Origin of the sequence: Bradyrhizobium sp. SZCCHNS3052 (assembly GCF_032484495.1) — a bacterium.
In the GTDB taxonomy this organism is placed as follows: Bacteria; Pseudomonadota; Alphaproteobacteria; order Rhizobiales; family Xanthobacteraceae; genus Bradyrhizobium.
The window spans coordinates 1-113209 of sequence record NZ_JAUETB010000017.1 but is presented as its reverse complement, the minus strand read 5'-3'; the positions used below and the strand labels follow the sequence as shown (position 1 = coordinate 113209).

The window sequence follows — 113209 nt, the reverse complement described above, 5'->3', positions numbered from 1 at the left end:
TGATCTCGGCGACCTGAAACTTGCCGCCGGCCAGCAGGCTGCTGCAATGCAGCCAGACCTTGTTGCGATCCCAGCCCAGGAACGCCTTGGTCTCCGCACAGTCCGCGTAGTGCTTGTACCTGAGGGTGTCGGAGCAGGTCGTATCGAAATGCGAAAATTCCTGACCGGACAAGCTGCATCCGACCCAAGGCGCATTGCCCGACTTGAAGCTGGTCTCGCAGCCGCCGTTGCAGCTGCTGGCGGCTCTCTCCAGCTTGGCGATCCTGGCTTCCACGGAGTCCGACGCAACTGACGGCGCGCGCGCCGTCGACGACGCCGTCGACCGCGTGCGGCGCGAGATCCCGGTGTCGGCCGTGGTCTTCGACCTCTGGAGCTTTGTCGCCTGCTTCGGTGCGTCGACCGTTACGCCCGGAAGCGAGGGGGCGGAGCCTGGTGTGATTTGCGATGCGGCAGGACCGCACAGCAGGACGGTTGCCAGCACGGCGGCAGCCGAGGACACGACGACACTCGACGACAATCTCATGACAATATCCCTTCAGGGACGAACCTGCCGTCCCAATACATTGTGACCGCACTATATTACCTATTCGAAAATGGGAAACTTGGCTACTCAGCGCCGAAAAAATTCTGCGAATGATCGTCGTTTGCATCGCGATCGGGTGATGTGCCGGCGACGCATCCAGAGATTGCCGTGTCGCGATGGGAGGCGATTTTCGGATCGACAGAAATGCGCGCAGGCTGGATCGGGGCGGTTGGCCTGATGTCACCTGCCGGGAGGCGGAGCTATCAACGCAGTGCGGCAATAGGCTTCCACGCGGCATTGAAAGCAGGCCGCGTTCCGCGCGGCAGGCTGCAAGTTCCTTGTGGAGCAGCTTCGCTGGAAACTGCTAGAAGCGATCACGCACTCACAGGGGATGACGAGCTCAATGACAGCCAAGCGCGTGGTGTTCACCGGGGGAACCGGCAAGGCGGGCAGGCATGTGCTGCCGCATCTGCAGAACAAGGGCTACGCGCTCCTCAACGTCGACCTCAAGCCGTTCGATCACCCCGGGATCAATACCCTGATCGCGGATCTGACGGACAGCGGCCAGGCCTTCAACGCGCTGACCACGCATCATGGCTTCGGCGGCTTCAACGCCGGCCGGCCGCCACGGGCGCCGGATGCGGTGGTGCATTTCGCCGCGATCCCGCGGGTGCTGATCGAGCCCGACAACGAGACCTTTCGCGTGAACACGATCAGCACCTACAACGTCATCGAGGCCGCTGCGAAGCTCGGCGTGCGCAAGATCATCATCGCCTCCAGCGAGACCACCTATGGCGTCTGCTTCGCGGAGGGCGACAAGGACTTCAGGAGCTTTCCGCTCGAGGAGGACTACGACACCGACCCGATGGATTCCTACGGGTTGTCCAAGGTCGTGAACGAAAAGACCGCGCGCGCCTTTGCGATGCGCTATGGCATCGACATCTACTGCTTGCGCATCGGCAACGTCATCGAGCCGCATGAATACGACATGTTCCCCCGCTTCCTCGCCGACCCGCCGTCGCGCAAGCGCAACGCCTGGTCCTATATCGACGCCCGCGACCTCGGCGAGATCGTGCATCTGGCGATCGAGAAGGACGGGCTCGGCTTCCAGGTCTTCAACGCGGTCAACGACACCGTCACCGCAACGATGCCGACGCGCGAGCTGCTGCGCCGCTATTGTCCGAATGTGCCGGTGACCCGCGAGATGGGTGACGACGAGGCGCCGCTGTCGAACCGCAAGACGCGCGAGGTGCTCGGGTTCAAGGAAGCGCACAATTGGCGCAAATACGTGAAGGCGGGGTAGGGCAGCCGTAGGGCGGATGAGCGCAGCGTAATCCGCCATTCCGGCTGTTGTGCGCATAGCGGCTGTTCGCGCACGGGGCGGCCGATTACGCTGCGCTCATCCGCCCTACGGACCGGTGCCTTCCCTCACGTCATCCGCCGCCGGAGCGCGAGCATCGCGAGCGACAGCACGATCGTCCCGACGATGAACACGGCCGCCGCCGAGACGATCGCCGGACTGATGTTCTCGCGGATGGTGGCGAACATCTGCCGCGCCAGGGTGCGCTGATTGGGGCCGGCGACGAAGAGCGTCAGCACCACCTCGTCCAGCGACGTCGCGAAAGCGAACAATGCGCCGGAGATCATGCCGGGCAGCGCGATGGGAAACGTCACCGAGCGCAGCACCACGGCGGGCGAAGCGCCGAGACTCGCGGCGGCCCGCTCGAGCTGGATATCGACGCCCTGCAAGGCCGAGGAGACGTTGACCAGCACGAACGGCACGGCGACGACGGTGTGCGCGATGATGACGCCGAGATAGGTGTTGGTGAGCCCGTAGCGCGAGAACATCAGCTGCATGCCGACGCCGAGCACCACCGCCGGCACGACCATCGGCAGCAGGAACACGGTGCGAAGCGTCGCGAACAGCAGCGAGGCGGGCTTGCCGCGCAGGCCGAGCGCGGCGAGCGTGCCGAGCAACGTTGCAAGGGCTGTGGTCCCCGCGCCGATCAGCAGGCTGTTGACGATCGAGAGCCGCCAGGAGTCGGCGGTGACCAGCTCGCGAAACCAGCGCGTCGAATAGCCGGGAATGGGATAGTTCAGGAACACGCTGTCGGTCAGCGATAGCGGCAGCACCGCGATCAACGGCCCGAGCAGGAACACGATGACGGCGATCGCGAACAGCAGCTTGACGAGCGGCAGCCATTTCATGCGCGCTGCTCCTCGGTCGAGGTCAGCCGGATGTAGAGGGCGTAGAGCAGGATCGTCATCGCGAGCAGGACGAGGCCGAGCGCGCCGGCCATGCCCCAGTTCGCGGCTCCCGTGGCGTAGTAGGCGATCACCGAGCTGATCATCTGATCGTTGGCGCCGCCGATCAGCGCCGGCGTGATGTAGTAGCCGAGCGCGGCCATGAACACGAGCAGGGCGCCGGAGACGACGCCGCGCATCGACAGCGGCAGCAGGACGTGGACGAAGGCGCGCAGCGGATGCGCGCCGAGCGAGGCCGCCGCCGGCATCAGATTGCGCGGGATCGCGATCAGCACGCTGAAGATCGGCAGCACCATGAACGGCAGCAGCACATGTGTCATGGCGATGACGACGCCGAGCCGGTTGAACATCAGCGGCACCGGCGCTGACGTCAGGCCGAGCCCCTTCAAGGTGGCGTTGATCAGGCCGTTGTCCTGCAGCACGACATACCAGGCCGCGGTGCGTACCAGGAGGGAGGTCCACAGCGGCAGCAGCACCGCGCCGAGCAGGATCTGCCGGCGCCAGCCGTCGACCGAGGCGGCCACCATCGCGAACGGCAGGCCGATGAGGATGCAGGCCAGCGTCACCAGCGCCGAGGTCACGAAGGTCCGGATCATGATCAGGCGGTTGGCCGAGGCGCCCTCCGGCATCGCAGCGATATTGCCGGCGGCGTTGCGCTCGAGGTCGACGGCGGCGAGCAGGTTCTTGTCGGTCCAGGGCGAGGCGACGGCCTCGGCGATGGTCGTCCAATAGGAGGTCTCGCTCCAGCGCGAGTCGATTGCTGCGAGGTCGACCGCGTCGGTGCCGTCGAGCGCGCGGCGGGTCTTGCCGAGCAGGCTGCGGAATCCGGACTGCGCGCTGTTGAGGCGGCGAACGAGATCGCCGAACTGCTCGTCATTGGTCAGCTTGCGGATGTCGTCGATGAACGCAGCCTGTGCGGTTGCAGGAGGCACGCTCGTGCGGTCCCAGCGCGCCAGCGCCTTGTGGGTGCGGGGCAGGGACTCGGTCGCAACTGGATCGGATACAGCCGACCTCATCATCGTCACCAGCGGCACGACGAAGAACGACAGCATGAACGCTAGAAGCGGCGCCAGCAGCAGAACTGCCGTCAACCGTTGGCGGAAGTCTGGTCGCATGATCCCACCACCCAGACATCCGACGCCGTGAACGACAGCGCGACCTCGCTGCCGACCTCCGCGGCCTGACCGGCACGATCGCCCTTGATGATCAGCCGCTGCGCGCCGGCCGTGGCGACCAGACGCACGTGATCGCCGAAATACACCGCATCCAGGATGCGCGCGGTCAGGCGGTTCGCGGTCGCCGCTGCATGATCGTTGATCCGGATGGCCTCGGGACGGATCGAAACCTGCACCTTGCCGCCATCGATGCGGGCGGCGCCGGCATGCGCCGACAGCGTGAGGCCCGAGTCTGTCGTCAGCCGCATCACCTCGCCCGCGTGTTCGTCGAGCTTGCACGCCAGCAGGTTGGTCTCGCCGATGAACTCGGCGACGAATGGCGTGCGCGGCAGCTCGTAGATCTCGCGCGGTGTGCCGATCTGCTCGATCCTGCCGTGGTTGAACACGGCGATGCGGTCGGACATCGTCAGCGCCTCGTCCTGGTCGTGGGTGACGAAGACGATGGTGAGGCCGAGCCGGCGGTGCAGGTCGCGGATGTCGAGTTGCATCTGCTCGCGCAGCTTCTTGTCGAGCGCACCGAGCGGCTCGTCCATCAGCACCACTTGCGGCTCGAACACCAGGGCGCGGGCGAGTGCGACGCGCTGCTGCTGGCCGCCGGAGAGCTGCGCCGGTTTGCGCTCGGCCATGGCCGACAGCTTGACCATGTCGAGCACGCGGGCGACGCGCTGCGCGATCTCGGGCTTGGACGTGCCGCGCATCTTGAGCGGAAAGGCGATGTTGTCGCGCACGCTCATATGCGGGAACAGCGCGTAGTTCTGGAACACCACGCCCATGTTGCGCTTGTGCGGCGGCAGCCCGTCGACCCTGGCGCCGCCGACCTCGATCGTGCCGCTGGTCGGCTGCTCGAAGCCTGCGAGCATCATCAGGAGCGTGGTCTTGCCGGAGCCGGAGGGCCCGAGCAGGGCGACGAACTCACCGCGCGCGATATCGAGATCGAGATCGTCGACCACGGTCAGTGCAGCGAAGCGCTTGACCACATGCCGGAACGAGATGAAGGGGGTATCCATGACGGAGGCTTTCGGCGCGGACCTCGCCGGGACTCATGCACGAGGAGGGCAGGCGCGCGTCGCGACGACGATCATCGCGCGCCCGGTTTGCTGAAGCGGCGAGCCTCAGCGCGCGAGCCAGGCGTTGAAGCGCTTCGACAGCTCTTCCGAATTGTCGGTCCAGAAGCCGACGTCGAGCGCGATCGCCTGCTTCAGATTGTCCGGCGTGGTCGGCAGCTCGGCGGCGAACTTTTCCGGCACCAGCTTGGCGGCGGCGATGTTCGGCAGGCCATAGGCGATGTATTCCGGCAGCTTGGCCTGGTTCTCGGCCTGGCTCGCAAACGCGATGAAGTTCATCGCGGCGTCCTTGTTCGGCGAGCCCTTCAGCACCACCCAGCTGTCGACAGCGTAGATGCTGCCCGGAAACACGAAGCCGAAATGCTTGCCCTCGGTGCGGTTGATGGCGCTGATGCGGCCGTTATAGACCGAGGTCATCGCGACCTGGCCGGATGACAGGAGCTGCAGCGGCTGCGCGCCGGCCTCCCACCACACGATGTCGGCCTTGAGCGCGTCGAGCTTCTTGAAAGCGCGCTCGACGCCCTCCTTGGTCTTCAGCACCTTGTAGACGTCGGTCGCCGGCACGCCGTCGGCCATCAGCGCGAATTCGAGCGTGTATTTGGCGCCCTTGCGCAGGCCGCGCTTGCCCGGAAACTTCGCCGTGTCCCAGAAGTCCGCCCAGGTCTTCGGCCCATCCTTGATCTTGTCGCCGTCATAGGACATGCCCGTCGACCACACGATGGCGCCGACGCCGCAATCGCTCACGCCGGCCGGGATGAAGCCTTTCTTGTCGCCGATCTTGCTCCAGTCGATCTTCTCATAGATGCCGTCGCTGCAGCCGAGCTCGAGCTCCTCGGCCTCGACCTGCACCGCATCCCAGTTCGGCACCCCGGCCTTCACCTTGGCCTGCAGCACGCCATAGCCGCCGTCCCAGCTCTCGTCGAGCACGGTGGCGCCGAGCTTGGCGGCGAACGGCTGGAAGTAGATCTTGCGCTGCGCGTCCTGATAGTTGCCGCCCCACGACACCACCGTGAGATCGCGCGCCTGCGCCGCCGCGGCGACGCTCAGCATGGCTGCCGCCGCCACCAGCACCGTCTTCGAGACGGTGAGGGCCGCGCGTGGCGTCCCGTTCGACACCTTCACACCCGTGGGGCTGGTCCGCCGTGAAAACATGCTCGATGATCCGTCGCGCTTTGAAAGGTTCAAAAAAGCTATCGGCTGTTCCCAGCCGTGGCAAGCGCGAGTTTTGATCGTGAGATGATGCCATTTTGGCGCTAGGCGCCGCGCCGGCCGCGTTGCGGCAGGGCATGTTGAGATCGTCCGCTGCCGGCGCATGGTCTGGTCCGCGGGGTTCACGCCCCCGGGGACGTGTTTGGAGCGCCGCGGTCCTACAATCCGGCGCTGCAACCTTGATCGTCCGGGCAGGCAAGCGCCGGCACCGGTTCGCTCCCCGCCGAATTGTCGACGACGAGACCGAGCGCCGGTGTGCTCGTCGCCCGCGCACGGGTCGGAGCCGGCAGCCGCCGCGATGCACCGTGGGCGCCGATGCGTTCAAAACCCTCTGCCGTCTTCATCAGTCTGGCGGCGACAAGATGATTCAAAAAATCCATGTTGCAACTCCGTGTGGTCAAATGACCCGGCGGCCTGGTGCGGGACAGGCCGCCGGGTCGGCGCAACGTGCTGGAGTTGGCGTCCTCCATCTCGCTGCGCTGGTCTGTGATCCGTTTCACAGTCCTGTAGAATTGATCGTGAATCGGATCATCCGTGGAGCGTGATCGGGACGCCGACTGCCATTTGTCTCTACGAATCAAGAGACGATCGCGTTTCCGGGCGCTCGACATCACGCGCGTTCACATTCTTGTTTACTCCGCAGGTTGAGCCGCCACCGTGCCGTGGCCGCCATGCTGGGTGAGGGGCTTCATGCCGGTCAGCGTCCGCAGCAGCACGTAGAACACGGGCGTCAGGAACAGGCCGAACACGGTGACGCCGATCATGCCGGAGAAGACCGCGACGCCCATCGCGCGCCGCATCTCCGAGCCGGCGCCGGTCGAGAGCACCAGCGGCAGCACGCCCATGATGAACGCCATCGACGTCATCAGGATCGGTCGCAGCCGCAGGCGGCTGGCCTCGATCGCCGCGCGCAACGGCGTCCGCCCGGCGAATTCGAGCTCGCGCGCGAATTCGACGATCAGGATCGCGTTCTTGGCGGAGAGGCCGACGAGCACGATCAGGCCGATCTGGGTGAAGATGTTGTTGTCGCCCTTCGAGAGGTAGACACCGAACATCGCCGCCAGCAGCGCCATCGGCACGATCATCAGGATCGCCAGCGGCAGGGTCAGGCTCTCGTACAGCGCGGCCAGCACCAGGAACACCAGCAGGATCGCGAGCGGAAACACCCACAGGCCGGAGTTGCCGGCGATGAACTCCTGGTAGGTCAGGTCGGTCCATTCGAAGGCGAAGCCGGGCGGCAGCACCTCGGCCGCGACCCGCTCGGCCGCCGCCTGCGCCTGGCCGGAGGAGAAGCCGGGCGCCGCTGCCGCGTTGATATCCGACGACAGGAAGCCGTTGTAGCGGATGGCGCGTTCGGGACCTGCGCTCTGTCGCACGTTGAGCAGCGCCGACAGCGGCACCATGTCGCCGGAGGCGGAGCGCACCTTGAGCTGGCGGATATCGTCGGCACGGGCGCGGAACGGCGCGTCGGCCTGCACGCGCACCGAATAGGTGCGGCCGAACTTGTTGAAGTCGTTCACGTAGTAGGAGCCGAGGTAGATCTGCAGGGTGTTGAACACCTCCGTCACGGGGACGCCGAGCTGCAACGCCTTGGTGCGGTCGATGTCGGCGAACAGTTGCGGGACGTTGACCTGGAAGCTCGAGAACACGCCGGCGATCTCCGGCGACTTCTGCAGGCCGGCCATGAACGCCTTGGTGACGTCGTTCAGAGCCTCGTAGCCGAGGCCGGCGCGGTCCTCGATCTGCAGCTTGAAGCCGCCGATGGTGCCCAAGCCGTTGACCGGTGGCGGCGGGAACATCGCGATGAAGGCGTCCTGGATGCCCGCATATTTCTTGTTGAGCTCCATCGCCAGCGCGCCGCCGGACAGCGATGGATCCTTACGCTCGTCGAACGGCTTCAAGGTCGAGAACACGATGCCGGCATTGGAGGAGTTGGTGAAGCCGGAGATCGACAGGCCGGGGAAGGCGACCGAGCTCTCGATCCCGGGCTGCGTCAGCGCGATGTCGCTCATCTTGCGGATCACCTCCTCGGAGCGGTCGAGCGTGGCGCCGTCCGGCAGCCGCGCGAAGCCGACCAGATACTGCTTGTCCTGGCCCGGCACGAAGCCGCCCGGCACCTGCTTGAACAGCACGGCGGTGGCGCCGACCAGCAGGACATAGAGGATCATCACCGCGGCCTTGCCGGTGATCACCTTGGACACGCTGCCGCTGTAATTGTTGGAGGCGCGGACGAAGGCGCGGTTGAAGCCGCGGAAGAACCAGCCGAGACTCTGGTCGAGGATGCGGGTGAGGCGATCCTTCGGCTCGTGGTGGCCCTTGAGCAGCAGCGCCGACAGGGCCGGCGACAAGGTCAGCGAGTTCACCGCCGAGATCACGGTGGAGATCGCGATCGTCAGCGCGAACTGCTTGTAGAACTGGCCCGTGAGGCCGGAGATGAAGGCGAGCGGCACGAACACGGCGACCAACACCAGCGCGATCGCGATGATCGGCCCCGACACCTCGCGCATCGCCTGGTAGGTGGCGTCACGCGGCGACAGCCCGCTCTCGATGTTGCGCTCGACATTCTCGACCACGACGATGGCGTCGTCGACGACGATGCCGATCGCGAGCACCAGGCCGAACAGGCTGAGCGCGTTGATCGAGAAGCCGAACAGATGCATCACGGCGAAGGTGCCGACGATGGAGACGGGCACCGCCAGCAGCGGGATGATCGAGGCGCGCCAGGTCTGCAGGAACAGGATCACCACGATCACGACCAGCACGATCGCCTCGAACAGCGTGTGCACGACGGCCTCGATCGAGGAGCGCACGAACTGGGTCGGGTCGTAGACGATGTGATACTCGACGCCCTCCGGCATCGTCTTCGCGATCTCCGCCATGGTGGCGCGGACGTTGTCGGAGATCTGCAGCGCGTTGGAGCCCGGCGCCTGGAAGATCGGAATCGCCACCGCCTGCTTGTTGTCGAGCAGCGAGCGCAGGCCGTATTCGGAGGCGCCGAGCTCGATGCGGGCGACGTCGCGCAGCCGCGTGATCTCGCCGTGAGCGCCGGTCTTCACCACGATGTCGGCGAACTGGTCCTCGTTCGACAGCCGGCCCTCGGCATTGACCGAGAGCTGCAGGTCCAGCCCCTTCACGCTCGGCGAGGCGCCGACCACGCCGGCAGCGGCCTCGACGTTCTGCGCCTGGATCGCCTTGACGATGTCGCTAGCGGAGAGACCGTGCTCGGCCGCCTTCTGCGGATCGACCCAGACCCGCATCGAATAGTCGCCGGCGCCGAACAGCTGGACGTCGCCGACGCCGTCGATGCGCGCCAGCCGGTCCTTGACGTTGAGCACCGCGTAGTTGCGCAAATAGGTGGTGTCATAGCGGCCGTTGGGCGAGATCAGATGCACGACCATGGTGAGGTCGGGCGAGCTCTTCTTGGTGATCACCCCGAGCTGGCGCACCACGGCGGGCAGCCGCGGCTCGGCCTGCTGCACCCGGTTCTGCACCAGCTGCGTGGCCTTGTCCGGATCGGTGCCGAGCTTGAAGGTGACCGTGAGCGTCATCGCGCCGTCGGTGGTCGCCTGGCTGCTCATATAGAGCATGTTCTCGACGCCGTTGATCTGCTCCTCGATCGGCGTCGCCACCGTCTCGGCGATCACCTTCGGATTGGCGCCGGGATAGGTCGCACGCACCACCACGGAGGGCGGCACGACGTCGGGGTATTCGGAGATCGGCATGGAGAACAGCGCGATCAAGCCGCCGAGGAAGATCAGCGTCGACAGCACGCCTGCGAAGATCGGCCGATCGATGAAGAATTTGGAGAGGTTCATGGGAGGCCCCGTGGTCGGGAGAGGTCGGTCGTCGTTATCTGACTTGGTCTAAGGGCTGGCGCGGTGCCCACCCTCCCCTGGAGGGGGAGGGTCGGCTCGCATGAGCGCAGCGACATGCGAGACGGGGTGGGGTGGCGGCCCCTCCGCGCGTGCGGTGCTCGACTGAGACGAACCCGCGACGCACGGATGGCTGAGGAGGTGCGAGCAGGTTTTCACCAACTGAGACCGTCACCCCACCCCGCCGCGCGCTGTGCGCGCGTCGACCCTCCCCCTCCAGGGGAGGGTGGGCATCGCGTGTGTGGTGACCGCCATTGTCGATCATGATCAGCGCTGCGCCAGTCGCTTGTTGTCAGTGGCCGCCCCATCGCGTGCGCCCATCGCGGCCACCTGCGTCTTCAACAACGCACCTGGCCGCACCCGCTGGAGGCCATTGACCACCACGCGCTCGCCGGGCTTGAGGCCGGCGGAGATGATGCGCAGGCCATCGACGCTGCCGCCGAGGCTGACCGGGCGATAGACAGCGCGCTCGTCGTCGCCGACCACCATCACGAATTTCTTGTCCTGGTCGGTGCCGATGGCGCGCTCGTCGAGCAGCACCAGCGATTGCTGCTGCGGCTGGCCCATGCGCACGCGCGCGAACTGGCCGGGGATCAGCCGGCCGTCCTCGTTCTTGAACACGGCGCGGACGCGGATCGTGCCGCTCTGCCCGTTGACCTGATTGTCGATCAACTGGATATGGCCGGATGCCGTGATGCCGCCCGAGGTCGTCATCTCGACCGGGATGCGGTCGAGATTGCCGCGTTTGCCCGAGCCGTCGGCAATCGCCGACAATGCGCGCAACACCAGCTCTTCGGTGGCGTCGAAGCTCGCATAGATCGGGTTGACGGACACCAGCGAGGTCAGCACCGGCGAGGCCGACCCGGCGGCGACGAGGTTGCCGACCGTGACCTCGATCCGGCCGACCCGGCCGTCGACCGGCGCGCGCACCTGCGTGTAGTCGAGATTGAGCTTGGCTGTCTGCAAGGTCGCTTCGGCGGCCTTGACGTTGGCGATGGCTTCGCGATTGCCGTTGTCGCGCTGGTCGTAATCGCGCTTGGTCACGATGGAATTGCCAACCAGCTGCGCGCCGCGCTCCAGTTCGTTGGCGGCGAAGGCGGCGCGGGCGCGCGCCGCTTCCAGTTGCGCCTGCGCCCGGTCGACCTCGGCGGCGTAGGGCGCCGGGTCGATCTTGAACAGGACGTCGCCAGCCTTGACCAGCGAGCCCTCGGTGAAATTGGTGCCGAGAATGGCACCGGCCACCCGCGGCCGGATCTCGACCCGCTCGACGGCTTCAAGCCGGCCGGAGAACTCGTCCCACAGGCTCGCCTGGCGCGGCTCGACGACGGCAACCGTAACGGGGACGGCCTGTTCGGGGGCCGCAGCGCGGGCCGCATTCGGCGCGGAACTGAAGTGGAAATATTGGGAGCCGGCGTAGGAGCCGGCGGCAATCACCAAGCCGGCGGCGACGGTGCTCAGCCACCGCTTCAGGCGGCCGGAAGAACGAATTTCGGACGAAGGCATTGGCGCGCTCCAGATTTGTAGTGCTCGCTACAAATGTGGCGCTGGCAACCCGTTCGCAAGAGACTTATGTAACGGATACTACGAAAATAGTAGCCCGACTTTCGGCGGACTGCGCCAGATCAAAGAAATCGCGTTCAAGAACAACTAGATAAGAATCAGACGGGGCGGAGACGGAACAGGAGTTTTGCAGATGGGCATCGGACGGCCCCGGACTTTCGATCGCGACACCGCGCTGGACCAGGCGATGGAGGTGTTTTGGCGCCATGGCTATGAGGGCGCCACCATCGCCCAGCTCACCGATGCCATGGGCATCAACCCGCCCAGCCTCTATGCCGCGTTCGGCAGCAAGGAGGCCCTGCTCAGGGCCGCGCTCGACCGCTACACGGCGCGACGGGAGGCCTGGATGGACGAGGTGCTGAGCGCGCCGACCGCCCACGAGGTCACCGCGCGGATGCTGATGGGCGTCGCCGAGAAACAGACCGATCCCTCCAATCCGCCCGGCTGCCTGCTGGTGCAGGGCGGTCTCGCCTGCGGCTCCGGCTCTTCCAACGTGCCGTTCGAGCTCGCGGCCCGCCGCGCACAGACCGAGGAGCAGCTCCGGCACCGTTTCGAGCGCGCCAAGCGCGAAGGCGATCTGGCTGAAGCCGCCGACCCCGCTGCGCTCGCGCGCTATGTTTCCGCCGTGATCACCGGAATGAGCGTGATGGCGTCGTCAGGCGCCGACCGCGAGGCATTATCCCAGGTCGCCGTCGTCGCGATCAAGGCGATCGAGGATCAGTCGGTGAGGGCGCCGGCGGCGGCGAACTGATCGACATCATGCGCTGAGCGACGGGTGCTCTGCCGTCGCAAAGTCTTGTGCTCGTGGGCGCAATGCGATCCCCTGCGGCCGCCTCATTGTCATCGCGCGAACCAAGAGCAATTCCTCCATGCGTGTCTTCTCCGCCGCCCTTGCCACCGAGACCAACACTTTTGCGCCGATGCCGACGGGGCTCGCGACCTTCCACGAGCGTGCCTACTTCCCGGCCGGAACGCATCCGGACAAGATGCAGATGCATGGCGGGCCACTATGGGCGGCGCGGCAGGTCGGGCCATCGAAAGGGTGGACCTTGATCGAGGGGCTGGTCGCCGCAGCGGTGCCGAACGGGCTCGTCACCCGCGCCGCGTTCGAAACCCTGCGCGACCAGATCCTCGCCGACCTCGAAGCCGCGCTGCCGGTCGACATGGCGTTGATCGGCCTGCACGGCGCGATGATCGCCGACGGCTATGATGATTGCGAGGGCGAGCTGCTCGCGCGCATCCGCGACATCGTCGGACCCGATGTGGTCATCGGTGCGACGCTCGACCCCCACGTTCACATGAGCGAGCTGATGGTCAGAAGCGCCGATCTTCTGATCTGCTGGAAGGAATATCCGCACACCGACATTCTCGAGCGGGCCCAGGATCTGGTGAAACATTGCACCGAGCTCGCCGAGAAGCGGCTGAAGCTGCAGAAGGCCCTGGTCGACACCGACATGATCGTCACCCTGCACACCACGCGCGAGCCGGTGCGCAGCTTCGTCGACCGCATCACCGCGCTGGAAGGCAAGGACGGCATCGTCTCGGTCTCGATCGTTCACGGCTTCGGATGGGGCGACACGCCTGACATGGGCACCAAGGTGCTGGTCTATAGCGATGCCGCCGTCGATCCCGATGGCGCCAAGGCGCAGGCGCTGGCGCGCAAGCTCGCGGACGAGCTGATCGGCATGCGCGAGGCGGTGACCGAACGCATGCCCGGCGTCGATGCTGCGCTCGACCAGGCCTTGGCGAAGGACGGCACCATCGTGCTCGGCGATGCCAGCGACAATCCCGGCGGCGGTGCGCCCGGCGATTCCACGTTCATCCTGCGCCGGCTGCTCGACCGCAACATCGGCAATGCCTGCCTCGGTCCGCTCTGGGATCCGATCGCGGTGCGCATCGCCTTCGATGCCGGCGTCGGCGCCAAGCTGCCGCTGAGGATCGGCGGCAAGATCGGGCCGCTGTCGGGTGATCCCGTCGATGCGACCTGGGAGATCAAGGCGCTGAAGGAGAATATGGTGATGACGGGCCTTGCCGGCACGCCCGCCAAGCTCGGCGATTGCGCGTTGATCGGGAGCAATGGCGTCGAGGTCGTGATCACCACGTTCCGCTGCCAGGCGTTCGGCACCGACTTCTTCACGCAGCTCGGCTGCGATCCTGCCACGCGCAAGCTCGTCGTGGTGAAATCCGCCCAGCATTTCCGCGCGGCATTTGCGCCGATCGCGGCCGACATCATCATGGTCGATGCGCCCGGCGTGGTCGCGCGCGACGTGACGACGTTGCCCTACAAGAAGATCAAGCGTTCGAAATGGCCGCTCGATGAGTTGCCGCAATCATCGCGAGCATGATGTCCCAGAATGCGACGATCATCGCACCGCCGTTAACGTTCGGAACGCGGCTGGAACGAACCGCGTCCGAATCGCTTGCGAATCACGGTTTGAGATCTGTTCACGGCTAGATGTCGTAGCTCTCGGAGATGGCGCGCAACATGCAGCGCCGGCGATTCTGATCGTGCGGCTCGGCTTTCGTCAGAAGGTTAAAGGCGCAGAGGCGCGCCGGCGTTGTTGGAGAGAAGGCGACGCCCCAGCATGCTGCGGGCGGGCCCGCTCACGTCGTCGACGTTCCGAACCGTCGCATCCACGCCGCCCTCAGACCGATCGGTGCTGGCGAGAACGGGCCCGGCGGCGCGCGCGTGATCAGGGCGACCAGCAGGAGCGCGGCGATCGCGAGCCAGAAGCACAGCCAGAACGCATCGAGATAAGCGAGCACGTTGGCCTCGCGCTGCACCTGTGCGGCCAAGGTCCCGACGGCGCGGGCCTTGGCCTGGCCGCCGCCATGCGCGGCGAAATAGCCGGTCAGTCGTTGCAGCGCGCGCGCGACGTCGAGATCGCCGCTCTGGATGTTGAGGCCGAGATAGGCCGAATGCACCTGCTCACGCACCCGCAGCCACGTTCCCATCAGGGCGACGCCGATTTCGGCGCCGCCGAGCCGCATCACCTGGATATAGGCCGCAAAGGACGTCGCTCGCGCCGGATCGGAATTCGACAGCGCGAGGATGATGATCGGAAGCAAGGTCAGGGCCTGTCCGATCGACTGCAGCACGACGATGACGATGAAATCCTCGCGCGCCCAGGCATGGGTGATCTGGGTGCCGAGCAGATTGGCCGCCGCGAAGGCACTGAGACCGAGCACGACGACGATGCGGGGATCGAGATGGCGAAGCAGGACGATCGACAGCGGCACCAGCACGACCATCGGCAGCGCGCCGTAGAACAACAGCAGCGAGCCGCTCTGCTCCGGCCGCAACTGCGTGATGGTGACGAGGAAGTTCGGCACCAGCGACGCATTCGAGAGGCTGGTCAGCGTGTAGAGCAGGATCACGACCAGCGACAGCCCGATGTTGCGCGAGAACAGCACGTTGAAATGCGCCCATGGCTGCGGGGCGAGCGCCTCGTTGACGAGGAACAGGACGAACAGCGCGGCGGCGCCGCACAGCAGCGCCATCACCGTGCCCGATTGCAGCCAGTCGAGTCGGTTGCCCTGGTCGAGACCGGCATAGATCATCGCCACGGCGCTGCCGAGCAGCAGCATCCCGCCCCAGTCGGCGTTCTCGAGCAGCGCGCGGTTGACGGGCTCGGCCGGGGTGCCGAGATAGACCATCAGCGCCATCAGCGGCGCCAGCACGACGCCCTGCCAGTACAGCCACTGCCAGCCGAGATGCTCGACATAGAAGCCGACCAGCGAGGTCGAGGTATCCAGCGCGAAGCCGACCCGGATCGCATAGATCGAGATCGCCGGCAGCCACCAGCGGATCGGCAGGTTGCGGAAGATGATCATGAGCGTGGCCGGCACGAAGGTGCCGAGCAGCATGCCGTGCAGGATCGCGAGCGCGATCAAGGTCGGATAGTCGCGCACGAACGGAATGATCAGGGACAGCACCGCATAGATCAGGCTGGGAATACCCAGCACACGGCGCAGACCGAACACGGTCGCGAGCCACGCCACGGCCGGCGCGATGACGATCTGCGAGCCGATCGCCGCGGTGGACAGCCAGGCGCCCTCGTCAAAACCGAGCGAGAACGCGCCGCGCAGATCGGGCAGGCCGACCGAGGTCAGCCGGCTGTCGAAATTCGCCAGGAACGAGCCGAGCAGGACGGCGCCGACGGCAAACAGCGGATGCGCCGCCTGGCCGCCGCGCGACAGCGGTCCGCGATCGGTCTCACTTGGCGCCATCGGCCTGGCCGGTGGTGCGGATGTGGGTCACGACCGACATGCCCGGCAGCAGCCGCGCGAGCAGCGGCTGGTCGCCGTCGAGGGCGATGCGGACCGGAATGCGCTGCACGACCTTGGTGAAGTTGCCGGTGGCATTGTCGGGCGGCAGCAGCGCGAATTGCGAGCCGGAGGCCGGCGCGATCCGCTCGACGCGGCCATGCAGCCTCTGGCCCGGGAACGAATCCACGGTGATCTCGACCGGCTGGCCGGGCGCGACATGGGTGAGCTGCGTTTCCTTGTAGTTGGCGATGATGAAGACATGCGGCAGCGGCACCACCGCGATCAGGCTGCTGCCGATATTGACGTAGTCGCCGACCTGCACCTGGCGCTGTCCGACGACGCCGTCGAATGGCGCGGTGATCCTGGTGTAGCCGAGCTTGAGCCGCGCGGCGGCGAGCGCGGCCTTGGCGCCGGCGAGATCGGCGCCGCGCTGCTTCTTGGTGCCGGTGAGCACCTCGAGCTGATGACGCTGCGCGGCGATCACCGCGCGGCTCGCGCGCACGTCCGCCTGTGCCTTGGCATAGGCGGCCGTTGCCTGTTCCAGCCGCTGCTTGGTACCTGCCTCGCTCTGCGACAGCGACTGCTGGCGCTCTTCCTCCTGCCTGGCCTGCACCTCGGCCGCGCCGGCCGAGACCTGCTGCGCCTCGGCCTGGGCGATGGTCGCGTATTGCAGCTCGACCTGGTTGCTGAGGTTGTCGAGCGCCGCCTGCGCCGCTTCGACATTGGCCTCGGCCTGCGACACCTGTGCCTCGTAGTCGGCCGGATCGATCTGGACCAGCAGGTCGCCGGCCTTGACCTGCTGGAAATCGCTGACCGCAACCTTCGTCACCTCGCCGGCCACGCGGCTCGAGAGCTGCGTCAGGTCGGCGCGCACATAGGCATCGTTGGTCGATTGGGTCGTTGCGTTGCCGGTCCAGGCGTTCCAGCGCGTGGTCGCGAGCGCCACGAAGGCGAGCGCTGCGATCACCGCAAGCAGCGGAATGCCGAGACGCGCCCAGAGCCCGGGCGCCGCGGCGGGCGGCGTCGATGCAGCGCGCGCCGCCGCGTCGACGTTGCTCGGTGTTTCACTCAAGGGACGCCTCCTGCATCGGCCGACGCTGATCAGTCCGACGACTCGTATCCCATTCTGCGCCGCGTGCCACCTGGACTCTGGGTCGTGAGCCATGCGTCGCGGGGCATGGACATCTGCGCGCCGAACGGAACCCGCGGGCGATCGGACCGTGATGAACCAGCTAACAGGCCAGCAGGTTGAGCACAGGCACAGCCCGCGATCGCCGCGCCGGGATCGCGCCAACGACATCGGCGCCGGATTCGCTGCCGCGACCAGCCCGCGCCTGATGTCCCAGAATGCGACGTCGCGCGCGCTCACGTTAACGTTCAGAACGTGACTTGAACGAACCGCGTCCGAATCAGCGGCGCAGCCCGGTACGAGGTCTGTTCACGGCTAGATGTCGTGCTGTCATCGCGTGACAGCAGCTATTCGGCGTCACTTGACCGCAATTTGGACGACCGGCTGGGTGCGAGCGCGTTAAGAGCACGGAGCGGCCTGCCGCCAAGCGGTTGTCGGTGACGCCGGCCGGCGCGCGCTGCCCGGTTGCAGCAGTCGCCTCGCTGGGTCACATTTCTCATCCGCGACTTGGGTCCAGCCGTTTGCTGATCAGAAGGCTTTCATGCATGGGTCACAACGGAGCGATCCTGGTTGCCGGCGGCGCCGGCTACATCGGGGCTCATTGCTGCAAGGCTGTCGCCGGGGCTGGCTACGTGCCGATCTGTTACGACAATCTGTCCACCGGCCATCGCCGCTTCGTGCGATGGGGACCGCTCGTGGTCGGCGACATTGCCGACAGCGCCAGGGTGGCGGACACCATTCGCGCCCACGCGGTCGACGCGGTGATGCACCTGGCCGGGCCGAGCACGATCGGCGAATCCGTCGCCGATCCGCACAAATATTATCTGAACAACGTCGTCGGCACGTTGGGCCTGCTGCAGGGCATGCGCGAGGCCGGCTGCGCGCGGCTGGTGTTCTCCTCGACCGGCGCGGTCTATGGCGACGCCGGGCGGGATCCGATTCCCGAGAGCGCCGCGGGATCGGCCCTGAATCCATACGGCCGCTCGAAATACATGATCGAGCAGATCCTGGCGGACTATCAGGCAGCCTACGGCCTGTCGGCCATCGTGCTGCGCTACTTCAACGCCGGCGGCGCCGACGCGTCAGGCCTGATCGGTGAGTTGCGCGATCCCGAGACGCACCTGATCCCGCGAGCGCTGATGGCGATCCTCGGCCACGTGCCGGACTTTGCGATCTTCGGCACCGACTATGACACACCCGACGGGACCGCCGTGCGCGATTACGTTCACGTCGACGATCTCGCGGCAGCCCACATTGCGGCGATGGAGCGTCTGCTGCAGACCGGTTCGGGTGGCACCTACAATCTCGGGACCGGCCGCGGCCATTCGGTGCGCGAGATCGTCGATGCAATCGGCAGGGAGACCGGCGAGCGGGTCCCGCTGGTGGTGCGCGCGCGCCGCGCCGGCGATCCACCGGTCCTGGTCGCAGATCCCCATCTTTCCCAGCAGGAGCTCGGCTTCGCGGCGCATCGGTCCGATCTCGGCACGATCATCCGCTCGGCCTGGACCTGGCACCAGACCGCGCACCCCCGGATCGCATGAGGCCGATGCCGCGTGCCGGGGGCTCGTCGGGGAAGCTGTTACGCCGCGGCCGGCGGCGTGTGGGCGAACTCGTCCACGAAGCTCATCTCCGCGCGCTCGTCGTCGACCGACCAGCAGCCGATCTCGGAAGCGCCCCGGAAGAAGTGGACACTGTGGACCGGTGAGCGGAAGTCGTCGCCGCGAATGATCCGGAGCAGGGTCTGCGCCACGCGGCGGTGATCGCCGGGGAGCCTGAGGTCGAAGAATGCGTCGCCATAGCCCGGCAGGATGGTGCCGGCCGAATCGCGAACTTCCATGCGCAACTGTGCCATGCTCGCATTCAACGACAGCAACGGTTTCCGCCCGGTAAATGCCGCCGTGCCTGCGCAGGTGGTCTCACCATGGAGCGCGTAGCGCGCTGGTCGCCATCAGCGAAGCGTGGACGAGGTGCTCTGACAAGAGGCGCCGTTCGAGCAAGCGGCCAGCCTTGTCAGCAGCGGATCGCATCGGCCGCGGTGGCCGTTGGGATGATCGCGCAAGGGATCACCGGGCCTTCTCCAGCACCGGGCGCTCTGTGGTGACGAGGGCTGCCGGGACAACCGCTTCATTGCGGGGGAGGATCGGCAGTTCGAACAGGACACGCGTGCCAGTCGGCTGGTTGGCGCTCAGGGTGAGACGGCCGCGAAGCTGCTGGACCATCCCCTTGATCATCCGGAACCCCAGGCTTGTGCGCGGTTGATCGATGTCGAAACCATCGGGCAGACCGACGCCCTGATCGGACACGCTGAGCTGCAGGCAACCGTCGATGTCGCGGGCGGAGATGTCGATCGGTCCGTCCTGGCCAGGATAGGCATGTTTCACGGCGTTGCTGACCAACTCATTGAGCAGGAGACCGAGAGGCACGGCGTGATCGGCCGATAGCCGCATCGGATGGGCATCGCAGTTCAGGATATGCGCTCCCGCGACGCGTTGCAGCCTCTTGCAGAAGTCTATGAGGAAGACGTCGACGTCGATGAAGCCGATCTGTGATGCCCGCGAGAGATGATCATGAACCTGTGCAATGGCTGCTACGCGCGATCCGGCCTCGCCGAGGGCAAGCTTGGCCTCAACGGAATCCGTCCCGAATGCCTGCACCCGGAGCATGGCCACGACGGAAGACAGGCTGTTCTTGACGCGGTGACCCATTTCGCGCGTCAGCATGGCTTGATGGTCCAAGGCGTCCCGGAGCCGCGTCTCCTCATGCAGGCGCTCGATTGCAATCCCGACGATGTCGGCGAATTCGGTGAGGAAGGCAGCGTCCGCCTCGTCGAAGCGGCGGGGGGCCGGACTGTCGACCTGGAGCACGCCGAAATAGCCGCCGCCTCGTCCGCCGCGTTCGATCCGGACGCTGATCGACGTCTTGATGCCGCGGTCTACTGGAAGCCCCGGTATCTCGAAGCGACCATCCGGGGGGGCGCGACCGGTGATGATGGCTTGACCCGTCTGGAAGGCGCGTCCGGCAGGCGAGGTACTGTCCACGACGAACGATGATTGTTCGACCGAGCTCGGCCATCCGTACCCCGCGCGGACCAGCTGTCTCTTTCCGTCCGCCACGAATTCCATCACCATCGCGAACGGTGCATTGAGGCCCTTGGCACCGAGCGCGGCGGCGCGCTGAAGAGCGACGTGGATGTCGCGGGTCTGCAATGCAGCACGACTGAATTCGGCGAGCGCAGATTGTTGGATGAGCCTGTAGCTGCGCATGTCATTCCGGACGCCCGCGCGCTCGAGAAGGATCGGAAAAGCGGTATCTTGGCTCTGATGTCCCAACACGCGGATTCTCCAAAACAGAACGCACCCCGACTACAAATTCCCCGCGGCTCTCTTCCTTACGATTTGATATTGTAGGGCTATTGTGTTGCCGTTCACCGGCCGGAGTCTGAGCAAAAGCGGACATGGTCCAGTTTGCCGCAGCGCAATTCGTCGCGAGCCGGATCGAGGCGAAAGGCGCCCCGGCTCGCGTCGAGGGGGCGCTTGGCAGTTGCACCTGACGCTTGCCGTGCCCGCGCGCTCGTCCAGAGGACCTTCCACGGAGAGCGGGCACCGGCGCCGCGGCGCGACGCGCGCTCTTGCAGCCCGTCAGAGGGTAGGCGGCACCATCCTCACGGAAACCGCCATATGCGCGATCGGCCAGCCTTGAGCCGGGCGGCAGGCCGGGTTGGCGCGCCGGCCAGATCCGCTCATTCGGCGGCCATTCTTTTGGGCCGCTCGGTGGTGTGGCCCACCGACAGCGGGCCGTGGGGCGTGTGACAGATGGATCCCGTCGAAGGGGTGTGTCCTGTCCGAATCCGTCAACGACCGCAATTTCATCCGTGAATGCCTGCGTCTGGCGGCCGATTTCACGCAACTTGCGCGCGATGCCGTCGATCCGGACCTGCAGGCGCATTGTCTGCGGATGGCCGCCTTCTGGACCGATCGGGCCGCCGGAAATCCCGGCGCGGAATCGGACGATCCGAGTCAGTGAAATCGCCGGATGCGCGATGAGCGAGCAGGGCCGTTGTTGCGGCGCGGCGGGGGAGCCTTGCGTGCGGGAGCTCGTGAGCAATTTTGCTCAGACTTGCCGGTCGAGAGCGCCCAAGAAACGGGGGCGACGGCGCGGACAGCCGCCTCTGCGCCGTGGCCTCCGTCCCTCATCGTGGCTTGTCAGTTTTGGAATGATCAAGGCGCAAACCGATCGCGATCTGCGAAGCAATCAGCTGCTCGATGCCCTGGCGCCGGACAGCCGCGGCCGGATCGAGCCGCACCTCGAGCCCGTTGATTTCAAGCTCGGCGCCGTGGTCTGCGAGGCGGGCGGCCATCTCCGGCATGCCTATTTCCCGAGAGGATCGGTGTTGTCGCTGTTGACCGTGCTGGAGAACGGCGACGCCATCGAGACGGCCAATATCGGTCGCGAGGGCGCCTTCGGCCTCTTCGCCGCCATGTACAGCCGGGCCTCCTTCAACCGTTGCATCGTTCAACTCGAAGGGCATACCGTCCGGTGTCCGATCGAGCTGCTGCAGCACGAGTTCGATTCCAGCGAACATGTGCGCAATCTTCTCGTCAGCTACTCGGAGACGCTGCTGTCCCAGGTTCAGCAGACGGTGGCCTGCAATGCCATGCATTCGACGGAAGAGCGCATCTGCAGATGGCTGCTGATGATGCACGACCGGGCCGAAGGGGCGGTGCTTCCGTATACGCACGAGTTCCTGTCGCAGATTCTCGGGGCCAATCGCAAGTCGGTGACGCTTGCCGCGCAATCCATGCAGGCGGCCGGCCTGATCAGCTATCGTCGCGGCACCATCCAGGTGCTCGACCGGCCCGGCCTCGAGAAAGCATCGTGCGAATGCTACGCCATCGTCAAGCAGCGGTTCGATGCGTTTCTCCAGCCGCCTACGACGGCGGTGCGCAGTCAGCTGCAGTGATGTGACGGTGGCAATGATGTGATGGTGGCGTGGATCGAGCCGAGCAGGGCGGCCCAGCTCGATCTCGCGATGCCCGGTCACAAGCTCTTCAGCGGACCTTTGCCTCCGACCGACTTGTCGCCTGCGATATGCGGCTGATCGTGCAGGACGACGTTCAGCAGGGAGCTGTTGATCTCGAGGTGACCGTTGTAGTCGATGAAGCCCAGCTTGCGGAACTTGTTCATGAAGTGACTGACGCGCGAGCGGGTGGTGCCGATCATGTCGGCCAGCATCTCCTGGCTGACCTTCGCGATGACCCGCTGCGGCTTGCCGTCATTGCCGAAATTGGCCAGCAGCAGTAGCGCCCGCGCAAGGCGCTTCTCGCTCGAATTGAACAGCTGATCGATGAGATCGGCCTCGACGCGGATCGTGCGGGCGAGAATGCGCGAAACGAAGATCTCGGAGAACGCCGGCTGCTCACGCAGGGCGCTCAGCGCGGCCGATTTGGTGATCCGCAGGATTTCGCTGTCCGTGATGACCGACGCCGCCGACAGCCGATGAGACTGGCCGGCCAGGCAGCCTTCGCCGAAAAAGTCGTCCTGCCCGAGCAGCGCGATGACCGCCTCCTTGCCCTGCTCGGAATGGACGACGATCTTGACCGTGCCGGTGATGATATAGAACAGCACATCGGCGGGGCCGCCCTGAGAAAAGATCTGCTGGTCCTTTCGGTATTTCCCGATCGTCCGGCCCGGGCCTTCGGTCTTGAGGAACACCGCCGGATCGAAAGCCTGCTTCCTTGGCGGCGGCTTTGCGGCCGTCGGCGGCTTTACGATGGGTCGCTTCGCCATGTGTTCTCCCGGGTGAAACGCGAGTGTTGGATACTTCGAAGCCGGATCTCGGCATCACGGTTGGGCAGGCGCGAACACAGCATAGCGCCTTTCGCGGATGCTTGACAGCGCGGCGTCTATTTCAACGGGACACGCACAGCCGCTTCGTGTTCCAGTGACGCAGCGGAGCGAGAATTAGTTAATTCATGTTATCAAGCATTAGCATCGCACCGCTCATGCAGCGCGAACAGGCCCAGGGCCTCGCGGACGTCACGCAAGGTCGCATCGGTGACGGTGCGCGCCAGTTGGGTGCCGCGCCTGACGATCTCGAGAACGTGGCCGGGATCACGCGCAAACGCCGCCCGCCGGTCGCGGATCGGCGCGACCACGGCCTGCAGCACGTCATCAAGTCGCTGCTTCACGACGCTGTCGCCGAGGCCACCGCGGACGTAGCGCGCCTTCAGGTCCGCAACCGCCGCAGGATCGTCGTCGAACGCGTCGAGATAGGTGAAGACGACATTGCCTTCGACGCGGCCCGGATCGGCGGCCCTGACGTGGCCGGGATCGGTGAACATGCGGCGGACGGCATCGCGAATCTGGTCCGCGGTGGCGGAGAGCGGAATCGTGTTGCCCTGTGATTTGCTCATCTTGGCCTTGCCGTCCACGCCAGGCAGGCGTCCGACGCTCGGGATCAGTGCGCGTGCCTCGGGGAGCACTTCCGTGCCCGCCTGGCGGTTGATGCGGCGGACGATCTCGTTGGTCTGCTCGATCAGCGGCGCCTGGTCGTCTCCGACCGGCACGATGGTCGCCTTGAAGGCGGTGATGTCGGCGGCCTGCGCAACGGGATAGCACAGGAAGCCGGCCGGAATATCGCGGCCGAAGCCGCGCGCCTGGATCTCGTCCTTGATGGTCGGGTTGCGCTCGAGCCGCGCCACCGTGACGAAGTTCATGTAGAGCAGCGTGAGATCGGCCAGCGCCGGCAGGTGCGATTGCAGGCAGATGGTCGTCATCTCCGGATCGATGCCGACGGCGAGATAGTCGGTCGCGATCTCCAGGACGTTCCGGCTCACCTTGGCCGGATCGTGGGCGTGGTCCGTGAGCGCCTGGGCATCGGCCAGCAGCAGGAATTGCCGATGCGTCGATTGCAGCGCGACGCGGGTTTGCAGCGAGCCGACATAGTGGCCGAGGTGCAGCGGGCCGGTGGTTCTGTCGCCGGTCAGGATGACGGGACGTTCTGGCATTGAGAGTGGCATCGTGGTTCTCCAGGAGTGAGAACCGCCGCTCGATCGAACTCTTCGATGCTGTTGATGACAAGAACCGCGTCGCAGGCCGATGAACGGCGGCGACGGGCGAATGAATGACGAGGCCGTGCCGCTCCTAGATGGAGCGCCACCACGTGTTCGCGTGCAAGGTCTCAGTCTTGATCATGCGACCGATATGGCCGAAACCGCCGATGAATGCAACCCGCTCAGGCACGCTGCGCAGAGCGCGGCCTCAGGCCAGTTCAGCCATTCCGCCTATTCGAGATCAATCGCATGATACTGGCCGGTCTTGTCGAGCTGCGTGCCCCAGACCTTGTGCAGCGCCTGGTGGTCGGAGGGGCCGAAGCTCACCTTCGATCCGACGCCCAGCTCGTAATTCTGCATCGATTCGAGGACATCGACCAGCGTTTCCGTGTCCACCGCGGGACCGGCGCGGCGCAGCCCTTCGATCAGGATGTTGGCCGTGAGATAGGCTTCCAGGGACGAGTAATCCGCCGGCTCTCCCGGAAAATATCTGTCGAGCGCCTTCTTGTAGTTCAGGGTGACGGACGCGTAGCCGTCGACCGCCGGCGTGACCTGGGTGCAGATGACGCCGTCCGCATAGCGCGGGCCGAGCACCATCAGCTCACTGGCGAGGCCGGTGCTGCCGACGCCGGAGATCGTCGCGTAGGTCATATCCGGATAGAGATCGCGGGTCTTCTCGATGAACTTGGCCGCGGCGCGAAAGGTGGCGACCAGCACCACCGCCTTGATCGCATGCTTCTGCCGGCGCAGTTGCGCGATGGCCTCGTCGACATTGACGGTGTTGCGGCTGTAGCTCATGCGGAAGGCGTCGCCCGCGCCGCCGCGCAGCCCGTGCATCGCCCTGCTGACGCCCTCCCACCCCGCGTCGCCATAGGCATCCTGCTGGGTGAGAACTCCGATCTCCTGCGGACGCAGCTTGCGGATCTTGACGAGATAGTTCACGAGCGCATGGGCTTCCTCGGCGTAGCCGGCGCGGTAGTTGAAGACGTAGCGGTCCGGCGGATCGCGGCGAAGCGAAGGAGCCCCGGTGAAGGCGCCGAAATACAGCGCATGATGCTCGAGCGCGTACGGCACCGAGATCAGGGCCGTCGGACTGCCGTAGTTCTCGACGAATCCGAACACCTTGTGCTGCTCGTAAAGCTCCTTCATCGCGTTCAGCGTCCGCGTCGGCTCATAGGCATCGTCGGCCGTGTAGAGCTTGAGCTGCCGGCCATGCACGCCGCCTTCCTCGTTGACCTGAGCGAATGCGAGGTCGATGCCGAGCTTGAGCTGATGGCCCATCTCCCTGGCCGGCCCGGAAAACGGCGCCGCCATTCCAAAGCTGATTTCGGTATCGGTCACGCCCTGGACCGGGGCGCGCGTGCTGGTCGGCTGCGCCGACGCGGCATTGGCCACCCGCGTGTCGAACTTCGGCACACGGTCGTCCTCCCTCAGCGGCATGTTCTGGTCCGGCGCGACCGCCGGAGCGGCGCTCGCGAGCGCTCCGGTCCGGAGAGTATCCTGGACTGGCGCAACGGTCTGCGCGGCTTGGACCGGCGGCGATGGGACTGTTGCCGTCGTTGTCGCCGCCGCGCTGCTCTTGGCGGAGAGCGCAGCGGTCCACCGCGTCGGAAGTCTCGTCGCTGCAAAGCCGGCCACGCCCGCGGCAACAGCCACGAGCCCCATCACGCTCAACGCGCCGAGGAGACGCCGTTCCCGTGGCGGCGGAGGAACCTCCTGCACGCCGTAACGGGACGAGAATTCAGCAGGGGTAGGCCGATCGTGCTCGTCGCGCCACGGTTGTTCATACAGCGGACGCCGGCCGTCGTCGTAGCCGGACGGGAATGGCGGATCGCGGTCGTCATTGGGCGCACGCAGATGTCTCACGATTTTCCCCTTGGCTCGCGCGTCATGGACTCGTTGGAGTTTTTTCTGGATCGCGCGGCATACGCTGCAGGTTCTGCCGGCCGGATGAGCGTGGCCATGCGCCGAGATCTGCACATGTCACACGAACTAACACTCGTCGTCGAGCGTCAGTGGAACGGCAGTTCCAGACATGTTGTCTGGAACAAGTCCGAACGTCGGCATGATACTGCGAAGCAATGGGGCGGTTGTTTGTTCTCGCCGTCAATTCCAGCTGAACAAGGAGGGAGCCGCGCCGCCATGGCAGCAAATTGGCTCTGACAGCAAGCAGGAGAGAAGTGCCGTGAAGCAGTCGGACTTGTTGTTGGCATCAGCATCCGATGACGCTGCGCCCCCGACGCCGAGCTCCGCGTCACCGGCCGGTCGTCTCCTCCGCCACCAGTCCCGTCACCATCGCCTTCACCATGGTCGCGATCTGCGCGCGCAAGGCCGCGAGCGGCACAGCGATCAGCTTCTGCTCCAAGCCGAGCGCGACCATGCCGTGGACGGCCGAGAACAGGCTGCGCGCGGTGACGCTGATGTCGTCGAAAGAGCGCCGTGGAAACAACGCCGCCAGTGGCTGGTGGATGTGACGGAACAGGTGCATCTGGTCGGCGATCGCCCAGTCGGGCAGCGGCTTCTCGGGCGGCATGCGGTGCTCGAACAGTGCGCGCCAGAGCTCGAGATTGTGGGCGGCGAAGTCGCAATAGGCGATCGCGATGCGCACCAGCGCAGCCTCGGGGCCGGGAGGGCCCGCGCTCTCGGCTGCGGACAGGTCGGCGTCGAGCCGCGCCAAGGTGCGTGATCCGACCATCAGCACCAGTTCGTCGACGTCGGCGACGAGATTGTAGACCGCGCCATTGGCGACGCCGATCTCCTGGGCGAGATCGCGCGTCTTCAGACCCGCGAGACCCCGCGTCCGGATCATCCGCTCGGCGGCCTCGATCAAGGCTTCGCGCTGTTTCGCACGTCTTTCCAGTGTCTTGGACATTGTTAACCAAAATATTGAGCGGTGCTCAAAATAATTCTTGAGCGTCGCTCATGGTTGCGCTAGAAGAAACGTCATGAGCGATGCTCATAACAGGGAGTTCACAATGTTCAAGACCGTTCTCACGCTGTTTCGGGGCACCGTGGCCGTCGCGGAGGAGGAGCTGCAGGACCGGACCGCGCTGGTGATCCTGGATCAGCAGCTGCGTGACGCCGCCGCCGCCGTCGATCGCAGCAAGCGCGCGCTGGCGCTGGCCATTGCGCAGGACCAGCAGGAGGGCAAGCGGCTCGAGGCGACCTTGGCACGGATCACCGATCTCGAGGTGCGCGCCACCGCAGCGCTCGACGGCGGCCGCGAGGATCTGGCCCGCGAGGCGGCGCAGGCGATCGCCGGCCTCGAGGCCGAGCGTGACGCGGCGCGGACGGCGCGGGCGCTGTTCGCGACCGAGATCACCAGGCTGAAGAAACATGTCGCCAACGCCGAGGCGCGCATTGCCGAGCTCGATCGCGGCCGGCGGATTGCGCGCGCCTCCGAGGCCGTGCGCAATCTGCGCCGCGGCGGCATCGAGGCGGCGCGTCCTTACGAGTGCACGCTGCCCGAGGCCGAAGCGACGCTGAAACGGCTGCGGGAGCGGCAGATCGAGGCGCAAGCCGCCGACGAGGCGCTCATGGAGCTCGATGCCGCGACGGGGCCGATCACCACGGCCGAGAAGCTCGCCGAGCAGGGCTTTGGCCCACGCATCAAGACCACTGCCGACGACGTGCTGGCGCGGCTGAAGGCCGGCCGCGCCGCACCGGCCAACTGATTTCCGTCACGACCGATCGAACGCATCAACAACCACGTCATCATAGGAGCCGACCATGAACCAGAACACCCAGCCGCACAGCAGCGCCTTCATCACCTTCTCCTACGCCTCGTTCGCCGCCTCCGCCTTCCTCGTCGCTCTCGGCGTCTTCTTCATGCCGATCGATCTCTGGATGAAGGGCTATCTGACGATGGGCATCGTCATGCTGGTGCAGACCTGCGTCACCCTGACCAAGACGCTGCGCGACCGCCACGAGAGCGGCAAACTCGTCAATCGCATCGAAGACGCCCGTGCCGAGCGCCTGCTGATGGAGGTGTCGAAGGCAGCTTAGGGCGGCCGCAGTCGTCTCGCTCTCTTGGCCTCTCCCCGCTCTTGTCCACCGTAGCTCGACGAGCGAAGGCGGATGCGGGGAGAGGCCGGATTGCATCGAAGATGCAATCCGGGCGAGGGGAAGTTTGCGGGGCAAGCTTCGACTTCGGCGAGACAGCGCCGGCAGGCGGTGGGCGCGAAGGCGTCCGCCGCTCACGTCGTTCAACCTGCGGTTACCCTCGCTCACGCTCCGTCCCGCGTCGTTATCGTGAATTAACAGCACCAGGGCATAAGGCGGCCAGGGCGGCCGTGATCCCGGCTGCGCCGCTTCTGATCACGCCGTGCTAGGTTGAGGCATGAACATCGTCGCAGCAGTGGGGCGTATCCGACGCAGCATCGGCTTCTGGCTGACCGCGCTCGGCCAGGAGGCGATGGACCTGTCGCTACGCACCCATGCGGAGTTGCGCACGCGCATCGTCGAGAGCCCGGGCACGACCCTGGACGATGCGGCGCTGGCGGCGCTCGTGGCCGATCTCCGCACCATTGCCGGCAAGACGCTGCCCGCCGGCGAGCTCACCTACGGCATCTTCTCCGGAGCGCGCGAGCCGCTCGCGCGCGCCATCATCACGGTGGTGTCGGAGGAGGCGGGCGGCCGGCCGATCGCCTTCAATGCGCTCGCGGTGATGCAGGTGGAGCGCGATGGCGACAGCCAGCAGGTGATCCATCTCGGATTGGTCATGGTCGATCCGGAAGCGCGTGGCAAAGGCCTGTCCGGCGTGCTCTACGGCCTCACGACGCTGCTGCTGTTCGTCCGCGACGGGCTGCGGCCGAAATGGATCTCCAACGTCACGCAGGTGCCGGCGGTGGCCGGCATGGTCTGCGAGACCTTCTCCGACGTCTATCCGTCGCCGCTGCCGCAGGCCCGACAGAGCTTTGCACATCTTCAGCTCGCGCGCGGCATCATGCGGGCGCATCGCGCGGTGTTCGGTGTCGGCGACGAGGCCGGGTTCGACGAACAGCGCTTCGTCATCACCAACGCCTATACCGGCGGCTCCGACGCGCTCAAGAAGACGTATGACGATGCGCCGAAGCATCGCGACGCCGTCTACAACGGCTTCTGCGCGCGCGAGCTGGACTACACCAGGGGCGACGACCTGCTGCAGCTCGGCCGGATCGATCTCGCCGCCGCCCGGCGCTATCTGCTGCGCGAAATCCCCTCGGGCTCGCTGCCGGCGCTGCTGGCGACCTCGGGCGTGCTGGCGCTGCAGCGGATGATCCTGCCGCTGGTACATTGGCTCGACGACACCAGGACGTTCGGCACGCTGCGTCCGCGCCTGCAGCCCGGCGAGCCCGCGCCATGACGGCCGGCATCGTTGCGGACTCCGTCGTCAACCTCTGCGGCGCGATCGGTCTCGCGGTTGCCGCGGCGATGCTGCACCGGCGCGATTCCCATGGACCGCTGACGGCGCGGCTCGTCGCTCTGCTCGCGCTGGTCGCCTCGCTGTTCCTGTTGCGCGGCATCGCATGGTGGATGGACAGTGCTTTTCTCGACCGCATCTCGCTGATTCCGGCGGCGCTGATCCCGCTCGGCGCGCTGGTGGTGACGGAAGGTCTGCTGCGCCGACACGCGCATCGCGCGCTCAAGGCGATCGCGCTGGCCGGCGGCGTGGTGCTCGCGCTCGCCGGCGCGCTCGGTCCGGTCGAGTTCGAAAGCCACCACACGGTCGTGCTGTCAGCCTTTCAGCTCGCAGGCTTTGCGACCTGCGCCTGGCTGCTGCTTCGCCGCGACCGCGCGAGCCTGCTGGCCTGGGAGAACCGCGCCATCGATCGCGTCGCCTCCGGCGCCATCATGGTCATCCCCTTCATCATCACCGATTTCCGCGTGCTGGCGCCGAGCATGCCGGTGCGGCTCGGTGCATTGGGCGCGCTGCTGGCGGTGACCGCGATCCTGATCGCCGGCGCCAGCGCGGAGACGCAGCGTCAGGGCGGGCTGCTGACATTGTTGCGGATCCTCGGCGCCGCCCTGCTCGGCGCTGCCGCGGCCGCGCTGTCGCCGGACGTCGATGCGGCGCAACTGATGCGTTTCTGCGCGGTCGCGGTGGCCGGCGTGCTCACGATCGGGCTGATCGGCGATGCCTTGCGCGCGATGCTGCAAGCCCGCGAGCCGGGCGTGCTCGACTCGATCGGGGCGTCGATCGCGGCGACGCGCGACGAACTGATCGCCGAGCTCACGCGCCAGCCGGTCTTCGAAAGCGCACGCCGCTGTCGCGAGGTTGAGCTGACCGCCTATGATCCGCCGCTGCTGCGCGACTTTCTCGCGTCAAGCCGCGTGCTGCGCCGGGCCGATGCGCCGTGGCGGCGGGCGGCCACCGACCCCGCCGTCGAGCGCATGGTGGCGCTGATGGATGCGCGGCATGCGACGCATGTGATCGTGCTGTCGCACCAGCCGGTCGACCTCATCGTGCTCGCGGTCTCCGTGATCTCGGCCGATCCGGCCACGGAAACCGCGCTCGCGCTCGTCAGGCGCCTGCTGGTGCAGGCGCCCGAGCGACAGGTGATCACGCCCACATGTGATGATGCTGATGCTGTGACATCTCCATCATCGGCCCCTCCATCATCGGACCGTCCATGACCAGGGTTGGCGGAGCGGCGCTGGCCTGTGCTGCCGGCGCGGCGCTGGGAAGCATGATCACGTTCGAGGCGGGCGCGCTGGTGACCGCGGCCAGCAGCGCGGCGGCGTCGGCACTGTTGCCGCCGCCGGTGGTCGCCAGCACCTGGCCGATCGTGGTGCCGTCGACATTGTAGGCGCCGCCATTGACCGGGATGTTGTTGCCGCCGACATCGGCTGCGTTCTGGTGCATCTGGTCGGCGGCCGCGGCGACCAGCGCCTTGTTGCCGGCCTGGAAACCCTCCAGGATCTTGGCGATCTCGGCGCCGAGCGTGCTCTGGTCGCCGAGCAGCTCGTTGTCGAAGCGGGCCTGGAAGATGCCGCCCTGCGCCGCGTCGAAATCGGTGACGTCCTTCTTGAAGGTCATCAGGTCGGCGGTGACCTGCGCCATCGCGGCGGCGTCGCCGGAATTGACGGCCGCGATCGCAGCCTTGCCGAGCGCGTTCGACTGGGCGATGAACATGGCCCAGAAATCGGTCTGTGCCTGGTTGTCCTGATAGGCCGGCGTCGGGTTGAGGAAGCCGCCGAAGCCGCTCCAGCCGTTCAGGCCGTTCTGCTGCGCCATGTTGGCGAGATTGGTGTCGCCGGCGACGATGTCGATGATGTCGAGGAAGTCGTCGTTCAGCGCGCGGCCGATGTCGACATTGCCGGCCGCGCCGTTGATGTGGGTGTTGACGAGCGCGAGCTGGTCGATGATGGCGAGCGCGTGCACGCCGGTCAGGCCTCCGAACTGCAGCGGATTGGCGGCGACCAGCGCATTGAGGCCGGCGATCAGCGCGTCGACATCGTCCTGGATGACGTCGACGTTGCTTTCGTTCACGCCGCCGATCAGCCGGTTGGCGGCATCGTTGAAGATCAGGCCGAGCTCGGCCAGTGTGCCCTTGGCGGCGGTTGCGGCCGTCACGCCTTCGGGCAGCAGCGCCGGCGCCTGCAGGAAGCCGGTGACGCCGTCGGCGTTGGTCGCATTGCCCGCAAGGTTCGGATCGTTGTTGACGACGTTGAGGATGTCGAGGTGCGCGTTGCGCAGCGCGGTCTCCGCGGCGGCGATGCTGCCGAATGCGCCGCCGCCGGTCACCGAAGCCATCGCGGCATCCTGCGCGACCGTGATGTCGGCGAGGATCTTGTTGATGTTGGTGAGCGTCTGCCCGGTGAACTGGCCGGCGGCAACCATCGCCTTCAGACCATCCTGAATCACGGTGAGATCGCCGGTGTAGTTGTAGACGCTGCCAAGCCCCTGGCCGCCTTCCTCGACCACGTTGCGCCACAGCCCGCCTTCGAGAAAGCGCGTCGCGTCGTTGAAGACGACGCCGAGATCGGCAAAGCCGAGCGCGGGCGTCGGCGGCGTGGGTGTGGGCGGCGTCGGAGGCATCGGAGGCATCGGCGCAGGAGCCGGCTGGCAGTGATGATCGTGATGATGATGGTGGTGGTGGTGGTCGCTGTGATGATGGTGACCGTGGTGACTGTCGTGATGGTGACGGTGATGGCGCGACATGTCCGACGTACTCCCCAAAGCTGCGCACCACTGCGGATGAGCCGAAGCAACGCGGCGCGGCTGACGCGGGTGCGGATGATGAGGGCCATCTGCTGCCTGCTTCGTGGCTGCTTCGCGCAGGGATTGTGGAATGCGTCTGCGTCAGATTGTCGTGCGGCGTAGGGGTGGCGCTCAAGCAGAGCTGCGACATCTCCCCGCTTGACGGTTGAAGGGCGCTTCAAGAGCCGGCGACCGGCGGCGACGTCGCGCCCGCGGCAAATCAGTGAGTTGCAAGAGCGTTCGACCGTAGTGATTCGGTCGATGGTAGACGTCCCAAACGCACGCGGACCGCCTTGCGACGATCCGACGCGTCCGGGAACTTGTGATGAGACCGGGAGCAGCTACGCGCCGCCGCTCCGATGTGGCCGGATCATGGCGATTTCTTTACGAACGCGGCGAATGCGTCGGCGTAGTCGGCATGCCAGCGCGACAGCGGCGGCCGGTTCTCGACGATGTCGCCGGCCGCCCACAGGATGCGCCGCTCGTCCAGCGCGCGCGGCACGTCGTTGTCAGGGCACAGCACGTAGAAGTCGCCGGCCGCGACGCGCTCCAGCATGAAGTCGACCGTCTGCTCCGGCGTCCAGGCGGCGGCCGGCTTCTCGACGCGGCCATTCGCCGTCAGCGGCGTGAACACGAAGCCCGGAATGAACAGATGCGCCGTCACCTGGCAGCCGGGCGTGTTGCGCAGCTCGTGCTGCAGCGCCTCGGTGAACGCCTTCACGCCGGCCTTCGAGACGTTGTAGGCGGGATCGCCGGGCGGCGTGGTGATGCCCTGCTTGGAGCCGGTATTGATGATCAGCGCCGGCTTGCTCTGCGCGATCATGTTGGGCGCGAACACCTGCGCGCCATGGATGATGCCCCACAGATTGACCCCGAGGATGCGCTGCCAATTTTCCTCGGCAAGCATCTTGCTGCCCGGCTGGATGCCGGCATTGTTCATCAGCACGTCGATCGCGCCGAAGCGCTGCCGCACCGCCGTTTCGAGCGCGACCACGCTGTCCCGGTTGCTCACATCGACCGTGGCGGTCATGACCGCAGCCTCGCCACGCTTGGCCGCAGCCGCGAGCCTGGCGGCGGCGTCGCGCAGCCGGGCCTCGTCGACATCGGCGATGCAGACGTTCATGCCGCGCTCTGCGAAGCGCGTGGCGGCGGCGAGCCCGATGCCGGAGGCGCCTCCGGTGACGACGGCGGTGTGGTCGGCGGACAAGGCAGGGTGAGACACGGCAGGTTCTCCGGCATGACGACGAGATGCTGGTGTATGACGTCTTGGCGCGGCCGCAAGATCATCCGGCTGACGGCAAGACGGTTTTTTGCGGCTGCAACGCGAGGCGCATCAGTCCGGTCGCGGATGCATCGCGTCGGCTGGAACCGGCTTACGACGCGGCCCTGGCCCCGCGGGTCTTCCTTGGCTTCTCGATGTCGCTGCGCAGCGCGGCGAGATCCTTCTTCACGGCGTCAGCTGCGTCACGCTCGATGCGCCGGTAACGTTCGACCAACTGCGTGCCGAACGCCGTCAGCGCCGCGCCACCGCCATTGCGGCCGCCGGTCTGGCGCGCCACCGCCGGCTGCCGGCACACCCGGTTGATCTCGTCGACGAGGTCCCAGGCCCGCTTGTAGGACATGTCCATCGCGCGCCCGGCCGCAGAGATCGAGCCGTGTCGCGCGATGTTCTCCAGCAGCGCGATCTTGCCCGGCCCGATCCGGCCGCCGTCATCGAGATCGATGCGCAGGCTGAGCGAGGGCAGGGCGTTCGCTTTCGGCATGGAGGGTCTGCTCGTACTGACGTGGGGCGGACATTGCCACCATCATGTTTTGCGAACAAGATGATCCAAATCGACAATCGCAACGACATCTGGGGACGAAATGCTGCCTGCGCTGTTTTCACCACTCACGATCGGTCCTTATCGCCTCAAGCACCGCGTCGTGATGGCGCCGTTGACCCGCATGCGCGCCGCAAGGGAGACGCTCGCGCCGCGGCCGCTCAACGTCGAGTATTATGCGCAGCGCGCGACGCCGGGCGGCCTGATCATCGCCGAGGCCTCGCCGGTGCTGCCGACCGGCACCGGCAGCCCGAACGTGCCGGGCATCTACAGCGCGGCGCAGATCGCCGGCTGGAAGCAGGTCGTCGATGCGGTGCATGCCAAGGGCGGATTCATCTTCCTGCAGCTCTGGCACGTCGGCCGCGTCTCGCACTCCTCGTTCCAGCCCGGCGGCGTGCTGCCGGTGGCGCCGTCGGCGATCGCGATCGGCGACGATCTCAAGGCGATGACGGCGGAAGGCAAAGGCGCAGCTTACGAGACGCCGCGTGCGCTCGACACCGACGAGATCCCCGCGCTTGTCGCCGCCTATGGCCAAGCCGCGCGCAATGCGATGGCCGCCGGCTTCGACGGCGTCGAGGTGCACGGTGCGAACGGTTACCTGATCGAGCAGTTCCTGCAGACCCGCAGCAACCAGCGCACCGACCGCTATGGCGGCGGAATCGCGAACCGCTGCCGCTTCCTGCTCGAGGTCACGCAGGCGGTGATCGATGCCTGCGGCGCCGACAAGGTCGGCGTGCGGCTGTCGCCCTATGGCATCGCCAACGGCTCCGGCGAAGCCGAGCCGATGCCGCTCTATACCTATGCGATCGAGGCGCTCAACAAGCTCGGCATCGCCTATCTACACCTGATCGAGCCGCGCTCCTCCGGCGCCGGCCGCGCCGACGTCAACTGGCAGAACGTGCCGTCGGCCATCGCTCTGTTCCGGCCGGTGTGGAAGGGCGTCCTGATCGGCGCCGGCGGCTTCACGGGCGAGCCGGCCGACGCCGCGATCCGGGCCGGCCTCGCCGACGCCATCGCCTTCGGCCGCACCTTCATCTCCAACCCGGACCTGCCCGCCCGGCTGCAGCACGGCTGGCCGCTGACGCCCTATCACCGCCCGACCTTCTACGGCGGCGAGGAGAAGGGCTACACGGACTATCCGGTGTATCAGGAGATGGCGAAGGTGTAGTCCGCGCTCTCTCCGCCGTCATTGCGAGGAGCGTAGCGACGAAGCAATCCAGAGTCGCGTGCGCCACCCTGGATTGCTTCGCTTCGCTCGCAATGACGGTGGAGCGAGAGTTCGCGTCAACCAATAAGCCTGAGCCCGGGAGGACACCGCCCCATGAAGAACCGCACGACCGGACGTTCGGCCTTCCTCGCGCTGCTCAAGGATGAGGGCATCACGCATCTGTTCGGCAATCCCGGCACCACCGAATTGCCGATCATGCATGCGCTGAAGGACCATCCCGATCTCACCTACGTCATGGCGATGCAGGAGAGCCTGGTGGTGGCGATCGCCGACGGCTTCAGTCGCGCCTCGGGACGCCTCGTCGCCTGCAACGTCCACGTCGCGCCGGGTCTCGGCAACGCCATGGGCGCGCTCTACAATGCGCAGTTCACCGGCACGCCGATGATCCTCACCGCCGGCCAGCAGGAGCAGGGCCACGGCCTGATGGAGCCATTGCTCTACGGCCCGCTGGTGCGGATGGCCGAGCCGCTGGTGAAATGGGCGGTCGAGGTGACGAGGCTGGAGGACCTGCCGCGCATCATCAGGCGCGCCGCCAAGGTGGCGACCACGCCGCCGACCGGTCCCGTCTTCATCTCGCTGCCCGGCGATATCCTCAATGCCGAAGCCGGCATCGAGCTCGGCCGTTCCACCCGGGTCGATGCGCGCGTGTTGCCGGCCGCGGACGCTTTGCAGGGGCTGGCGCAGCGCATTCTCAGGGCGCAGCGGCCGGTGGTCATCACCGGCGACGAGGTCGTCAAGAGCGATGCGCTGCGGGAGGCGGCCGAGTTCGCGTCGGCGATCGGCGCTCCCGTGCATCAGCAGTCCGCGCCCTATGGCGCGCATTTCCTGTCCGAGCATCCCTGCTACATCGGCTCATTGTCGCGCGCGCAGCAGCAGGTCCGCGACCTGCTCGCGCCACACGATCTTCTCATCGTGCTCGGCGCCGATCCCTTGCGGATGTCCGTGCACAGCGAGATCGAGCCGCTGCCCGAGGGCTTGCCGATCGTGCAGATCGGCCTCGTCGATTGGGAGCTGGGAAAGAATTTCGGTGCCGAGATCGCGCTGAAGGCCGACGTTCGCGAGACGCTGCTTCAGCTCACGCCGCTCTTGCGCGAGCTCGGCGGCGCGGCCCTGCAGGCGCGTGCGCAGGAACGCGTGGCCGAATTGTCCTCGAAGAACTGGAGCGCGCGGCGCCGCAAGCTGGCCGCGCAGATCGAAGCGGCGCGCGAGCGGACGCCGATCGATCCGGACTACCTGGCGCTGCAGGTCGCCGAGGCCATGCCGGAGCACGGCATCATGGTCGACGAGGGCCTGACCTCGGCGCGCTACATGACGGCGCTGTGGCCGTATCGCGACCGCTACAACTATCACGCGCTCGCCTCGGGGGGCATCGGCTGGGGCCTGCCGGCCTCGGTCGGCGTCAGCCTCGCCAATCCCGATCGCCCCGTGGTCTGCTACTCCGGCGACGGCAGCGCGATGTATTCGATCCAGGCGCTGTGGACCGCAGCGCATCACAAGCTGCCGCTGTCGGTCGTCATCGTCAACAATGGCGGCTACCGCATCATCAAGCAGCGGCTGCTGTCGTTCCACGGTGACGACAACTATATCGGCATGGATTTTGTCGATCCGCAGGTGGATTTTGCCGGGCTCGCCCGCTCGCTCGGCTGCGAGGCAATGCGCATCAGCGATCCTCGTGAATTGCAGCCGACGCTCTCGGCGGCGTTCCGCCGCCCCGGCGCCAAGCTGATCGAGGTGATGGTCAGCAACGCGGTGAACTGAGCGTTACTCCCGTCGCGCGGGGAATGCCGGACGTCCGGCCGAACCTTTGGTGACTGCCGCCTGCTTTTCTTCTGCGGGCGAGCCATGGGTGAGGCCTTCGCCGGGCATCCCCGCGCCCTCCGCCTTGCGAAGGCACCGCACCGGCAAACCTCGGACGCTCCTGGCGCCGCGAGAACGGAAGCGCGCATCCCGACACACGCCCATCATCGATCTCTGCGACAAGTTCCGAAATCCGAGACTTGCTTGATGTCAGCATTGAATTCAAACCCAGCCCCTTCCGCTCGTCGCGCGATCCCGATATGACGCCGCCTTCGTTGTGACTGGAAAAGCGCCATGACCAGGATTGATGCAATCGCCCGTGCCCGTCAGAGCCTGACGAGCGGTGACTTCTTGGCCGAGCTCGGCCGCCGGGTCGCCTATCGCACCGAGAGCCTCAATCCCGAGCGCAAGGACGAGCTCGCGGCGTATCTGACCAACGAGCTGACGCCGTCCTTTGCAGCGCTCGGCTTTTCCTCCGAGCTCGTGCCCTCGCCGAGCGGCAAGTCGCCGTTCCTGATCGCGACCTACCACGAGAGCGACAGCGCCCCGACGATGCTCAGCTATGGCCACGGCGACACCGTCGACGGCATGGCCGGCGAATGGCGCGACGGCCGCGATCCCTGGGCGGTGACGCCAGCGGGCAATCGTCTCTATGGCCGCGGCACCGCCGACAACAAGGGCCAGCACAGCATCAACATGGCGGCGCTGCGCGCGGTGCGCGAGGCCCGCGGCGGCAAGCTCGGCTTCAATGCCAAGTTCATCATGGAGATGGGCGAGGAGATCGGCTCGCCCGATCTCGCCAGGGTGGCCGATCTGCATCGCGACGCCTTGAAGGCCGACGTCTTCATCGGCTCGGACGGCCCGCGGCTGTCGACCGCACGCCCCACCATCTTTCTCGGCTGCCGCGGCGGCATCCGGTTGCATCTCGACGTCAACCTGCGCGAGGGCGGCAACCATTCCGGCAATTGGGGCGGCGTGCTCGCCAATCCCGCGACCATCCTTGCCAATGCCATTTCCACGCTGGTCGACGGCCATGGCCGTATCAAGCTCGATACCTTGAAGCCGCCGCGCCTCACCAATGCCATCCGCGCCATCCTCGCCGACGTGAAGGTGGAGCCGACCGCCGACGAGCCGGCGCTGTCGGACCATTGGGGCGAGGAGGGGCTGACGCCGGCGGAGCGGCTCTATGCCTGGAATACGCTCGAGGTGCTCGCGATCTCCTCCGGCAATATCGACAAGCCGGCGAATGCGATCCCCGGCCGCGCCCGCGCCGTGCTGCAGCTGCGCTTCGTGGTCGGCACCAAGGTCGACAGCATCGTGGAGGACGTGAGGAGCCATCTCGCCGCGCACGGCTTCCCGATGGTCGAGGTCAGCATGACGCAAGGTTTCGCGGCCTCGCGCGCCGACATCGACAGCCCCTGGATCAAATGGGCCGCGGAGTCCATCAAGATGAGCACCGGCAAGGCGCCCGCGGTGCTGCCGAACTTCGGCGGCTCGCTGCCCAATGACGTGTTTGCCGACGTGTTGAAGATGCCGACCATGTGGGTGCCGCATTCCTATCCGGGCTGCTCGCAGCACGCGCCGGATGAGCACATCCTGCTGGATGTCACGGACGAGGCGCTCGGCCTGATGGCCGGGCTGTTCTGGGATCTTGGTGAATTGCGGAAGCCGCTGTGAGCCGAGAAGGAGGCATGCGCACACATCGCCTGGCGTCTGGTGAGGAGCGCGCGCCGGCCAGGAAGACGGAAGGCGGGCTTGCTGGGCGCGGCGCGTCTCGAACCATGAGGTCCGTGTGCCGTGCGGTTGCATTGCCGCGTGCGGGAACCCGCCTGCAACTTTCGTCTGGTCGCGGGGCCTGCGAGCCCCTCGTAGTTTACCATCCCAACGTTCGGCGCTGCCGTTTCAGCCCGGACGTCTTGTCGAAGGGGACGCGGGACAGGCAATTTGTCGCAATCGTCCGAGGACGTCCCGCCGCGGGGCGGTCTATGGTGCCCGCGCTCGTCCGGCCGGAGATCGTCCGGGGGCGGGGGCCATTTTGAGTTCGCTGTGGTTTATGCAAGCATCCGGCGATCAGCCGGATTGAGGAGATCAGTTATGAAGCAGCTTCGCCTATTCGGTCTTGCCGTCGCCGCCGCGCTCTGCGCCGGCCAGGTGCAGGCCGAGGACCTGACGGGGACCCTGAAGAACATCAAGGAGACCGGCACCATTACGCTCGGCGTCCGCGACTCCTCGATCCCGTTCTCCTATCTCGACGACAATCAGAAGCCGATCGGCTTTGCCATCGACATCTGCATGGGCATCGTCGATGCCGTGAAGAAGGAGCTCAAGCTCGACAAGCTCGATGTGAAGCTCAACCCGGTGACGTCGTCGACCCGCATCCCGCTGCTCGCCAACGGCACCATCGATCTCGAATGCGGCTCGACCACCAACAATGCCGAGCGCCAGAAGCAGATCTCCTTCACCAACACCCACTTCCTGACGGCGAGCCGCTACGTCTCGAAGAAGGCGAGCAAGATCAACTCGATCGACGATCTGAAGGGGAAATCGGTCGTGTCGACCGCCGGCACCACCAACATCAAGCAGTTGACCGAGGCCAATGCCGCGCGCAACCTCGGCATCAACATCATCCCGGCCAAGGATCATGCCGAGGCCTTCCTGATGGTGGAGACCGATCGCGCCGTCGCCTTCGTGATGGACGACATTCTTCTGGCGAGCCTCGTCGCCGGCTCCAAGGATCCGGCCGCCTATGTCGTCTCCAAGGACGCGTTCTCGAAGCCCGAGCCCTACGGCATCATGCTGCGCAAGGACGATCCGCAGTTCAAGAAGGTGGTCGATGCGGCGACCGCCAAGATCTACACCAGCGGCGAGGGCGCCAAGCTGTATGACAAGTGGTTCATGCAGAAGATCCCGCCGAAGGGCCTGAACCTCAACACCCCGCTGTCGGCCGAGCTGAAGGCCGAGTTCGCCAAGCCGTCGGACTCGCCGGATCCGGATTCGTACAAGCCGTAACGTGAGGCCGCAGCTCTCGCGCCGAATTCGATGTGCTCCCCTCCCCCTTGCGGGGAGGGGTCGGGGGTGGGGGTCTCAGGAAAGACTGCCCGTGTGGACCCCCCACCCCGACCCTCCCCCGCAAGGGGGGGAGGGAGCGCAGCGAGTTTTTGGCAAAGACTGTGTAATGCGACTTGCGAGCTAATTCCCTCTCAGGATGTCCCCGTGAACTACACCTGGAACTGGCACATCTTCCTGGAGCCGAACCCGACCGGGGCCGGCACCTATTTCGACATGCTGCTGGCGGGGCTGAAGGTCACCATCGTGACCTCGCTGTCGGCCTGGGTGATCGCGCTGATCTGCGGCACGATCGTCGGCATCCTGCGCAGCTTGCCGTCCAAGCTGGCGACCTGGATCGCCTTCGCCTATGTCGAGTTCTTCCGCAACATGCCGCTTTTGGTGCAGCTGTTCCTGTGGTTCTTCGTGCTGCCGGAGCTGTTGCCGCCCACGATCGGCCTGTGGCTGAAGCAGATGCCCAATGCGCCATTCTATACGGCGGCCGTCGGCATCGGCCTGTTCATGTCGGCGCGTGTCGCCGTGCAATTGGCGGCCGGCATCGGCTCGCTGCCGCGCGGCCAGAAGCTGGCGGCGACCGCGCTCGGCCTCACCACCTTGCAGGCCTACCGCTACGTGCTGCTGCCGATGGCTTTCCGCATCATCCTGCCGCCGCTGACGTCCGAATTTCTCAACACGGTCAAGAACAGCGCCGTCGCAATCACGATCGGTCTGATCGAACTGACGGGCGCTGCGCGCGCCATGCAGGAATTCTCGTTCCAGGTGTTCGAGGCCTTCAGCGCCGCCACCTTGATGTATCTCGTCATCAACGTCATCGTCGTGATCGGCATGCGGCTCTTGGAGCGCGCGGTGGCGGTCCCTGGCTACATCACGGGCAAATGAGATGCTGGCCAATTTCGATTTCGACGTCATCCGCCGCTCGCTGAGCTATCTTTTCATCGACGGCATGACCTTCACGCTGACCTTGACGGCGCTGTCGGCGACGGGCGGTCTTGTGTTCGGCACCCTGATCGCGCTGATGCGGCTGTCCGGCTATCGGGTGATGGGCTTTATCGCCGGGCTCTATGTCGACTTCATGCGCTCGCTGCCGCTGGTTCTGGTGATCTTCTGGTTCTACTTCTTGGTGCCCTATATCGGGCAGTGGATCACCGGCTCGTCGCGGCCGATCAAGGTCGGCGCGTTCGCGTCCTCCCTGATCACCTTCATCCTGTTCGAGGCGGCCTATTTCTCCGAGATCATGCGCGCCGGCATCCAGTCGATCTCGCGCGGCCAGCCGGCCGCGGCCTCGGCGCTCGGCCTGACCTATGCGCAGACCATGCGCTACGTCGTGTTGCCGCAGGCGTTCCGCAACATGCTGCCGGTGCTGCTGACCCAGACCATCGTGCTGTTCCAGGACACGTCGCTGGTCTACGTGCTCTCGATTCCGGACTTCCTCGGCGCTGCTTCGAAAGTCGCCCAGCGCGACGGCCGCCTGGTCGAGATGTACCTGTTCGCGGCCCTGGTCTACTTCACCATCTCCTGTGTCGCGTCCTACGGCGTCCGCCGCCTGCAGTCGCGCATCTCCATCATCAGATAGTCGGCTCCCATGATCGAAATCAGCCACGTCAACAAATGGTACAGCCCGAGCTTCCAGGTGCTGAAGGACTGCACGACCTCGGTCGCCAAGGGCGAGGTGGTGGTGGTCTGCGGCCCCTCCGGCTCCGGCAAGTCGACCCTGATCAAATGCGTCAACGCGCTGGAGCCGTTCCAAGACGGCGTGATCACGATCGACGGCCTCAAGGTCAATGATTCCAAGACCAACCTGCCGAAGCTGCGCTCGCGGGTCGGCATGGTGTTCCAGCACTTCGAGCTGTTTCCGCATCTCAAGATCATCGACAACCTCTGCCTCGCCCAGCAGAAGGTGCTGGGTCGTGGCCATGAGGAAGCGACCGCGAAGGGCATGAAGCTCCTGGATCGCGTCGGTCTCAAGGAGCAGGCGCAGAAGTTTCCGGCGCAGCTCTCCGGCGGCCAGCAGCAGCGCGTGGCGATCGCACGTGCGCTCGCCATGGATCCGATCGCGATGCTGTTCGACGAGCCGACTTCGGCGCTCGATCCGGAGATGATCAGCGAGGTGCTCGATGTCATGGTTGATCTCGCCCGCGAGGGCATGACCATGATGGTCGTGACCCACGAGATGGGCTTCGCCAGGAAGGTCGCCCACCGCGTCATCTTCATGGACCGCGGCGAGATCGTCGAGGACGCCAAGAAGGAGGAGTTCTTCGGCCAGCCGCGCAGCGAGCGCGCGCAGCAGTTCCTGTCGAAAATCCTGTCGCATTAGTCCGGTGAGTCATTCCGGGGCGCCCGCAGGGCGAACCCGGAATCTCGAGATTCCGGGTTCGATGCTGCGCATCGCCCCCGAATGACGGCGAGAGTAACAATTGGTGTACGCAGATGGCTTTGCGTGCGCAGATGAGAATGGAGACACGTCCTTGGACCCGATCGCTTACGTCAACGGCGCCTTCGTGCCCCTGTCCGAGGCCAAGGTCTCGGTCCTCGATCGCGGCTTCCTGTTTGCCGACGGCATCTACGAAGTGGCGGCGGTGCTCGATGGCAAGCTGGTCGACAGTGCCCCGCATCTTGCCCGCCTGAAGCGCTCGGTCGGCGAGATCGGGCTGGCGCTGCCGGAGAGCCTGGCGCGGATCGAGGAGCTGCAGAAGGAGCTGGTCGCACGCAACCGGCTCGACCAGGGTATGGTCTATCTGCAGGTGACGCGCGGCGCCGACAAGGGCCGCGACTTCCCGTTTCCCAAGGGCGACGTCAAGCCGACCTTGGTGATGTTCGTCACCGCCAAGGACATCATCAATGCGCCCTCGGCGAAGACGGGAATTGGCGTCATCACCGTGCCCGACATCCGCTGGGCGCGCCGCGACATCAAGAGCGTGGCGCTGCTGGCGCAGGTGCTCGCGAAGCAGGCGGCCGCCGCGGCCGGGGCCGGCGAGGCGTGGATGGTCGAGGACGGTCATGTCACCGAGGGCGGCTCGTCCTCGGCCTTCATCCTGACCAAGGACGACGTCATCGTGACGCGGCCGAACTCGAACGCGATCCTGCCGGGCTGCACCCGCAAGGCCGTGGTGAAGCTCGCCGAGGAGCGCCAGCTCAAGGTCGAGGAGCGGCTGTTCACGGTGGAGGAGGCGCTCGCGGCGAAGGAAGCCTTCATCACCAGCGCGAGCTCGTTCGTGCAGCCGGTGGTCACGATCGACGGCAAGCCCGTCGGCGACGGCAAGCCGGGACCGGTGGCGGCGCGGCTGCGCGAGATCTATGTCGATTTTGCGCGCGCCACGGCGGTGTAGTTGGAGGAGACGATAGAGCAGGTGCAGCATCGAAACCCGTTTGCATTGTCCGGCGCTTTGCTATCGTGGCGACGAACGAAACAGAAATCAGGGAGGAGTTTCGATGCGGTATCGCTTGAGAGGGCTCGCGGCCGGACTATTGATTGCGGGCGCAGGCATGACGGGAGCGGCATTGGCCGATGACGGCTGGGTGACCCTGGTCGACTCCACGACCAAGGCCGACTTCACCGAGGTCGGCAAGGCCAATTGGGAGATGAAGGACGGCGCGCTGTCGGCCGACAAGCTCGATGGCAAGGATCCATCGTATCTGGTGACCAAGGAGAGCTACAAGGACTTCCAGATCAAGGCCGAGTTCTGGGTCGATGACGCCGCCAACAGCGGCATCTTCATCCGCTGCGACCAGTCGGCGAAGATCGACTCCAACATCTGCTACGAGGTCAACATCTTCGACAAGCGGCCCGATCCGAAATACGGCACCGGCGCGATCGTCGACGTGTCCAAGGTCGATCCGATGCCGAAGGCCGGCGGCAAGTGGAATACCTATGAGATCACCGCCAAGGGCACGCGGCTGACCGTGATCCTCAACGGCGAGAAGACCGCCGATGTCGACGACAGCAAGCACGCGGCGGGACCGATCGCCCTGCAGTACGGCTCGGGCGTCGTGAAGTTCAGGAAGGTGCAGATCAAGCCGCTGTAGCGGCCGTGCATTCCGGGCAGCGGCGCTGGCCGCGGCTGGCGCGGTAGAGGCTCTTGCAGTACCAGCGGCGCGCTATCATCTGCAGGGGATGGCGGGCCAACCGGGCCAGCGTCACCAGTTCGAGCATGGCGGGCATTGCAGACTCCTTGGCATCCTTCCGACTTTTGCGAGATGGGGCGGCACTTCGTTTACGGAAGTGCCGCCCCAGTCGCATCAGCCATGCAGCTTCTTTGCGGTCTCGGCGATGACGCGGCCCTGATAGCGCGCCCCCGCCAGCTCGTTCGCGCTCGGCTGCCGGCTGCCGTCACCGCCGGTGATGGTGGTGGCGCCATAGGGCGAGCCGCCGGTCACCTCGTCGAGCTTCATCTGGCCGGCGAAGCCGTAGTTGAGGCCGACGATGGTCATGCCGAAATGCAAGAGGTTGGTGATGATCGAGAACAGCGTGACCTCCTGGCCGCCGTGCTGGGTCGCGGTCGAGGTGAAGGCGCCGCCGACCTTGCCGTGGAGCGCGCCCTTGGCCCACAGGCCGCCGGCCTGATCGAGGAAGTTGGCCATCTGCGAGGCCATGCGGCCGAAGCGGGTGCCGGTACCGACGATGATCGCGTCGTAGTCGGCGAGCTCCTCGACCTTTGCTATCGGAGCGGCCTGGTCGAGCTTGTAGTGGGAGGCCTTGGCGACGTCGGCCGGCACCAGTTCGGGCACGCGCTTGACGTCGACGGTGGCGCCGGTCTCGCGGGCGCCTTCGGCCACCGCGTTGGCCATCGCTTCGATGTGGCCGTATGCGGAGTAGTAGAGAACGAGAACCTTGGTCATGGCAGTCTCCGTGGGGACGAGGATGATCGGGGAGAGCGTCCCGGCCGGATGCCCGGCCGGGATCGCGTGAGAGGTCAGGCGGCGTCGACGAGCACCAGCTCGGAATCTTCGAGCGCGGTGATCTTGAGCGTGGCCTCGTCGCGGATGGCGGCGCCGTCACGGGCGTTGACTCGGACGCCGTTCACTTCGACGCTGCCGGCTGCGGGCACCAGATAGATGTGGCGGGCCTTGTCGGCGCTGTACTCGGCGGTCTCGCCGGCCTTCAGCGTGGTGCCGAGTACGCGCGCCTTGGCACGGATCGGCAACGCGTCGCCGTCATCTGCGAAGCCGCTCGCCAGTGTGACCAGCTTGCCGGAGCGGTCGGACTTCGGGAACGGCTTGGCGCCCCAGGTCGGTTGGCCGCCATCGGTGGTCGGCTCGATCCAGATCTGGAAGATCCGCGTCGTGGTCGGCTCCAGATTGTACTCGGAGTGGCGGATGCCGCTGCCCGCACTCATCACCTGGACGTCGCCGGCCTCGGTGCGGCCCTTGTTGCCGAGGCTGTCCTGATGGGTGATCGCACCCTCGCGGACATAGGTGATGATCTCCATGTTCCGGTGCGGATGCGCCGGGAAGCCGGTGTTCGGCGCGATCTCGTCGTCGTTCCAGACGCGCAGGGCGCCGTGGCCCATGTTGCTGGGGTCGTAGTAGCTCGCGAACGAGAAATGGTGCCTGGCCTTCAGCCAGCCGTGGTCGGCGCCGCCCAGCGCCGCAAAGGGCTTCAATTCGATCATGGGTCTGCTCCTGTGGTTGAAACGGCCGGCCGGGGCCGCCGTGCTGTTGGGCATTGGAATAAGGGAGCGGCCGGGGTATAGAAATAGAAACTATTGAAATCTATTGTTTCTAAAAACGAGATTTAAGGCGATGGCGCGACTTCCGGATTTCGAGGCGATGGCGATCTTCGCGAAGGTCGTCGAGCTGCGCTCCTTCGCCGGCGCCGCGCAGGAGCTGGGCCTCTCCAAGGCCTCCGTCTCCAAGGCGGTGAGCCGGCTGGAGGAGCGTCTGGGTACGCGGCTGTTCAACCGCACCTCGCGGCGCTTGGCGCTGACAGACGCCGGCCAGCGCCTGTCCGAGCGTGCCGCGCAGCTGCTCGCCGATGGCGAGGCTGCCGAGACTGAGGCGCTCGCGCAGTCGCTGACGCCGCGCGGCCTGGTGCGCTTCGCGGTGCCGATGACGTTCGGCGTCAAGAAGATCGCGCCGCTGCTGCCGGCGTTCCTAGAGCAATATCCGGAGGTCTCGATCGACCTCCACATGAGCGACGCCACCGTCGATCTGATCGGCGAAGGGTTCGACCTCGCGCTGCGGATCGCGCGGCTTCCGGACTCGTCGCTGGTCGCGCGCCGCCTTTGCCCCATGCCGCGCTACACGGTGGCGGCGCCGTCCTATCTGAAGCGCCACGGACGGCCGACGCATCCGATGCATCTCGCCGAGCACAAATGCTTCGGCTACGCCTATCTCTCCACCGCCGGCGTCTGGCACTACACCAATGCGGCCGGCGAGCAGGCCAGCGTACGGCCGGCGGGACAGCTGCGCGTCAACAATGGCGAGGCGCTGTTGCCGGCGGTGCTCGCCGGGCTCGGCATCGCGGACCTGCCGGATTTCATCGTTGGCGACGCGATCGCGTCTGGCGAGGTCGAGGTGGTGCTGAAGGGCTGGAGCCAGCCCGAAGGCGCAATGCATCTGGTGATGCCGCCCGGCGGCCCGCGCCCCGCGCGGGTCGAGGTGCTGACGGAGTTTCTGGTGAAGGAACTCGCGAAGGGGAAGAAGCGATGATCGCGGCCGCCGATCCCAGCCGATCAGGACTGCACCTCGCACACATCGACCCATGCGGCTCCCGTCAGCTCGGCCAAGCGATCCGGCGTGATCTTCACCGCGCTGTGGGTCGAGCCCGCGGCGGGCACCACGATGTCGAAGGCCTTCAGCGAGACGTCGCAATACACCGGTAGCGGCGACTTCAAGCCGAACGGGCAGACGCCGCCGACCTCGTGTCCGGTGATGTCGGCGACCTCGTCGAGGCCGAGCATCTTCGGCTTGCCGCCGAACAGCGCCTTCACCTTCTTGTTGTCCATGCGCGCGTGGCCCGCGGCGACGATCAGGATGACGCGCTCGCCGACGCGCAACGACAGCGTCTTGGCGATGCGGGCCGGCTCCACGCCATAGGCTTCCGCCGCGAGCGCCACGGTTGCGGAGCTCTGGCTGGAGACGAGAACGTCGATGTCGGGGGCTTTTTCGGCGAAGAAGGCGCGGACGGATTCAAGGCTCATGCGTGTTGACGATCTCAGGCAATTCGGAAAGCGCAGCAATACGATGATCGGGCGCAAAACCCAACTCGTCCATCTGGGTCCGCAGCGCCTTGAACATCGTGAGCGGGGATACGAGATCGGTCTTGATGCAGGCGGCCGCCATGGCTTCGGGAGTGACGCGCTCGATCCAGGCAACGTTGAGGCCGAAGGCCTTGGCGCCGCAGACGTCCCAGGGATTGGAGGACACGAACAGCACCTCGTCGGGCGCAAGTCCGAGTGTCTCCTCGATCAGCGCATAGGCTTGCGAACTCGGCTTGAAGATCTTGTGGGCATCGACGCTGATGACGGCATCGAGCAGCGTGTCGAAGGCGCTGGCTTTCACCAGGCCGTCGAGCATCGCTGGGCTGCCGTTGGAGAGGATCGCGAGCCGGCGGTCCTTCATCGCGGCGAGCGCGGCACGTGCATCAGGGTAGGGATCGAGATCGAGATATTTGGCGATGATGCGATCGCGTGTGATCGCATCCGCCTGCAGGCCGAGAACGCGCAGCGTATAGAGCAGCGACTCGCGGGTAACGACCGAAAAATCCTCGTAGCGCTGCATCAGCGAGCGCAGCCAGGTGTATTCGAGCTGCTTGATGCGCCAGATCTGGGTGATGATGTCGCCGTGGCCGGGAAAGGCCTGCTCGGTGACCGCCGCTACTGACTGGATGTCGTACAGCGTGCCATAGGCATCGAAGACCACGGCTTTGAAGGGCACGGCGCTCACCTCATCGAGAGAGGCAGGCGCGATGGCCGATGGCCACCGCGCCCGCGGATGATAGCACGATCCTCGACGATACGAGCCGTCGGACGGCCTCAGATCCCGAGCAGCCTGCGCGCGTTGGCCTTCAGCACTTTCGGCCGGATCTCCTCGCGGATGTCGAGCTTGGCGAAATCGGCGAGCCAGCGGTCGGGCGTGATCACCGGCCAGTCGGAGCCGAACAGCATCTTGTCCTGCAGGATCGAGTTGATGTAGCGCACCAGGATCGGCGGGAAGTACTTTGGCGACCAGCCGGAGAGGTCGATGTACACGTTCGGCTTGTGGGTCGCGACCGACAGCGCCTCCTCCTGCCAGGGGAAGGAGGGGTGGGCGAGAATGATCTTGAGGTCGGGGAAGTCGGCCGCGACGTCGTCCATGTACATCGGGTTCGAGTACTTCAGCCGCATCCCCATGCCGCCCGGCATGCCCGAGCCGACGCCGGTCTGGCCGGTGTGGAACAGCGCGATGGCGCCGCCGTCGTTGATCGCCTCATACAGCGGATAGGCCAGCCGGTCGTTGGCGTAGAAGCCCTGCATCGTCGGGTGGAACTTGAAGCCGCGGACGCCATACTCCTCGATCAGCTTGCGCGCCTCGCGGACGCCGAGCTTGCCCTTGTGCGGATCGATGCTGACGAAGGGGATCAGCACATCGAGATGGTCGGAGGCGACCTCGAGCATCTCGTAATTGTTGTAGCGGCGGAAGCCGGTCTCGCGCTCGGCGTCGACCGGGAAGATCACGGCGGCGATGTTCTTGGAGCGGTAATAGGCCGCCGTCTCCGGCACCGTCGGCGGGTGCTTGTGCGGCGACTTGAAGTAGTCGGCCATCTGGGCCTGGAAATCGTCGTAGCCGTCATCCGCATGCATGCCGCAGGGCTCCTCGGCATGGGTGTGGATGTCGATGGCGACGACATCGTCGATCTTGGGCAAAGCGAGCTTGGGCATGGGCGTTCCCGGCGGTTGGTTCTTGGCTTTGGAAAATTGATTATAGGATATAACAAATTTGGCAATCGCCAAGTTGGATCGAGGGGCCCGTCGCCGGCCGGTTCTGTTGAAGCCGGGGCCCGCCATGATTGACATCCGGCGGGCTGGTGGTTAGAAACCGGCCAATCCGGGCGACTTGGTCGCTTGCGGAACTCCCTTTGTATTTGCCACTTCCGGCCTGTCCAACACGGCCTTTCAACGTATCAGGATGTCCCATGAAGGTCCGTAACTCGCTGAAGTCGCTGCGTGGCCGCCATCGCGCCAACCGTCTGGTCCGCCGCAAGGGCCGCGTCTATGTGATCAACAAGGTCCAGCGCCGCTTCAAGGCTCGCCAGGGCTGATCCCGTAGATCTCCCCTCGAGAAGAGGGGCCTTCTCACAGGTCTTTGAGGCGCGTGCTGCTTTGCAGGACGCGCCGACTGCGTTTAGACTTGGGGCATGGCCAAGCGATCCCTGCGGGCGATTCTTCTCGCCGTTGTCGTCATTTCGGTACCGCACCTTGCCTTTGCGCAGGGGGAGCCGCGGGCCGGCGTCAAGCCAAAGCCGCCCGAGGCTCCGGCCAAGCTGCCCAAGGTCGGCGCCGACAAGACCAAGGGCCTCGATTTCCTGTTCGGCGCCCTGAAGGCGGCGCCCGACGAGATCAGCGCCAAGCACGTCGAGGCGCGGATCTGGGCGATCTGGCTGCAGACCCCCAGTGACACCGTCGCCCTGCTGATGGCGCGGTCCAAGGCGGCGATGGACGCGAAGCAGAACGAGGTTGCGCTCAAGCTGCTCGATTCGGTCATCAAGCTCCGGCCCGACTACGTCGAGGCCTGGAACCGTCGCGCGACGATCTATTACCTCCAGAACGATTACGGTCGCTCGCTTGCCGACATCCAGCAGGTCCTGCTGCGTGAGCCGCGGCACTTCGGCGCGCTCGCGGGTCTCGGCATGATCATGCAGGACCTCGGCGAGGAGAAGCGGGCCCTGGACGCGTTCCGCAAGGCGCTCGAGGTCAATCCGCACCTGGACAAGGTGCCGGAGCTGGTCAAGACGCTGACCGAGAAGGTCGAAGGCCGCGACATCTAGCCTTGGCGGTCGATTAACCATGTCAGGACGGCCGTCCTTGCCGGCCGATCTGCGCCATCCCACCTGCCGTTGATCGGAGGACATCCGGCGAGGAGGTGGCGCAATGAGGCGTGCAGTGCTGACGGCAGCGCTCATCGGAATGACGGCGACGGCCGCCTGGGCCGAGGATCCGGATCTGTTCTGGGTGGTCGGCAACCGCGCCACCAATCGCTGCGAGATCGTGACCAGCAATCCGATCGTCACCCCCACCATGGGCGACATCTGGTTCGCGTCCGGGCCGTTCAAGTCGAAAGACGACGCCAAGCTGGCGCGATCGACGATCAACGCGTGCCCGAACAAGGACATCACGTCCGAGGACTGATCGGCGCAATCCGGCCCGGTCAGCCGACTCAGTGAAATGCGGTGCTGCGGCGGTCCGGCATGCCGTACTGCGCGGCTGCGGCATACAGCTGCGCGATCTCGGCCTCGAGATGCTCGTTGACCAGCAGCAGGGCCTTCAGCGCGCCGCGGAGATCGCCATTGCAACTTGCGACGATCTCGTCGATCGCAGCCTCGCTCGAACGAAAACTCATCGGTAACCCCCTCCCAAAACACCAAACAAAACGCAGGGCCGGTCATCGTGTTCAAACGACGCAATGATCTGACCGCAAGTAATTCACGGCCATCAGCCGATTGCGAGGAAATGTCCCGACCATGGTTATAAAATGGCCGACGACGCCATGATGACAGGATTGGCTTGACGGGACGTGGAATTGCGCGCTTTCCCGCGCAACCGCCTTCGTTCTGCTCCGTATCTGTCAGCGTGACACGTAGAAAAATATCAATGATTTCAATCACTATTGCGGTCGTCCTCGGTGGGCTCGCGCTGGCCACGCGGGCCGGCATCGCGATCGTCGAAAAGCGCTATCCGCAGCAGGGGCAGGCGATCCCGGTGGCCGGTGCGACCATCAATCTTGTGGATATCGGGCCGCGCAACGCGTCTGGACCGCCGCTCTTGCTGCTCCATGGGGCGAGCTCGAACCTCGAAGCCATGCGCCGTCCGCTGGGTGATCTCCTGGCGCAGCGCCACCGGGTGCTCCTGGTCGACCGTCCCGGCCACGGCTGGAGCCCGCGCGCGCGGCCTGAGGATTCCACGCCCGCGGCTCAGGCCCGGATGCTGGACGAGGTGCTGGCGCGGCTCGGCGTCGGCCAGGTCGTCCTGGTGGTGCATTCCTGGAGCGGCGCGCTCGGCCTGCGCATGGCGCTCGACTTCCCCGACCGGGTTGCGGGCCTCGTGATGCTGGCGCCGGTCGCCTATCCCTGGCGGGGCGGGGTCGGGCGCTACAACGAGGCCGTCACGACGCCGGTGGTCGGGCCGTTGCTGGCGCATACGATCACGCTGCCGCTCGGCCTGGCGCTGATGGCGCCCGGCGCCCGCGGCGTGTTCGCGCCGCAGGCGATGCCGGACGATTTCGTCGACCGGACCGCGACGCCGCTGCTGCTGCGCCCGCGCGAGTTCATGGCCAATGCCCGCGATCTCGTCACCCTGAAGCAGGCGGTGATCGCGCAGGCGCCGCGCTATGGCGAGATCAAGGTCCCGGTCACGATCGTGGCGGGCGGGGCCGACCGGACGGTCTATACCGACATCCATTCCCGCCCGCTCGCGCGGGTCGTGCCACAGAGCCGCCTGATCGTCCTGCCCGACCTCGGGCACATGGTCCAGAACGCGGTGCCGGAGCTGGTGGCCGGCGAGGTCGACCGGATCGTCGCCGCGGTGACCCCGGCCGCCGCCCTGGCGCCGTGATGTGAAAAAGCCCCGGCGGTCCGCCGGGGCTTTGCAGTCGAGGTGACGTGTCGGCCGGCGGCCGCTTACTGCTTCTGCTTGCCGTCCTTGTCGAACGACGAAACATAGGCCCAGAGGTTGTTGATCTCGGTCTCGTTCTTGATACCGGCGAAGGTCATCTTGGTGCCGGGGATCTTGGCCTTCGGGTCCTTGATGTATTCCTTGAAGACCGCCTCGTTCCAGGTGATGCCCGAGTTCTTGTTGGCTTCCGAATAGTTGTAGTCCGGCGCGCTGCCCGACTTGCGGCCGTCGAGGCCGTTGAGTTCCGGGCCGACCTTGTTCTTCGCGCCCTCGCCGATCGCGTGGCAGGGCAGGCACTTGTTGAAGGACGTCTTGCCGGCGGCGGCATCCTGCGCCAGCGCGGCAGATGCCAGCGACGACGAGGCGAGGACGACGAGCGCGCTCAAAGTCATTTTCTTCATGGATCAGGCTCTGTGGGTTACGAGACGAGTTTGCGCGCAGGTTGTGGCATGGCCTCAGGCGACGCACAAGCGGGGAAGCACTGAGGCAAATCAGCATAATGGCGGAGCTTGTTGCTCTGCCGCAAACTTCGATGCGGATCCGCTGCCTATCCAAACCGTTTCCGTTGTGATTGATATGCCAGCACAAATCGAGGGCCGGAGGAACGCGATGGCGATCATGATGCCGGAAGCTGATCGGGCGGTGCTGGCGCGCCGCGACGAGATCGTTGCTGCACTGCGTGCGATCGTGCCGGGCGAAGGCGTCATCGACAGCGCCGCCGAGATGCTGCCCTACGAGTCCGACGGGTTGATGGCCTACCGCCAGCCGCCGATGGTCGTGGTGCTGCCGGAGACCACCGCGCAGGTCTCGCAGGTCCTGAGATATTGCCACGGGCAGGGCATCAAGGTGGTTCCGCGCGGCTCGGGCACCTCGCTGTCCGGCGGCGCGCTGCCGCTGGCCGACGGGGTGCTGCTCGGGCTCGGCAAGTTCAAGCGCATCCGCGAGATCGATTTCGACAACCGCGTCGTCGTCACCGAGCCAGGGGTCACCAATCTCGCCATCAGCCAGGCGGTGGCGCATGCCGGCTTCTACTACGCGCCCGACCCGTCGTCGCAGATCGCCTGCTCGATCGGCGGCAATGTCGCGGAAAATTCCGGCGGCGTGCACTGCCTGAAATACGGCATGACCACCAACAACGTGCTCGGCTGCGAGTTCGTGCTGATGACCGGCGAGGTGCTGCGCATCGGAGGCAAGTGCACCGAGAACGCCGGCTATGACCTGATGGGCCTGATCACCGGCTCGGAGGGCCTGCTCGGCGTGGTCACCGAGGTCACCGTGCGCATCCTGCAGAAGCCGGAGACGGCGCGCGCGCTGATGGTCGGCTTCGCCGAGGTCGAGGCCGCCGGCGAATGCGTCGCCCGCATCATCGGCGCCGGCATCATCCCCGGCGGCATGGAGATGATGGACAAGCCGGCCATTCATGCCGCCGAGGCCTTCGTCCATGCCGGCTATCCGCTCGACGTCGAGGCGCTCCTGATCATCGAGCTCGACGGCCCCGGCGTCGAGGTCGACGAGCTGATCGGCCGCGTCGAGGCCATTGCACACGGCTGCGGCTCGACCACCTGCCGCATCTCGACCTCGGAGGCCGAGCGCAACCTGTTCTGGGCCGGGCGCAAGGCGGCGTTCCCCGCCGTCGGCCGCATCTCGCCGGACTATCTCTGCATGGACGGCACCATCCCGCGCGGCGCGCTGCCGAAGGCGCTGGCGCGCATCCGCGAGCTGTCCGAGAAGTACCAGCTCGGCTGCGCCAATGTCTTCCACGCCGGCGACGGCAACCTGCATCCGCTGATCCTGTACGACGCCAACAAGCCGGGGGAGATGGAGCGGGCCGAGGCGTTCGGCGCCGACATCCTGCGCTGCTGCGTCGAGCTCGGCGGCGTGCTGACCGGCGAGCACGGCGTCGGCATCGAGAAGCGCGACCTGATGCCGGAGATGTTTTCCGAGATCGACCTCAACCAGCAGCAGCGCGTCAAATGCGCGTTCGACAGCCAGGGCCTGCTCAACCCCGGCAAGGTGTTCCCGACCCTGCATCGCTGCGCCGAGCTGGGCCGGATGCATGTCCACGGCGGCAAGCTGGCGTTTCCCGATCTGCCGCGGTTTTGAGGCGCGGACGGGAGAGCAGGGCGGCGTCATCCGACGTCTGCCCGATCGACTACGTCTGCTGGATCTGACGCGAACCTCTCTCCCCGCGTCATTCCGGGGCGCCCGCAGGGCGAGCCCGGAATCCATAACCACAGGCCGCTGTGGGGACGCGCGGTTCGCTCCATCTCGCTCCGACAACGCCCGCTCGTGGTTATGGATTCCGGGCTCATCGCTGCGCGATGCCCCGGAATGACGACGAGAGAGTTGTCCTCATCGCATCCATCTCCACTCCGCAGACACACGTCCGCATCGCCGCGGCGCATGACGCCCGGATCGTGCCATCGGCACCGCCCTTCGAAACCAAACGAGAGGGCGCAGGGAATGCCGGGTGAAGGCCTCACCCATGGCCCGCCTGCTAAAAAAATGCAGGCGGCAGGTACCACAGGTTCAGCCGATCAACCGGCATTCCCCGCGCGGCGGTCTTAACGCTTATGCGTGCTCGCCCCGGGGATCGGCGTTCTTGTCCCCGTCGCTGGCCCGCCCCGCAAAGGGCACGACCCGCTTGGCCTCAGCACCGGGAGGCCAGGCCCACACGATTTCACGTCCGCGTCGACGTCGTTCGTCGGCATGATCAGATCACGCTGCGACCCGACACGGCCACCGCACCCCCGCCTCGCATATCGTGACGACCGCGCGTACGCCCCTCTCGGTGAGGCGGGATGGGCGTAGTCATACACGATTTCTGTAAAAACGAAAGAGGAAAATTGCGGCGCTAGAGGGAGTTCGGCATTTGGCGTTGAAATAGCTCGTCAAATGAGTCTTTCGCGCAAGGCGACCTTTGCCTCGGCCGGAACTAAATGTGCGGCGAGACGCGCAAAATGGCAAAGGTGATTTGCCCGACGATCCAGCGCATCAAGCGATTGCGCTCGGCCTTAGTCGCGTCTGTTAGTTCATCTCCGCATAATTGCATTGGGCGTCGAAATCCTATTCTCGACGTGACCGGGATTATTTCTTTGTAGGTCTTGCGGAATAGCGCAAGCGGAGGGACCCTTAGAAATTGCTCGCTATGGGCGAGTCGGGCGTCGTCTTTGTCCATTGACTTGTGATCGGCCGCCCAGCAAGTTTGATCCCGGCAAAAGCTCTAAAATATGGCTTTATATCAATTGTTTAACGGGGACCAGCCGCAACGCTTGACAAACATCCAGCGCTTCTCATATATCTCACGTATTAGGAGTGAGATACATGAAGCATCCCCGCATCAGCATGTTTGACCTGGCCGGAATGGATACCCTCTCAGGAGCATCAGACGGCCGGGCCAGCTTTCAGGCTTTGCTCGAAAAGATTCAGATGGAGCCCTCCGCCCCGACCCCCCTGATCATAGATTTTGACGGAATTGCCGTGGCGACCGCAAGCTACCTGCGTGAGGCAATTTTCAATTTGAAAGCCTTTCTCCGCACAGCAGACTCCAAATACTACCCGGTCGTCGCGAACGCAAAGCCGACGGTACTAGAAGAACTCGCAGTGATTGCGGATGCTAGGAACGAGAACGTATTGGTGGCCAGCATCTCGGACGATGGCCGAGTGGAAGATCAGCGCATTGTCGGGCAGCTTGATGCGAAACAGGCGTCGACGTTCGAACGCGTCAAGAGTCTTGGGCGGACCACCGCCGGCGACCTGAATAGAATGTTCGGAAAAGCTGATGGTGTGTCGGCCCCCACTGTTTGGAATAACCGGCTCGCTTCGCTCGCGGCGGCCGGTCTCATTCTTGAGTACACCCAAGGACGCGCTAAATTTTACCAGCCGCTGTTCACGGAGGCTAGTTGATGGGGGCCGAGGAACTTAAAAAGCGTCGTCAGTCGCATGACAAGTATATTGACCGTCAGCGCGTAGCGTTGGCGACATCGGATCTGTTCACGCGTCAGCCCAAAGAGCAGCCCCGTTCTTTCATTGCAGTCGTGGAAAAGGGAATTCAACTCGATATCGGCGGCGAGCACATCTTGCAGGTAGATAAAGGGAAGCTTGTAGGGTGCCTTGGTAACTCGATCCAGTTTCAGACTTCGGCGGCCCCGCCCGATATCTTCCGCGCGATAAGCAGCGGCCCCGGCGTCGCCGTTGGCGAGATAATCCGCGTCAATCCGATTTCCGGCACCATCGAGGTGAAGATCAAATGATTTCACGTCACTTTTATGCGCGCGCCGACGAGACAGTTATTGATGCACTCACGCATGATCCGTACGCGTATCCTGTGGCTCTTGGCTGCCATGCTTGTAGCCATTTGACGCAGTGCGGCGGCCTGTGCCTTAAAGCTCCAGTATTCGACTGTCTCGATTTGTGCTGCAACGATCCTGAGAACTGCACGCGCGTCTGCAGGAAGGCTCCCAGCGCTCGCTTTGTCGATCAACTTCGTGAAATCGACGGATTCGAATTCAGCAACGTTCCGCGCGCGCCTAGAGTAACTCATAAAGTTCAGAAGGACATTGTTCCGCTTGTGTATCACGGAAGCGGCCGTGTTAACATGCTCGTGGGCGATGTGTTTGCGCTTCGGTTGACTGACGTCGTGAACTTCCGTGAGCGGACGCTCAAATTCGCTGACCGAGCATCGCTTTGTAGAGCATACCGAGTTCCTGAGGACGCACAGCTCATATTGAGTGGAGTCAATCAAGATCACCGCATCGAGCCCTGGTGGACCCTTGGCCCTGCGCGGATTGGCCTAATCGAGAAAATGCACCGCATCGGCATTGATCTTGTGACGACGCCGAACTTCAGCGTTGTGCTCGATCAGCCTCGTACCGATGACATGCACGCACTGAAGCGGATATTGATAATTTTTGCAGAGTTCGCGGAGGGGGGGCGTCCCTTGTGCGCTTCATGCCCATGGTCGTACTGAGCGCGATTTTGAACGTTGGGGTGTTGAGTTAGCCGCAAGAACGGAGATCGAAACGCTCGCTTATGAGTTCACCACAGGTCCGGGAAGGCGCGCTCGGCGGCAATGGCATCTGGATCAGCTCGCGGGGCTTGCTAAGAATGCGAGGCGCGAGCTTGATTTGGTTGTTCGAGGGGATCCTGAGGTTATCTCCTTCCTGCGTCCTTACTTCCGCAAAGTGATCTATCTCGAAACGAGTGCGTTCATGAAAGCGCTAAAGCGCCAGCGCGCAGAACGCCAAGGTAACAATGCAATACGTTGGGTTCCGAGCCCGACAACGCCGGGCGAGCCGCTCGATGGGCTGTTTGCGCATAACGTACGCGAACGTGAAGCGTTGTTAAGCGCGCTTCATTTTACCGAGAAGCTTTAGCGGTCTAGGTGAAAACGAGTGGTGCACGTACTTTCATTCGATGTCGTAGAGGATATTGTGCTGGCTTTGGCAGCAAAGAATATCTCCGAAGCTGATCTGCCTTCTATTAAGGCGGCCCATCTCGGGCCGTTAGTGGAGCTTCGACATTCGGGTGTGCAGCTCCAGTCTTGCCGCTGGCTCGATATTGGCAGACATGGCCAGTTAGCCTGCGCACTGGAGTCGGGAGTCAAATGGTTCTCTAACTCGGGTGCTCAAGGGTGCGTGAAAGTTTCGCAAATTACGGCCGATCGACGCTTCTGGACCGAATTTGCAATGCGGGGGAAGAAGGCTGCTACCCAATCTGGATTTGCGGCGGATACTGCCGGCCAACTATTTGCAGCCATTGGTGAGCTGCGCGATAATATCTGCGAACACAGCGAGAATCCCGCGAGTGGCTATTTGATCTACGACGCTGCGCCTGGGCATTTTGAGTTTGTTGTGGCCGATTCAGGTGTAGGTGTCCTAACGAGCTTGCGCAGCCATCACTACTACTCTCACGTTACGGACGCGGGCACTGCGCTAAACCTTGCGCTGAGTGAAGGCGTCTCGCGCCACCATGACGATAGAGGTCGAGGAAGAGGGTTTCGCCCCATTTTCGTCGGCCTCGCGAACGCGAGCGAGCATCTACGCTTTTGCTCTGGTGACCACACGAGAGAGATGATGCGCGCCAAGGACCGCGGGGTCTTGTCGAGCACCCGTCAAAGGGCTCCTCTGAACGGCTTCTTTTGCTCCGTCCGATGCGTGCAAGCTTAAAGGCGCTGGCGCCGTGGTCCAGCCGCGTCTAGGCCAGGCCCTACGCAGCCTTGATCCGGACGAGCTGGCCATGCCGGCGGCTTTAAGCCGCTGTAAGCTTAGGTGTACGCAAACGGCAATCGCGTTGGCGGGAGAGAAACATGGGAATGGTAAGGGCTCGGGTGACAGGGCGTCGCAAGCTGCATATCCATAACACGCTGGAGAGTTTTGCCTACTTCACCAAAGGCGTCGTTGAAGAGAAAATCAAAAACAACGAACGAGACGGTATCGGCTTTGACTACATGACGCTTGGCATCATGCTCGCGTTCGAGTTTGAAGCGAAAGTAAACTTCATGGGTGCTAGGTACGTCAAACCATGGAATGAATTCCAAAAATGGAAACCGAAGCTGAAGCTTGTTTTCAAAACACTCGGCATGGCCGTCGACTGGAATAAACGTCCGTATACTTCGCTTGTCAAAATGAAGACGTTCCGCGACACGATTGCCCACGGCAAGCCGGTTGACGAGTCAGTGGATTACGAAGTCACGGACACGGAGGAGAATATCCGGAAGTCGTTCAACCTCAAGCAGGCGTGGGAACAGTTGGTTACGCATGACGAAATCATGCAGGCCTACGATGATACAGAAGAAGTGTGGAAGGAGATGGTAGCAAAGTCAGGAATAAGCGCCTTCGAGCTTTTGGACCAAACCGAATATGCCATTCAGATTAAGCAACGCCTGAGCAAATAGGGTAAGCAGGGCATAAACGGCTACTATTGCGGCCTAGACCTTTTCGTTAGACGCGCTATAGGCGCAATGTGTTTAGGACGCGACATGACTATTCAGCACGATGTGGTGCGCAAATTGTTGCCGAGTATTGCAGCTGCGGGCAGGGGGTATCGCGATGCACTAATTCCGCACCCTTATCGGTAGGTCGAAATGCTCAAAATCGCGACCAGGAATAATGCACTTGACTGAGGCGAAGCGCAGCGCCGGGCCTTGCCGCTGAATAGCCTCCTCTGACGCGGCCTGTCCCTTCAATAGCAAGAAACGGACAGACCGCTATCCACCCAATCGGATCTCTATGGGCACGGCCTAAATCAGCCCGTACTGCATCCGCTCGCGCCGCGCGAGCAGCGGCAGGGCCTGGCCGGCGATGTAGGTCTTGAAGTGGTCGCTCTCCTGGTGGGCCTTGAACGCGGCTTCGTCGCGGAACAGCTCGTAGAACAGGAACTGCGCTGGGTTGTCCTTGGCACGGGAGATCAGGAACAGTTTTGCGCCGGGCTCGCGCTGCGCCTCGGGCAGGAAGCGCGACAGGATCTCGGCGACGCGGTCGGCTTCGCCGGCCCTCGCCTCCCATTGCGCCACCACCAGCAGGCCGCCGCCGCTGACAGCCTCGTTCACGGTTTTCGTCTCGATTGCATATCCGGTCATGGGGATTGGTCCTCTCGTTGATGGTGTGCGAGGGGATAGATAGCTCGGTTTGTGGGATCGATCCTTCGATCGTGGACGAAGGGTGGATGCAACGTCGGGCCCCCCGGCGGAAGGGCGATGGCGCTTGACGACATGCGGCAATCGCGGCACGAACGCCTGCCCATGAGTTACTCCGTCATGCCCGGGCTTGTCCCGGGCATCCACGTCGGTCCGAGAGCGCCGGACGGCGTGGATGGCCGGGACAAGCCCGGCCATGACGACGCGGGAACAGTTTGGCCCGCCCTTGGCTGCGTCACATGCGATAGCCCTGCAACTCAGCGGAGCTTCGATGCCGCCGGGCACTACGGCGGGGCGTCATGCAGATCGCGTGTGAACGTTCCGTCCGGCCCGCCCTTGTGTCCGGGCCGCAACGCTTTAGAAAGGCCCCAACACGGGTGGCCGCGCGTTGCGCTCGACCATCGTCATCATCAACGAGCGAGGCGAGCAGCGGTGGACGCTCTCAAGGTACGCAACGCAGCCGATGTGGAGGAGGTGGTCCGCTCGGCCATCGCCAATGAGCAGCCGCTCGACGTCATCGGCCATGGCTCGAAGCGCCAGATCGGCCAGATCACCGCGACCAATGCCGTGCTCGACCTCTCGGCGCTGAGCGCGGTGGTCTCCTACGAGCCGAACGAGCTGATCATCACGGCGCAGGCCGGGGCGCCGCTCGCCGACCTCTTGTCGCTGATCGATTCGAAGAGCCAGCAATTCGCGTTCGAGCCGATGGACACGGGACCGCTGCTCGGCACCACCGGCCGGGGCACGCTGGGCGGCATGATCGCGGCGGGGCTGGCCGGTCCGCGACGCATCCGCGCCGGCGGGGTGCGCGACCATCTGCTCGGGGCGCATGCCGTCTCCGGCTTCGGCGAGAGCTTCAAGACCGGCGGCAAGGTCGTCAAGAACGTCACCGGCTACGATCTCTGCAAGCTGCTGGCGGGCTCCTGGGGCACGCTGGCGGTCATGACCGAGGCGACCCTGAAGGTGATGCCGCGGCCGGAGTCGGAGCGCAGCCTGGTGCTGCGCGGGCTCGATGACCTCAAGGCCAACCGGGCCATGACGGCGGCGCTCGGTTCGCCGTTCGATGTGTCCGGAGCCGCGCATCTGCCGGCCTCGACCTTGCGGCCGGAGGTCGCCGGGCTGAGCCCGATCGGCTCGCCGCGCGAGGCGGTCACGGTGATCAGGCTCGAGGGCATCACGGCGTCCGCGGCGCATCGGGCGGCGTCGCTCGCCAAACAGCTCGCGGCCTACGGTGCGGCCGAGATCATCGCGGACGACGCCTCCGCCGATGTCTGGAGCGCCGTACGCGACGTGCTGCCGTTCGCCGCCAACGGCCCGCTCGGGGCCTGGACGGTGTGGCGGATCGTCTGCCCGCCGGTGTCGGGCGGCGCCATCGGGCAGGCCTTGACGCGCCAGACTGGCGGCGAGGTGATCTATGACTGGGGCGGGGGGCTGATCTGGGCCGCGCTGCCGCCGCAGCCCGATGCGTCCGCGGGGCTGGTGCGCAAGCAGGTGGAGGCCGTCGGCGGCCACGCCACCCTGCTGCGGGCGTGGGACGAGATGCGGCTCGCGGTCGACGTGTTCCACCCGCAGCCGCCGGGTGTCGCCGCGCTGGAGGAGCGGGTGCGCGTCTCCTTCGATCCCAAGACCATTCTCAACCGCGGCCGTATCCGGCGGAGCGTTGCGTCATGAAGACCGAGTTCACTTTGGCGCAGCTCGCCGATCCCGACATCGCGGTCGCCGACAAGATCCTGCGCGCCTGCGTGCATTGCGGCTTCTGCACCGCGACCTGCCCGACCTATGTGCTGCTCGGTGACGAGCTCGACAGCCCGCGCGGGCGCATCTACCTGATCAAGCAGATGCTCGAGAAGGATCAGGCCCCGACCGCCGACGTGGTCAAGCACATCGACCGCTGCCTGTCCTGCCTGTCCTGCATGACGACCTGCCCGTCGGGCGTCCACTACATGCATCTGGTCGATCAGGCGCGGGTGCGAATCGAGCAGCGCTACCAGCGCCCGCTGACCGACCGGTGGCTCCGCGCCGTGCTCGCCTATGTGCTGCCGCGGCCGCGCGAGTTTCGGCTGGCGATGACCCTGGCGCGGCTCGGCCGGCCGTTGAAGGCGCTGCTGCCGGCGTCCTCCGCGACGCGAACACCTGCGCCCGGCCTGCTGCGGCGCGTCAGGGCGATGCTCGATCTGGCGCCTGCCGCGGCGCTGCCGCCGCCGGGGCCGGCGGGCGGCAGCGTGTTCGCGGCGCAGGGCGCGCGGCGCGGCCGCGTGGCGCTGCTGCAGGGCTGTGCGCAAGCGGCGCTGGCGCCGCGCATCAACCAGGCCGCGATCAGCGTCCTGACGCGGCACGGCGTCGAGGTCGTGCTGGTCAGGGACGAGCAATGCTGCGGTGCGCTGACCCACCACATGGGGCAGGATGCCGACGCGCTGGCGCGGGCGCGCGGCAATGTCGACGCGTGGACCGCGGAGATGAAACGCGGCGGTCTCGACGCCATCCTGGTGACGACCTCGGGCTGCGGCACCGTCATCAAGGACTACGGACACATGCTGCGCGAGGACCCGCAATATGCGGCGGCCGCGGCCGCCGTGTCGGCGATGGCGCAGGACATCACCGAGTATCTCGCCGGTCTCGAACTGGCCTCCGCCTCTCGGCACGACGACATCGTCGTGGCCTATCACTCGGCCTGCTCACTGCAACATGGGCAGAAAATCACGAGCATTCCGAAAGAATTGCTTTCCAAGTCCGGATTCGTGGTGAAAGATATACCGGAGAGTCATTTGTGTTGCGGTTCGGCGGGGACCTACAACATTCTCCAGCCTGACATCGCGATGAAGCTGCGCGATCGCAAGGTCGCCAACATCGCGACCGTCAAGCCGAATGTGATCGCGGCGGGCAATATCGGCTGCATGATGCAGATTGCCAGCGGCACCTCTGTCCCCGTCGTGCACACCGTTGAGCTTCTCGACTGGGCGACGGGCGGTCCGCGGCCAGGAATGATTTGACGGATGGGCGCGTGCTGACTGCCGGCCCGTCCCGCCGGACGAGCTGATCGAACGGCGGCAACTGGAGGGTTTCTGATGGCGAAGGACAAGAAGGCGAAGAAGGACAAGAAAGAAAAGAAGAAGCTGATGGCGCAGGCCAAGTCAGCGAAGAAGGCGACGAAGAAGTCCGCCAAGAAGGCTGCGAAGAAGTCTGCACCGAAGTCCGCGAAAAAGGCCGCCAAGAAGGCTGCCAAGGCGCCCGCCAAGAAGGCGAAGAAGGCCGTGAAGGCCGCGGCGAAGAAGGCGGCCAAGGCGCCTGCCAAGAAGGCTGCTGCGAAGAAGGCTCCCGCCAAGAAGGCCAAGACGTCGGCCGCAAAGGCTCCTGCCGCGCCGAAGAAGAAGGCCGCCAAGAAGCGGGCTCCCAAGATGGCTCCGCTGGTCGAGACCCCGGCAGTGAACGAGACCGAATCGGCTGCCGAGACCAGCTGGGCGATGCCGAGCGCGGCCCCCGAGGAGCACGAAGACGGCGAGGGGACCGCCTCCGGAAACTGATCTTTCCGGTCCGGATCGTTCTCACCACCAGACGAATTCACATCGGGAGGCCGCGGCGGCAACGCTGCGGCCTTCTCGTTTGTTGCCGGCGCCTGTCGTCTGGCTTCTGGCGTCTGCGTCGGCTCCTAATTGCCGATGGATCTGTTCGTCGGAGCCGTCGCCCCCGCAGATCTACGGCCGGGCGAATCCGACCTCGCTACGCCGTGTCGTTTTGCTTGGGACACCACGATTCCAGCGCGTCGGCACAACCGAATGTGCGTCCTGGCGTGCGTTCGGACACGGAGATTTGTTGTTCAAATGCAACACGCGCTGACTACCTGCCGTAGAATTGTCAAAACGCCCAAAAAGGCGGCAGATGCCGCGCTTTTTTGCTTCACGTGCGGCGAGACCCTGGCACAAATTGTGTCTGGATGACGCAGCCGGTCTTGTTTGCGCCCTGGGGGGCCAAGGTGGGGCAGGCTTTTCGAAATAGGTAATGGGGATCGTCATGAAGAAGTGGGCTTTGCTGGCAACGGCGCTGGCAATGGTTTCGGGATCGGGATCGGGATCGGCTTCGGCGGCGGACATGGCGGTCAAGGCCTATAAGGCTCCGCCTCCGGTCGCGTTCGATCCCTGGGATATCGCGTTCGGCGCGGCGATCATGAACGACTACGTGTTCCGTGGCGTCACCCAGTCGAACCACAAGCCGTCGGTGGCCGCCTATTTCGAGCCGCGCTTCAACGTCAACAAGGACCTGCAGTTCTACGTCGGCGTCGCCGGCGAGAGCATTTCCTTCCCGAACCGCGCTGCTGCCGAGATCGACATCTACGGCGGTGTCCGCCCGACCTTCGGCGCCTTCGCCTTCGACATCGGCGTCTGGGGCTATCTGTATCCGGGCGGGACCTGCTACTACGGCGGTGGCGCCACGACGGACTTCGCCGGCCGCGCCCTGAGCGCCGAGTGTCAGGCCAACACCTTGACGAACTTCAACACCATGAAGAAGGACGTCAGCTTCTTCGAAGTCTACGGCAAGATGAACTACACGGTGAACGACAACTGGACGTTCGGCGTCACCGAATTCTACACCCCGAGCTTCCTGAACTCCGGCGCCTGGGGCAACTATACCTCGGTCACCGGCAAGTGGACCGCGCCCAGCACCACCTTCGGCTCCAGCGGCGTCGGCATGTATGTGTCGGGTGAGTTCGGCCGCCAGTGGTTCGGCACCACCGACAGCTTCTACGGCACCGCGGCCTTCCCGAACGGCATCAAGTACGCCGACTACAACACCTGGAACCTCGGCGTCGGCTTCACCTACAAGGTGTTCACGCTGGATCTGCGCTACTCCGACACCAACCTGTCGAAGGGCAATTGCAACGCCTTCACCGGCGACTTCACCGCCAGCGGCACCACCAACGTCACCCCGATCAACCCGGGTGGCCTGGGCTCGAAGTGGTGCGGCGCCACCGGCATCGCCAAGCTCTCGGTCGACCTGACGGCGATGACCAACCTGAAGTAATCACCGCAAGGCGGATCGAACTTATCACGAAGGGCGGCGGAGCAATCTGCCGCCCTTCTGCTTTGCTGGCGCAGCGGCGCTCGCGTCAACTGCCTCCATCCGCGGTCGCGTCGGCCGCCTGTCCGGCCGGCCGCAGCGAGAACCGGTCGCCATCCCGAATCAGCTCGACCTTCCGATCGTGGAACTCGTGCAGGGTCGAGCGGTGGCCGATCGAGACGACGGTGGTCTGCGGCAGCCGTTCGGCGATGACCCGATAGAGCCTGGCTTCGCTCGGCTCGTCGAGCGAGGCCGTGGCCTCATCGAGGAAGAGATATTGGGGCGCATGCAGCAGCGCGCGGGCAATTCCGAGCCGCTGCTGCTCGCCGAGCGACAGCATCCGGTTCCAGTGCGAGTCCTCGTCCAGGCGGTCCGCCAGTTGCGGCAGACCGACGGCCACCAGCGCCTCCCTGACCTGCTCGACGCTGAAAGCGTCCGCCGCCGCGGGATAGACGATCGCCGCCTTGAGCGCGCCGATCGGGAAGTAGGGCCGCTGCGGCAGCATCATCAGCTTGGCATGCGAGGGCACGCTGATGGCGCCGCTGCCGAACGGCCAGACGCCGGCGATGGCGCGGAACAGCGTCGACTTGCCGGCGCCGGAGGGGCCGGTCAGCAGCGTGCGCTCGTTGTTGCCGATGCTGAACCCGTCGGCCGCGACCAGCGGCAGGCCATTGGGCAGCTTCAGCAGCAGCTGGGCGAGATCGATGCTGTCGCCGGCATGGTCGACGACATCGATCGTCTGCGGCTCGCCCGAGAGCTTGTGCGCGCTCTCGATGGACATGTCGAAGCCGTCGAGGCGGGCGACGGTCGAGCGCCAGTCGGCAAGCGTCCGGTAAGTCGTCACGAAGAACGACAGCGCGCCCTGCACCGTCGAGAACGCGGACGCCGTCTGCATGATGCCGCCCATCTGGATCGACTTGGCGAAGTAGGCAGGCGCAACGAGCACATAGGGAAAGATCACGGCCGCCTGCGAATAGCCCGCCGTGAAGGCCGTCAGCCGCTTGGTCCGGCTCATGATCTGGTACCAGTTCTGCACGACCCGGCCGAAGCGGGTTCCGAGCTGACCTTGCTCGGCGCCTTCGCCGCGCAGCAGCGCGATCTGCTCGGAGCTTTCGCGCACCCGCACCAGGTTGAAGCGGAAGTCGGCCTCGTAGCGCTGCTGCTCGAAGTTGAGATTGACGAGCGGCGAGCCGATCCAATGCGTCAGGATGGTCCCGAAGATCGCATAGATCAGCGCGATCCAGACCAGGTAGCCGGGGATCGCGATGTCGGTGCCGAACAGCTGCAGCGGGGCATCGGTCGACAGCCCCCAAAGCACCACCATGAACGATGCGAGCGAGACGATCGAGCTGAGCAGGCCGATGGTGATGTTCAGCGTCTTGTCGACGAACAGCTGCACGTCGTCGGCAATGCGCTGGTCCGGGTTGTCGGCGATGTCGCCCTTGAGCTGCATGCGATAGTGCGTGGCGTTGTCCAGCCAGCGGCGCAGGTAGACGTCGGTCATCCACCGCCGCCAGCGGATCTGCAGCCATTGATTGAGATAGAGCTGGTAGACGGCCAGGATGATGAAGATGGTCGCCAGTACGGCGAATACGCCGATTTCCCAGATGAAGCTGTTCCAATCATACTGCTGCAGCGCGTTGAAGAACCTGTTCTGCCACTGGTTCACCAGCACCTGGATCGCAACGAGCGACAGTTCGATCGCAATGACGGCGGCGAGGAGGATGCGGCCGGCGACCTTGTCCTCGGAGCGGAAGTAGGGAATGGCGATCCGCCAGACGGTGGCGACGGTCGAGCGCAGATTGTTCACAGAGGGGCTGCTCCTGAGAAAAGGTCTTAACAGGCTGGCGAAAAACGAGAAAATCGCGGTTGGCACCGCCTGCCTAGACTAAAGTCGTAATCTGGCGGGTGGCCGCCGGCTTGTCGGTCGCGTGTGACAAACCGTAGCATGGGGCAGGGGAGAGGGACTGCGACCGCCGCCAGATTTCGCGAGAATTTGAGCAGAGTTGGGCGTTGCGGGTTTTGTGATCTGCTTTTCCGACCTTTGCCAGGCTTGGGGGCCTGGGCGAGCAGACCTGATCCGTCCCGCCGGCCTCAGGTCCAACAACAAGAACGTGGGGGGAGAAGTCACGATGTGGAATCAAATCTACGACCCGTTGGGGAGCCCGGCGCTGTCGACGCTGGCCGCCGCCGTCCCGGTGGTGACGCTGCTGGTGCTGATCGCCAGCGGCAAGGTCAAGGCACACATCGCGGCGATCATCGCCGTGATCCTGACCAACCTGATCACGATCTTCGTCTTTACGATGCCGGCCAACATGTCGCTGCGCGCGACGTTTCTGGGCGTCATCACCGGGTTCTTTCCGATCGGCTGGATCGTCCTGAACGTCATCTTCCTCTACCAGGTCACGGTTTCCACCGGACGGTTCGAGCTTCTGAAGCGCGCCATCGGCGGCGTCACGGAGGACCGGCGGCTGCAACTGTTGCTGGTCGCCTTCTCCTTCGGCGCGTTCTTCGAGGGCGCGTCCGGCTTCGGCACCCCGGTGGCGATCACCGGTGCCGTGCTGATCGGTCTCGGCTTCTCGCCGCTCGCGGCCTCCGGCCTGTCGCTGATCGCCAACACCGCCCCGGTCGCCTATGGCGCGCTGGGCACGCCGATCCAGGGCCTCGCCTCGGTCACCGGTCTCGACCCCTACATCCTCGGCGCGATGGTCGGCCGGCAGCTGCCGGTGTTCTCGCTGATCGTGCCGTTCTGGGTGATCTGGGCGTTCGCGGGCTGGAAGGGCATGAAGGACATCTGGCCGGCGATCCTGGTCACCGGCGTCTCCTTCGCGGTGCCGCAATTCCTGATCTCGAACTACATCAATCCGTGGATCGTCGACATCGGCGCCTCGCTGATCTCGATGGGCGCGCTGATCCTGTTCCTGAAGGTCTGGCAGCCCAAGCAGCTGTGGCTGTCGCCGGCGTTGCGCGGGCGTGACGAATCGGCCGCCACGATGACGGCGGCGAAGCCGCTGGACCGCGCGCCGCTGACGCAAGCCGAGCTCTGGGGCGCACTGCTGCCCTGGATCATCGTCTGCGTTATCATGCTGATCTGGGGCAACGGCGCCTTCAAGGCCTGGGCGAACTCGATCTTCACCTGGAACTATCCGGTGCCCGAGCTCGACAAGCTGATCAACAAGATGCCGCCGGTGGCTGCGAAGCCGACGCCGGAAGGCGCGGTGTTCTCGTTCACCTACCTGACCTTCACCGGCACCGGCATGCTGATCGCCGCGATCATCTCCGGCTTCCTGATGGGTGTCGGACCGGGCAGACTGATCGCGGAATATGGCCGCACCATCCGTCTCTGCGCGATCTCGCTGATCACGATCTCGGCGATGCTCGCGATCGGCACGCTGACCCGGCTGTCCGGCGTCGATGCCACGCTCGGCTTGGCCTTCGCTGCGACAGGCGTGCTCTATCCGTTCTTCGGCACCTTGCTCGGCTGGTTGGGCGTGGCGCTGACAGGATCGGATACGGCCTCGAACGTGCTGTTCGGAAACCTGCAGAAGATCACCTCCGAGCAGCTCGGCCTGTCCCCTGTCCTGATGGCGGCCGCCAACTCCTCCGGCGGTGTCATGGGCAAGATGATCGATGCGCAGTCGATCGTCGTCGCCTCGACCGCCACCAACTGGTACGGCCACGAGAGCTCGATCCTGCGCTACGTCTTCCTGCATTCGATCGTGCTGGCCTGTCTGGTCGGCCTGTTCGTCACCTTGCAGGCCTATGTCTATCCGTTCACGGCGATGGTGCTGAAGTAGCAACACCGGCGGCGACAAACGCCCCGCGCCGTAGCTGCGGCGCGGGGCTTGCTATGTTTGGAACACATTTGTGCGGGAGCCGTGCTGGCGGTCGCTGGGCCGATCGCTTAAGAGGCGAGCCCTGCACGTGATGATGTGTCGAGAGGAACGATGCGAGTAGTGAAGCGAGCTTGCGCCAAACTGGCTGCGGCCCTGTTGATGTCGGCCGTGCCCCTTGCCGCCGCCTCGGCGGAGGAATTTCCCTTCGGCATGGAGATGACGCTGGATGCGCTGCCGCAGCCGGGCTCGAAGCGGGTGCCGGATCTCGACATCGGCGACAACGGTGATGCTGTGCTCGAGCTGTGGTGCAAGGGCGGCAAGGGGCAGTTCTCGGTCGCCGGCAACACCATCGTGTTCATCGCCGGCAAGATCGAGGACCGCAACTGCCCGGTGGCGCGCGCGCAGGCTGACGACGAACTGATCGCGGCGCTGAGCGCGGTGACGAACTGGAAGCGTCAGGGCGACCTGATCATCTTCATCGGACCGAAGACGCTGCGCTTCCGGCTCAACACCAATTGAGCCGAGACGGCCGTTTCCAAAGTCCTGGTGGGGACTGTCGAGGGCTCAAGCTCGAGCATGATGCGTTCCACTTTCCGCATCATGATTTGAGCAAACAGCCTTGCGCACGCTCGCGCTTCCGCAGTGTGCACCCTTGAGGTCTGCCCCGCGGTCACCCTCCCCTGGAGGGGGAGGGTCGCCTCTCATGAGCGCAGCGAATGGGAGGCGGGGTGGGGTGATCTCTCCACGTGCCCCGGTGCCCGCGGCGTCACCCCGCTCGCCCGCTTCGCGCGCGATCGACCCTCCCCCTCCAGGGGAGGGTGGCATCTGAGATCGCGGCGCCATGCCGTCATGGCTCGCCTTACTTCCAGACCGAGTTGTCCGCATCCCAGCGCTTGGCCTTGAAGGCCTTCGCCAGCTCGTCGATGGCGCCGCCATCATCCCGCGTGTCGCCTTCCTCGTCGCCCGAGGATTCGTCCGACAGGATCAGCTTGGCGCTCGAGGCCTCATCGATGGTGGTCGTCGTCGGGCTGCTGATCCAGAGCATCAGCGCGTCGGCGCCGCCCGGCTTGTCCGCCGAGACGAGGCCGGTGACCTCGATGACGTCGGTCAGCTCGAGCGCCGGCATCAGCTGGCTCGGCCGCCTCAACGTCAGCTTCAGCTTGCCGCTGACCGGATTCCACGCCGCACTCGTCGGCTTGGCATTGTAGGTCTTGGCCAGCACGTCGGAGATGGCGCCCGCCAGCTTGTCCTTGTTGATCTTGTCACCGTCGCGCCAGTCGGCCGCCGCAAAGCGGATGGTGCGGTCCATCTCGACCGTGCCGGCGGTCCAGCCGGCAGTGACGACGCCGTTCATGGTCCGCGCCTTCGCGATCAGCGCGCCGGCTCGTTCGGGGTCGACGGTCATGCTGATGGTCTGCTCGCCCGCGCGCAGTGCGTCGCAGCTCACGATGAGGCTCGACAGCGAAACTTCGACGTTCTCGCCCTTCAGGCTCTTGAGGAAGTCGGTCACCGCGTCTAGCTTGAGCCGGACCGAGATCGCCTCGGGCGAGACGTCAGTGAAGTCCTTCGGCTGGGCGCTGATGCCGTCGTCGCTCGACTGGCTCTCCTGGAACTCCTTCTCGCTGACGTCGGAATTGTCGGTCGACGCCACCTCGGTGACGGTCTTGCCGATCGCGATCTGTCCGCGGAACTCGAACGTGTCGCCGGTCGGCTTGCGATTCAGCTTCACCGTGACCGGCTCCTTGGCGCCGTTGCTCTGGGTCGCACCGGTCAAGGTCTGGCCATTGACGGTGAGGCTGACCACGAAGCGGTCCTTGCGATCCGAATTCTTTGCGACGGGATAGCAGACGTCGAGCGTGGCGGCGGTGACGGTCTTGCCCTGGCGCGTCTCCTTCAGGATCACGTCGGCATTGCCGTCCATCAGGCCGTCGATCGCGGTAAAATACCGAGTCTCGTTGGCGGGGGCCTTGGTCCCGCTCTTGCTCTGGGCCCAACCGAGTTCCGGCGCGGCCGCTGCAATCACGGCCAGCGCAAGCAAAATCGCGCGCATCTGAAAATCCTTGTGGGGGCAGAATCGGCTTTAAGCTGTAGCGCCGATTTGCGGTCGCTGCACCCCCGGTGCGGACACTCGGCCAAAAAGAAGGCCGCCCGGAGGCGGCCTTCCTGAATGTGAGATGTCGAAAGCAGGGCTCAGAAGCCCATGCCGCCCATGCCGCCCATGCCACCCATGCCGCCGCCGGCCGGCATCGCCGGAGCAGCATCCTTCGGCAGCTCGGCGACCATGGCCTCGGTGGTGACCAGGAGGCCTGCGACCGACGAGGCGTCCTGCAGCGCGGTGCGGACCACCTTGGCTGGGTCGATGATGCCCTTGGCGACCATATCGACATAATCCTCGGTCTGCGCGTCGAAGCCGAACGTCTCGGACTTCTCGTCCAGGATCTTGCCGACCACGATCGAACCTTCGACGCCGGCGTTCTCGGAGATCTGGCGAATCGGAGCCTCGAGCGCCTTCAGCACGATGTTGATGCCGGCCTGAACGTCCGAATTGGCGTTGGTGATGCGGCCGACGGCCTTCTTGGCGCGCAGCAGCGCCACGCCGCCACCAGGGACGATGCCTTCCTGCACCGCAGCGCGGGTCGCGTTGAGGGCGTCCTCGACGCGGTCCTTCTTCTCCTTGACCTCGATCTCGGTCGCGCCGCCGACGCGGATCACCGCGACGCCGCCGGCGAGCTTGGCCAGACGCTCCTGCAGCTTCTCACGGTCGTAGTCCGAGGTGGTCTCCTCGATCTGCGCCTTGATCTGGCCGACGCGCGACTCGATGTCGGCCTTCTTGCCGGCGCCGTTGACGATCGTGGTGTTCTCCTTGTCGATCACGACCTTCTTGGCGCGGCCGAGCATCTTGATCGTGACGTTCTCGAGCTTCATGCCGAGATCTTCCGAGATCAGCTGACCACCGGTCAGGATCGCGATGTCCTCGAGCATGGCCTTGCGGCGATCACCGAAGCCCGGCGCCTTGACGGCGGCGACCTTGAGGCCGCCGCGCAGGCGGTTGACGACCAGCGTCGCCAGCGCTTCGCCCTCGACGTCCTCGGCGATGATCAGCAGCGGGCGGCCCGACTGCACCACGGCTTCGAGCACCGGCAGCATGGCCTGCAGGCCCGACAGCTTCTTCTCGTGCAGGAGCACGTAGACGTCGTCCAGCTCGGCGGTCATCTTCTCGGCATTGGTGACGAAGTAGGGCGAGAGATAGCCCCGGTCGAACTTCATGCCTTCGACGATGTCGACCTCGGTATCGAGCGACTTGTTCTCCTCGACCGTGATGACGCCCTCGTTGCCGACCTTCTGCATCGCCTGGGCGATCATCTTGCCGATCGCGGCGTCGCCGTTGGCGGAGATGGTGCCGACCTGGGCGACCTCGGAGGACGAGGCGACCGGCTTGGCGCGCTTCTCGATGTCCTTGATCACGGCGGCCACCGCGATGTCGATGCCGCGCTTGAGGTCCATCGGGTTCATGCCGGCGGCAACCGCCTTGGCGCCCTCGCGCACGATGGCCTGGGCCAGCACGGTCGCGGTGGTGGTGCCGTCACCGGCGGTGTCGTTGGTCTTGGAGGCGACCTCGCGCAGCATCTGCGCGCCCATGTTCTCGAACTTGTCCTCCAGCTCGATCTCCTTGGCGACGGTGACGCCGTCCTTGGTGATGCGCGGAGCGCCGAAGCTCTTCTCGATGACGACATTGCGGCCCTTCGGGCCGAGCGTCACCTTGACGGCGTTGGCGAGAATGTCGACGCCGCGCAGCATGCGGTCGCGTGCGTCGCCGGCGAATTTGACGTCCTTGGCTGCCATTTCAGAATTCTCCTGGAGTAGACCTCGACGGCGAGGGGCGTGATCGCCCGTCTGTCGCCGGAACGAGGTTGCAGAGCATTTTCGCCCGGGGCGGCTGATCGCCGCCCCCGACAGGTCGGGATCAGGCGACGACGCCCATGATGTCGGACTCCTTCATGATCAGGAGTTCCTCGCCGTCCAGCTTGACCTCGGTGCCGGACCACTTGCCGAACAGCACGCGGTCGCCGACCTTGACGTCGATCGGGATCAGCTTGCCGCTCTCGTCGCGGCCGCCCGGGCCGACGGCGACGACTTCGCCCTGCGAGGGCTTTTCCTTGGCGCTGTCGGGAATGATGATGCCGCCCTTGGTCTTCTCTTCGGCGTCGATGCGCTTAACCACGACGCGGTCGTGCAGGGGACGAAACTTCGATTTGGCCATGACGGATCCCTTTTGGGGTGCTTGGATAAGTGTTGCTGTCGGAGGAAATCTGAATGCGGCCACATTGAACGCCCACTTGGCGCCAACTGGCTCGCAGCCTTAGCAATCCCGCCCTCCGAGTGCTAAAGACCGCTCGGGGAAATATGGCTTGCGGCTGTTCCTGTCAAGCAACGGCCAGCCGTTAAGCCGTTCTTGAGGCTGTTAGGGGATGTTGTCCCGGGCCAGACATGTTAGTGGAGCGGCGTCGTCATCCGACGTCATTGCTCTGACGAGCGTTTTGCGCTTGGTTGCCGGACGGGGCAGCCATGATCTTGTTCCTAAGGGGATGCCATGACGAGTTCACGGTGCGCGCGGCCGGTTGCCAATCTCGCGATCGCGTCAGCGCTCACGATGCTTCTGGGAGCGTGCACGGGCTTCAGCCTGTCGCCGTCGACCCCCATGCAGCAGACCGAGGCGCCGGTCGAGCCCGAGGTGCCGGCCACGATTCGCGCCGAGGATCTCGTGGGCAAATGGGGGCTTGCCGCCTACAACAACCCGAATGACCGCCCGCGCACCGAAAAGATGGCTTTGGCGCAGTGCAAACAGCCCTACGTCATCGGGGCAGGCACGTCCGGTGGTGTCGTGATGCACCTGGCCGACCAGGCGACTCCCCAGGAACTGCGCTTGAAGGGATCGGCCAGCGGCAAGAACTACATCGGCCCGGCCGGACCGCCCGGCGGCGAGCAGGACCGCGAGGTCGTCTCCTTCGACGGCCGTGTGCTGATCACCCGCTTCGTCGACAAGGATGCGGCGACCCGTTACCAGACGATGGTCTACGTCCGCTGCGGACCGCGCGCCTGAGATCCGGGCGAACATCCCGCAAAGGTCGAGAGTCGAACGAAAAACGCCGGCGATAGCGCCGGCGTTCCTGTATGGTGACGTTGCCTGGAGCGGTCGCTGGGACTGGCCGACGAGGTCAGTTGAACATCGCGTCGATGTCGTCCTGCGAAGCGTGGCCGACGTCGCCTTCCGCCTTCGGGCCGTTCAGCAGCCGGGCGTCGCCCTCGCGGTGGTCGACGATCGGCGGCGTATGCGCCTTGATGGCGTCGACGCCGCCCCAGATGTCCATCATCACCACGATGTGGTGCTCGATGAACTTCATCGTGGTCATGACCTTGTTGATGCGCTGGCCGGTCAGGTCCTGGAAGTTGCAGGCCTCGAAGATCGAGACCACGCGCTCCTGGATCTCTTCGCTCAGGATCTTCTGCTGGTCGGCCGAGTCCACCTTGGACAGCGCGCTGGCTGCCTGGTCGATCGCCTCCGCGGCTTCCAGGATCTGCTGCGTCGCCTGCTCGGTGCCGCCGACGACCGCGCCGAGTTCGCCGTTGACCTTGGCCATCTCCTCGCCGTTGAAGCTCTTGGCATGGAGGGTCGCGATCTCGCCCTTGGTGCGGTTGATCGCGTCGTGGATCAGGTCGAGCTCGACCTTGAGCTTTTCGCACTGCTCGATCTGGGCGCGATAGGTCTCGAGCAGCGCGCGCGCTTCGGCGACCTCGCGTGCGGCGGACTCTTCGATGGCGGCGTTCGCCGTGTTGCTGCCGCCGCTGCGGATCGCATTGGCCATCTGGGAGCGGATCGCGCGCAGCTCGTCCATGATTTCCTTGTGGTTGGGGCCGATCTCGCCGCCCACGAATTCAGGCTCCGGCATATGGCCGACGATTGCTTCTTCGATACGGAAACGCTTGCGAACAGCCATGATAGTATCCCTGACCTTTTGCTCGGATCAGTTCTACGCAGAGGCTATTTAACATCGCGTTCACGCCAGGAACCGCCGTTGGGCAACGCTGGCGTGCATCGTGCGTCAACTATTAACCATGCTCCGCCGGCCTTCACGCAAAATAAACGCTAGCGATCAAAACCGCCGACGTATGCAGCGATGGTGAATCCCGGCGCCTCCCGCGTTTACCAAAGCGATCGGGTTTTGCTCTTTATTGACGATACGCGGCGGCGTTGCCGCCTCGCGCGACGAACAGTCTCCAGACGAAACAGTACAGAGTACGTCGATGTTCAAATCATTCTCCATAGCGCTGCTGGCCGGCGCATGCGCATTCCATTCAGGTCTGGATCGGGCTGCGGCCCAGGGATTTCAGCAGCCGACCGTGATTTACAGCGGGCCGCCGCAGCAGTCCGCGCCGGTGCGCACCGCTTATGTCGAACGCTCGCGCATGGGTGGTGGCTTCATCGAATTCCTGTTCGGGGATCCGCAAGGCGGCCGCGGCGCGCCTCCGCCGGGACAGCCGATGTACCAGCAGCAGCCGTCCTACTACGAGCCGCAGCGGCTGGCGCCGGGCATGGTCCCGCAGCAGGGAGTACCGGATGAGGAGGCCTATGAGCAGACGCAGCGGCCGCTCGATCCGAAATACGAGAAACAGATCGTTGACTACGACGGCAAAGAACGGCCGGGCACGATCGTCATCGATACGCCGAACAAGTTCCTCTATCTGGTTCAGGGCGAGGGCAGGGCGCTCCGCTACGGCATCGGCGTCGGCCGCCCCGGCTTCACCTGGTCGGGCGTGAAGACGATCTCGGCCAAACGCGAATGGCCGGACTGGACGCCGCCGCAGGAAATGCTCGCGCGCCGGCCCGACCTGCCGCGGCACATGGAGGGCGGACCGCAGAACCCGCTCGGCGCACGCGCGATGTATCTCGGCTCGTCGCTGTATCGGATCCACGGTTCGAACGAGCCATGGACGATCGGCACCAACGTTTCGTCAGGCTGTATCCGGATGCGCAACGAGGATGTCATCGACCTCTATGGCCGCGTGAACGTCGGTGCTCGGGTCATCGTGCTCTGACGACCGCCGCTGCACGACATCCGCAACTGAAAAAGGCCGCCCGTGGGGGCGGCCTTTCGCATTCTTCGGTTCGCTGCGACCTGGGAGCATCAAGCGTAGTCGCTGCCACCGTCGTCGTCGCCATAGCCGTCATCGGCGTCGAAGTCGGCCGCGTCGTTGTCATTGCCGCTGTCGTCATAGTTCGCCTGGTCGAACAGGCCGGCACGGCCACCGTCGCCGCCCGAACGGCCGATGTCGTCGAGACCGGCGTCGCGCGCCAGCGAGCCGCTGGACTGGTCGCCGCTCCACGGGCCGGCACCACCGCCGCGCTCCTCGATGATCGTGGTGTCACCGAACGCCTGATGCGACCCGCCGCCCATCATCGAGCGGATGCCGCCGAGCAGCAGCGAGCCGCCGACCATGCCCGCCGCAGCGGCCGCCGCCGTTCCGAGGAACGAGCCGCCTCCACCGCCGAACATGCCGCCACGCGGCTGGCCGAAGCCGCCCTGATCGTAAGGGCCGGGCTGACCGGGATAGCCGGGCTGGCCCTGGTAGCCCGGGGGCATCGCCTGACCGCTGTTCCAGACCGGTCGGCTCTGCGACGGCGGCGGCACGTTGGGGACCGAACCGCGGCTGCCCGAGCCGAAGATGCTGTCGCGCATCGAATCGAGGAAGCCGCCGGACTGGGCCTGCTGCGGGGCCTGGGCGTGCTGCAGCTCCTCGATGCGGGCATTGGCGCGCTTCAAGGCTTCGTCCTGCACCAGCACCGTCTGCACCAGCGCGTAGACGGCATTGGGAGCCCGCTGCAGCGCCTGGGCGATGGCGGCGGCGGCCTCCGGATCACGCGGTGCACTCTCCAACTTGGCAAGCCGGTCGAACAGATCGTCGATGAGTTGGCGTTCTTGCGGTGTCATGTCGTTCTCCTGCCGCTTGCCTTGTTCCGGCCAAGCGCGGCCAAGATTTAGGGGGACTTTGTGGCCCGGCCAGCCGGGGCGCGGATTAAATTTCCGTATGCGACACAGCGTCTCTCGGGCTTGCGCAGCGTTTTGGACCTCGATGTTGCCCGCACTACAGGAGGAACGCAGCCGGGCGGCCTTTTGTTCGTCGCAGACCCGCAAGATCCGTTCAGGCCAGCGTCATCCGCCGGCGGTCGAGCAGCGCTGGAAAATGCTCGCCGGCGAGATAGGCGTGCTCATGCTCGCGCTGGACGGTCAAGGGATCGAGCTCGATCAGGACGTCGTCGACGAAGCCGGGGTGGCACATCACCAGCCCGTCCTCGGGCAGCTCGTCCAGGAAGCCGTCCATCAACGTGGCGAAATCCGAGGTCTTGCTGAAGTCGTAGGCGCCGGCGAAAGCAGGATTGAAGGCGATCTCGGCCCGCTTGGCATGACGGCGGAATTGGGCGCTCAGGACGTCCAGCAGCAGCGCCTTCGGTGCCGTCAGCCGCTGCATCAGCGGCACGTTCCGCCCCCCCTGACGCACCCAGGCCGCCGGCGCGGCTTCCTTGACCGCGGCGAGGAAGCCCTCGCGCACCTGCGGATAGAGCTGGGCGTGCTGATGGCCGTCGACGAAATCCGGGGCGCGGCCGAACAGCTCGCCGAACGCCGCAAGCTGGACCAGCACCTCGGCGCGGATCAGCTCGGGATCGAGCCGGCGGGACATTCCGGCGCGCAGCAGCTTGGGAAAGGGCAGGAACATGCCGCCTTCCGACGGGCGGAAGTGCATGGTGAGGGGCCGGAATGGCGCGGTCAGCGTGACATGCAGGCCGATGGCGCAGCGCGGGCTGTCGGACGCGACCTTGGTCAGCTCCGTCACCTCGTCGCGTCCGATCGCGGCGCCCACAGTCATCACCGAGGTAGCGTTCAGCCGACCGCGCGCGATCAGGTCGCGGATGGCGCTGTTGACCCCGGGGCTGATGCCATAGTCATCGGCGCACAGCCAGATGCGCCGGTGCGGGGTGGCGCTCATTCGGCGGCGTTCCTCTCGGCGCCGTCGCTCCGTGCATCGAGCGCTGCACGCTTCTCGCTGTGCTCGGCGACGAAGTAGATCGGACGCGCTTTCAGCTCGGACAGGATCTTGCCGATATACTCGCCCATGATGCCGATCATGATCAGCTGCACGCCGCCGATCGTCATCAGGCCGACCATCAGCGAGGGATAGCCAGGCACCGATTTGCCGGTTGTGAAGGTCTCCCAGAGGATCGAGAGGCCGAACAGGAACGCGGCCGAGGCCAGCAGGATTCCGAGCAGACTGGCGAAGCGCAAGGGCGCGACCGAGAACGAGGTGAGACCTTCGATCGACAGGCCTAGCAGGCCGGTCAGGTTGAAGGTTGTGACGCCATGGGCGCGGGCCGCTGGCTCATAGTCGACGCGGATCTGACGGAAGCCGATCCAGCTCGCCAGGCCCTTGAAGAAGCGGTTGCGCTCGGGCAGCTGCCGTAGCGCGGCCACCGCGCGCGGCGAGAGCAGGCGGAAGTCGCCGGCATCCTCCGGAATCTTCTGCCGCGCCCCCCAGTTGATGAGCGCGTAGAAGCCGTGAACGGCGACCCGGCGCAGGAACGGCTCGTTGTCGCGATGCGCCTTGGCGGTATAGACGACGTCGTAGCCGTCCTTGATCCAGTGCGTGACGAGTTGCTCGACCAGGGCCGGCGGATGCTGGCCGTCGCCGTCCATGAACAGCACCGCGCCGCGCCGGGCATGATCGAGGCCGGCCATCAGCGCGGCCTCCTTGCCGAAATTGCGCGACAGCGACACGACCTGCACATCGAGCGCATCGGCCTGCAGGGTCCGGGCAATCGCGAGTGTGTTGTCGCGGCTGCCATCGTCGACATAAACGAGCTCACAGGCGAGACCGAAGCGCTGACGCAGGGTGCGTGCGAGATTATTCAGCCGCTCGTGCAGCGCCGTCAGTCCCGCGCCCTCGTTATAGACGGGGATAACGATCGACAGTCCCTGCGACGCGGCGTCGGCCGCGGTCGTGGTCAGGTCGGACACGTCAGTTCCCAGCATCGCTCAGAGTCCTCGTTCTCCTACCAACATATGGTAGTCGCGCTCACCTGTCGCTACGATGAACGGCGATTTATGATCGCAGGAAGGCCTCGAGGCGGGCAAACAGCGGATTCTCGCGGTCGAGCACGTAGTCGAGCGAGGCGACCGAGACGGTCTCGGCACCATGCGCGCGCAGAAAGCTGCCGAGCGCGTAGATCTGCGCTGGCGGGCAGTGCAGGGTGAGCATGCCGGACGAGGTCGGGCCGCCGAACGGCGCCACGACGCCGAAACGGTTATGCGCCTCGGTCAGCATTGCTGCGTCGCACCCTTTGAAGCGGGTGCGGACCTCGCGGTATTTGCTGGCGCGGGCGCGGGCATGGATGTGGTCGAGAATGATCCGGGCGCTCTCGCGCGGACCCTCCGACCACTCGGCGTCGCGCGAGGCGACCAGGTTGGCCTGGCTGCGCAGGATCACGCCGTCGTCCAGCACCTTCAGCCCGTTGGCGGCGAGCGTCGAGCCGGTGCTGGTGATGTCGACGATCAGCTCGGCCGTGCCGACCGCGGGCGCGCCCTCGGTGGCGCCGGCGCTCTCGACGATGCGGTAATCGACGATGCCGTGGGCGGCGAAGAAGCTGCGCGTCAGGTTGATGTACTTGGTGGCGACGCGCATCCGGCGATTGTGCTGGGCACGAAAACCGGTGGTGACGTCATCGAGATCAGCCATGGTCCGGACGTCGATCCAGGCCTGCGGCACCGCGACGACGACGTTGGCGCCGCCGAAGCCGAGCGTATCGATCAGCAGCACGCGCTTGTCGGCATCGGTGATGCTCTCGCGCACGAGATCCTCGCCGGTGACGCCGAGATGCACGCTGCCGCGCGCCAGTTGCGAAGCGATCTCACTCGCAGAGAGATAGGCGATCTCGACATTGTCGAGACCTGCGATGGTGCCGCGATAGTCGCGCGCGCCGCCGGGCTTGGACAGGTTCAGCCCGGCGCGGCCGAAGAAGGCTTCGGCATTCTCCTGCAGACGTCCCTTGGAGGGAACGGCGAGGACGAGGGGGCCGCTCATGATGCTCTCCCGACCGGGGACTTGCCCACGGCGCTGCTCTGGGCCAGGCGCTCGATCCAGATCGAGAAGCCGACGGCCGGAATCGACTCGGCGGCGCCGAGCTGGCTCAGCAGGCCGTCATAACGGCCGCCGGCGACCAGCGGCTCGTCGCCATTGTCAGGATGATGCAGCTCGAACTCGAAACCGGTGTAGTAGTCGAGGCCGCGGCCGAACGACGTGGCGAAGCGCACCTTGGCGATGTCGATGCCGCGCTGGGCCATGAAGCCCGCGCGGGCCTCGAGCGCGTCGATCGCGGCCGAGATATCGAGCTTGGCATCGGCGGCGAGGGCGCGAAGCTGCTGGACGGCTTCGGTCGGGCTGCCGCTGATGGCCAGGAAGCGCTTGATGCGGTCCAGCGCGTCACGCGGCAGCGCCCCGCTCTTGAGGGTGGACTGCTCGAGGAAGCGGTCGGCGATCTCCGCCACCGTGCGGCCGCCGACGGCGGTTGCGCCGGCAATCGACATCAGGTCGGTGACCAAAGCGAGCGCCGCCTTGCGGTCGGAGCCGGCCAGAGCAGCGAGCACGCCCTCATACTCGTTGCGCGGCGCCACCGAGGCGATCGCCAGCCGCTCGAGGTCCTGCGCCAGGGTGCGCTTGCGGTTGAAGTCCTTGATCAGCCGCCGCCGCCAGACCGGATAGAGATCGAGGGCGTCGATCAAGGCCGTGAACAGCGCGACGTCGCCGGTGCGGATATCCACCGCGGCAAGGCCGGCGGCGGCGGTCGCCTCGATCGCCAGCGCCAGCATCTCGGCATCGGCAGCGGGCCGGTCCTGGCGGCCGAACGATTCGATGCCGGCCTGCAGGAACTCGCTCGGGCGGCCCTCGCGGTAGCGAAATACTGGACCAAGGTAGCTGAAGCCGGCCGGCTGCCCGGCGCGGGCCGAGCCGAGGTAGTCGCGGGCGACGGGAATGGTCAGGTCGGGGCGCAGGCACAGCTCTTCGCCAGCGGCGTCGCTGGTCAGATAGAGGCTCTTGCGGATGTCCTCCCCGGAGAGGTCGAGGAACGGCTCGGCCGGCTGCAGGATCGCCGGCTCGGCCCGCTCATAGCCGGCCTGGGCGAAGGATTGCAGCAGCTTGTCCGCCCACGCGGCGGGTCCGGTCGGAGCGGGTCCGGTCATGTCGATTCGAGTTCCAAAATGGCTTGGGCGCCCGCTGGAAGCGGCGGCTGCCCCTTAGCATGGCCGTTTGACGGTTTCGACTGGGAATGGCCGCGGCGCGCCACAATTGGTCGGATGCCTTAACCGCGGGCTCCGGCCCAGTCTCCGAGCGTCGCCTGAATTACGGCGAGGGCGGCAACGCCGGCCGTATCCGCGCGCAGGATGCGCGGGCCCAGGGCCAGCCTGATCACATGCGGCTGGCGCAGCAGCAGCGTCCGTTCATCGTCGGCGAAACCGCCCTCCGGTCCGATCAGCAGGTCGATGCCGGCCGCATTCTGGCCGCCGCGCAGGGCCTGCAGCGGATCGGCCAGTTCGGCCGCCTCGTCGCAGAACACCAGCAGCCGCTCGGGTTGCCGCTGCGCGAGGAAGCGCTCCAGCGGCACCGGGTCCTTGACGTCGGCGAGGCTGAGGATGCCGCATTGTTCGGCGGCCTCGACCACGTTGGCGCGCATGCGCTCGCTATTCACGCGCGACACCTGGGTGCGACGGGTGATCACCGGCTCCAGCCGCGCGGCGCCCATCTCGACCGCCTTCTGCACCATGTAGTCCAGCCGCGCGTGCTTGAGCGGTGCGAAGACGTAGGCGATGTCCGGCAGGTGATCCTGCGGCCGGCTCTGCTGCTGGATCGTCAGGCCATCTGGCCGCTTGCGGCCCTCGATCACGGCCCGCCATTCGCCGTCGCGGCCGTTGAAGGCCAGCACGTGATCGCCGGCGCCAAGGCGCAGGACGTTGCCGAGATAATTTCCCTGGTTGCGGTCGAGCGCGACCGAGCCTCCCTCCTGCAGGGGCGCGTCGACGAACAGGCGCGGGGCGTTGAAGTCGTATGCGGGCATGGAGCGAAGCGGAGCCGATGATGGACGTTGCTTACCGGACCCACGCGCCAGCCGCAAAGCCGGAAGGGCCGTCACGTGGTGTTGTATCGGATATCGGCGATGGCGCCTTTCGGCCGTGCTGTCGACAGATTTTACCGTTTCGATCCCGCCGGTCGTCCCCCCGGGACGGACATCCGACGATTTCGTAAGCCTCGATGCGGAGAACGGCCTTGATCTTGAGACATTCGACTTCGGCGCTTGCGATCTGGGCGCTGGTCGCGATCATCGCGGTGATGGTCGCCGCGCCGTCCCGGGCCGATGACAAGGCGGTCGCCGCGCCGCAACGGGCGGCCCCCGCGGTTCCGGGCGGTGCCAGCGTGGCTGGCTTCCGCCCGCCCGAGACCTGCCTGAAGGAGTTCAACCCGCTGCGGGACGAGACCGCCCGCCGGGCCAAGCTGCTCAAGGCGGCGACCGAGCGGCGCTTTGCGCCCGGCGAGGCCTGTCAGCTGGTGCATGACTACGAGCTCGCCCAGACCAAGATGATCGACTACGCCGTCGCGCATGCCTCGCTATGTGGAATCCCCGCCAAGATCACCGATCAGCTGAAGGCGAATCACGAAAACACCCTGGCCGTGATGCGCAAGGTGTGCACGGCGACGTGAACCGTCCCGCCGGCCGCTGAACTGGCGACTCCGGCTTGACCAGGTGGGCGAGGGCGCGGAGTGAACGGATTTTTGGGCTCCGACGTTCGGGAAGGGCCTCGTTTTGGGCCTCCGCGCCGGTTGGAACCCGGCTGCGTCTCTGCGCCGCGGATGTGATCAAATCCGCGGTTGTGCTGGACGGGCGAGAATCGTAAAAGCCCCGGATCGGATCGTGCTTTCATCCGGAAGTGTTGAGGATTCTTGGTCTTGCCGGAGAACCAGCCTTGATCGTCCGCCAGTCTTTCATGCCGCTCGCCATTGCCGCGCTGGTGCTCTCCACAGGGCAGGTCTTCGCGCAGAGCTCGTTTCCCGCGCCGATGCCTGGCCAGGCCCAGACCAGCAATTCGCCGTTTCCACCCATCAACGGTGCGGCGCCGACCCGGGCCGCAGCCCCGGCAAGTCCGTTCCCCAGTCCAGGCGCCTCGGCGTTCGGCGGCGGTGGCGGTGGCGGCTTCCAGCCGGCCCCGATGGGAGCCGCGCCGCAGGGTGGCCCGCCGGAGAGCTGCATGAAGGAGTTCATGCCGCTGCGCGAGGAAGCCGAGCGTCGCGGCAAGCTGATCAAGGCCGCGAGCGACCGCAAGGCCTCGCCTGACGAGGCCTGCAAGCTGATCGCCAATTTCGGCAAGGCCGAAGTGAAGATGATCAAATATGTCGAGGCGCATGCGGCGAGCTGCGGCATCCCCCAGCAGATCTCCGATCAGCTGAAGGCCGGTCACAAGAACACCGACGCGCTGGAAAAGAAGGTCTGTGCCGTGGCGGCGCAGATGCAGTCGGGGGCCGGAAGGCCCGCGGCTCCGAGCCTGAGCGACGTGCTGGGCTCGTCGGCTGCGCTGCCTGAGGCCAACACGACGAAGAAGGGCGGTTCCGCCTTCGACACCATGACTGGCAACGTTCTCACCCGATGAGCACGACCGCCGTCCGCGTTGCTGACGCGACCGGCAACTGGGTCGACACGCTGGCGCCGGTGTGGAGCCGGCCTTACCTGCGGCTCGCCCGCTTCGATCGCCCGATCGGATCCTGGCTGCTGCTGATGCCGTGCTGGTGGTCGGCCGCTCTGGCGGCCGGGATCGGCGGGAATCTGTCCATGCTGCCGGCGTGGATCGGGCTCTATTTCGTCGGCGCGTTCGTCATGCGTGGCGCCGGCTGCACCTGGAACGACATCACCGACCGCGATCTCGACGCCAAGGTGGAGCGCACCCGTTCGCGACCGATTCCGGCCGGGCAGGTCGGCGTGAAGCAGGCGCTCGCCTTCCTGGTGGCGCAGGCCCTGATCGGCTTGGCGGTACTGCTACAGTTCAACCGGTTCGCAATCGCCACCGGCATCGCCTCGTTGCTGATCGTCGCGATCTATCCGTTCATGAAGCGTGTCACCTGGTGGCCGCAGATCGTGCTGGGTCTCGCCTTCTCGTGGGGCGCGCTGATGGGATTTGCGGTTGCGTTCGGCCGCATCGATGCAACCGCGCTGCTGCTCTACGCCGGGTCGATCTCGTGGGTGATCGCCTATGACACGATCTACGCGCATCAGGACGCCGAGGATGACGCGCTGATCGGCATCAAGTCGACCGCGCGCCTGTTTGCCGAGCGCACCCATCTGGCGCTGGTCGTCTTCTACAGTTTGGCCGTGATGCTGATAGGGGCCGCCTTCGCGACCGCCCATGTGCATGTCGCGGCGTGGCTCGGGCTCGCGGGTTTTGCCGCGCATCTCGGCTGGCAGATCTGGCGTCTGGATATCGCCGATCCGGCGCTGTGCCTGCGGGTGTTCAAGTCGAACCGCGATGCTGGGCTGCTGCTGTTCGCAGCGCTGCTGGTCGATGCCGTGCTGCGCGCAACCTGATCAGTTGCGCGCGATGATCTCGCGCTCGCCGCGATGGACCGAGGCCGGATTGAGCTGGTAGCCGACACGGCGGCGCATCAGGAAGCGCGGGCGGCGCGAGCGGATCGCGTTGCGGCGGCGGCGGCGCGGCGTCGCCTCGCGGCGCGCGTCCTGCAACTGCGGCAGCGCGAACGTCTCGCTCCACATCGCCCACGCAGCAACGATCTCGTTCTGGTCGTCGCTGACGCAGAGCGGGATGGTCAGGGAGGGGTCGCGGTGGACGAGCACCAGCATCACCTGCGTGGCGTCGATTTCGCGCACGCCGATGCCGAGGAAGTCGCTGACGCGGAGGTTCAGGGCCATGCGCATGCCGCTGACGGCACGCCGCAGGACCACGCGCTCCCGGTGCAATTCGATCTGCCGGATCCCGCCATCGGCACGGGTATCGTGCGCGCTGTACGAGACGGGTAGGGAAAGAGGGTCGAGCCGCAGGACGCGGCCCGACCCAGCGGAATTGCTTCCGCCTGTTGCTGTTTGACGCCTCACGGCTTGGTCTCCCCGCCGGGATTATGCTCCCGGTCGATGCGTGTGACCTTGCCACGCGGATCGCCCGTATCGGCTTAACAAGCCTGGTTAATCAGATCTCACGCATGATCCTCTCACCGTCATGATTGACAAGCGCTTGCCCCGCATGATTGACGAGACCTTGCCGATTTGCCGACAATCCGATGTGCCGTCTGCCGTCCTGCTTGAAGTCGGCGTGAACAGGCCACATTTCGTTTGGATTGAGCCGTCTTCGCCGCCCACCTGACATCGATCGGATCGTGTTCGTGACCTCTTCCCCAGCCTCATCGTCGACATCAGCCCAATCAGATCTGCTCGACCAGTCCGCCCTGCGAACGCTCGCCGAGCGGCTGGTGGAAGCCGCGAGGAAGGCCGGCGCCGATGCCGCCGATGCCATCGCGGTGCGCGGCATCTCGCAAGGCGTCGAGGTCCGTGACGGGCGAGTCGAGGAATCCGAGCGCTCGGAAGGCGACGATGTCGGCCTGCGCGTTCTCGTCGGCAAGCGCCAGGCCGTGGTGTCGACCAACGACGTCAGCGGCGACGGTGTGGCGCGGCTGGCCGAGCGGGCCGTGGCGATGGCGCGGGTGGCGCCTGACGACCAATATGTCGGCCTCGCCGATCCGGCGCTGCTGGCGCGCGATATTCCCGAGCTCGACCTGCTCGATCCGCAGATTCCCTCGACCGCAGAGCTGGAGCGCCGTGCCCAGGAGGCGGAGGCCGCCGCGCTCGGCGTGAAGGGCGTGACGAAGTCCGGTGGTGCGTCGGCCTCGACCGGCATCGGCGGCATGGTGCTGGTCACGAGCGACGGTTTTCACGGCGCCTATCTGCGTTCGAGCCAGAGCATCTCGACGACCGCCATTTCCGGCGAAGGCACCGGGATGGAGCGCGACTACGACTACACGGCGGCTCCGCACGGCGCCGACCTGCTGGCGCCCGCGGCCGTCGGGCGCAGCGCTGGCGAACGCGCGGTGGCGCGCGCCAATCCGCGCAAGGTTGCGACGTGCCAGGTGCCGGTGGTGTTCGATCCCCGCGTGTCCGGCTCGCTGGTCGGACATCTGGTCGGCGCCATCAACGGCGCCTCGATCGCGCGCAAGACCAGCTTCCTCAAGGACAAGCTCGGCGCGCAGCTCTTCGCCAAGGGCATCCGCATCATCGATGATCCGCTGCGCAAGCGCGGACTGCGGTCGCAACCGTTCGACGCCGAGGGCGTGAAGGTGAAGCAGACCGCGCTGGTCGACGACGGCGTGCTGACGACGTGGCTGCTGGACTCGGGCACCGCGCGCGAGCTCGGCATGGTGACGACCGGCCACGCCCATCGCGGCGTGTCGTCGTCGCCTTCGCCCGGTCCGTTCAATCTGCATCTCGAAGCCGGCGTCGTGACAGCCAAGGAGCTGATCTCGGACATCAAGCAGGGCTTCTACGTCACCGACCTGATCGGCTCGGGCGTCAACGGCGTCACCGGGGACTACAGCCGCGGCGCGTCCGGCTTCTGGATCGAGAATGGCGAGATCGGCTATGCCGTGAGCGAGGTGACGATCGCCGGGCATCTGTTCGAGATATTCAAGTCGATGACGCCCGCCAGCGATCTGGAATTCCGCTATGGCGTCAATGCGCCGACGGTGCGCATCGAAGGATTGACGCTTGGCGGACGATGAGATCGAGAAACCGAACGAGACCAGCCTCGCGGCAGACGCCAGGCTCCTGAAGGAGGCGGTCCGCGAAGCCGGCGAGCTCGCACGTTCGATGTTCGGAACGGAGCTGCGCAAATGGACCAAGGGGGCGTCGTCGCCCGTCTCCGAAGCCGACATGGCGGTCAATGCACTGCTCGAACGCAGGCTGCGATCCGCAACGCCGGATTACGGCTGGCTGTCCGAGGAAAGCGCGGATGATCGGGAAAGACTCGGCCGGTCACGGGTCTGGATCGTCGATCCGATCGACGGCACGCGGTCCTATCTCGGCGGCCGCAACGATTGGTGCGTGAGCGTTGCGCTGGTCGAGCACGGTGCGCCGATACTCGCCGCCGTGCATGTCCCGGTCAGCGAGGAGTTCTTCTTCGCCGCCCGCGGTAGCGGCACCACGTTGAACGAACAGCCGGTTCGGGTGGCGCCCGGACGAGAGCTCGAATTCTCGCGCGTGGCCGGTCCAAAACCGTTGGTTGAGCGGCTGGCTCCGGATTCTGCGCGGATTGAACTCCATCCGCGAATCGGATCATTGGCGCTGCGCCTTTGCCGTGTCGCGCATGGCGGGCTCGATGCCGCTTTTGCAGGCGGGCAAAGCCGCGATTGGGATCTTGCGGCGGCTCATTTGATCGTGCAGGAAGCGGGGGGTAAAATGACCGCGTTGTCCGGCGAGGCGATCCTCTATAATCGTCCGGAGGTGGTGCACGGGGTGCTGGTGGCAGCGGGCCGCGACCGACATGCCGACATCGTCGCGCAGTATCGCAGGTTACCGCCGGACTGATCGCCCTGGATCGCCCCCTCCACGTCGCCTGCAAGGCGTTGACTAGGAAACGATACCGATGACAGATAGCGCCTCGCAGCAGCTCCTTCACCTCGTGATCGGCGGCGAGCTCATCAATCTCGACAAGAACGAATTCAAGGATCTCGACAAGGTCGATATCGTCGGCGTCTATCCGAACTACGCGGCGGCCCACGCCGCCTGGCGAGCCAAGGCGCAGATGACGGTCGACAACGCCCACATGCGCTATTTCATCGTTCACCTGCACCGGCTGCTCGATCCCGGTCAGGATGCGAAGTAAGACGCAAAGCTCGCGACTTGAAACATCTGATCCGTAATACGCTGCGTAGCGGCTGGTTCCAGCGTGCCGTCGGGTTCCTCGCGGCCGAGTACCTGCGGTTGGTGTGGCTGACCAACCGCTTCACCTATGAGCCGCCGGAGGTCTACGACATCGTCGAGCCGCAGATGCCGGCGATCTTCGCGTTCTGGCACGGCCAGCATCTGCTGACCCCCTTCATCAAGAACAAGCCGAGCTATCGCGCCAAGGTGCTGATCTCCCGGCATCGCGACGGCGAGTTCAACGCGATCGCCGCCGAGCGGCTCGGCATCGGAACCATCCGCGGCTCCGGCGATCATGGCTCCTCCTTCCACCGGAAAGGCGGGGTGGGGGCGTTCAAGGAGATGGTGCGGGCGCTCGAAGACAACTATAATGTTGCATCGACCGCCGATGTGCCGAAGCGGGCGCGGATTGCGGGGCTCGGCATCATCATGCTCGCGCGCGAATCAGGACGTCCGATCATGCCGTTCGCAATGGTCACGAGCCGCTTCATCCGCCTGAAGAACTGGGACAGCACCACCATCAATTTGCCATTCGGCCGCGGCGCATTGGTGGGAATCAAGGAAATCAACGTGCCGCGCGATGCCGACGCCGCGATGATGGAAGAGGCGCGTCTCGACCTCGAGGCGACGCTGAACGAATGCATGCGCCGCGCCTATGAGATCGTCGGCCGTCCCGAGGCCTGTCCTCCGCCGGTCGCGTCGGGAGCATCGAGTGCCTAGCCCGCTGCCGATGGCCCTGCGTGTCTACCGCGGGTTGTCCTCGGCGGCGGTGCCGCTTGCGCCGGCACTGATCAGACAGCGGCTCAAGCACGGCAAGGAGGATCCCGAGCGGACCGACGAGCGGCGCGGCCTGAGCCATGACACGCGCCCGCTGGGTCCGCTGGTCTGGATTCACGGTGCCAGCGTCGGCGAGGTGCTGGCGGCGGCGGCGCTGATCGAGCGGCTGCGTGAGCTCAACATCCGCATCCTCATCACGTCCGGCACCGTGACGTCGGCCGCCATCGTGGCCAAGCGCTTCCCGCCCGACGTGATCCACCAATACGTGCCCTATGACACGCCGCGCTTCGTGGAGCGGTTTCTCGATCATTGGCGTCCCTCGCTCGGGCTGTTCATCGAGTCGGACCTCTGGCCGAATCTCATCCTCGCTGGCGCCTCGCGGCGGGTGCCGATGGTGGTGATCAACGGCCGCATGTCGCCGCGCTCGTTCCCGCGCTGGCGCCGCATGTCCGGCACCATCTCCGCCTTGCTCGGACGCTTTGATCTCTTCCTGACGCAGTCGCAGGCGGATGCCGACCGGTTCGCCGCGCTCGGCGCGCGCAACGTCATCACCACCGGCAATCTCAAGCTCGACGTGCCGGCGCCGCCCGCCGATCCGGCGAAGCTCGATCGGCTCACGGCGATGACGCGCGGCCGTCCGGTCGTCGTCGCCGCCTCCACGCATCCCGGCGAGGACGAGATCCTGATTGCGGCCCACAGGGCCTTGTCGGTGTCCTATCCGTCGCTGCTCACCGTGATCGTGCCGCGCCATCCGCATCGTGGCCCGGCGGTCGCCGAGCTCGTCGCAAGTGCCGGCCTGCGGGGCGCCTTGCGGTCGCGGGAGGACCAGCCGCTCGCCGGCACCGACATCTACGTCGCCGACACGATGGGTGAGCTCGGCCTGTTCTACCGGCTGGCGCCGGTCGTGTTCATGGGCGGCTCGCTGGTCGAGCATGGCGGCCAGAATCCGATCGAGGCCGTCAAGCTGGGTGCGGCCATCGTGCACGGGCCGCACGTGTTCAACTTCACCGACGTCTATGAGTCGCTGGACAAAGCCGGGGGAGCCAGGCTCGCCCACGATCAGGAGGCGCTGATCCGCCAACTCCGGCAACTGCTCGCTGATCCCGCAGCCGGCAACAGCCTGGTTGCGGCAGGAACGCGGGTGGTCGATCAGCTCGGTGGCGCGCTGGAGCGGACGCTGTCAGCGCTCGAGCCGTATCTGTTGCAGGTCAGGCTCGAGATGGGGGCCGCCGGCGATGCGTGAGCCGGCCTTCTGGCATCGGCCGGCCTCCTGGCAATCGCGTCTGCTGTCTCCGCTCTCGACACTCTACGGCGCCGTTGCCGCACGCCGGATGGCGCAAGGCGGCGTCGATGCCGGCCTGCCGGTGATCTGCGTCGGTAATTTCCACGTCGGCGGAGCCGGCAAGACGCCGACCGTGCTGGCGCTGACGGATATTCTGCGTGACCTCGGCGAGCGGCCGGTGGTGCTGAGCCGTGGCTATGGCGGCCGGCTGGGCGGTCCCGTCGTCGTCGATCCTGCGGTCCATGAGGCTGCCGATGTCGGCGACGAGCCGCTGATGATGGCCGCGCGGGTGCCGGTCGTCGTGGCGCGCAATCGCGCCGACGGCATCGGTCTCGTCAAGGCGCAAGGCGCCACCGTCGTCCTGATGGACGATGGCTTCCAGAATCCGTCGATCACGAAGGATCTCGCGCTGATCGTGATCGACGGCGCGCGCGGCCTCGGCAATGCCGAGGTGTTTCCCGCCGGACCATTGCGCGCGCCGCTGCCGCCGCAACTGGCGCGCACCGACGCATTGGTCGTGATCGGCAGCGGCCGAGCCAGCGAGGCGGTCGCCTCACATGTGTTGTCGGCCGGCAAGCCGGTGTTTTCAGCCGCGTTGCAGCCAGATCCGCAGATCGTTGCGGCGCTGCGGGGCAGGCCGTTGCTGGCGTTTGCCGGGATCGGCGACCCCGCCCGCTTCTTCCGCACCCTTCGCGGCGCTGGTCTCGACGTCAGGCGCGAGCGTACCTTTCCGGATCACCACCCGTTCACGGCGGGCGACGTCGTGGCCCTCGCCAATGAAGCCAGACGTGATGGATTTGCCCTGGTGACCACGGAAAAGGATCTCGTGCGGTTCCGCGGCCACGAGGCCGCGCCCGATGTCATGGCATTCCCGGTCACACTGCAGTTCGACGATCTCGCCGCGTTGCGCGCGCTGGTTGTGCAACGGCTGTCAGCGAAGCGCAAAGATCAGCCGTTGGCCTTCAATGCGCCAGGATAATGCCGCTGCAGCACGGCGCTCGGCAGGGCGTAGGCTTCCTGCAGATCGACACTCCAATACTTCAGCTCGTCCAGCGGAATCCGCACATCGGTGACCGCGCAGCGCACATAGCTTCCCGGTGAGATCACCCGGAAATCGCCATCCAGATACTGCACCTGCGCCTCGCCCTGGCCCGAGGGACCAAACTTGTTGAGCACGTCCGCGATCTCCAATTCCTTGACGTGAAGTCCCCCTACGCGGGCGCCGCGCGCACACGACAGGCCGAATTTCGATGATTTCCTAGCATAGATGGGGGACGCTGTCCCCCCGCGCAAACCCACTGATTTGTGATGCTTCTGCTCGAAACTCCGTGCTAGCTAGATTGCGATATCCGCCGCTTGTCCCGCCCGGCTGGTTTGATGCGCTCCCTCGTCGCCATCGTCGTCTCACTGCTCTGCGCCACGGCGTTTCCAGCCTTGGCAGAGCCGTTGCCAGCGCCCGTCGCGGTCGAGATCCCCTCGGGAAGCTATGTGCTGCACGCCCAGCTCTACCGGCCGAAGGGGGCCGGCCCATTTCCGGTCGTCGTCGCGCTCCACGGCTGCGGCGGGCTTTCCGGCCGCTCGGAGCCGGTGCTGCCGCGCTATCGCGACTGGGCCGAGGAACTCGTCAGGGACGGCAAGGCCGTCCTGCTGCCGGACAGCTACGGCTCGCGCGGGTTGGGCCCGCAATGCCGCGTCAAGGAGCGTCGTATCAGCGGCCGGCGCGAGCGTGTCGCCGACATCGTGATCGCGCAGAAATGGTTGGCCGAGCAAGCCTGGGCGATGCCCGACCGGGTCAGCCTGGTCGGCTGGGCGGCCGGCGCGAGCGCGCTGTTGTGGGCGGTGCGCCCGCAATTGCCCGAGCATGTCTCGCCGGATTTTCGCTCGGCGGTGGCGTTCTATCCGGATTGCCGCGCCTCGTCCGGCCTCGGCTGGAGCACGCGCGTTCCGACATTGGTGCTGATCGGCGGCCTGGACGACGTCTATTCGCCGCCCGCGTGCCGGCAGATGATCGATGGCGCGCGCGGCCGCAGCGCGCTGACCCGCATCGTCATCTATCCCGGCGCCTATCACGATTTCGATCGTGTGAACCTGCCGCTGCATCAGGTCGCGGGATCCGACGCCGGGGCGCCCGAGCGCGGCCATGTCGGCTCGGATCCCGAGGCGCGCGCCGATGCGCAGAAGCTCGTGGCCGATTGGCTGGCGCGCTGAAGGCTACTCAGAACAGGCTGCCTTGGTCGGCGGGATCGGGCGTGCGCTTCGGTGCCGAAGGCTTGGCCTCGCGCGCAGGTTTCGGCGATGACGGCGCTGCCGGCGGAAGCGGGCGGTCCGCGCCCGCCGTGGCCGCGACCTTGCCGTCCGCAAATTCGATCGAGAGCGCGGCGCCCGGACCGATGCTCGCGGCATGGTGCAGCGGGTGGCCGGCCTCGTCACGCACCAGGGCAAATCCACGGGCCAGCACGCTGCGATAGGACAGCGCGGTGAGGAGCTTCTCGTTCTGGCCGACGCGGGCCGACAGGCGCTGAAGCTGGGTCAGCAACGCGCGCCGGGCCCGCTCGGCAAGACGTTCGGTTCGGTCGCGCTCGCGACCGATGGCCTGGCGCTTGGCCTGGGCGTAGGCTTGGCGCGAGGCCTTGAAGCGGGCGTCGAGCGCCTCGAATCGCTCGCGCCGCCGGTGCAACTGGCCGCGCGACGACAGCGACAGCCGCTCGGACGACGCGATGAGACGATGGCGTGATTGCGCGATCTGCGCGTGCAGCACGCGCAGAGTGAGCTTGGCGCTCGCCGCCGCGAATTGGCGAAAGTGTACATGCGTGTTGGTCTTCAGCGCGCGTGGCAGGCCGGCGGCCGCCGAATCCAGCCGCTGCCTGGGAATGGCGAGCAGATCGCTAGGGCCGGGCAGGGCGCGCGCGGCGGCGCGCAGCTCGTTGCGGCGGCTCTCCTGGCTGCGCTGCCAGCAGACGCCGACACGGCGCGCGAGGCTTGCGACCTCCTGCATCAGCTCGCTGCGCACCGGCACCGCCATTTCCGCGGCTGCGGTCGGCGTTGGCGCACGTTTGTCGGCGGCGAAATCGATCAAGGTCACGTCGGTCTCGTGGCCGACCGCCGAGATCAGCGGGATCATGCTCTCGGCCGCGGCGCGGACCACGATCTCCTCGTTGAACGACCACAGGTCCTCCAGCGAGCCGCCGCCGCGCGCGACGATCAGCACGTCGGGCCGCGGGATCGGGCCATCCTGCGGCAAATCGTTGAAGCCACGAATCGCGGCGGCAACCTGCTCGGCCGAGCCTTCGCCCTGCACCTTCACGGGCCAGACCAGCACGCGGCGAGGAAAGCGGTCCTCGAGCCGGTGCAGGATGTCGCGGATGACGGCCCCGGTCGGCGAGGTGACCACGCCGATCACCTCGGGCAGCCATGGCAGCAGTTGCTTGCGTGCGGGATCGAACAGTCCTTCGGCCCCGAGCTTCCGCTTGCGCTCCTCCATCAGCGCCATCAGCGCGCCGATCCCGGCCGGCTCCAGCGCCTCGATGACGATCTGGTATTTCGACGAGTTCGGATAGGTGGTGAGCTTGCCGGTGGCGATCACCTCGAGCCCCTCCTGGGGCTTGAAGCGCATGCGGCCATGCACGCCCTTCCAGATCACCGCCTCGATCTTGGCGCTCTCGTCCTTGAGCGCGAAATAGCAATGCCCCGAGGAATGCGGCCCGCGAAAGCCGGTGATCTCGCCGCGCACCCGGACGTGGCCGAACTGGTCCTCGACCGTGCGCTTCAGCGCCGAGGACAGCTCGGTGACGGTGAATTCGGGCGCGTTGGGCAAGGCTTCCGCAGGCGGCATCGCTGTTTGATTCGGTTCGGGGAGCAGCAGCCAAGGTAGGGGCTTTCCGCGTCCGCCGCCAATCAAGCCATTGCCTTTTCGATAACTCTATAATACAGAGTACTCTGTATAATGCAGAAAAGTTGGAGGACAGCGTGCGACGCGGCGTGAAGTTCCTGTTTCGGGTCCTAGGATGGGGGCTCTGCCTCGTGGGCGTGCTCGCTTTGGCCCTGGCTGCGATGATCGCGACGCCACTGGTGCGCCCGCCCGAGCTCAAGTCGATCTCGGAGACGGCCGGCCAGGTCGACCGCAGCACCATGCCCGGCCTGCAGCGCTTCAGTGCCCGCGATGGCACCGAGCTCGCCTATCGCCACTACCCGGCGCGCGGAACGGCTGTCGGCAAGGTCGCCATCGTGGTCCACGGCTCCTCCGGCTCCAGCGTCGCCGTGCATGCCCTTGCCGATGCGTTGGCGGCGCGCGGCATCGATACCTTCGCGCCCGACATTCGCGGCCATGGCGGCTCCGGCACCCGCGGCGACATCGGCCATCTCGGACAGCTCGAAGACGATCTCGCCGACCTCGTCGCCGAGGTCAGGAGGTCGATTCCGGCCCAACCGATCGTGTTGCTCGGCCATTCGGCTGGCGGCGGCTTCGCGCTGCGCGCGGCGAGCGCCCCGATCCAGGATCTGTTCACGCGCACCGTGCTGCTCGCGCCCTATCTGGGTTACGACGCGCCGACCAACCGGGAGAATTCGGGCGGCTGGGCCGGTCCCGACATTCCGCGCATCCTGGCGCTCGGCGTGCTCAGGCGCATCGGCATGCCGTGTTGCGAGGCACTGCCTGTGCTGGCCTTTGCTGTCAGGCCGAACTCGGAGAAATTCCTGGCGCCGACCTACAGCTACCGGCTGTTCCGCAATTTCGCGACCCGTGGCTACAAGGCCGATTTCACTGCGGCGAAGCACCCGGTGACCGTCATCGCCGGCGCCGATGACGAGCTGATGCTCGCCGACAAATATGCAGATGCGGCGCACGCCGTCGTGCCGGGCGTTGACGTGAAGCTGATCGCTGGCGTCAATCACATGGAGATCGTGTCGGCGCCGCAGGCGGTGAGCGCGATCGCCGAGGACGTGGCGACGCACTAGAGGTCCAAACCGCATGATCGACAGCCTGGAAGCCGCGCGGGCGCTCAGCGACATCGAGGATGTGACGAAGCGCGTGCGGCAGTCGCAGATCTATCGGCTGTCGAGCCTGCTGATGATCCTCTGGGGCGTTCTCGTCTTCGCCGGCAATCTCGTGACCTATCTCGCGCCCAACTACGCCGACAAGGCCTGGCTATCGGTCTATGTCCTCGGTCTGGCCGGGTCGCTGGGGTTGGGCGCGACGGAGAAGGCGCGTTCCGGCGTACGCAGCTTCGATCTCCGGGCGCTGCTCGCCTTCGTCATGTTCTTTGCGTTCGGCTTCTTCGTCGAAGCGATCGGCCATTTCGGACCGCGCGAGATGGGCGCATTCTGGCCGATCTATTTCATGCTGTTCTACGGCCTCGCCGGCTTGTGGTTCGGCGCGGCGTTCACGGTGTTCGGCCTTTGCGTCACCGCGTTGACCCTGGTCGGCTACCTCTTCATCGGCAAGGCTTTCCCGTTGTGGATGGCGTTCGTCAATGGCGGTGGCCTGGTTCTCGGCGGCTTGTGGATGCGGCGGAGCTGACGGTTTGGCGGAGCTCGACGAGATCATCCACCAACCGCTGCGGCTGAAGATCATGGCGGCGCTGAATGCCCTGCCTGCCGTGGCCGGGCTGGAATTCGTCCGGCTGAAGAAGCTGACCGGCGCCACCGACGGCAATCTCGGCGCGCATATCGACACGCTGGCGCGGGCCGGCTACGTCGCCGTGGACAAGGCCTTCGTCGGCAAGAAGCCGCAGACCACGGTCACGGCGACCGCGGCCGGCCGTGCGGCCTTCGCCCGCTATGTCGCGAACCTGCAGGGCATCATTGCCGGCGCTGCCGCGAAGCCGCCGGAGCCATGATTTGACTCCGTTGCGAGGGCCGGGCAATTGGGGCGTCCAAATTGGCCCACCCCTCTGCGACGGCATCGACGATGAACATTCTGCTCCTTGGTTCCGGCGGCCGCGAGCACGCGCTCGCCTGGAAGATTGCCGGCTCGCCGCTGCTCACCAAGCTGTGGTGCGCGCCCGGCAATGCCGGGATCGCCAAGGAGGCCGAATGTGTCGCGCTCGACGTCGCCGATCATGCGGCGGTGATCGCCTTCTGCCGGGCGAACAAGGTGGATCTGGTGGTGGTCGGCCCCGAGACGCCGCTCGCCGCCGGCATCGTCGATGATCTCGAGGCTGCCGGCATCAAGGCGTTCGGCCCATCCAGGCTCGCCGCCAAGCTCGAGGGCTCCAAGGGATACACCAAGGATCTCTGCGCCGAATACGACATCCCGACCGGCGCCTACTGCCGCTTCGACAATGCCCCCGAGGCGCTCGCTTATGTCCGCGAGCACGGGGCGCCGATCGTCGTCAAGGCGGACGGGCTCGCGGCCGGCAAGGGTGTCGTCGTGGCCAAGACGGTTGCCGAGGCCGAGGACGCCATCAAGATGATGTTCGAGGGCGGCTTTGGCGTCGCTGGCGCCGAGGTCGTCATCGAGGAGTTTCTCGAAGGGCGGGAGGTGTCGTTCTTCGCGCTGTGCGACGGTGAGACCGCGATACCGCTGGCCTCCGCCCAGGACCACAAGCGGGTGTTCGATCACGACCAGGGACCGAACACCGGCGGCATGGGTGCGTATTCGCCGACGCCGTTCGTGACGCAGGAGATTCATGACGAGATCATGAATCGGATCATTCAGCCGACCATTGCCGGGATGAGCGCCCGGGGCACACCCTTCAAGGGCATTCTCTATGCCGGCCTGATGCTGACCGCCCAGGGGCCGAAGCTGTTCGAATACAACGTGCGCTTCGGCGATCCGGAATGTCAGGTGCTGATGCTGCGGATGATGTCGGATCTCGTGCCCGCCATGCTGGCCGCCTGCGACGGGCAGTTGAAGAATTTCGACCTGCGCTGGTTTCCCGACGCCGCCGTCACCGTGGTCATGGCCGCGAAGGGCTATCCCGGCGACTACGCGAAGGGTGGTGTCATCGAGGGACTCGACGATGCCGCGAGGATCGAGGGCGTGGAGATCTTCCACGCCGGCACGGTGGCGAAAGACGGCGCCATTCTCGCCAATGGCGGGCGCGTCCTCAATGTCTGCGCGTCGGGAAAGAGCGTCGCCGAGGCTCAGGCGCGGGCCTATCAGGCCGTCGACCGCATCAAATGGGCTGACGGCTTCTGCCGGCGCGACATTGCCTGGCAGGCGGTGGCGCAGGAAAGCGGTCGGGGCTGAGCATCGTGATCGCCGCAGGCGGCCCCGCAAGGCTATTTTTCCCGCGAGAATTGTGGCAGTTCCATAGACTCATGCCGTGATGGGATGAATCAGTTCCGCCGTGGAACGGAGGGGCCATGGAATGCGCGCGGTGCGGCAGGCAGAATCAGCCCGGGAGAGCCTCGTGCGACCGGTGCGGCGAGCCGCTCAGCCTTAGATGTGAGGCGTGCAACCAGACCAACAGCCTGTCGAATCGCTTCTGCGGCCAATGCGGCGCGCCGTTGCCGGGCCGGCTGGCTCAGCCGGATCAGAACGCCCAGCGGGTGCTACGGACCCTGAGCAGCAAGGGCGGTGAGCGCAAGCGACTCACCATCCTGTTTGCCGACATTCGTGACTCGACCCAGCTGATCGATAGTCTCGGCGATCCCGAACTCGCGATGCAACGGCTCGATCCGGTCCTCAACCTCATGAAAGAGGCCGTTCACCGCTATGACGGCGTCGTCAACAAGACACAGGGCGACGGCGTCATGGCCCTGTTCGGCGCGCCGGTGCCGCACGAGGATCACGCCGTGCGTGGCTGCCTCGGTGCGCTCGCGATGCAGGACTCGATCGCCCGCCTGGCGGATCCGCATCTGCAGGTCCGCGTCGGGCTGCACACCGGCGAGGTGATCGTCCAGGTCGTCGAGAACAGCATGTACCAGACCTACGATGCGGCCGGCGCCAACGTGCATCTGGCCAATCGTCTGGAGCACATGGCCGAGCCAGGGACCATCCTCATCAGCAAGGAGACCTACACCGGCGCCAGGCAGTTCGTGGAAGCCGAGCCGCTCGGCACCCGCACGCTGCGCGGCATTGCCTCGCCGGTGTCGATCTACAAGCTGATCGGCCGCCTGAACGCGCCGGCGAGCGACGTCTTCCGCAGCGGGCAGCGGCTGTTGCCGTTAATCGGTCGCAACGCTCAGCTTGCGGTGCTCGAACGCGAGCTCGACGACGTCCTGGCGGCCAGAGGCGCCGTCGTCGGCATCGTCGGCGAGGCCGGCATCGGCAAGAGCCGGCTGTGCTTCGAGTTCGCCGAGCACTGCCGCCGCCAGGGCATTCGCGTCTACGAGGCGCGCGTGCTGGCACATGGCCGCGCCACCCCGTTCCAGCCGGTGCTCGAATTGTTGCGTGACTTCTTCGGCATCCGGGCGAAGGAGCCGGTCGAGGTGTCGCGACAACGGGTGGTCGACAGGCTCGAGGCCCTCGGCATTCCCGATACGGCGCTGGTGCTGCTGCTGGACTTCATGAGCCTTGCCGATCCGTCTCGTCCCGCGCTTCGGCTCGATCCGGGCGTGTTCAAGACGCGTCTCCTCAACGTGTTCAAGACGTTGTTCCGCTCGGCGCCGGCGGATGGCGCCGTGGTGATCATGATCGAGGACCTGCATTGGCTCGACGAGGCCAGCGAGGAGTTCGTCGAGGCGCTCGCGGAGGCCTCGATTGGCACCAAGACGCTGCTGGTCGTGAACTACAGGCCTGGTTTTGCCGCGTCCTTCATGCAGCGGGCTCCGTTTCACGAGCTGCACATCGTGCCGCTCGCCTCCGCCGAGGCGCGCAAACTGCTGCGCGGCGTCTTCGGCGACGACGCATCGCTCGAGGCGCTGGTCGGCGACATCATCGAGCGCGCGCAGGGCAATCCCTTCTTCCTCGAGGAGCTGGCGAGCGCGGTCTCGGAGAGCGGCGGGTTCGAGGGTGAGCGCGGCGCCTATCGGCTGAAGGGCGGGATCGGCCCGATTCCGCTGCCGCCGACGGTGCATGCCGTGGTAGCGGCCCGCATCGACCGTCTGAGCGAGACCGCCAAGAGCGTCCTGGAAACAGCGGCCGTGATCGGCCGCTCGGTCGCGCTCGCCGTGCTCAAGCCTGTCGTGGGGCTCAGCGAGGCGGACCTGTTCGACGCGCTCGCACAACTGAGGCATGCCGATCTTCTCTATGATATGCCGCCGTTCGACATGGGCGTGCTCGCCTTCCGCCATCCGCTGATCCAGGAGGTGGCCTATGCCATGCAGCTGCGCTCGCGCCTGAGCGGCGTGCACGTGGCCGTGGCCAAGGCGATCGAGGCGCTGGATTGGGGCACGCAGGACGAGTTCGCCGCCCTGATCGCCTCGCACTACGAATTCGCCGGCCAGACCATGCAGGCCGTCGAGCATCTGCAGCGCGCGGCGCGCTGGATCGGCCGCACCAATACGGCCGAGGCACTGCGGCTTTGGAAAAAGATCCGCTCCATGCTGCAGACGGTGCCGCCATCCGAGCACGTCGATCGCCTCAGGGCGCTTGCCAGCGGCCAGATCCTCAATTGCGGATGGCGGGAGGGCATCTCGGCCGAGGAGGTGAGGCCTTTCGCCGAGGAGGCGCTGCGCTATGCGCGCTCCTCGGACAAGATGCACGAGCCGATCCTGCTCGGCGCTTACGGCCGCGTCCTCGCCTCGACCGGCGCAGCCGACGACTACGTCAACCTCGTGCAGAATGCGGTCAAGCTGACCTCGGAGGAGGGCGATGTCGGCCGCTATGCGACCGTCAACGCCATGCTGGCGCAGGCGCTTCTGCTGTCGGGGAGAGCACGAGACGCGCTAGCAGCGGCGAACACGGCGCAGGCGACGATCGCTAACCAAGGTGGTTTTGACAGTAGTGTGACTCTGGGGCTGACGCCAAATCAGATCCTGGGATTCGATGTTGAATATTGGATCAAGTGCCTCAGGACGCGAATCCTGGTCCAGCTCGGCTGTTTCGCTGAGCTCGAAATTCAGCTTTTCGAATTGTTGAATACCCCTCCCGAACAGTTGGCTCCGGTGGTCCGTTTTATCCCGCACTTTGCCGCTGTTGAATTTGCTCGATGGCAAGGTCGTGCTGAGGCCGCAGCTCTGCACTCGGCCGAGCTGCTTCAGATCGCTGAAGCGTCGGGCATGCCGTACATTCGGGTGCAGGCGTTGGCAGGGGCTGGTCTTGCTCGGGCGGCTGCAGGCGATTTCACTCACGCCGCGTATGATCTCAGGGAAGCGATCGAGTACTCGAGGCGCGCCAGGGCAGGTCTCGAGTTCGAAGCGCGCATGATGAGCGATCTGGCTGACGTCCTTTATCGCGCAGGAGACCTCCGTGGTGCACTCGACGTTGCTGAGGAAGCCAGCGTCATCGCCCGACGCAGGACGGATAGGATCGGTGAACTCCACGCGGTGCTGCTGCGATGTTTGATCAGTTCGTCCGACTCCGATTTTCGGAACGACGCAGAAGCTGTCGGATCGCTGCTCGACGCCGAGCGCCTGCTGGAAGTCTCGGGTGCCGAGGTCTACAAACCCATGTTGATAGCGTGCCGATCCTCTCTTGAAGGTACTAGATGACCCGTGCAGTATGCCCGCTTTCCATGAAGCATTATTAGGAGGCTGGGCACATGGGGATGATGATTAAAGACAGTACTACGCTCGATATTCTTGTGCAGTTGAACAGGCGTTTCGAGGCTGAAGCTTTGCCGGAAATGGTCGAGCTGCAGCGCGAGTTTGGAGTTTTTTCACTGCAGCATGGCTTGCAGCAATCGTTCGCTTTGCTGGGGATCGTGCCGCAGGATTGGACTGAGCGTCGCCGGTGGTACCGTTTCTTGGAACACCTCAGGACCTATCCCTCCGATCTTGATGGCGTGAATGGTCACGACCGTGTCATCCGGGCGTTCAAGGACGACCTGGAATCCGAGAAGCCGCTTCCTGTTTCGATTGTCTGCCATTCGGCAGCGGACGATCCTCGGGTGACGGTTACGCAAGGCCGTCCGGTCGTGTTCTCGCTCGAAACGCATGTGATCGTTTCGATACCGACCACTCCCGGACGAGAGGCGCGTCAGAACCTGGCCGAAGTTGCTCGCACCAGGCGTGTTCAGAAGCGCGGCAAAAAATGAGCCTGACCGCAGGCGACGGCGCCGGACAAAAGGCTCCTTCTATTCAGGCCATTTGCTCCGACGTCGATGCCTACTACACCGCATGCGTCGCGCGTCATGGCGCGACGCCGCGGGGCGTCGACTGGTCCTGCGAGGCGACGCAGGGCCTGCGCTTCGTGCAGCTGATGAAGCTGTGCGATGCGTCGGCGCCGTTCAGCCTCAACGACATCGGCTGCGGCTATGGCGCGCTGGTGCCGTTTCTGGCCGCGCGCTATCCGACCTGCGAGATCGACTATCTCGGCATAGATCTGTCGCGCGCCATGATCAGCCGCGCACGTCGGCGCTTTGCCGGCCCGCAGCGGCGTTTCGTCGTTGCCGCGGAGAGCCCGCGCATCGCCGACTACTCGGTCGCGTCCGGCATCATGAACGTCAATGTCGGCTATCCGCGCCAGGCCTGGGAGAGTTACATCAAGGGCCTGTTGCGGCAGATGTTCGCCACCAGCCGCCGCGGCTTCGGCGTCAACTTCATGCGGGCCCACGGTGACGATGACGAGGCCTCCGATGCCGCGACGGCGCGGCTGTACCGGACCACGCCGGAGATCTGGGCGGCCCATTGTGAGCGCGAGTTTGCCGCGCCGGTCGAGGTCATCGGCGGTTACGGCATGAAGGAGTTCACCCTGCTGGTGCGCCGCAGACCCGAGGCGGCCGTCTCGGGCGGCGATCCGTCGCACTGATGTCCGCAGCTCCGTTGCTCTCATCCAAGCCCGGTCGACACGCTGCCGCGATCGCGCGCGCGGTGGATGTGCTGATCTCCTCGAAAGGTCACGCCAGCCCCTTGCGGCTTGAACGGGCCTGCGCACTGTTGCGCCAGCATGCGCCGCTGCACTGGGTCGAGCGCCCGGGCGTGCGTCCGTTCTGGGCCGTCACGCGCTACGCCGACATCGTTGCGATCGAGACGCGGAGCAGGGATTTCGCTGCGGGACCCCGCACCTATCTTGCCAGCGAAGCCTCGGAGGCCGTGCTGCAGCGGGTCACCGGCAAGCCGCAGGCCGTCCGCAGCCTCACCGAGATGGATGCCCCGGATCACGCTGCCTATCGCGCGGTCATCCAGGGCGCCTTCGCGCCGCCGGCTCTGCGCGCGATGGAGAGCTGGCTGACGCAATGGGCCGCCGAGATCCTCGACCGGGTTGCTGCGCGTGGTGATGCTTGCGATTTCGCACGCGACGTCGCGCTGCCTTTCACCTTCCGCGTCATCGGTCGCATGCTGGGCACGCCCGAAGCCGATGACGCACGGCTTGCCCGGCTCGCCCAGGCGTTCGTGGCCGCCGAGGATCCGCAGCGGCGTTTTGCCGAGGCGCCCGGCGACACCATGCGCATGGCCATGCTGGCGCTGCGCGACTACTTCGAAGCCGTGGTCGCCGACCGCCGCGCCAGCCCGCGCGACGATCTCGCCAGCCTCATCGCGGAGAGCGCGCCGCATGGCGCCGCAATGCCGCATTACGAGCTGATCTCCTATTTCATCCTGCTGGTTACGGCCGGCCACGACACCACCTCGCTCGCTTTGGCCGGCGGGCTCGAGGCGCTGCTCGCGGACCCGGGCCAGCTCGAGCGGTTGCGCGCCGAGCCGGAGCTGCTCGATCCGGCGATCGAGGAGATGCTGCGCTGGACCACGCCGGTGCGCCATTTCATGCGGACGGCAGTCGGCGACACCGAGGTCGCCGGCCAGGTCATTCGCGAGGGCGAGGCGCTGGCCTTGTTCTTCCATTCCGGCAACCGCGACGAAGCCGTGTTCGACGAGGCCGGCACGTTCCGGATCGATCGCAGTCCGAATCCGCATATCGCCTTCGGCCGCGGCCCGCATGTCTGCATGGGGCTGCAGCTGGCGCGGATGCAGATGCGCGCGATGTTCGCGGAGCTGCTCCGTCGTACGTCGCATATCGCGCTCGCCGGACGGGTGCGCCGGGTCGAGTCGCCGTTCATGAGCGGGGTCAGCGGCCTTCCCATCCACATCCGCTTTCGCGAATGATGCGGCCGGGGCGAGGTCTCGTCAGCGCCGCGCCTTGAAGAAGTCCTTCAGCATCTGCGACGCCTGCTGCTCGCCGACGGCCGAGTAGACCTCCGGCGCGTGGTGGCAGGTGGGCTGGCAGAAGAACCGCACGCCGGATTCGACGGCGCCGCCCTTGGGATCGGCGGCCCCATAATACAGCCGGCGGACGCGGGCGAAGGAGATGGCGCCAGCGCACATCGTGCACGGTTCCAGCGTGACGTAGAGGTCGCAATCGACCAGCCGTTCGCTGCCGATCGCCTGCGCGGCCTGGCGCAGCGCCAGGACCTCGGCATGGGCGGTGGGGTCGCGGTCGGTCAGAGTGCGGTTGGCGGCGGTGGCGATGACCACATTGTCCCGCACCACGACGCAGCCGATCGGCACCTCGCCGGAAATTGCGGCCGATTCGGCCGCTTTCAACGCCAGATCCATGAAAGAAGGAGCGTTCATGGCTCGTAATGCCCGGATAAGTCTGGTACTGCATCGCCCTTCAGCAAAACCGGACCTCGATTTCCCGCGTGACAGGCGCTGCTCAGAGCGCGCGTACCACGCGACGTCCCGCACCTCAAAGTGAGACTTCCATGCCCCGCGACACCGACAAAGACAACGATTCCCGCGGCCGCCGCGGCGGCGCCCCGCGGGGGCGTTCCGAAGGGACTAAGGGACGCTCGGGCGCCGCGCGGGGCCCGGAGAAGAAGTTCGCCAAACGCGGCTTCGGCGACAAGGCGGCGGGGGCCAAGGGCAAGCGCTCGTTCGACGAGGGCCGTGCGCCGCGCCGCCGCGACGACGGCGGTGCGCCGCGCAAATCCTTTGGCGACAAGCCGCGCTTCAACCGCGATGAGCGTCCGCGCGGCGACCGTCCGTTTGCCGCGCGTCCACCGCGGGGCGAGGACGGCGAGAAGCGCGCCTTCAAGCCGCGCGGCGACCGGCCGAAATTCGACCGTGACGCGGGTGGCGGCGGCAAGCGTCCCTACACGCCGCGCACCGATCGCGACGAGGCCCGTCCGGCGACGCGATCCTCCGAGCGCAAGTTCGGCGAACGCAAGCCCTACGCGCCACGCGAGCGTGACGGTGAGAAGCGCCCCTATACGCCGCGCAGCGGGGGCGCCCGCGATCGCGGCGACCGTCCGCGCGCCGAGCGCAGCTTCGGTGACCGGCCGCCGCGTGGCGATCGGCCGGAGCGGAAGTTCGGCGGCGAGAAGACATTTTCCCGCGGAGCTGACGGCGATCGCGGCGAGCGCAAGTTCGGTGCCGGCCCGCGCGGTCCGCGCAAGGAATTCGGCGACCGTCCGGCCCGCGGCGAGTCCAAGCCCTGGCAGAAGCGTGAGGGCGGCGATCGTCCGGAGCGCAGCGCCCGCCCGCCCCGCGATGGTGCGCGCAGCTTCGACCGTCCCAAGTTCGACCGTCCCAAGTCCGATCGCCCACGCGAGGATCGCCCCAAATTCGATCGTCCGAAGTTCGACCGTTCCGCCTCCGATCGGCCACGGGGGGACCGTCCCAAGTTCGACCGGCCCACATCCGACCGTCCGAAATTCGACCGGCCGCGCGATCGCGGCGACGACCGCAAGTTCGATCGCCCGCGTCAACGCCCCGAAGGCCGCAGCGAGTGGCAGGAGCATCCGCGTGGCGAAGGTCGGGGTGGTGATTTCGCCGACCGGCCGCGCCGCGACAATGAGGACGAGAGCCGGGTCTTCGCCAAGCGCCCGGCGTTCGGCGGCCGCGGTCCGTATCGCGAGCGCAAGCCCGAGACCGACAAGCGCACCAAGCGCGTCGTGCCCGACGAGGCGCCGAAGCCCGGCAAGGCTGGCGAGCGCATCGCCAAGGTGCTGGCGCGTGCTGGCCTCGCCTCGCGCCGTGATGCCGAGGAGATGGTGACGCAGGGCCGCGTCACCGTGAACGGCCGCATCATCAACTCGCCGGCGCTCGACGTCACCGAGAACGACGTGATCCAGGTCGACGGCGCGCCGTTGCCGGAGCGTGAGCGCACACGGCTGTTTTTGTACCACAAGCCGCGCGGGCTGATGACGACGCACAGCGACCCCGAGGGGCGCCCGACCGTGTTCGACAATCTGCCGGAAGGGCTGCCGCGCCTGATCTCGATCGGCCGGCTCGATTTCAATACCGAGGGGCTGCTGCTGCTCACCAATGACGGCGGGCTGGCGCGTGTGCTCGAACTGCCGGACACCGGCTGGACACGCCGCTATCGTGTCCGCGCCCATGGCGAGATTACGCAGGCGCAGCTCGACCAGCTCGCCGCAGGCGTCGAGGTCGACGGCGTGAAATACGGCCCGATCGAAGCGACGCTGGAGCGCGACCAGGGCGCCAATGTCTGGCTGGTCGTTGCGATCCGCGAAGGGAAGAACCGCGAGGTGCGCAACGTGCTCGCCCATCTCGGCCTCGAGGTGAACCGCCTGATCCGCGTCTCCTACGGTCCGTTCCAGCTCCTGGAGCTGCCCGAGGGCGAGGTGCAGGAGGTCAAGACGCGGGTGCTGCGCGAGCAGCTCGGCGAGAAGGTCATCGCGCAGTCGGGCGCCGATCTCGGTCCGGCTGGCAAGGGTAATCGCGAGCCGTTGCCGGATCCGAAGCCCAAGCCGAAGCGCGAGGTCGTCGCCGACCGCAAGGGCCGGCGCGTGCTGGTTCAGCGCACAGGCAGCGAGGAGGCACGCGAGCGCCACGAGGCCGAGGCGCGCTTTCCCGGGCCGCCGCGGCGGCCGAAGCGCGGCTATCACGGCAAGCGCGATATCACGCCGCAGGACGAGTAGGGTGGTGCGATGCGTGTCGTCGGTGGACGGCTGAAGGGCCGCAACATCGCCTCGCCCGCCTCGCGCGACATACGGCCGACGCAGGACCGGCTGCGCGAGGCGCTGTTCAACATCCTCGTGCACGCCTACGAGGATCCGATCGAGGGCGCACGCGTGCTCGATCTGTTTGCCGGCACCGGTGCGCTCGGCATCGAGGCTGTCTCGCGCGGCGCGGCGTTCACGCTGTTCGTCGACAACGGCGCCGATGCAAGGGCGCTGCTGCGCAACAATGTCGAGGCGCTCGGCCTCGGCGGTGTCACCAAGGTCTACCGCCGCGATGCCACCAATCTCGGTCCGGCGCGCCCGGTCGAGCCGTTCTCGCTGGTGTTTCTCGATCCGCCCTATGGCAAGGGTCTGGCCGAGAAGGCGTTGGCCTCGTTGCGCGACGGCGGCTGGCTGGTGCCATCGGCGCTGCTCGTGGTGGAAGAGTCCAAGGCCGCCGCGTTCAAGGCGCCCGAGGGGTTCGAAGAGCTCGAGCGCCGCGCCTATGACGACACCGAGTTCGTGTTCTTGCGTGGCTCTTGATCCTTGCGAATGGCTCGTTGCGGAAGTCGTCGGCGCTATCTCCTCCCGAACAGCTTCTCGACATCGGCGAGCTTGAGCTCGACATAGGTCGGGCGGCCGTGATTGCACTGGCCGGAGTTGGGCGTGTCCTCCATCTCGCGGAGCAGCGCATTCATCTCTTCCGGCTTGAGGCGGCGGCCGGCGCGCACCGAACCGTGGCAGGCCATGGTAGCGGCGACGTGCATCAGGCGGCGCTCCAGCGGCAGCGCCTCGCCCCATTCCTCCATGTGCTCGGCGAGATCGCGCAGCAGCCCCGCCGCATTGATCTTGCCGAGCAGCGACGGCGTCTCGCGCACCGCGACCGCGCCGGGACCGAACGATTCGATCACGAGGCCGAATGAGGCAAGCTCATCAGTCCGCGCGAGCAGCGTCTCGACGGTGGCTTCATCGAGCTCGACGATGTCCGGGATCAGCAGGATCTGCCGCTGCACACCATGCGCCGCGAGCGAGGCCTTGAGCCGCTCATAGACGATGCGCTCATGGGCGGCGTGCTGGTCGACGATGACGAGGCCGTCGCGGGTCTGCGCCACGATGTAGGTGTCGTGGATCTGGGTGCGCGCAGCGCCGAGCGGACGGTCGAGCAGATCGGGCGCGGCCGGCTGCTCGTGCAGCCGAAGATCGGCGCGGGGCGTGCCGACGTCGAAGGCCGCTTGAGAGGATTCCGCAACCCCGAACGACCCGAGATCTGGTGAGGGCGCCGCCGCAGGGACGGAGCCGCCGAAATGCGGCATCGCCGGCGCCGACGGCGAGCGCTGCCAGTCCCAATTCATCGGACCGACGTTGGGCCGCGGTGGCGCGAAGGCCGGGCGGAACGCGGCGATGGTCGCGCCGCCGTCATTGGCCGCGGTGCGGCGGCCTTCGCGGGCGAGACCTTCCTTCAACGCGTGGATGATCAGCGCGCGCACCAGGCCGGCATTGCGAAAGCGCACCTCGGTCTTGGCCGGATGCACGTTGGCGTCGACCTCGCGCGGATCGAGTGTGACGAACAGCGCCACGACCGGATGGCGGTCGCGCGGCAGATAGTCGGCGTAGGCTGCGCGCACCGCGCCGAGGATCAGCTTGTCGCGCACCGGGCGGCCGTTGACGAACAGATACTGCCCAAGCGCATTGGCGCGCGTCAGCGCCGGGGCCGCTGCGAAGCCTTCGACCACGACATGATCGCGCTCGCTGCGCACGGCGATCGCATGGCTGCGGAAGTCGGCGCCGAGGATGTCGCCGAGCCGCGTCAGCTGGCCCGGCGCGCCGGGCAGCGCGGCGGCCCAGGTCACCGGCGCGCGCTCCTCGCCGGCGAGCGTGAAGGCGATGTCGGGCCGCGCCATCGCCAGCCGCCGCACCACCTCGCGGATCGCCTCGGCCTCGGTGCGGTCGGTCTTGAGGAACTTCAGCCGGGCCGGCGTGGCGTGGAAGAGATCGGCGACCTCGACGCGGGTGCCCTGGTTCAGCGCGGCCGGCACGATCGGCGACTTGTCGCCGCAATCGACCGCGAGCGCCCAGGCATGCGGCTCGCTCCTGTGCCGCGTCGTGATCGACAGCCGCGCCACCGAGCCAATCGAGGGCAGCGCCTCGCCGCGGAACCCGAGGGTGCGGATCTGCAGCAGGTCCTCGTCGTCGAGCTTCGATGTCGCGTGGCGCTCGACCGCGAGCGCAAGATCGGCCGCCGTCATGCCGCCACCGTCGTCGGTGATCGCGATCTTTCGCCGGCCGCCACCGTCGGTGAAGATGTCGATGCGGCTCGCGCCGGCATCGATCGCGTTCTCGACCAGCTCCTTGACGACGCTCGCCGGCCGCTCGACCACCTCGCCGGCGGCGATGCGGTTGACGATCTGTTCGGGAAGCTGGCGGACGGGCATGGTGCGAACGAACTTGAAAGCTGGCTGGCTCGGATCTTGAAGGCGCGCGGCGCTGCGGCGGTCACGCTGCAAATCTCGGCGAGAATAGCTTTTTTCATGCGCTGCGGCAGAGAAAAGCAACCTTCTCCAACGGGATTGTGAGGCGGGCGGGGCCAGTATATCGTTTCGCAAAAATAACGATCAGCCGGAGGAAGCCCATGTGCCATCTGTTCGCACACCAGCCTCAGCGCGATTATGAGTCGCAGACCCGCTCGTTGCGGATCGGCGGCCATAGCACGTCGATCCGGCTCGAAATGGCGTTCTGGGACACGCTCGAGGAGATCGCCGCCAAGGAAGGCATGAGCCTCGCCAAGTTCGTGACCACGCTGTACGCCGAGGTGCTCGACCATCACGGCGAGGTGAAGAATTTTGCGTCGCTGCTGCGCTGCTCCTGTCTGATCTATCGGGCAAAGGCGACTGCGACGCTGCCGGAATTTACCGCGGCGGCGATCATGGACGCGGCCGAGTAGCCACTCGGGCGGTCTCTCGTCTCCCTCCCCCGCTTGCGGGGGAGGGCGGGGTGGGGGCGCCACATCGGCGGTCTTTCCTGAGCGTTCCCCCACCCGTATCGCATCTTCGATGCGATACGACCTCCCCCGCAAGCGGGGGAGGCGCTGACCGAGATCGCCGCAAGAGTTTTGCGTCACCATACCGATCGTAATCAAATCTCCTTCTTCTGCATCGCGCCAGCAATGTAGTCCGCCTGGCGGATCGCCAGCGCCACGATGGTGAGCGTCGGGTTGCATGCGGCTCCCGTCGTGAACTGGCTGCCGTCGGAGACGAACAGGTTCTTGACGTCGTGGGTCTGGCCGAACTTGTTGACGACGCCGTCCTTGGCCTTCTCGCTCATCCGGTTGGTGCCGAGATTGTGCGTCGAGGGGTAGGGCGTGGTCGGGTAGGTCACGGTTGCGCCGACCGCCTCGTAGATCGCCGAGCCCTGCTTGTAGGCGTGGGCGCGCATCGCGACGTCGTTGGGATGATCGTCGAAATGCACTGAGGCGACCGGCATGCCGAACTTGTCCTTGGCGACAGGATCGAGCGTGATGCGGTTGGTCTCCTGCGGCATGTCCTCGCCGACCAGCCACATGCCGGCCATGCGCGGATAGGTCTCCATCGCCGCCGTGAAGCTGCGGCCCCAGGCGCCGGGATTGAGGAACGCGGCCATGAACGGCAGGCCGAGCGAGAGCGTCTCCATCTCGTAGCCGCCGACGAAGCCGCGCTTCGGATTGAACGCCGCCTCGTCGCGGACGATGCCGGCCATGGTGGTCCCGCGATACATGTGCACCGGGTTCTCGAACGTCGCATAGACGCTGCCGGTCATGTGCCGCATGTAGTTGCGCCCCACCTGGCCGGAGGAGTTGGCAAGTCCATCCGGGAACATGTTCGAGGCGCTGTTGAGCAGAAGCCGCGGGCTCTCGATCGAGTTGCCGGCGACGGCGACGATACGGGCCTTCTGCAACTGCATCTTGCCCTGACCGTCGGCATAGACCACGCCGGTGACCTTGCCCGAGGCGTCATGCTCGATCTTGATCGCCATGCTGTTGGGGCGCACCTCGAGATTGCCGGTGGCCTCGCCCTTCGGGATCTCGGTGTACAGGGTCGACCATTTCGCACCGGACTTGCAGCCCTGGAAGCAGAAGCCGATCTGCTGGCAGGCGCCGCGGCCGTCGCGCGGCTGCGAGTTGATCGCCATGTTGCCGGTGTGCACGGTCTTGTAGCCGATCTTCCGGGCGCCGGCTTCGAGCACCTTGAAATTGTTGTTGCCGGGTAGGCCCGGAATGTCGTTGGTGCGGGTGACGCCCATCTTGAACTCGGCCTTGGCGTACCACGGCTCCATTTCCGCGAGCGTCACCGGCCAGTCCAACAGGCTCGTGCCGGGCACGCCGCCATAGGTGGTGCGGGCCTTGAACTCGTGCTCGTCGAAGCGCAGCGAGGCGCCCGCCCAGTGCACGGTCGAGCCGCCGACCGCCTTCACGATCCAGGCCGGCAGGTTGGCGAAGTCCTTCGCCACGCGCCAGGTCCCGGATGTCGTGCGCATGTCGGTCCAGGCGAGCTGGGTGAAGCTCTCCCATTCGTCGTTGATGAAGTCGGGAATCTCGTAGCGATTGCCCGCCTCGAGGATCACGACCTTGATGCCTTTCTGCGCGAGCTCGTTGCCCAGGGTGCCGCCGCCGGCGCCCGAGCCGATGATCACGACCACGCCCGAATCGTTCTGATCGAATTTTGCCATGGTGGTTTCCTCCGTGTTTTCTGTTGTTCGCCGGCGTCAGGCTTTCGGCAGCCAGTCGATGTCGGAGAAGCCACGGTTGATGTAGCCGCCATGCTCGGCGGAGGAGCCCTCGTAGCCGAACTTCGGCCAGAGCTCCTTCTGATTGTAGAGCGACACCACGAGGTCGCCGCGGAGCGTCTTGAAGAAGGTCGTCTGCTCGATGCCCTGGAGCAGCGCGACGCGGTCGGCCTCCCACGGCACCTGGGCGTAAGGCACCTTGTGGCGGTCACGCGCGTCCTGGTCGAGCCGGGCGACGCCGTCATTGATCATTGCCTTCACGGCGGCATCCTCCGCGGCCTTGCCGTCCCACGGCTTGACCGCGGTGATGTAGTAGCGGTCGGCGAGGAAGTCGTGCGGATAGATGTCGCGCGCGACCTTCACGAGTGTCTTCAGGGTGGCCGGCGTCAGCGCCTTGGCATCCTCCGCCCAGGCATCGGCAATGCCGAGGCCGGTCGCGGAAGCCACGGCTGCGGCCGGCACGGTCGAGGCCGCGCCCTTGAGAAAGACGCGGCGGTCGTATTTGTTGCGGCGATCGACTTCTCTCATGGGTATCCTCCGTTGGGTTTTTGTTTGGTGTATTTTCGTGGTCAGCGGCTCATCCGAAGCGGCCGCCGCGCTGGATGACCTCGATCTTGTAGCCGTCGGGATCTGTGACGAAGAAGAAGCGCGCGAGTGTCGCACCATTGTGCTTGAAATCGCGCAACGGGCCTGGTGCCAGGTTCTCGCGCTCGAAACGGGCATGCTCGGCATCGAGATCGTCGACCACGACAGCGAGATGGCCGTAGCCGTCACCGAGCGTATACGGCTCCTTGCGGTCGTAGTTGACGGTGAGCTCGACCTCGAACGGCGACGACGGATGGCGCAGATAGATCAGCGCGAAGCCGTCGAAGCGCAGGTTGTCGGCGATCTCCAGGCCGAAGGCACGCTTGTAGAAGTCGAGCGCCTTGGCCTCGTCGAGCACGCGGATCATGGAATGAACGGGTTTGGCCATCTCAATTGTCCTTCAGGTAGTTGATGATCGCGGCGCGCACGTCGGGCTTGGCCTGGCGATACGCCATCACGGCGCCGGGGATCAGCTCTTGCGGGTTGGTCAGCCAGGCATCGAGCCTGGTCTCGTCCCAGGTGAAATCAGCTTTCGCGAAGCCGGCCGAATAGCGGAAGCCTTCGACGGAGCCGGCGCGGCGGCCGACGACCTTCGACAGCGGCGGCCCCTGGCGCATCGGCTCGGCGCTGCTCAGCGTGTGGCAGACGCCGCATTGCTGCTTGAACAAGGTCGCGCCGTCGGCAGGCTTGGGCGACGGCAAGGCCATCTGCGCCGATGCGATCGTGGTGCTCAGGACTGCGCCGCACCATCCTAGTCCTAAAACAAGCAGCAGCTCTTGCGCCGTACGCCGTCCCGACATCGATCCTCTCTCATCATTTTTGATGAGACTAGGTCGCAGCGAGAGCGCCGTGGTAGTAGCGGGCTGTTTCGGCCGGAACAAAGCGTGCGCAGGACTCGTCCAGCCGCAGGATATGTCAGCGTTGCGGACTAATCGTCGAAGCGGCGCCCACCGCGTCCCGCCTTGACGTCGCTGCGGATCTTCTTGCCTTCGAGCCGGCGCTGCTTGGAGCCGAAGGTCGGCTTGGTCGGGCGCCGCACCTTCGGCCGGATCATCGCCTCCTTCAACAGCGTGACCAGGCGCTCGATGGCATCGGCCTTGTTGCGCTCCTGGGTGCGGAAGCGTTCGGCCTGGATCACGATGACGCCGTTCTTGGTCATGCGCTGTCCAGCGAGCCGCGCCAGCCGTGCGGCGGCGTCCTCGGGCAGGGTGATCCGGGTCGTGTCGAAGCGCAGCTGCGCCGAGGTCGACAGCTTGTTGACGTTCTGGCCGCCGGGGCCGGAGGCGCGGACGAACGAGATCTCGATGTCGTCTTCGTTGATGGCGAGGTCGCGGGAGATCCGCAGCATGGGGCACCAGTGGAATCGAGGTTTTCGCGTCCACCATAGCGGGTTTAGGGGAGGTGTGCGCGGGGCGTCATGGCGAGGCGCGGTTGGCGGCCCGAGACCGCCGCCAGAATCTCCACTGTCATCCCGGCGAACGCCGGGATCCATAACCCCAGGGAGCAGTTTGGGGCAGGCTGGCCGCTGACACCTCCCGCCTCACGTCGGCTGCGGCGTATGGGTGCCGGATCTGCGCCGCGCTGGCGCGCGTCGCAGCTTGTCCGGGACGACAGCGGTGTGCGAGGCGGATTCACGGTTCAAACAGCGGCCGCAGGCGACGACATGTCAGCGCGTTCTCGCGGCATCTGATGCCCGAGGTCTGCGATCAGTTCGTCCCTCGCGAGCATGCAGAGGGCGCGGGGAATGCCGGGCGCTGGCCGCACCCATGGCCCGCCTGCGAAAAAAATGCAGGCGGCAGGTACCACAGGTTCAGCCGAGGCATCCCGGCATTCCCCGCGCGATGGGCTTCACGCTTATACGCAGTCTCCCTGGTGCGCCGGGCGTGTTGGCCACCATTGCGCATGATGCTTGCGCATCAGCGCGTGATACCAGCATCGGGGTATCAGGACGCTGCGACTTCACGTCCGCAAGACATCGTTCGTCCGCGTCCTCGTGAGAAGACGCTGCGATCTCTCGCGGCCACCGCTCCCCGCCTCGCGTGTCGTGACGATCGCGCGCAACGCCCCTCCGCAGTGAGGCGGGATGGGCGGATCAAATCATGAATTCCGAAAAATAGCAAGACGATTATTTTTATCGGAAGTCGACGCGCGGTCCTCCGCTGTCGTCCCGGGCAAGCCGTCAGCGACGCGGAGCGTGGCTGACGGCGCCGACCCGGGACCCATACGCCGCAGCCGAGGTGGGGCGGCAGATGCCAATGACCAAGCTGCCTCAAACATCGCCCTGGGGGTTGGGTCCCTGTGTCTGGAAAGTCTGCCATGATGATGGTGGGCGGGAAGCCGTTGGGTCCTTGGCGCTAGACGCCGTG

The 113209-nt window shown here is 65.9% G+C and carries 110 protein-coding genes (1 of these 110 cut by a window edge); 61 read left to right on the top strand and 49 right to left on the bottom strand.

Annotated features, from left to right (window positions below; all coding sequences use genetic code 11):
• A protein-coding gene (locus QX073_RS32360; protein WP_315716598.1) for a hypothetical protein crosses the window boundary here: on the bottom strand, positions 1–172 show its 5' portion. It extends 23 nt beyond the left edge of the window; the window shows 172 of its 195 coding nt (coding positions 1–172); the start codon lies at positions 170–172; its stop codon lies beyond the left edge, outside the window.
• A 31-nt stretch (positions 173–203) separates the two neighbouring features.
• Between QX073_RS32360 and QX073_RS32355 the strand changes: the two genes are divergently transcribed.
• Positions 204–569 (top strand): hypothetical protein, encoded by a 366-nt coding sequence (locus QX073_RS32355; RefSeq protein WP_315716599.1) that lies wholly within the window; start codon positions 204–206, stop codon positions 567–569.
• A gap of 357 nt (positions 570–926) precedes the next feature.
• Positions 927–1826 carry an NAD(P)-dependent oxidoreductase gene (locus tag QX073_RS32350; RefSeq protein WP_316168072.1) on the top strand — a complete coding sequence of 300 codons (900 nt, stop codon included), beginning with the start codon at positions 927–929 and terminating at the stop codon, positions 1824–1826.
• A 125-nt stretch (positions 1827–1951) separates the two neighbouring features.
• Here QX073_RS32350 and QX073_RS32345 read toward each other — a convergent pair whose 3' ends face one another.
• The 7 genes from QX073_RS32345 to QX073_RS32315 all read right to left on the bottom strand — a co-directional run bounded on the left by QX073_RS32345 (position 1952) and on the right by QX073_RS32315 (position 11611).
• Positions 1952–2731: an ABC transporter permease gene (locus QX073_RS32345; RefSeq protein ID WP_315753338.1), complete on the bottom strand. Its 780-nt coding sequence runs from the start codon at positions 2729–2731 to the stop codon at positions 1952–1954.
• Positions 2728–3840 carry an ABC transporter permease gene (locus QX073_RS32340; RefSeq protein WP_316175102.1) on the bottom strand — a complete coding sequence of 371 codons (1113 nt, stop codon included), beginning with the start codon at positions 3838–3840 and terminating at the stop codon, positions 2728–2730. Before QX073_RS32340 ends, QX073_RS32345 begins: the two co-directional genes overlap by 4 nt.
• A 35-nt stretch (positions 3841–3875) precedes the next feature.
• On the bottom strand, positions 3876–4970 hold the full coding sequence (locus QX073_RS32335; protein ID WP_316174956.1) for an ABC transporter ATP-binding protein: 1095 nt from the start codon (positions 4968–4970) through the stop codon (positions 3876–3878).
• Positions 4971–5075: 105 nt separating this feature from the next.
• Positions 5076–6077: an ABC transporter substrate-binding protein gene (locus tag QX073_RS32330; RefSeq protein ID WP_315716713.1), complete on the bottom strand. Its 1002-nt coding sequence runs from the start codon at positions 6075–6077 to the stop codon at positions 5076–5078.
• A 317-nt stretch (positions 6078–6394) separates the two neighbouring features.
• Complete coding sequence (locus tag QX073_RS32325) at positions 6395–6706, bottom strand: hypothetical protein (RefSeq protein WP_315716604.1); 312 nt, start codon at positions 6704–6706, stop codon at positions 6395–6397.
• A 162-nt stretch (positions 6707–6868) separates the two neighbouring features.
• Positions 6869–10051 (bottom strand): multidrug efflux RND transporter permease subunit, encoded by a 3183-nt coding sequence (locus tag QX073_RS32320; protein WP_315825428.1) that lies wholly within the window; start codon positions 10049–10051, stop codon positions 6869–6871.
• Between the two features lie 324 nt (positions 10052–10375).
• Complete coding sequence (locus QX073_RS32315) at positions 10376–11611, bottom strand: efflux RND transporter periplasmic adaptor subunit (protein ID WP_316168068.1); 1236 nt, start codon at positions 11609–11611, stop codon at positions 10376–10378.
• Positions 11612–11801: 190 nt separating this feature from the next.
• Here QX073_RS32315 and QX073_RS32310 point away from each other — a divergent pair, with 190 nt between their 5' ends.
• Entirely contained in the window at positions 11802–12419 is a 618-nt protein-coding gene (locus tag QX073_RS32310) for a TetR/AcrR family transcriptional regulator (protein WP_315716607.1), read from the top strand.
• A gap of 118 nt (positions 12420–12537) precedes the next feature.
• The gene (locus QX073_RS32305; protein WP_316226974.1) at positions 12538–14013 is read left to right on the top strand and encodes a M81 family metallopeptidase; all 1476 of its coding nucleotides are present in this window, start codon (positions 12538–12540) and stop codon (positions 14011–14013) included.
• Positions 14014–14272: 259 nt separating this feature from the next.
• Here QX073_RS32305 and QX073_RS32300 read toward each other — a convergent pair whose 3' ends face one another.
• Entirely contained in the window at positions 14273–15898 is a 1626-nt protein-coding gene (locus QX073_RS32300) for an MFS transporter (protein WP_316226973.1), read from the bottom strand.
• The gene (locus QX073_RS32295) at positions 15885–17009 is read right to left on the bottom strand and encodes an HlyD family secretion protein (RefSeq protein ID WP_315825425.1); all 1125 of its coding nucleotides are present in this window, start codon (positions 17007–17009) and stop codon (positions 15885–15887) included. The genes QX073_RS32300 and QX073_RS32295 overlap by 14 nt, the downstream gene beginning before the upstream one ends.
• Positions 17010–17611: 602 nt before the next feature.
• Here QX073_RS32295 and galE point away from each other — a divergent pair.
• A complete protein-coding gene (gene galE, locus QX073_RS32290; RefSeq protein ID WP_316226972.1) occupies positions 17612–18607 on the top strand; it encodes a UDP-glucose 4-epimerase GalE in 996 nt (331 codons plus the stop codon).
• Between the two features lie 38 nt (positions 18608–18645).
• Here galE and QX073_RS32285 read toward each other — a convergent pair whose 3' ends face one another.
• A complete protein-coding gene (locus QX073_RS32285) occupies positions 18646–18918 on the bottom strand; it encodes a hypothetical protein (protein WP_315753358.1) in 273 nt (90 codons plus the stop codon).
• 211 nt (positions 18919–19129) lie between these two features.
• Positions 19130–20398, bottom strand: a complete 1269-nt coding sequence (locus QX073_RS32280) for a sensor histidine kinase (protein ID WP_315753360.1) — start codon at positions 20396–20398, stop codon at positions 19130–19132.
• A 707-nt stretch (positions 20399–21105) separates the two neighbouring features.
• On the opposite strand from QX073_RS32280, the gene QX073_RS32275 reads away from it, so the two are divergent.
• The gene (locus QX073_RS32275; RefSeq protein WP_316226971.1) at positions 21106–22026 is read left to right on the top strand and encodes a Crp/Fnr family transcriptional regulator; all 921 of its coding nucleotides are present in this window, start codon (positions 21106–21108) and stop codon (positions 22024–22026) included.
• 77 nt (positions 22027–22103) lie between these two features.
• Here the strand turns inward: QX073_RS32275 and QX073_RS32270 are convergent, their stop codons facing one another.
• The 4 genes from QX073_RS32270 to QX073_RS32255 form a co-directional block, all read right to left on the bottom strand.
• Complete coding sequence (locus QX073_RS32270) at positions 22104–22853, bottom strand: Crp/Fnr family transcriptional regulator (protein ID WP_316226970.1); 750 nt, start codon at positions 22851–22853, stop codon at positions 22104–22106.
• A gap of 191 nt (positions 22854–23044) precedes the next feature.
• A complete protein-coding gene (trpS, locus tag QX073_RS32265) occupies positions 23045–24085 on the bottom strand; it encodes a tryptophan--tRNA ligase (protein WP_316174952.1) in 1041 nt (346 codons plus the stop codon).
• A 264-nt stretch (positions 24086–24349) separates the two neighbouring features.
• Entirely contained in the window at positions 24350–25984 is a 1635-nt protein-coding gene (locus QX073_RS32260) for an ABC transporter substrate-binding protein (protein WP_315825421.1), read from the bottom strand.
• Between the two features lie 388 nt (positions 25985–26372).
• Positions 26373–26990 carry a TetR/AcrR family transcriptional regulator gene (locus tag QX073_RS32255; RefSeq protein ID WP_315716620.1) on the bottom strand — a complete coding sequence of 206 codons (618 nt, stop codon included), beginning with the start codon at positions 26988–26990 and terminating at the stop codon, positions 26373–26375.
• Positions 26991–27093: 103 nt separating this feature from the next.
• Between QX073_RS32255 and QX073_RS32250 the strand changes: the two genes are divergently transcribed.
• The 4 genes from QX073_RS32250 (at position 27094) to QX073_RS32235 (ending at position 30733) form a co-directional block, all read left to right on the top strand.
• Positions 27094–27792, top strand: a complete 699-nt coding sequence (locus QX073_RS32250; protein ID WP_316184235.1) for a PspA/IM30 family protein — start codon at positions 27094–27096, stop codon at positions 27790–27792.
• A 55-nt stretch (positions 27793–27847) separates the two neighbouring features.
• Positions 27848–28123, top strand: a complete 276-nt coding sequence (locus QX073_RS32245; RefSeq protein ID WP_315716622.1) for a YiaA/YiaB family inner membrane protein — start codon at positions 27848–27850, stop codon at positions 28121–28123.
• Between the two features lie 334 nt (positions 28124–28457).
• Entirely contained in the window at positions 28458–29462 is a 1005-nt protein-coding gene (locus QX073_RS32240) for a hypothetical protein (RefSeq protein WP_316226969.1), read from the top strand.
• Positions 29459–30733, top strand: a complete 1275-nt coding sequence (locus tag QX073_RS32235; RefSeq protein ID WP_315825419.1) for a hypothetical protein — start codon at positions 29459–29461, stop codon at positions 30731–30733. The genes QX073_RS32240 and QX073_RS32235 overlap by 4 nt, the downstream gene beginning before the upstream one ends.
• Here the strand turns inward: QX073_RS32235 and QX073_RS32230 are convergent.
• Positions 30660–32138 (bottom strand): hypothetical protein, encoded by a 1479-nt coding sequence (locus QX073_RS32230; RefSeq protein WP_316184231.1) that lies wholly within the window; start codon positions 32136–32138, stop codon positions 30660–30662. The genes QX073_RS32235 and QX073_RS32230 overlap by 74 nt on opposite strands.
• Before the next feature lie 30 nt (positions 32139–32168).
• Here QX073_RS32230 and QX073_RS32225 point away from each other — a divergent pair, with 30 nt between their 5' ends.
• On the top strand, positions 32169–32423 hold the full coding sequence (locus QX073_RS32225; RefSeq protein ID WP_316226968.1) for a hypothetical protein: 255 nt from the start codon (positions 32169–32171) through the stop codon (positions 32421–32423).
• 247 nt (positions 32424–32670) lie between these two features.
• On the opposite strand, the gene QX073_RS32220 is transcribed toward QX073_RS32225, so the two are convergent.
• Together QX073_RS32220 and QX073_RS32215 are read right to left on the bottom strand one after the other, a co-directional pair.
• A complete protein-coding gene (locus QX073_RS32220; RefSeq protein ID WP_316226967.1) occupies positions 32671–33522 on the bottom strand; it encodes an SDR family NAD(P)-dependent oxidoreductase in 852 nt (283 codons plus the stop codon).
• 151 nt (positions 33523–33673) lie between these two features.
• Positions 33674–34063, bottom strand: coding sequence for a winged helix-turn-helix domain-containing protein (locus tag QX073_RS32215; RefSeq protein WP_316184228.1), 390 nt, complete (start codon positions 34061–34063; stop codon positions 33674–33676).
• Between the two features lie 100 nt (positions 34064–34163).
• Here QX073_RS32215 and QX073_RS32210 point away from each other — a divergent pair, with 100 nt between their 5' ends.
• The 9 genes from QX073_RS32210 to QX073_RS32170 all read left to right on the top strand — a co-directional run bounded on the left by QX073_RS32210 (position 34164) and on the right by QX073_RS32170 (position 44234).
• Positions 34164–35288, top strand: a complete 1125-nt coding sequence (locus QX073_RS32210; protein WP_316226966.1) for an alkene reductase — start codon at positions 34164–34166, stop codon at positions 35286–35288.
• 153 nt (positions 35289–35441) lie between these two features.
• Positions 35442–37106 (top strand): thiamine pyrophosphate-binding protein, encoded by a 1665-nt coding sequence (locus QX073_RS32205; protein ID WP_316226965.1) that lies wholly within the window; start codon positions 35442–35444, stop codon positions 37104–37106.
• A 333-nt stretch (positions 37107–37439) separates the two neighbouring features.
• The gene (locus QX073_RS32200; RefSeq protein WP_316226964.1) at positions 37440–38822 is read left to right on the top strand and encodes a M20 family metallopeptidase; all 1383 of its coding nucleotides are present in this window, start codon (positions 37440–37442) and stop codon (positions 38820–38822) included.
• Between the two features lie 417 nt (positions 38823–39239).
• On the top strand, positions 39240–40154 hold the full coding sequence (locus QX073_RS32195) for an amino acid ABC transporter substrate-binding protein (protein ID WP_315753374.1): 915 nt from the start codon (positions 39240–39242) through the stop codon (positions 40152–40154).
• A 204-nt stretch (positions 40155–40358) separates the two neighbouring features.
• On the top strand, positions 40359–41090 hold the full coding sequence (locus tag QX073_RS32190; protein WP_315736524.1) for an amino acid ABC transporter permease: 732 nt from the start codon (positions 40359–40361) through the stop codon (positions 41088–41090).
• Position 41091: 1 nt separating this feature from the next.
• Positions 41092–41784 carry an amino acid ABC transporter permease gene (locus tag QX073_RS32185; protein WP_315736525.1) on the top strand — a complete coding sequence of 231 codons (693 nt, stop codon included), beginning with the start codon at positions 41092–41094 and terminating at the stop codon, positions 41782–41784.
• A 9-nt stretch (positions 41785–41793) separates the two neighbouring features.
• Positions 41794–42525 (top strand): amino acid ABC transporter ATP-binding protein, encoded by a 732-nt coding sequence (locus tag QX073_RS32180; RefSeq protein ID WP_315753377.1) that lies wholly within the window; start codon positions 41794–41796, stop codon positions 42523–42525.
• 151 nt (positions 42526–42676) lie between these two features.
• Positions 42677–43537, top strand: coding sequence for a D-amino-acid transaminase (locus QX073_RS32175; RefSeq protein WP_316226963.1), 861 nt, complete (start codon positions 42677–42679; stop codon positions 43535–43537).
• 103 nt (positions 43538–43640) lie between these two features.
• Complete coding sequence (locus tag QX073_RS32170) at positions 43641–44234, top strand: DUF1080 domain-containing protein (protein WP_315753381.1); 594 nt, start codon at positions 43641–43643, stop codon at positions 44232–44234.
• Here the strand turns inward: QX073_RS32170 and QX073_RS32165 are convergent.
• The 3 genes from QX073_RS32165 to QX073_RS32155 all read right to left on the bottom strand — a co-directional run bounded on the left by QX073_RS32165 (position 44221) and on the right by QX073_RS32155 (position 45820).
• On the bottom strand, positions 44221–44370 hold the full coding sequence (locus QX073_RS32165; RefSeq protein ID WP_315753383.1) for a hypothetical protein: 150 nt from the start codon (positions 44368–44370) through the stop codon (positions 44221–44223). The genes QX073_RS32170 and QX073_RS32165 overlap by 14 nt on opposite strands.
• A gap of 77 nt (positions 44371–44447) precedes the next feature.
• Positions 44448–45047: an NAD(P)H:quinone oxidoreductase gene (gene wrbA / locus QX073_RS32160; RefSeq protein ID WP_315825412.1), complete on the bottom strand. Its 600-nt coding sequence runs from the start codon at positions 45045–45047 to the stop codon at positions 44448–44450.
• 74 nt (positions 45048–45121) lie between these two features.
• The gene (locus QX073_RS32155; protein WP_316201661.1) at positions 45122–45820 is read right to left on the bottom strand and encodes a pirin family protein; all 699 of its coding nucleotides are present in this window, start codon (positions 45818–45820) and stop codon (positions 45122–45124) included.
• 130 nt (positions 45821–45950) lie between these two features.
• Here QX073_RS32155 and QX073_RS32150 point away from each other — a divergent pair, with 130 nt between their 5' ends.
• Positions 45951–46859, top strand: coding sequence for a LysR family transcriptional regulator (locus tag QX073_RS32150; protein WP_315716640.1), 909 nt, complete (start codon positions 45951–45953; stop codon positions 46857–46859).
• A 23-nt stretch (positions 46860–46882) separates the two neighbouring features.
• Here QX073_RS32150 and QX073_RS32145 read toward each other — a convergent pair whose 3' ends face one another.
• From QX073_RS32145 to QX073_RS32135, 3 genes are all read right to left on the bottom strand, one after another.
• A complete protein-coding gene (locus QX073_RS32145) occupies positions 46883–47350 on the bottom strand; it encodes a YbaK/EbsC family protein (RefSeq protein WP_315716641.1) in 468 nt (155 codons plus the stop codon).
• Positions 47340–48086, bottom strand: a complete 747-nt coding sequence (locus tag QX073_RS32140; protein WP_316174947.1) for a haloacid dehalogenase type II — start codon at positions 48084–48086, stop codon at positions 47340–47342. Before QX073_RS32140 ends, QX073_RS32145 begins: the two co-directional genes overlap by 11 nt.
• Before the next feature lie 98 nt (positions 48087–48184).
• The gene (locus QX073_RS32135) at positions 48185–49069 is read right to left on the bottom strand and encodes an amidohydrolase family protein (protein WP_315716643.1); all 885 of its coding nucleotides are present in this window, start codon (positions 49067–49069) and stop codon (positions 48185–48187) included.
• A 254-nt stretch (positions 49070–49323) separates the two neighbouring features.
• Between QX073_RS32135 and ykgO the strand changes: the two genes are divergently transcribed.
• From ykgO to QX073_RS32120, 3 genes are all read left to right on the top strand, one after another.
• A complete protein-coding gene (ykgO, locus tag QX073_RS32130) occupies positions 49324–49449 on the top strand; it encodes a type B 50S ribosomal protein L36 (protein WP_006611362.1) in 126 nt (41 codons plus the stop codon).
• A gap of 96 nt (positions 49450–49545) precedes the next feature.
• A complete protein-coding gene (locus tag QX073_RS32125; protein WP_315716644.1) occupies positions 49546–50175 on the top strand; it encodes a tetratricopeptide repeat protein in 630 nt (209 codons plus the stop codon).
• Positions 50176–50278: 103 nt separating this feature from the next.
• On the top strand, positions 50279–50536 hold the full coding sequence (locus QX073_RS32120; protein WP_315716645.1) for a hypothetical protein: 258 nt from the start codon (positions 50279–50281) through the stop codon (positions 50534–50536).
• Between the two features lie 28 nt (positions 50537–50564).
• Here QX073_RS32120 and QX073_RS32115 read toward each other — a convergent pair whose 3' ends face one another.
• The gene (locus tag QX073_RS32115) at positions 50565–50747 is read right to left on the bottom strand and encodes a hypothetical protein (protein ID WP_315716646.1); all 183 of its coding nucleotides are present in this window, start codon (positions 50745–50747) and stop codon (positions 50565–50567) included.
• Positions 50748–50998: 251 nt separating this feature from the next.
• Between QX073_RS32115 and QX073_RS32110 the strand changes: the two genes are divergently transcribed.
• Entirely contained in the window at positions 50999–51958 is a 960-nt protein-coding gene (locus QX073_RS32110; protein WP_316191454.1) for an alpha/beta hydrolase, read from the top strand.
• Positions 51959–52023: 65 nt separating this feature from the next.
• On the opposite strand, the gene cycA is transcribed toward QX073_RS32110, so the two are convergent.
• Entirely contained in the window at positions 52024–52419 is a 396-nt protein-coding gene (gene cycA, locus QX073_RS32105) for a cytochrome c-550 CycA (protein WP_315716648.1), read from the bottom strand.
• A gap of 208 nt (positions 52420–52627) precedes the next feature.
• Between cycA and QX073_RS32100 the strand changes: the two genes are divergently transcribed.
• From QX073_RS32100 to QX073_RS32070, 7 genes are all read left to right on the top strand, one after another.
• Entirely contained in the window at positions 52628–54121 is a 1494-nt protein-coding gene (locus QX073_RS32100) for an FAD-linked oxidase C-terminal domain-containing protein (RefSeq protein ID WP_316226962.1), read from the top strand.
• Positions 54122–55342: 1221 nt separating this feature from the next.
• A complete protein-coding gene (locus QX073_RS32095; protein WP_316226961.1) occupies positions 55343–55924 on the top strand; it encodes a hypothetical protein in 582 nt (193 codons plus the stop codon).
• Positions 55924–56271 carry a hypothetical protein gene (locus QX073_RS32090; protein WP_316226960.1) on the top strand — a complete coding sequence of 116 codons (348 nt, stop codon included), beginning with the start codon at positions 55924–55926 and terminating at the stop codon, positions 56269–56271. The genes QX073_RS32095 and QX073_RS32090 overlap by 1 nt, the downstream gene beginning before the upstream one ends.
• Complete coding sequence (locus QX073_RS32085; RefSeq protein WP_316226959.1) at positions 56268–56987, top strand: hypothetical protein; 720 nt, start codon at positions 56268–56270, stop codon at positions 56985–56987. Before QX073_RS32090 ends, QX073_RS32085 begins: the two co-directional genes overlap by 4 nt.
• 241 nt (positions 56988–57228) lie before the next feature.
• Positions 57229–57393 carry a hypothetical protein gene (locus tag QX073_RS32080; RefSeq protein WP_316226958.1) on the top strand — a complete coding sequence of 55 codons (165 nt, stop codon included), beginning with the start codon at positions 57229–57231 and terminating at the stop codon, positions 57391–57393.
• Between the two features lie 18 nt (positions 57394–57411).
• On the top strand, positions 57412–58185 hold the full coding sequence (locus tag QX073_RS32075) for a hypothetical protein (RefSeq protein ID WP_316226957.1): 774 nt from the start codon (positions 57412–57414) through the stop codon (positions 58183–58185).
• A 140-nt stretch (positions 58186–58325) separates the two neighbouring features.
• Positions 58326–58913 carry a hypothetical protein gene (locus QX073_RS32070; protein WP_316226956.1) on the top strand — a complete coding sequence of 196 codons (588 nt, stop codon included), beginning with the start codon at positions 58326–58328 and terminating at the stop codon, positions 58911–58913.
• A 345-nt stretch (positions 58914–59258) separates the two neighbouring features.
• Here QX073_RS32070 and QX073_RS32065 read toward each other — a convergent pair whose 3' ends face one another.
• A complete protein-coding gene (locus QX073_RS32065; RefSeq protein ID WP_315753402.1) occupies positions 59259–59597 on the bottom strand; it encodes a putative quinol monooxygenase in 339 nt (112 codons plus the stop codon).
• A gap of 489 nt (positions 59598–60086) precedes the next feature.
• Here QX073_RS32065 and QX073_RS32060 point away from each other — a divergent pair, with 489 nt between their 5' ends.
• The 4 genes from QX073_RS32060 (at position 60087) to QX073_RS32045 (ending at position 64670) form a co-directional block, all read left to right on the top strand.
• Positions 60087–61325: an FAD-binding protein gene (locus QX073_RS32060; protein WP_316226955.1), complete on the top strand. Its 1239-nt coding sequence runs from the start codon at positions 60087–60089 to the stop codon at positions 61323–61325.
• Positions 61322–62644 carry a glycolate oxidase subunit GlcF gene (glcF, locus tag QX073_RS32055; RefSeq protein ID WP_316226954.1) on the top strand — a complete coding sequence of 441 codons (1323 nt, stop codon included), beginning with the start codon at positions 61322–61324 and terminating at the stop codon, positions 62642–62644. The genes QX073_RS32060 and glcF overlap by 4 nt, the downstream gene beginning before the upstream one ends.
• Before the next feature lie 75 nt (positions 62645–62719).
• A complete protein-coding gene (locus tag QX073_RS32050; RefSeq protein ID WP_315810767.1) occupies positions 62720–63175 on the top strand; it encodes a hypothetical protein in 456 nt (151 codons plus the stop codon).
• Between the two features lie 487 nt (positions 63176–63662).
• Positions 63663–64670, top strand: coding sequence for a TorF family putative porin (locus tag QX073_RS32045; protein WP_316226953.1), 1008 nt, complete (start codon positions 63663–63665; stop codon positions 64668–64670).
• A gap of 85 nt (positions 64671–64755) precedes the next feature.
• Here the strand turns inward: QX073_RS32045 and QX073_RS32040 are convergent, their stop codons facing one another.
• Complete coding sequence (locus tag QX073_RS32040; protein WP_315825402.1) at positions 64756–66516, bottom strand: ABC transporter ATP-binding protein/permease; 1761 nt, start codon at positions 66514–66516, stop codon at positions 64756–64758.
• 322 nt (positions 66517–66838) lie between these two features.
• On the opposite strand from QX073_RS32040, the gene QX073_RS32035 reads away from it, so the two are divergent.
• Positions 66839–68503, top strand: a complete 1665-nt coding sequence (locus QX073_RS32035) for an L-lactate permease (protein ID WP_316226952.1) — start codon at positions 66839–66841, stop codon at positions 68501–68503.
• A gap of 198 nt (positions 68504–68701) precedes the next feature.
• Positions 68702–69061 (top strand): META domain-containing protein, encoded by a 360-nt coding sequence (locus QX073_RS32030; RefSeq protein ID WP_315825400.1) that lies wholly within the window; start codon positions 68702–68704, stop codon positions 69059–69061.
• 340 nt (positions 69062–69401) lie between these two features.
• Here QX073_RS32030 and QX073_RS32025 read toward each other — a convergent pair whose 3' ends face one another.
• The 3 genes from QX073_RS32025 to groES all read right to left on the bottom strand — a co-directional run bounded on the left by QX073_RS32025 (position 69402) and on the right by groES (position 72803).
• Positions 69402–70592 carry a hypothetical protein gene (locus QX073_RS32025; protein WP_316226951.1) on the bottom strand — a complete coding sequence of 397 codons (1191 nt, stop codon included), beginning with the start codon at positions 70590–70592 and terminating at the stop codon, positions 69402–69404.
• 140 nt (positions 70593–70732) lie between these two features.
• Positions 70733–72385, bottom strand: a complete 1653-nt coding sequence (gene groL, locus QX073_RS32020; RefSeq protein WP_316226950.1) for a chaperonin GroEL — start codon at positions 72383–72385, stop codon at positions 70733–70735.
• A 121-nt stretch (positions 72386–72506) separates the two neighbouring features.
• Positions 72507–72803: a co-chaperone GroES gene (gene groES / locus QX073_RS32015; protein WP_008961387.1), complete on the bottom strand. Its 297-nt coding sequence runs from the start codon at positions 72801–72803 to the stop codon at positions 72507–72509.
• A 330-nt stretch (positions 72804–73133) separates the two neighbouring features.
• Between groES and QX073_RS32010 the strand changes: the two genes are divergently transcribed.
• The gene (locus tag QX073_RS32010; RefSeq protein WP_315716667.1) at positions 73134–73643 is read left to right on the top strand and encodes a hypothetical protein; all 510 of its coding nucleotides are present in this window, start codon (positions 73134–73136) and stop codon (positions 73641–73643) included.
• A gap of 115 nt (positions 73644–73758) precedes the next feature.
• Here QX073_RS32010 and QX073_RS32005 read toward each other — a convergent pair whose 3' ends face one another.
• Complete coding sequence (locus QX073_RS32005) at positions 73759–74538, bottom strand: protein phosphatase CheZ (RefSeq protein WP_315716668.1); 780 nt, start codon at positions 74536–74538, stop codon at positions 73759–73761.
• Positions 74539–74845: 307 nt separating this feature from the next.
• On the opposite strand from QX073_RS32005, the gene QX073_RS32000 reads away from it, so the two are divergent.
• Complete coding sequence (locus QX073_RS32000; RefSeq protein ID WP_316226949.1) at positions 74846–75637, top strand: L,D-transpeptidase; 792 nt, start codon at positions 74846–74848, stop codon at positions 75635–75637.
• A gap of 89 nt (positions 75638–75726) precedes the next feature.
• Here the strand turns inward: QX073_RS32000 and QX073_RS31995 are convergent, their stop codons facing one another.
• From QX073_RS31995 to QX073_RS31970, 6 genes are all read right to left on the bottom strand, one after another.
• On the bottom strand, positions 75727–76530 hold the full coding sequence (locus QX073_RS31995; protein ID WP_315716671.1) for a DUF2076 domain-containing protein: 804 nt from the start codon (positions 76528–76530) through the stop codon (positions 75727–75729).
• Positions 76531–76741: 211 nt separating this feature from the next.
• Positions 76742–77584 (bottom strand): ChbG/HpnK family deacetylase, encoded by an 843-nt coding sequence (locus tag QX073_RS31990; RefSeq protein ID WP_315753418.1) that lies wholly within the window; start codon positions 77582–77584, stop codon positions 76742–76744.
• Complete coding sequence (locus QX073_RS31985) at positions 77581–78624, bottom strand: glycosyltransferase family 2 protein (protein WP_315716673.1); 1044 nt, start codon at positions 78622–78624, stop codon at positions 77581–77583. The genes QX073_RS31990 and QX073_RS31985 overlap by 4 nt, the downstream gene beginning before the upstream one ends.
• Before the next feature lie 70 nt (positions 78625–78694).
• Positions 78695–79672 carry an ATP phosphoribosyltransferase gene (hisG, locus tag QX073_RS31980; protein ID WP_316168036.1) on the bottom strand — a complete coding sequence of 326 codons (978 nt, stop codon included), beginning with the start codon at positions 79670–79672 and terminating at the stop codon, positions 78695–78697.
• Positions 79669–80829: an ATP phosphoribosyltransferase regulatory subunit gene (locus QX073_RS31975; protein ID WP_316226948.1), complete on the bottom strand. Its 1161-nt coding sequence runs from the start codon at positions 80827–80829 to the stop codon at positions 79669–79671. Before QX073_RS31975 ends, hisG begins: the two co-directional genes overlap by 4 nt.
• Positions 80830–80948: 119 nt before the next feature.
• On the bottom strand, positions 80949–81701 hold the full coding sequence (locus QX073_RS31970; protein WP_316184192.1) for a 16S rRNA (uracil(1498)-N(3))-methyltransferase: 753 nt from the start codon (positions 81699–81701) through the stop codon (positions 80949–80951).
• Positions 81702–81910: 209 nt separating this feature from the next.
• On the opposite strand from QX073_RS31970, the gene QX073_RS31965 reads away from it, so the two are divergent.
• From QX073_RS31965 to ubiA, 3 genes are all read left to right on the top strand, one after another.
• Entirely contained in the window at positions 81911–82342 is a 432-nt protein-coding gene (locus tag QX073_RS31965) for a hypothetical protein (RefSeq protein WP_316226947.1), read from the top strand.
• 266 nt (positions 82343–82608) lie between these two features.
• Entirely contained in the window at positions 82609–83286 is a 678-nt protein-coding gene (locus QX073_RS31960; protein WP_409998679.1) for a hypothetical protein, read from the top strand.
• Positions 83283–84215, top strand: coding sequence for a 4-hydroxybenzoate octaprenyltransferase (gene ubiA / locus QX073_RS31955; RefSeq protein WP_315716678.1), 933 nt, complete (start codon positions 83283–83285; stop codon positions 84213–84215). The genes QX073_RS31960 and ubiA overlap by 4 nt, the downstream gene beginning before the upstream one ends.
• Here ubiA and QX073_RS31950 read toward each other — a convergent pair whose 3' ends face one another.
• Positions 84216–84740: a DUF6101 family protein gene (locus tag QX073_RS31950; RefSeq protein WP_315753424.1), complete on the bottom strand. Its 525-nt coding sequence runs from the start codon at positions 84738–84740 to the stop codon at positions 84216–84218.
• Between the two features lie 284 nt (positions 84741–85024).
• Between QX073_RS31950 and QX073_RS31945 the strand changes: the two genes are divergently transcribed.
• From QX073_RS31945 to lpxK, 6 genes are read left to right on the top strand one after another with little or no spacing between them, the layout of a single operon-like run.
• Positions 85025–86413, top strand: coding sequence for a TldD/PmbA family protein (locus QX073_RS31945; protein ID WP_409998678.1), 1389 nt, complete (start codon positions 85025–85027; stop codon positions 86411–86413).
• A 1-nt stretch (position 86414) separates the two neighbouring features.
• Complete coding sequence (locus QX073_RS31940; protein ID WP_315753464.1) at positions 86415–87218, top strand: 3'(2'),5'-bisphosphate nucleotidase CysQ; 804 nt, start codon at positions 86415–86417, stop codon at positions 87216–87218.
• Between the two features lie 58 nt (positions 87219–87276).
• Positions 87277–87516, top strand: a complete 240-nt coding sequence (locus QX073_RS31935) for a DUF4170 domain-containing protein (RefSeq protein WP_009031572.1) — start codon at positions 87277–87279, stop codon at positions 87514–87516.
• 17 nt (positions 87517–87533) lie between these two features.
• Entirely contained in the window at positions 87534–88274 is a 741-nt protein-coding gene (locus QX073_RS31930; RefSeq protein ID WP_315716682.1) for a lysophospholipid acyltransferase family protein, read from the top strand.
• The gene (locus QX073_RS31925; RefSeq protein WP_316168031.1) at positions 88267–89574 is read left to right on the top strand and encodes a 3-deoxy-D-manno-octulosonic acid transferase; all 1308 of its coding nucleotides are present in this window, start codon (positions 88267–88269) and stop codon (positions 89572–89574) included. Before QX073_RS31930 ends, QX073_RS31925 begins: the two co-directional genes overlap by 8 nt.
• Entirely contained in the window at positions 89567–90592 is a 1026-nt protein-coding gene (gene lpxK / locus QX073_RS31920) for a tetraacyldisaccharide 4'-kinase (protein ID WP_316226946.1), read from the top strand. Before QX073_RS31925 ends, lpxK begins: the two co-directional genes overlap by 8 nt.
• Here the strand turns inward: lpxK and QX073_RS31915 are convergent.
• Positions 90562–90789: a DUF2093 domain-containing protein gene (locus QX073_RS31915; protein ID WP_315716685.1), complete on the bottom strand. Its 228-nt coding sequence runs from the start codon at positions 90787–90789 to the stop codon at positions 90562–90564. The two genes, lpxK and QX073_RS31915, sit on opposite strands and share 31 nt — an antisense overlap.
• A 201-nt stretch (positions 90790–90990) precedes the next feature.
• On the opposite strand from QX073_RS31915, the gene QX073_RS31910 reads away from it, so the two are divergent.
• Positions 90991–91821 (top strand): dienelactone hydrolase family protein, encoded by an 831-nt coding sequence (locus tag QX073_RS31910; protein ID WP_315716686.1) that lies wholly within the window; start codon positions 90991–90993, stop codon positions 91819–91821.
• 7 nt (positions 91822–91828) lie between these two features.
• On the opposite strand, the gene xseA is transcribed toward QX073_RS31910, so the two are convergent.
• Positions 91829–93445 carry an exodeoxyribonuclease VII large subunit gene (gene xseA / locus QX073_RS31905; protein WP_316171665.1) on the bottom strand — a complete coding sequence of 539 codons (1617 nt, stop codon included), beginning with the start codon at positions 93443–93445 and terminating at the stop codon, positions 91829–91831.
• Between the two features lie 218 nt (positions 93446–93663).
• Here xseA and QX073_RS31900 point away from each other — a divergent pair, with 218 nt between their 5' ends.
• The 8 genes from QX073_RS31900 (at position 93664) to QX073_RS31865 (ending at position 102699) form a co-directional block, all read left to right on the top strand.
• Complete coding sequence (locus QX073_RS31900; protein ID WP_315753466.1) at positions 93664–94566, top strand: alpha/beta hydrolase; 903 nt, start codon at positions 93664–93666, stop codon at positions 94564–94566.
• 13 nt (positions 94567–94579) lie between these two features.
• A complete protein-coding gene (locus QX073_RS31895) occupies positions 94580–95128 on the top strand; it encodes a hypothetical protein (RefSeq protein WP_315753434.1) in 549 nt (182 codons plus the stop codon).
• A gap of 4 nt (positions 95129–95132) precedes the next feature.
• Entirely contained in the window at positions 95133–95447 is a 315-nt protein-coding gene (locus tag QX073_RS31890) for a transcriptional regulator (protein WP_315716689.1), read from the top strand.
• A 71-nt stretch (positions 95448–95518) separates the two neighbouring features.
• Entirely contained in the window at positions 95519–96802 is a 1284-nt protein-coding gene (gene purD, locus QX073_RS31885) for a phosphoribosylamine--glycine ligase (protein WP_316226945.1), read from the top strand.
• Between the two features lie 116 nt (positions 96803–96918).
• The gene (locus QX073_RS31880; protein ID WP_316226944.1) at positions 96919–100149 is read left to right on the top strand and encodes an AAA family ATPase; all 3231 of its coding nucleotides are present in this window, start codon (positions 96919–96921) and stop codon (positions 100147–100149) included.
• Positions 100150–100199: 50 nt separating this feature from the next.
• A complete protein-coding gene (locus QX073_RS31875; RefSeq protein WP_315716692.1) occupies positions 100200–100694 on the top strand; it encodes a hypothetical protein in 495 nt (164 codons plus the stop codon).
• Positions 100691–101407: a class I SAM-dependent methyltransferase gene (locus QX073_RS31870; protein ID WP_316226943.1), complete on the top strand. Its 717-nt coding sequence runs from the start codon at positions 100691–100693 to the stop codon at positions 101405–101407. Before QX073_RS31875 ends, QX073_RS31870 begins: the two co-directional genes overlap by 4 nt.
• Entirely contained in the window at positions 101407–102699 is a 1293-nt protein-coding gene (locus tag QX073_RS31865; RefSeq protein ID WP_316226942.1) for a cytochrome P450, read from the top strand. The genes QX073_RS31870 and QX073_RS31865 overlap by 1 nt, the downstream gene beginning before the upstream one ends.
• A gap of 21 nt (positions 102700–102720) precedes the next feature.
• Here the strand turns inward: QX073_RS31865 and QX073_RS31860 are convergent, their stop codons facing one another.
• Positions 102721–103167: a nucleoside deaminase gene (locus QX073_RS31860; protein ID WP_315825385.1), complete on the bottom strand. Its 447-nt coding sequence runs from the start codon at positions 103165–103167 to the stop codon at positions 102721–102723.
• A gap of 131 nt (positions 103168–103298) precedes the next feature.
• Between QX073_RS31860 and QX073_RS31855 the strand changes: the two genes are divergently transcribed.
• Both QX073_RS31855 and rsmD read left to right on the top strand, forming a co-directional pair.
• Positions 103299–105479, top strand: a complete 2181-nt coding sequence (locus QX073_RS31855; RefSeq protein WP_316226941.1) for a pseudouridine synthase — start codon at positions 103299–103301, stop codon at positions 105477–105479.
• A 9-nt stretch (positions 105480–105488) separates the two neighbouring features.
• Positions 105489–106043 carry a 16S rRNA (guanine(966)-N(2))-methyltransferase RsmD gene (gene rsmD, locus QX073_RS31850; RefSeq protein ID WP_316226940.1) on the top strand — a complete coding sequence of 185 codons (555 nt, stop codon included), beginning with the start codon at positions 105489–105491 and terminating at the stop codon, positions 106041–106043.
• A 35-nt stretch (positions 106044–106078) separates the two neighbouring features.
• On the opposite strand, the gene mutL is transcribed toward rsmD, so the two are convergent.
• Entirely contained in the window at positions 106079–107932 is a 1854-nt protein-coding gene (gene mutL / locus QX073_RS31845) for a DNA mismatch repair endonuclease MutL (RefSeq protein ID WP_316226939.1), read from the bottom strand.
• A gap of 197 nt (positions 107933–108129) precedes the next feature.
• Between mutL and QX073_RS31840 the strand changes: the two genes are divergently transcribed.
• On the top strand, positions 108130–108441 hold the full coding sequence (locus QX073_RS31840; RefSeq protein WP_315716699.1) for a ribbon-helix-helix domain-containing protein: 312 nt from the start codon (positions 108130–108132) through the stop codon (positions 108439–108441).
• A gap of 191 nt (positions 108442–108632) precedes the next feature.
• Here the strand turns inward: QX073_RS31840 and QX073_RS31835 are convergent, their stop codons facing one another.
• The 5 genes from QX073_RS31835 to arfB all read right to left on the bottom strand — a co-directional run bounded on the left by QX073_RS31835 (position 108633) and on the right by arfB (position 112191).
• The gene (locus QX073_RS31835) at positions 108633–110201 is read right to left on the bottom strand and encodes a GMC family oxidoreductase (protein WP_316184172.1); all 1569 of its coding nucleotides are present in this window, start codon (positions 110199–110201) and stop codon (positions 108633–108635) included.
• A gap of 36 nt (positions 110202–110237) precedes the next feature.
• Positions 110238–110786 carry a gluconate 2-dehydrogenase subunit 3 family protein gene (locus QX073_RS31830; protein WP_315716701.1) on the bottom strand — a complete coding sequence of 183 codons (549 nt, stop codon included), beginning with the start codon at positions 110784–110786 and terminating at the stop codon, positions 110238–110240.
• Positions 110787–110835: 49 nt separating this feature from the next.
• Positions 110836–111231 (bottom strand): VOC family protein, encoded by a 396-nt coding sequence (locus QX073_RS31825; RefSeq protein ID WP_315753454.1) that lies wholly within the window; start codon positions 111229–111231, stop codon positions 110836–110838.
• A gap of 1 nt (position 111232) precedes the next feature.
• Positions 111233–111550, bottom strand: a complete 318-nt coding sequence (locus QX073_RS31820) for a c-type cytochrome (protein ID WP_316184315.1) — start codon at positions 111548–111550, stop codon at positions 111233–111235.
• A 221-nt stretch (positions 111551–111771) separates the two neighbouring features.
• Positions 111772–112191, bottom strand: coding sequence for an alternative ribosome rescue aminoacyl-tRNA hydrolase ArfB (gene arfB, locus QX073_RS31815; RefSeq protein ID WP_315716703.1), 420 nt, complete (start codon positions 112189–112191; stop codon positions 111772–111774).
• Between the last annotated feature and the right edge of the window lie 1018 nt (positions 112192–113209).

What these genes read in the sequence shown, in the direction of transcription:
- QX073_RS32350 (WP_316168072.1), top strand. Translation starts at nt 927, where the DNA reads ATGACAGCCAAGCGCGTGGTGTTCACCGGGGGAACCGGCAAGGCGGGC.
- QX073_RS32345 (WP_315753338.1), bottom strand. Translation starts at nt 2,731, where the DNA reads ATGAAATGGCTGCCGCTCGTCAAGCTGCTGTTCGCGATCGCCGTCATC.
- QX073_RS32340 (WP_316175102.1), bottom strand. Translation starts at nt 3,840, where the DNA reads ATGCTGTCGTTCTTCGTCGTGCCGCTGGTGACGATGATGAGGTCGGCT.
- QX073_RS32335 (WP_316174956.1), bottom strand. Translation starts at nt 4,970, where the DNA reads ATGGATACCCCCTTCATCTCGTTCCGGCATGTGGTCAAGCGCTTCGCT.
- QX073_RS32330 (WP_315716713.1), bottom strand. Translation starts at nt 6,077, where the DNA reads ATGCTGAGCGTCGCCGCGGCGGCGCAGGCGCGCGATCTCACGGTGGTG.
- QX073_RS32325 (WP_315716604.1), bottom strand. Translation starts at nt 6,706, where the DNA reads ATGGAGGACGCCAACTCCAGCACGTTGCGCCGACCCGGCGGCCTGTCC.
- QX073_RS32320 (WP_315825428.1), bottom strand. Translation starts at nt 10,051, where the DNA reads ATGAACCTCTCCAAATTCTTCATCGATCGGCCGATCTTCGCAGGCGTG.
- QX073_RS32315 (WP_316168068.1), bottom strand. Translation starts at nt 11,611, where the DNA reads ATGCCTTCGTCCGAAATTCGTTCTTCCGGCCGCCTGAAGCGGTGGCTG.
- QX073_RS32310 (WP_315716607.1), top strand. Translation starts at nt 11,802, where the DNA reads ATGGGCATCGGACGGCCCCGGACTTTCGATCGCGACACCGCGCTGGAC.
- QX073_RS32305 (WP_316226974.1), top strand. Translation starts at nt 12,538, where the DNA reads ATGCGTGTCTTCTCCGCCGCCCTTGCCACCGAGACCAACACTTTTGCG.
- QX073_RS32300 (WP_316226973.1), bottom strand. Translation starts at nt 15,898, where the DNA reads ATGGCGCCAAGTGAGACCGATCGCGGACCGCTGTCGCGCGGCGGCCAG.
- galE (WP_316226972.1), top strand. Translation starts at nt 17,612, where the DNA reads ATGGGTCACAACGGAGCGATCCTGGTTGCCGGCGGCGCCGGCTACATC.
- QX073_RS32285 (WP_315753358.1), bottom strand. Translation starts at nt 18,918, where the DNA reads ATGGCACAGTTGCGCATGGAAGTTCGCGATTCGGCCGGCACCATCCTG.
- QX073_RS32275 (WP_316226971.1), top strand. Translation starts at nt 21,106, where the DNA reads ATGAGCGAGCAGGGCCGTTGTTGCGGCGCGGCGGGGGAGCCTTGCGTG.
- QX073_RS32270 (WP_316226970.1), bottom strand. Translation starts at nt 22,853, where the DNA reads ATGGCGAAGCGACCCATCGTAAAGCCGCCGACGGCCGCAAAGCCGCCG.
- trpS (WP_316174952.1), bottom strand. Translation starts at nt 24,085, where the DNA reads ATGCCACTCTCAATGCCAGAACGTCCCGTCATCCTGACCGGCGACAGA.
- QX073_RS32255 (WP_315716620.1), bottom strand. Translation starts at nt 26,990, where the DNA reads ATGTCCAAGACACTGGAAAGACGTGCGAAACAGCGCGAAGCCTTGATC.
- QX073_RS32250 (WP_316184235.1), top strand. Translation starts at nt 27,094, where the DNA reads ATGTTCAAGACCGTTCTCACGCTGTTTCGGGGCACCGTGGCCGTCGCG.
- QX073_RS32245 (WP_315716622.1), top strand. Translation starts at nt 27,848, where the DNA reads ATGAACCAGAACACCCAGCCGCACAGCAGCGCCTTCATCACCTTCTCC.
- QX073_RS32240 (WP_316226969.1), top strand. Translation starts at nt 28,458, where the DNA reads ATGAACATCGTCGCAGCAGTGGGGCGTATCCGACGCAGCATCGGCTTC.
- QX073_RS32235 (WP_315825419.1), top strand. Translation starts at nt 29,459, where the DNA reads ATGACGGCCGGCATCGTTGCGGACTCCGTCGTCAACCTCTGCGGCGCG.
- QX073_RS32230 (WP_316184231.1), bottom strand. Translation starts at nt 32,138, where the DNA reads ATGCCTCCGACGCCGCCCACACCCACGCCGCCGACGCCCGCGCTCGGC.
- QX073_RS32215 (WP_316184228.1), bottom strand. Translation starts at nt 34,063, where the DNA reads ATGCCGAAAGCGAACGCCCTGCCCTCGCTCAGCCTGCGCATCGATCTC.
- QX073_RS32210 (WP_316226966.1), top strand. Translation starts at nt 34,164, where the DNA reads ATGCTGCCTGCGCTGTTTTCACCACTCACGATCGGTCCTTATCGCCTC.
- QX073_RS32205 (WP_316226965.1), top strand. Translation starts at nt 35,442, where the DNA reads ATGAAGAACCGCACGACCGGACGTTCGGCCTTCCTCGCGCTGCTCAAG.
- QX073_RS32200 (WP_316226964.1), top strand. Translation starts at nt 37,440, where the DNA reads ATGACCAGGATTGATGCAATCGCCCGTGCCCGTCAGAGCCTGACGAGC.
- QX073_RS32195 (WP_315753374.1), top strand. Translation starts at nt 39,240, where the DNA reads ATGAAGCAGCTTCGCCTATTCGGTCTTGCCGTCGCCGCCGCGCTCTGC.
- QX073_RS32185 (WP_315736525.1), top strand. Translation starts at nt 41,092, where the DNA reads ATGCTGGCCAATTTCGATTTCGACGTCATCCGCCGCTCGCTGAGCTAT.
- QX073_RS32180 (WP_315753377.1), top strand. Translation starts at nt 41,794, where the DNA reads ATGATCGAAATCAGCCACGTCAACAAATGGTACAGCCCGAGCTTCCAG.
- QX073_RS32170 (WP_315753381.1), top strand. Translation starts at nt 43,641, where the DNA reads ATGCGGTATCGCTTGAGAGGGCTCGCGGCCGGACTATTGATTGCGGGC.
- QX073_RS32165 (WP_315753383.1), bottom strand. Translation starts at nt 44,370, where the DNA reads ATGCCCGCCATGCTCGAACTGGTGACGCTGGCCCGGTTGGCCCGCCAT.
- wrbA (WP_315825412.1), bottom strand. Translation starts at nt 45,047, where the DNA reads ATGACCAAGGTTCTCGTTCTCTACTACTCCGCATACGGCCACATCGAA.
- QX073_RS32155 (WP_316201661.1), bottom strand. Translation starts at nt 45,820, where the DNA reads ATGATCGAATTGAAGCCCTTTGCGGCGCTGGGCGGCGCCGACCACGGC.
- QX073_RS32150 (WP_315716640.1), top strand. Translation starts at nt 45,951, where the DNA reads ATGGCGCGACTTCCGGATTTCGAGGCGATGGCGATCTTCGCGAAGGTC.
- QX073_RS32145 (WP_315716641.1), bottom strand. Translation starts at nt 47,350, where the DNA reads ATGAGCCTTGAATCCGTCCGCGCCTTCTTCGCCGAAAAAGCCCCCGAC.
- QX073_RS32135 (WP_315716643.1), bottom strand. Translation starts at nt 49,069, where the DNA reads ATGCCCAAGCTCGCTTTGCCCAAGATCGACGATGTCGTCGCCATCGAC.
- ykgO (WP_006611362.1), top strand. Translation starts at nt 49,324, where the DNA reads ATGAAGGTCCGTAACTCGCTGAAGTCGCTGCGTGGCCGCCATCGCGCC.
- QX073_RS32125 (WP_315716644.1), top strand. Translation starts at nt 49,546, where the DNA reads ATGGCCAAGCGATCCCTGCGGGCGATTCTTCTCGCCGTTGTCGTCATT.
- QX073_RS32120 (WP_315716645.1), top strand. Translation starts at nt 50,279, where the DNA reads ATGAGGCGTGCAGTGCTGACGGCAGCGCTCATCGGAATGACGGCGACG.
- QX073_RS32115 (WP_315716646.1), bottom strand. Translation starts at nt 50,747, where the DNA reads ATGAGTTTTCGTTCGAGCGAGGCTGCGATCGACGAGATCGTCGCAAGT.
- QX073_RS32110 (WP_316191454.1), top strand. Translation starts at nt 50,999, where the DNA reads ATGATTTCAATCACTATTGCGGTCGTCCTCGGTGGGCTCGCGCTGGCC.
- cycA (WP_315716648.1), bottom strand. Translation starts at nt 52,419, where the DNA reads ATGAAGAAAATGACTTTGAGCGCGCTCGTCGTCCTCGCCTCGTCGTCG.
- QX073_RS32100 (WP_316226962.1), top strand. Translation starts at nt 52,628, where the DNA reads ATGGCGATCATGATGCCGGAAGCTGATCGGGCGGTGCTGGCGCGCCGC.
- QX073_RS32095 (WP_316226961.1), top strand. Translation starts at nt 55,343, where the DNA reads ATGAAGCATCCCCGCATCAGCATGTTTGACCTGGCCGGAATGGATACC.
- QX073_RS32090 (WP_316226960.1), top strand. Translation starts at nt 55,924, where the DNA reads ATGGGGGCCGAGGAACTTAAAAAGCGTCGTCAGTCGCATGACAAGTAT.
- QX073_RS32085 (WP_316226959.1), top strand. Translation starts at nt 56,268, where the DNA reads ATGATTTCACGTCACTTTTATGCGCGCGCCGACGAGACAGTTATTGAT.
- QX073_RS32080 (WP_316226958.1), top strand. Translation starts at nt 57,229, where the DNA reads ATGAAAGCGCTAAAGCGCCAGCGCGCAGAACGCCAAGGTAACAATGCA.
- QX073_RS32070 (WP_316226956.1), top strand. Translation starts at nt 58,326, where the DNA reads ATGGGAATGGTAAGGGCTCGGGTGACAGGGCGTCGCAAGCTGCATATC.
- QX073_RS32065 (WP_315753402.1), bottom strand. Translation starts at nt 59,597, where the DNA reads ATGACCGGATATGCAATCGAGACGAAAACCGTGAACGAGGCTGTCAGC.
- glcF (WP_316226954.1), top strand. Translation starts at nt 61,322, where the DNA reads ATGAAGACCGAGTTCACTTTGGCGCAGCTCGCCGATCCCGACATCGCG.
- QX073_RS32050 (WP_315810767.1), top strand. Translation starts at nt 62,720, where the DNA reads ATGGCGAAGGACAAGAAGGCGAAGAAGGACAAGAAAGAAAAGAAGAAG.
- QX073_RS32045 (WP_316226953.1), top strand. Translation starts at nt 63,663, where the DNA reads ATGAAGAAGTGGGCTTTGCTGGCAACGGCGCTGGCAATGGTTTCGGGA.
- QX073_RS32035 (WP_316226952.1), top strand. Translation starts at nt 66,839, where the DNA reads ATGTGGAATCAAATCTACGACCCGTTGGGGAGCCCGGCGCTGTCGACG.
- QX073_RS32030 (WP_315825400.1), top strand. Translation starts at nt 68,702, where the DNA reads ATGTCGGCCGTGCCCCTTGCCGCCGCCTCGGCGGAGGAATTTCCCTTC.
- QX073_RS32025 (WP_316226951.1), bottom strand. Translation starts at nt 70,592, where the DNA reads ATGCGCGCGATTTTGCTTGCGCTGGCCGTGATTGCAGCGGCCGCGCCG.
- groL (WP_316226950.1), bottom strand. Translation starts at nt 72,385, where the DNA reads ATGGCAGCCAAGGACGTCAAATTCGCCGGCGACGCACGCGACCGCATG.
- groES (WP_008961387.1), bottom strand. Translation starts at nt 72,803, where the DNA reads ATGGCCAAATCGAAGTTTCGTCCCCTGCACGACCGCGTCGTGGTTAAG.
- QX073_RS32010 (WP_315716667.1), top strand. Translation starts at nt 73,134, where the DNA reads ATGACGAGTTCACGGTGCGCGCGGCCGGTTGCCAATCTCGCGATCGCG.
- QX073_RS32005 (WP_315716668.1), bottom strand. Translation starts at nt 74,538, where the DNA reads ATGGCTGTTCGCAAGCGTTTCCGTATCGAAGAAGCAATCGTCGGCCAT.
- QX073_RS32000 (WP_316226949.1), top strand. Translation starts at nt 74,846, where the DNA reads ATGTTCAAATCATTCTCCATAGCGCTGCTGGCCGGCGCATGCGCATTC.
- QX073_RS31995 (WP_315716671.1), bottom strand. Translation starts at nt 76,530, where the DNA reads ATGACACCGCAAGAACGCCAACTCATCGACGATCTGTTCGACCGGCTT.
- QX073_RS31990 (WP_315753418.1), bottom strand. Translation starts at nt 77,584, where the DNA reads ATGAGCGCCACCCCGCACCGGCGCATCTGGCTGTGCGCCGATGACTAT.
- QX073_RS31985 (WP_315716673.1), bottom strand. Translation starts at nt 78,624, where the DNA reads ATGCTGGGAACTGACGTGTCCGACCTGACCACGACCGCGGCCGACGCC.
- hisG (WP_316168036.1), bottom strand. Translation starts at nt 79,672, where the DNA reads ATGAGCGGCCCCCTCGTCCTCGCCGTTCCCTCCAAGGGACGTCTGCAG.
- QX073_RS31975 (WP_316226948.1), bottom strand. Translation starts at nt 80,829, where the DNA reads ATGACCGGACCCGCTCCGACCGGACCCGCCGCGTGGGCGGACAAGCTG.
- QX073_RS31970 (WP_316184192.1), bottom strand. Translation starts at nt 81,701, where the DNA reads ATGCCCGCATACGACTTCAACGCCCCGCGCCTGTTCGTCGACGCGCCC.
- ubiA (WP_315716678.1), top strand. Translation starts at nt 83,283, where the DNA reads ATGAGCACGACCGCCGTCCGCGTTGCTGACGCGACCGGCAACTGGGTC.
- QX073_RS31935 (WP_009031572.1), top strand. Translation starts at nt 87,277, where the DNA reads ATGACAGATAGCGCCTCGCAGCAGCTCCTTCACCTCGTGATCGGCGGC.
- lpxK (WP_316226946.1), top strand. Translation starts at nt 89,567, where the DNA reads ATGCGTGAGCCGGCCTTCTGGCATCGGCCGGCCTCCTGGCAATCGCGT.
- QX073_RS31910 (WP_315716686.1), top strand. Translation starts at nt 90,991, where the DNA reads ATGCGCTCCCTCGTCGCCATCGTCGTCTCACTGCTCTGCGCCACGGCG.
- xseA (WP_316171665.1), bottom strand. Translation starts at nt 93,445, where the DNA reads ATGCCGCCTGCGGAAGCCTTGCCCAACGCGCCCGAATTCACCGTCACC.
- QX073_RS31900 (WP_315753466.1), top strand. Translation starts at nt 93,664, where the DNA reads ATGATCGCGACGCCACTGGTGCGCCCGCCCGAGCTCAAGTCGATCTCG.
- QX073_RS31895 (WP_315753434.1), top strand. Translation starts at nt 94,580, where the DNA reads ATGATCGACAGCCTGGAAGCCGCGCGGGCGCTCAGCGACATCGAGGAT.
- purD (WP_316226945.1), top strand. Translation starts at nt 95,519, where the DNA reads ATGAACATTCTGCTCCTTGGTTCCGGCGGCCGCGAGCACGCGCTCGCC.
- QX073_RS31880 (WP_316226944.1), top strand. Translation starts at nt 96,919, where the DNA reads ATGGAATGCGCGCGGTGCGGCAGGCAGAATCAGCCCGGGAGAGCCTCG.
- QX073_RS31875 (WP_315716692.1), top strand. Translation starts at nt 100,200, where the DNA reads ATGGGGATGATGATTAAAGACAGTACTACGCTCGATATTCTTGTGCAG.
- QX073_RS31870 (WP_316226943.1), top strand. Translation starts at nt 100,691, where the DNA reads ATGAGCCTGACCGCAGGCGACGGCGCCGGACAAAAGGCTCCTTCTATT.
- QX073_RS31865 (WP_316226942.1), top strand. Translation starts at nt 101,407, where the DNA reads ATGTCCGCAGCTCCGTTGCTCTCATCCAAGCCCGGTCGACACGCTGCC.
- QX073_RS31860 (WP_315825385.1), bottom strand. Translation starts at nt 103,167, where the DNA reads ATGAACGCTCCTTCTTTCATGGATCTGGCGTTGAAAGCGGCCGAATCG.
- QX073_RS31855 (WP_316226941.1), top strand. Translation starts at nt 103,299, where the DNA reads ATGCCCCGCGACACCGACAAAGACAACGATTCCCGCGGCCGCCGCGGC.
- rsmD (WP_316226940.1), top strand. Translation starts at nt 105,489, where the DNA reads ATGCGTGTCGTCGGTGGACGGCTGAAGGGCCGCAACATCGCCTCGCCC.
- mutL (WP_316226939.1), bottom strand. Translation starts at nt 107,932, where the DNA reads ATGCCCGTCCGCCAGCTTCCCGAACAGATCGTCAACCGCATCGCCGCC.
- QX073_RS31840 (WP_315716699.1), top strand. Translation starts at nt 108,130, where the DNA reads ATGTGCCATCTGTTCGCACACCAGCCTCAGCGCGATTATGAGTCGCAG.
- QX073_RS31835 (WP_316184172.1), bottom strand. Translation starts at nt 110,201, where the DNA reads ATGGCAAAATTCGATCAGAACGATTCGGGCGTGGTCGTGATCATCGGC.
- QX073_RS31830 (WP_315716701.1), bottom strand. Translation starts at nt 110,786, where the DNA reads ATGAGAGAAGTCGATCGCCGCAACAAATACGACCGCCGCGTCTTTCTC.
- QX073_RS31825 (WP_315753454.1), bottom strand. Translation starts at nt 111,231, where the DNA reads ATGGCCAAACCCGTTCATTCCATGATCCGCGTGCTCGACGAGGCCAAG.
- QX073_RS31820 (WP_316184315.1), bottom strand. Translation starts at nt 111,550, where the DNA reads ATGGCCTTGCCGTCGCCCAAGCCTGCCGACGGCGCGACCTTGTTCAAG.
- arfB (WP_315716703.1), bottom strand. Translation starts at nt 112,191, where the DNA reads ATGCTGCGGATCTCCCGCGACCTCGCCATCAACGAAGACGACATCGAG.